At 67.0% G+C, this 107236-nt stretch carries 122 protein-coding genes, 2 tRNA genes and 1 pseudogene (2 of these 125 running past the window's edge); 33 read left to right on the top strand and 92 right to left on the bottom strand.

The window, feature by feature from the left end; translation table 11 throughout:
* Together sppA and LI337_RS06775 are read right to left on the bottom strand one after the other, a co-directional pair.
* Positions 1-993, bottom strand: the 5' portion of a protein-coding gene (sppA, locus tag LI337_RS06770; RefSeq protein WP_227229046.1) for a signal peptide peptidase SppA. It extends 30 nt beyond the left edge of the window; 993 of the gene's 1023 nt are visible here — the first part of the coding sequence; it begins with the start codon at positions 991-993; its stop codon lies beyond the left edge, outside the window.
* Between the two features lie 52 nt (positions 994-1045).
* On the bottom strand, positions 1046-1963 hold the full coding sequence (locus LI337_RS06775) for a coiled-coil protein (RefSeq protein ID WP_227229047.1): 918 nt from the start codon (positions 1961-1963) through the stop codon (positions 1046-1048).
* 356 nt (positions 1964-2319) lie between these two features.
* On the opposite strand from LI337_RS06775, the gene LI337_RS06780 reads away from it, so the two are divergent.
* From LI337_RS06780 to LI337_RS06790, 3 genes are all read left to right on the top strand, one after another.
* Complete coding sequence (locus LI337_RS06780; protein ID WP_227229048.1) at positions 2320-2469, top strand: hypothetical protein; 150 nt, start codon at positions 2320-2322, stop codon at positions 2467-2469.
* 115 nt (positions 2470-2584) lie between these two features.
* Complete coding sequence (locus tag LI337_RS06785) at positions 2585-2998, top strand: DUF371 domain-containing protein (RefSeq protein WP_227229049.1); 414 nt, start codon at positions 2585-2587, stop codon at positions 2996-2998.
* A 180-nt stretch (positions 2999-3178) separates the two neighbouring features.
* Positions 3179-4006 (top strand): endonuclease III domain-containing protein, encoded by an 828-nt coding sequence (locus LI337_RS06790; protein WP_227229050.1) that lies wholly within the window; start codon positions 3179-3181, stop codon positions 4004-4006.
* A 33-nt stretch (positions 4007-4039) separates the two neighbouring features.
* Here LI337_RS06790 and LI337_RS06795 read toward each other — a convergent pair whose 3' ends face one another.
* The 3 genes from LI337_RS06795 to LI337_RS06805 all read right to left on the bottom strand — a co-directional run bounded on the left by LI337_RS06795 (position 4040) and on the right by LI337_RS06805 (position 6058).
* A complete protein-coding gene (locus tag LI337_RS06795) occupies positions 4040-4432 on the bottom strand; it encodes a methylglyoxal synthase (RefSeq protein ID WP_227229051.1) in 393 nt (130 codons plus the stop codon).
* 72 nt (positions 4433-4504) lie between these two features.
* Positions 4505-4951: a type IV pilin domain-containing protein gene (locus LI337_RS06800; RefSeq protein ID WP_227229052.1), complete on the bottom strand. Its 447-nt coding sequence runs from the start codon at positions 4949-4951 to the stop codon at positions 4505-4507.
* A 75-nt stretch (positions 4952-5026) separates the two neighbouring features.
* Positions 5027-6058, bottom strand: a complete 1032-nt coding sequence (locus LI337_RS06805) for a succinylglutamate desuccinylase/aspartoacylase family protein (RefSeq protein ID WP_227229053.1) — start codon at positions 6056-6058, stop codon at positions 5027-5029.
* 111 nt (positions 6059-6169) lie between these two features.
* Between LI337_RS06805 and LI337_RS06810 the strand changes: the two genes are divergently transcribed.
* From LI337_RS06810 to LI337_RS06825, 4 genes are all read left to right on the top strand, one after another.
* The gene (locus tag LI337_RS06810; RefSeq protein ID WP_227229054.1) at positions 6170-7486 is read left to right on the top strand and encodes a DUF7983 family protein; all 1317 of its coding nucleotides are present in this window, start codon (positions 6170-6172) and stop codon (positions 7484-7486) included.
* Positions 7486-8910 carry an oxidoreductase gene (locus LI337_RS06815; protein WP_227229055.1) on the top strand — a complete coding sequence of 475 codons (1425 nt, stop codon included), beginning with the start codon at positions 7486-7488 and terminating at the stop codon, positions 8908-8910. The genes LI337_RS06810 and LI337_RS06815 overlap by 1 nt, the downstream gene beginning before the upstream one ends.
* An 84-nt stretch (positions 8911-8994) precedes the next feature.
* Positions 8995-9369: a winged helix-turn-helix domain-containing protein gene (locus LI337_RS06820; RefSeq protein WP_227229056.1), complete on the top strand. Its 375-nt coding sequence runs from the start codon at positions 8995-8997 to the stop codon at positions 9367-9369.
* Positions 9369-9662 (top strand): DUF7521 family protein, encoded by a 294-nt coding sequence (locus LI337_RS06825; RefSeq protein ID WP_227229057.1) that lies wholly within the window; start codon positions 9369-9371, stop codon positions 9660-9662. The genes LI337_RS06820 and LI337_RS06825 overlap by 1 nt, the downstream gene beginning before the upstream one ends.
* A 651-nt stretch (positions 9663-10313) precedes the next feature.
* Here LI337_RS06825 and LI337_RS06830 read toward each other — a convergent pair.
* The 9 genes from LI337_RS06830 to LI337_RS06870 form a co-directional block, all read right to left on the bottom strand.
* Positions 10314-10724: an acyl-CoA thioesterase gene (locus tag LI337_RS06830; RefSeq protein ID WP_227229058.1), complete on the bottom strand. Its 411-nt coding sequence runs from the start codon at positions 10722-10724 to the stop codon at positions 10314-10316.
* Positions 10725-10798: 74 nt separating this feature from the next.
* Positions 10799-11884, bottom strand: coding sequence for a 3-oxoacyl-ACP synthase (locus LI337_RS06835; protein ID WP_227229059.1), 1086 nt, complete (start codon positions 11882-11884; stop codon positions 10799-10801).
* The gene (locus LI337_RS06840; RefSeq protein ID WP_227229433.1) at positions 11881-13041 is read right to left on the bottom strand and encodes a branched-chain amino acid ABC transporter permease; all 1161 of its coding nucleotides are present in this window, start codon (positions 13039-13041) and stop codon (positions 11881-11883) included. Before LI337_RS06840 ends, LI337_RS06835 begins: the two co-directional genes overlap by 4 nt.
* Positions 13042-13288: 247 nt before the next feature.
* Entirely contained in the window at positions 13289-14368 is a 1080-nt protein-coding gene (locus LI337_RS06845) for a branched-chain amino acid ABC transporter permease (protein WP_227229060.1), read from the bottom strand.
* A complete protein-coding gene (locus tag LI337_RS06850) occupies positions 14365-15063 on the bottom strand; it encodes an ABC transporter ATP-binding protein (RefSeq protein ID WP_227229061.1) in 699 nt (232 codons plus the stop codon). Before LI337_RS06850 ends, LI337_RS06845 begins: the two co-directional genes overlap by 4 nt.
* Positions 15060-15884 carry an ABC transporter ATP-binding protein gene (locus LI337_RS06855; RefSeq protein WP_227229062.1) on the bottom strand — a complete coding sequence of 275 codons (825 nt, stop codon included), beginning with the start codon at positions 15882-15884 and terminating at the stop codon, positions 15060-15062. The genes LI337_RS06850 and LI337_RS06855 overlap by 4 nt, the downstream gene beginning before the upstream one ends.
* Before the next feature lies 1 nt (position 15885).
* Positions 15886-17310: an ABC transporter substrate-binding protein gene (locus LI337_RS06860; protein WP_227229063.1), complete on the bottom strand. Its 1425-nt coding sequence runs from the start codon at positions 17308-17310 to the stop codon at positions 15886-15888.
* Between the two features lie 117 nt (positions 17311-17427).
* Positions 17428-18129 (bottom strand): helix-turn-helix domain-containing protein, encoded by a 702-nt coding sequence (locus LI337_RS06865; protein WP_227229064.1) that lies wholly within the window; start codon positions 18127-18129, stop codon positions 17428-17430.
* A 104-nt stretch (positions 18130-18233) separates the two neighbouring features.
* Positions 18234-18626, bottom strand: a complete 393-nt coding sequence (locus LI337_RS06870; protein WP_227229065.1) for an SHOCT domain-containing protein — start codon at positions 18624-18626, stop codon at positions 18234-18236.
* A gap of 85 nt (positions 18627-18711) precedes the next feature.
* Here LI337_RS06870 and LI337_RS06875 point away from each other — a divergent pair, with 85 nt between their 5' ends.
* Together LI337_RS06875 and LI337_RS06880 are read left to right on the top strand one after the other, a co-directional pair.
* Positions 18712-19161 (top strand): DUF5804 family protein, encoded by a 450-nt coding sequence (locus LI337_RS06875; RefSeq protein WP_227229066.1) that lies wholly within the window; start codon positions 18712-18714, stop codon positions 19159-19161.
* A gap of 112 nt (positions 19162-19273) precedes the next feature.
* Positions 19274-20122: an eIF2B alpha/beta/delta subunit family protein gene (locus tag LI337_RS06880; RefSeq protein WP_227229067.1), complete on the top strand. Its 849-nt coding sequence runs from the start codon at positions 19274-19276 to the stop codon at positions 20120-20122.
* A gap of 35 nt (positions 20123-20157) precedes the next feature.
* Here LI337_RS06880 and LI337_RS06885 read toward each other — a convergent pair whose 3' ends face one another.
* Together LI337_RS06885 and LI337_RS06890 are read right to left on the bottom strand one after the other, a co-directional pair.
* Positions 20158-20469 (bottom strand): nucleoside triphosphate pyrophosphohydrolase, encoded by a 312-nt coding sequence (locus tag LI337_RS06885; RefSeq protein ID WP_227229068.1) that lies wholly within the window; start codon positions 20467-20469, stop codon positions 20158-20160.
* 41 nt (positions 20470-20510) lie between these two features.
* On the bottom strand, positions 20511-21623 hold the full coding sequence (locus tag LI337_RS06890; protein ID WP_227229069.1) for a Gfo/Idh/MocA family protein: 1113 nt from the start codon (positions 21621-21623) through the stop codon (positions 20511-20513).
* Between the two features lie 134 nt (positions 21624-21757).
* Between LI337_RS06890 and LI337_RS06895 the strand changes: the two genes are divergently transcribed.
* Positions 21758-22501: a potassium channel family protein gene (locus LI337_RS06895; RefSeq protein ID WP_264474969.1), complete on the top strand. Its 744-nt coding sequence runs from the start codon at positions 21758-21760 to the stop codon at positions 22499-22501.
* A 63-nt stretch (positions 22502-22564) separates the two neighbouring features.
* Here LI337_RS06895 and LI337_RS06900 read toward each other — a convergent pair whose 3' ends face one another.
* The 7 genes from LI337_RS06900 to gatE form a co-directional block, all read right to left on the bottom strand.
* The gene (locus tag LI337_RS06900) at positions 22565-23533 is read right to left on the bottom strand and encodes a sugar phosphate isomerase/epimerase family protein (RefSeq protein ID WP_227229071.1); all 969 of its coding nucleotides are present in this window, start codon (positions 23531-23533) and stop codon (positions 22565-22567) included.
* Between the two features lie 107 nt (positions 23534-23640).
* Positions 23641-24399, bottom strand: coding sequence for a geranylgeranylglyceryl/heptaprenylglyceryl phosphate synthase (locus LI337_RS06905; protein WP_227229072.1), 759 nt, complete (start codon positions 24397-24399; stop codon positions 23641-23643).
* Between the two features lie 90 nt (positions 24400-24489).
* Positions 24490-25467 (bottom strand): magnesium/cobalt transporter CorA, encoded by a 978-nt coding sequence (gene corA / locus LI337_RS06910; protein WP_227229073.1) that lies wholly within the window; start codon positions 25465-25467, stop codon positions 24490-24492.
* 28 nt (positions 25468-25495) lie between these two features.
* A complete protein-coding gene (locus tag LI337_RS06915) occupies positions 25496-25648 on the bottom strand; it encodes a hypothetical protein (protein ID WP_227229074.1) in 153 nt (50 codons plus the stop codon).
* Positions 25649-25730: 82 nt separating this feature from the next.
* Entirely contained in the window at positions 25731-26387 is a 657-nt protein-coding gene (locus LI337_RS06920; RefSeq protein ID WP_227229075.1) for a DUF6517 family protein, read from the bottom strand.
* A 106-nt stretch (positions 26388-26493) separates the two neighbouring features.
* Positions 26494-26943 carry a MaoC family dehydratase gene (locus tag LI337_RS06925; RefSeq protein ID WP_227229076.1) on the bottom strand — a complete coding sequence of 150 codons (450 nt, stop codon included), beginning with the start codon at positions 26941-26943 and terminating at the stop codon, positions 26494-26496.
* Between the two features lie 78 nt (positions 26944-27021).
* Positions 27022-28890, bottom strand: coding sequence for a Glu-tRNA(Gln) amidotransferase subunit GatE (gene gatE, locus LI337_RS06930; protein WP_227229077.1), 1869 nt, complete (start codon positions 28888-28890; stop codon positions 27022-27024).
* A gap of 113 nt (positions 28891-29003) precedes the next feature.
* Here gatE and LI337_RS06935 point away from each other — a divergent pair, with 113 nt between their 5' ends.
* Positions 29004-29381: a YrdB family protein gene (locus LI337_RS06935; RefSeq protein WP_227229078.1), complete on the top strand. Its 378-nt coding sequence runs from the start codon at positions 29004-29006 to the stop codon at positions 29379-29381.
* Positions 29382-30180: 799 nt separating this feature from the next.
* Here the strand turns inward: LI337_RS06935 and LI337_RS06940 are convergent.
* The gene (locus tag LI337_RS06940; RefSeq protein WP_227229079.1) at positions 30181-30513 is read right to left on the bottom strand and encodes an uS10/mL48 family ribosomal protein; all 333 of its coding nucleotides are present in this window, start codon (positions 30511-30513) and stop codon (positions 30181-30183) included.
* 165 nt (positions 30514-30678) lie between these two features.
* On the opposite strand from LI337_RS06940, the gene LI337_RS06945 reads away from it, so the two are divergent.
* Together LI337_RS06945 and LI337_RS06950 are read left to right on the top strand one after the other, a co-directional pair.
* Positions 30679-31134 (top strand): bis(5'-nucleosyl)-tetraphosphatase, encoded by a 456-nt coding sequence (locus LI337_RS06945; RefSeq protein WP_227229080.1) that lies wholly within the window; start codon positions 30679-30681, stop codon positions 31132-31134.
* Between the two features lie 322 nt (positions 31135-31456).
* Complete coding sequence (locus LI337_RS06950) at positions 31457-32443, top strand: DUF5787 family protein (RefSeq protein WP_227229081.1); 987 nt, start codon at positions 31457-31459, stop codon at positions 32441-32443.
* A gap of 57 nt (positions 32444-32500) precedes the next feature.
* Here the strand turns inward: LI337_RS06950 and LI337_RS06955 are convergent, their stop codons facing one another.
* The 33 genes and pseudogenes from LI337_RS06955 to LI337_RS07115 form a co-directional block, all read right to left on the bottom strand.
* Entirely contained in the window at positions 32501-32992 is a 492-nt protein-coding gene (locus LI337_RS06955; protein WP_227229082.1) for a DUF5797 family protein, read from the bottom strand.
* Between the two features lie 101 nt (positions 32993-33093).
* On the bottom strand, positions 33094-33627 hold the full coding sequence (locus LI337_RS06960) for a cob(I)yrinic acid a,c-diamide adenosyltransferase (protein WP_227229083.1): 534 nt from the start codon (positions 33625-33627) through the stop codon (positions 33094-33096).
* Entirely contained in the window at positions 33624-33902 is a 279-nt protein-coding gene (locus LI337_RS06965; RefSeq protein ID WP_227229084.1) for a glutaredoxin family protein, read from the bottom strand. The genes LI337_RS06960 and LI337_RS06965 overlap by 4 nt, the downstream gene beginning before the upstream one ends.
* 177 nt (positions 33903-34079) lie before the next feature.
* Entirely contained in the window at positions 34080-34427 is a 348-nt protein-coding gene (gene rpl12p, locus LI337_RS06970; protein WP_227229085.1) for a 50S ribosomal protein P1, read from the bottom strand.
* Between the two features lie 5 nt (positions 34428-34432).
* Positions 34433-35485 (bottom strand): 50S ribosomal protein L10, encoded by a 1053-nt coding sequence (locus tag LI337_RS06975; RefSeq protein ID WP_227229086.1) that lies wholly within the window; start codon positions 35483-35485, stop codon positions 34433-34435.
* Positions 35482-36123 carry a 50S ribosomal protein L1 gene (locus LI337_RS06980; protein ID WP_227229087.1) on the bottom strand — a complete coding sequence of 214 codons (642 nt, stop codon included), beginning with the start codon at positions 36121-36123 and terminating at the stop codon, positions 35482-35484. The genes LI337_RS06975 and LI337_RS06980 overlap by 4 nt, the downstream gene beginning before the upstream one ends.
* A 191-nt stretch (positions 36124-36314) precedes the next feature.
* On the bottom strand, positions 36315-36653 hold the full coding sequence (locus LI337_RS06985; RefSeq protein ID WP_227229088.1) for a DUF5518 domain-containing protein: 339 nt from the start codon (positions 36651-36653) through the stop codon (positions 36315-36317).
* Positions 36654-36780: 127 nt separating this feature from the next.
* Positions 36781-37269, bottom strand: coding sequence for a 50S ribosomal protein L11 (locus tag LI337_RS06990; RefSeq protein ID WP_227229089.1), 489 nt, complete (start codon positions 37267-37269; stop codon positions 36781-36783).
* A gap of 915 nt (positions 37270-38184) precedes the next feature.
* Positions 38185-39114 carry a polyprenyl diphosphate synthase gene (gene uppS / locus LI337_RS06995; RefSeq protein ID WP_227229090.1) on the bottom strand — a complete coding sequence of 310 codons (930 nt, stop codon included), beginning with the start codon at positions 39112-39114 and terminating at the stop codon, positions 38185-38187.
* Between the two features lie 138 nt (positions 39115-39252).
* On the bottom strand, positions 39253-39750 hold the full coding sequence (locus LI337_RS07000) for an uL15m family ribosomal protein (protein WP_227229091.1): 498 nt from the start codon (positions 39748-39750) through the stop codon (positions 39253-39255).
* Positions 39750-40214 carry a 50S ribosomal protein L30 gene (rpmD, locus tag LI337_RS07005; RefSeq protein WP_227229092.1) on the bottom strand — a complete coding sequence of 155 codons (465 nt, stop codon included), beginning with the start codon at positions 40212-40214 and terminating at the stop codon, positions 39750-39752. The genes LI337_RS07000 and rpmD overlap by 1 nt, the downstream gene beginning before the upstream one ends.
* On the bottom strand, positions 40214-40858 hold the full coding sequence (locus tag LI337_RS07010) for a 30S ribosomal protein S5 (protein ID WP_227229093.1): 645 nt from the start codon (positions 40856-40858) through the stop codon (positions 40214-40216). Before LI337_RS07010 ends, rpmD begins: the two co-directional genes overlap by 1 nt.
* The gene (locus LI337_RS07015) at positions 40851-41408 is read right to left on the bottom strand and encodes a 50S ribosomal protein L18 (RefSeq protein ID WP_227229094.1); all 558 of its coding nucleotides are present in this window, start codon (positions 41406-41408) and stop codon (positions 40851-40853) included. Before LI337_RS07015 ends, LI337_RS07010 begins: the two co-directional genes overlap by 8 nt.
* Entirely contained in the window at positions 41408-41872 is a 465-nt protein-coding gene (locus LI337_RS07020) for a 50S ribosomal protein L19e (RefSeq protein WP_227229095.1), read from the bottom strand. The genes LI337_RS07015 and LI337_RS07020 overlap by 1 nt, the downstream gene beginning before the upstream one ends.
* On the bottom strand, positions 41869-42576 hold the full coding sequence (locus tag LI337_RS07025) for a 50S ribosomal protein L32e (RefSeq protein ID WP_227229096.1): 708 nt from the start codon (positions 42574-42576) through the stop codon (positions 41869-41871). The genes LI337_RS07020 and LI337_RS07025 overlap by 4 nt, the downstream gene beginning before the upstream one ends.
* Complete coding sequence (locus LI337_RS07030) at positions 42577-43110, bottom strand: 50S ribosomal protein L6 (protein WP_227229097.1); 534 nt, start codon at positions 43108-43110, stop codon at positions 42577-42579. It abuts the gene before it with no gap.
* A gap of 2 nt (positions 43111-43112) precedes the next feature.
* Positions 43113-43505: a 30S ribosomal protein S8 gene (locus LI337_RS07035; RefSeq protein WP_227229098.1), complete on the bottom strand. Its 393-nt coding sequence runs from the start codon at positions 43503-43505 to the stop codon at positions 43113-43115.
* Between the two features lie 2 nt (positions 43506-43507).
* A complete protein-coding gene (locus tag LI337_RS07040) occupies positions 43508-43675 on the bottom strand; it encodes a 30S ribosomal protein S14 (RefSeq protein ID WP_227229099.1) in 168 nt (55 codons plus the stop codon).
* Positions 43668-44195: a 50S ribosomal protein L5 gene (locus LI337_RS07045; RefSeq protein ID WP_227229100.1), complete on the bottom strand. Its 528-nt coding sequence runs from the start codon at positions 44193-44195 to the stop codon at positions 43668-43670. The genes LI337_RS07040 and LI337_RS07045 overlap by 8 nt, the downstream gene beginning before the upstream one ends.
* Positions 44192-44899 carry a 30S ribosomal protein S4e gene (locus LI337_RS07050; RefSeq protein ID WP_227229101.1) on the bottom strand — a complete coding sequence of 236 codons (708 nt, stop codon included), beginning with the start codon at positions 44897-44899 and terminating at the stop codon, positions 44192-44194. The genes LI337_RS07045 and LI337_RS07050 overlap by 4 nt, the downstream gene beginning before the upstream one ends.
* Positions 44892-45248 carry a 50S ribosomal protein L24 gene (gene rplX, locus LI337_RS07055; protein WP_227229102.1) on the bottom strand — a complete coding sequence of 119 codons (357 nt, stop codon included), beginning with the start codon at positions 45246-45248 and terminating at the stop codon, positions 44892-44894. The genes LI337_RS07050 and rplX overlap by 8 nt, the downstream gene beginning before the upstream one ends.
* Before the next feature lies 1 nt (position 45249).
* Complete coding sequence (locus LI337_RS07060; RefSeq protein WP_227229103.1) at positions 45250-45648, bottom strand: 50S ribosomal protein L14; 399 nt, start codon at positions 45646-45648, stop codon at positions 45250-45252.
* Positions 45648-45977, bottom strand: a complete 330-nt coding sequence (locus tag LI337_RS07065) for a 30S ribosomal protein S17 (protein ID WP_227229104.1) — start codon at positions 45975-45977, stop codon at positions 45648-45650. Before LI337_RS07065 ends, LI337_RS07060 begins: the two co-directional genes overlap by 1 nt.
* Entirely contained in the window at positions 45968-46528 is a 561-nt protein-coding gene (locus LI337_RS07070; RefSeq protein ID WP_227229105.1) for a ribonuclease P protein component 1, read from the bottom strand. Before LI337_RS07070 ends, LI337_RS07065 begins: the two co-directional genes overlap by 10 nt.
* 6 nt (positions 46529-46534) lie before the next feature.
* Complete coding sequence (gene rpmC, locus LI337_RS07075; RefSeq protein ID WP_227229106.1) at positions 46535-46747, bottom strand: 50S ribosomal protein L29; 213 nt, start codon at positions 46745-46747, stop codon at positions 46535-46537.
* The gene (locus LI337_RS07080) at positions 46748-47680 is read right to left on the bottom strand and encodes a 30S ribosomal protein S3 (protein WP_227229107.1); all 933 of its coding nucleotides are present in this window, start codon (positions 47678-47680) and stop codon (positions 46748-46750) included.
* Positions 47680-48141, bottom strand: a complete 462-nt coding sequence (locus LI337_RS07085) for a 50S ribosomal protein L22 (protein ID WP_227229108.1) — start codon at positions 48139-48141, stop codon at positions 47680-47682. The genes LI337_RS07080 and LI337_RS07085 overlap by 1 nt, the downstream gene beginning before the upstream one ends.
* Positions 48142-48144: 3 nt before the next feature.
* Complete coding sequence (locus tag LI337_RS07090) at positions 48145-48567, bottom strand: 30S ribosomal protein S19 (protein WP_227229109.1); 423 nt, start codon at positions 48565-48567, stop codon at positions 48145-48147.
* A pseudogene (locus LI337_RS07095) lies at positions 48564-49301 on the bottom strand (50S ribosomal protein L2); the annotation flags it as partial. The pseudogene LI337_RS07095 and the gene LI337_RS07090, both read right to left, overlap by 4 nt.
* Complete coding sequence (locus LI337_RS07100) at positions 49288-49539, bottom strand: 50S ribosomal protein L23 (RefSeq protein WP_227229110.1); 252 nt, start codon at positions 49537-49539, stop codon at positions 49288-49290. The gene LI337_RS07100 and the pseudogene LI337_RS07095, both read right to left, overlap by 14 nt.
* Positions 49536-50282, bottom strand: a complete 747-nt coding sequence (rpl4p, locus tag LI337_RS07105; RefSeq protein ID WP_227229111.1) for a 50S ribosomal protein L4 — start codon at positions 50280-50282, stop codon at positions 49536-49538. Before rpl4p ends, LI337_RS07100 begins: the two co-directional genes overlap by 4 nt.
* A 3-nt stretch (positions 50283-50285) precedes the next feature.
* Positions 50286-51302 carry a 50S ribosomal protein L3 gene (locus LI337_RS07110; protein ID WP_227229112.1) on the bottom strand — a complete coding sequence of 339 codons (1017 nt, stop codon included), beginning with the start codon at positions 51300-51302 and terminating at the stop codon, positions 50286-50288.
* 4 nt (positions 51303-51306) lie between these two features.
* The gene (locus LI337_RS07115) at positions 51307-52161 is read right to left on the bottom strand and encodes an RNA methyltransferase (RefSeq protein ID WP_227229113.1); all 855 of its coding nucleotides are present in this window, start codon (positions 52159-52161) and stop codon (positions 51307-51309) included.
* A gap of 227 nt (positions 52162-52388) precedes the next feature.
* On the opposite strand from LI337_RS07115, the gene LI337_RS07120 reads away from it, so the two are divergent.
* A tRNA-Gly gene (locus LI337_RS07120) sits at positions 52389-52459 on the top strand.
* A 114-nt stretch (positions 52460-52573) separates the two neighbouring features.
* Positions 52574-53491, top strand: coding sequence for a mechanosensitive ion channel family protein (locus LI337_RS07125; RefSeq protein ID WP_227229114.1), 918 nt, complete (start codon positions 52574-52576; stop codon positions 53489-53491).
* Between the two features lie 125 nt (positions 53492-53616).
* Here the strand turns inward: LI337_RS07125 and LI337_RS07130 are convergent, their stop codons facing one another.
* From LI337_RS07130 to LI337_RS07170, 9 genes are all read right to left on the bottom strand, one after another.
* Complete coding sequence (locus LI337_RS07130; protein WP_227229115.1) at positions 53617-54678, bottom strand: YihY/virulence factor BrkB family protein; 1062 nt, start codon at positions 54676-54678, stop codon at positions 53617-53619.
* Positions 54679-55553: 875 nt separating this feature from the next.
* On the bottom strand, positions 55554-56672 hold the full coding sequence (locus LI337_RS07135) for a Cdc6/Cdc18 family protein (RefSeq protein WP_227229116.1): 1119 nt from the start codon (positions 56670-56672) through the stop codon (positions 55554-55556).
* Between the two features lie 147 nt (positions 56673-56819).
* Positions 56820-57719 carry a DUF368 domain-containing protein gene (locus LI337_RS07140; protein WP_264474972.1) on the bottom strand — a complete coding sequence of 300 codons (900 nt, stop codon included), beginning with the start codon at positions 57717-57719 and terminating at the stop codon, positions 56820-56822.
* A 203-nt stretch (positions 57720-57922) separates the two neighbouring features.
* Complete coding sequence (locus LI337_RS07145; RefSeq protein WP_227229118.1) at positions 57923-61234, bottom strand: oligosaccharyl transferase, archaeosortase A system-associated; 3312 nt, start codon at positions 61232-61234, stop codon at positions 57923-57925.
* 148 nt (positions 61235-61382) lie between these two features.
* Complete coding sequence (locus LI337_RS07150) at positions 61383-62279, bottom strand: glycosyltransferase family 2 protein (protein WP_227229119.1); 897 nt, start codon at positions 62277-62279, stop codon at positions 61383-61385.
* A gap of 192 nt (positions 62280-62471) precedes the next feature.
* Entirely contained in the window at positions 62472-64214 is a 1743-nt protein-coding gene (locus tag LI337_RS07155) for a cbb3-type cytochrome c oxidase subunit I (protein WP_227229434.1), read from the bottom strand.
* Between the two features lie 246 nt (positions 64215-64460).
* Complete coding sequence (locus LI337_RS07160) at positions 64461-64931, bottom strand: DUF6684 family protein (RefSeq protein WP_227229120.1); 471 nt, start codon at positions 64929-64931, stop codon at positions 64461-64463.
* A 99-nt stretch (positions 64932-65030) separates the two neighbouring features.
* Positions 65031-65408, bottom strand: a complete 378-nt coding sequence (locus LI337_RS07165; RefSeq protein WP_227229121.1) for a DUF7541 family protein — start codon at positions 65406-65408, stop codon at positions 65031-65033.
* Positions 65409-65503: 95 nt separating this feature from the next.
* Positions 65504-65704: a VNG_1110C family protein gene (locus LI337_RS07170; RefSeq protein ID WP_227229122.1), complete on the bottom strand. Its 201-nt coding sequence runs from the start codon at positions 65702-65704 to the stop codon at positions 65504-65506.
* A 154-nt stretch (positions 65705-65858) separates the two neighbouring features.
* Here LI337_RS07170 and LI337_RS07175 point away from each other — a divergent pair, with 154 nt between their 5' ends.
* Both LI337_RS07175 and LI337_RS07180 read left to right on the top strand, forming a co-directional pair.
* Entirely contained in the window at positions 65859-66968 is a 1110-nt protein-coding gene (locus tag LI337_RS07175) for an OBG GTPase family GTP-binding protein (protein ID WP_227229123.1), read from the top strand.
* A gap of 76 nt (positions 66969-67044) precedes the next feature.
* Positions 67045-67545 carry a TIGR04206 family protein gene (locus tag LI337_RS07180; protein WP_227229124.1) on the top strand — a complete coding sequence of 167 codons (501 nt, stop codon included), beginning with the start codon at positions 67045-67047 and terminating at the stop codon, positions 67543-67545.
* Positions 67546-67572: 27 nt separating this feature from the next.
* Here LI337_RS07180 and LI337_RS07185 read toward each other — a convergent pair whose 3' ends face one another.
* A complete protein-coding gene (locus LI337_RS07185; protein ID WP_227229125.1) occupies positions 67573-67884 on the bottom strand; it encodes a hypothetical protein in 312 nt (103 codons plus the stop codon).
* Between the two features lie 57 nt (positions 67885-67941).
* On the opposite strand from LI337_RS07185, the gene LI337_RS07190 reads away from it, so the two are divergent.
* A complete protein-coding gene (locus tag LI337_RS07190; protein WP_227229126.1) occupies positions 67942-68463 on the top strand; it encodes a hypothetical protein in 522 nt (173 codons plus the stop codon).
* Positions 68464-68679: 216 nt separating this feature from the next.
* Here LI337_RS07190 and LI337_RS07195 read toward each other — a convergent pair.
* A tRNA-Arg gene (locus LI337_RS07195) sits at positions 68680-68752 on the bottom strand.
* Positions 68753-68846: 94 nt separating this feature from the next.
* On the bottom strand, positions 68847-69110 hold the full coding sequence (locus LI337_RS07200; RefSeq protein WP_227229127.1) for a Sec-independent protein translocase subunit TatA/TatB: 264 nt from the start codon (positions 69108-69110) through the stop codon (positions 68847-68849).
* A 103-nt stretch (positions 69111-69213) separates the two neighbouring features.
* On the opposite strand from LI337_RS07200, the gene LI337_RS07205 reads away from it, so the two are divergent.
* The 3 genes from LI337_RS07205 (at position 69214) to LI337_RS07215 (ending at position 71183) form a co-directional block, all read left to right on the top strand.
* Positions 69214-69690, top strand: a complete 477-nt coding sequence (locus LI337_RS07205) for a redoxin domain-containing protein (protein WP_227229128.1) — start codon at positions 69214-69216, stop codon at positions 69688-69690.
* 102 nt (positions 69691-69792) lie between these two features.
* The gene (locus LI337_RS07210) at positions 69793-70620 is read left to right on the top strand and encodes an HD domain-containing protein (RefSeq protein ID WP_227229129.1); all 828 of its coding nucleotides are present in this window, start codon (positions 69793-69795) and stop codon (positions 70618-70620) included.
* Positions 70621-70724: 104 nt separating this feature from the next.
* Positions 70725-71183 carry a hypothetical protein gene (locus LI337_RS07215; RefSeq protein WP_227229130.1) on the top strand — a complete coding sequence of 153 codons (459 nt, stop codon included), beginning with the start codon at positions 70725-70727 and terminating at the stop codon, positions 71181-71183.
* Positions 71184-71208: 25 nt separating this feature from the next.
* Here the strand turns inward: LI337_RS07215 and LI337_RS07220 are convergent, their stop codons facing one another.
* From LI337_RS07220 to tbsP, 3 genes are all read right to left on the bottom strand, one after another.
* Entirely contained in the window at positions 71209-72330 is a 1122-nt protein-coding gene (locus LI337_RS07220) for a glycosyltransferase (RefSeq protein WP_227229131.1), read from the bottom strand.
* A gap of 24 nt (positions 72331-72354) precedes the next feature.
* Positions 72355-73407 (bottom strand): glycosyltransferase family 4 protein, encoded by a 1053-nt coding sequence (locus LI337_RS07225; RefSeq protein WP_227229132.1) that lies wholly within the window; start codon positions 73405-73407, stop codon positions 72355-72357.
* Positions 73408-74156: 749 nt separating this feature from the next.
* Complete coding sequence (gene tbsP, locus LI337_RS07230) at positions 74157-74981, bottom strand: transcriptional regulator TbsP (RefSeq protein WP_227229133.1); 825 nt, start codon at positions 74979-74981, stop codon at positions 74157-74159.
* A gap of 173 nt (positions 74982-75154) precedes the next feature.
* Between tbsP and LI337_RS07235 the strand changes: the two genes are divergently transcribed.
* Positions 75155-75325, top strand: a complete 171-nt coding sequence (locus LI337_RS07235; protein ID WP_227229134.1) for a hypothetical protein — start codon at positions 75155-75157, stop codon at positions 75323-75325.
* A 9-nt stretch (positions 75326-75334) separates the two neighbouring features.
* Here the strand turns inward: LI337_RS07235 and LI337_RS07240 are convergent, their stop codons facing one another.
* The 8 genes from LI337_RS07240 to LI337_RS07275 form a co-directional block, all read right to left on the bottom strand.
* Complete coding sequence (locus LI337_RS07240) at positions 75335-77386, bottom strand: hypothetical protein (RefSeq protein WP_227229135.1); 2052 nt, start codon at positions 77384-77386, stop codon at positions 75335-75337.
* 147 nt (positions 77387-77533) lie between these two features.
* Positions 77534-78337 (bottom strand): N-acyl homoserine lactonase family protein, encoded by an 804-nt coding sequence (locus tag LI337_RS07245; RefSeq protein ID WP_227229136.1) that lies wholly within the window; start codon positions 78335-78337, stop codon positions 77534-77536.
* A 99-nt stretch (positions 78338-78436) separates the two neighbouring features.
* Complete coding sequence (gene mobA / locus LI337_RS07250) at positions 78437-79138, bottom strand: molybdenum cofactor guanylyltransferase (RefSeq protein WP_227229137.1); 702 nt, start codon at positions 79136-79138, stop codon at positions 78437-78439.
* Between the two features lie 45 nt (positions 79139-79183).
* Positions 79184-80725 (bottom strand): SLC13 family permease, encoded by a 1542-nt coding sequence (locus tag LI337_RS07255; RefSeq protein ID WP_227229138.1) that lies wholly within the window; start codon positions 80723-80725, stop codon positions 79184-79186.
* 12 nt (positions 80726-80737) lie between these two features.
* A complete protein-coding gene (locus LI337_RS07260; protein ID WP_227229139.1) occupies positions 80738-81280 on the bottom strand; it encodes a DUF1684 domain-containing protein in 543 nt (180 codons plus the stop codon).
* A gap of 1026 nt (positions 81281-82306) precedes the next feature.
* The gene (gene thsA / locus LI337_RS07265) at positions 82307-83860 is read right to left on the bottom strand and encodes a thermosome subunit alpha (protein WP_303645243.1); all 1554 of its coding nucleotides are present in this window, start codon (positions 83858-83860) and stop codon (positions 82307-82309) included.
* Positions 83861-84159: 299 nt separating this feature from the next.
* A complete protein-coding gene (locus LI337_RS07270; protein WP_227229141.1) occupies positions 84160-84450 on the bottom strand; it encodes a HalOD1 output domain-containing protein in 291 nt (96 codons plus the stop codon).
* Positions 84451-84636: 186 nt separating this feature from the next.
* Entirely contained in the window at positions 84637-85275 is a 639-nt protein-coding gene (locus tag LI337_RS07275) for a helix-turn-helix domain-containing protein (RefSeq protein WP_227229142.1), read from the bottom strand.
* Between the two features lie 149 nt (positions 85276-85424).
* Between LI337_RS07275 and LI337_RS07280 the strand changes: the two genes are divergently transcribed.
* Positions 85425-86252 carry an amidohydrolase family protein gene (locus LI337_RS07280; protein WP_227229143.1) on the top strand — a complete coding sequence of 276 codons (828 nt, stop codon included), beginning with the start codon at positions 85425-85427 and terminating at the stop codon, positions 86250-86252.
* 27 nt (positions 86253-86279) lie between these two features.
* Here LI337_RS07280 and LI337_RS07285 read toward each other — a convergent pair whose 3' ends face one another.
* The 3 genes from LI337_RS07285 to LI337_RS07295 form a co-directional block, all read right to left on the bottom strand.
* Positions 86280-86771, bottom strand: coding sequence for a GNAT family N-acetyltransferase (locus LI337_RS07285; protein WP_227229144.1), 492 nt, complete (start codon positions 86769-86771; stop codon positions 86280-86282).
* 4 nt (positions 86772-86775) lie between these two features.
* Positions 86776-87924 carry an acyl-CoA dehydrogenase family protein gene (locus tag LI337_RS07290; RefSeq protein WP_227229145.1) on the bottom strand — a complete coding sequence of 383 codons (1149 nt, stop codon included), beginning with the start codon at positions 87922-87924 and terminating at the stop codon, positions 86776-86778.
* 383 nt (positions 87925-88307) lie between these two features.
* Positions 88308-89027, bottom strand: coding sequence for a hypothetical protein (locus LI337_RS07295; protein WP_227229146.1), 720 nt, complete (start codon positions 89025-89027; stop codon positions 88308-88310).
* A gap of 232 nt (positions 89028-89259) precedes the next feature.
* Between LI337_RS07295 and LI337_RS07300 the strand changes: the two genes are divergently transcribed.
* On the top strand, positions 89260-89619 hold the full coding sequence (locus LI337_RS07300; protein ID WP_227229147.1) for a 2Fe-2S iron-sulfur cluster-binding protein: 360 nt from the start codon (positions 89260-89262) through the stop codon (positions 89617-89619).
* 24 nt (positions 89620-89643) lie between these two features.
* Here LI337_RS07300 and LI337_RS07305 read toward each other — a convergent pair whose 3' ends face one another.
* From LI337_RS07305 to LI337_RS07320, 5 genes are all read right to left on the bottom strand, one after another.
* Positions 89644-90855 carry a glycosyltransferase family 2 protein gene (locus tag LI337_RS07305; RefSeq protein WP_227229148.1) on the bottom strand — a complete coding sequence of 404 codons (1212 nt, stop codon included), beginning with the start codon at positions 90853-90855 and terminating at the stop codon, positions 89644-89646.
* A gap of 186 nt (positions 90856-91041) precedes the next feature.
* Entirely contained in the window at positions 91042-91263 is a 222-nt protein-coding gene (locus tag LI337_RS07310) for a hypothetical protein (RefSeq protein ID WP_227229149.1), read from the bottom strand.
* Between the two features lie 119 nt (positions 91264-91382).
* Positions 91383-91685, bottom strand: a complete 303-nt coding sequence (locus tag LI337_RS07315) for a hypothetical protein (RefSeq protein ID WP_227229150.1) — start codon at positions 91683-91685, stop codon at positions 91383-91385.
* 273 nt (positions 91686-91958) lie between these two features.
* Positions 91959-92090: a hypothetical protein gene (locus LI337_RS19875; protein ID WP_264474855.1), complete on the bottom strand. Its 132-nt coding sequence runs from the start codon at positions 92088-92090 to the stop codon at positions 91959-91961.
* A gap of 616 nt (positions 92091-92706) precedes the next feature.
* Positions 92707-93945, bottom strand: coding sequence for an ornithine cyclodeaminase, nickel-pincer nucleotide-dependent (locus tag LI337_RS07320; RefSeq protein WP_227229151.1), 1239 nt, complete (start codon positions 93943-93945; stop codon positions 92707-92709).
* A 535-nt stretch (positions 93946-94480) separates the two neighbouring features.
* Here LI337_RS07320 and LI337_RS07325 point away from each other — a divergent pair.
* Both LI337_RS07325 and LI337_RS07330 read left to right on the top strand, forming a co-directional pair.
* On the top strand, positions 94481-94714 hold the full coding sequence (locus LI337_RS07325) for a DUF8015 family protein (protein ID WP_227229152.1): 234 nt from the start codon (positions 94481-94483) through the stop codon (positions 94712-94714).
* 186 nt (positions 94715-94900) lie between these two features.
* Entirely contained in the window at positions 94901-95899 is a 999-nt protein-coding gene (locus LI337_RS07330; RefSeq protein WP_227229153.1) for an ornithine cyclodeaminase family protein, read from the top strand.
* A 20-nt stretch (positions 95900-95919) separates the two neighbouring features.
* Here LI337_RS07330 and LI337_RS07335 read toward each other — a convergent pair whose 3' ends face one another.
* Positions 95920-96387, bottom strand: coding sequence for an MOSC domain-containing protein (locus LI337_RS07335; protein WP_227229435.1), 468 nt, complete (start codon positions 96385-96387; stop codon positions 95920-95922).
* Between the two features lie 481 nt (positions 96388-96868).
* Between LI337_RS07335 and LI337_RS07340 the strand changes: the two genes are divergently transcribed.
* Positions 96869-97840, top strand: coding sequence for a transcriptional regulator (locus LI337_RS07340; protein ID WP_227229154.1), 972 nt, complete (start codon positions 96869-96871; stop codon positions 97838-97840).
* A gap of 39 nt (positions 97841-97879) precedes the next feature.
* Here the strand turns inward: LI337_RS07340 and LI337_RS07345 are convergent, their stop codons facing one another.
* Complete coding sequence (locus tag LI337_RS07345) at positions 97880-98890, bottom strand: PrsW family intramembrane metalloprotease (protein WP_227229155.1); 1011 nt, start codon at positions 98888-98890, stop codon at positions 97880-97882.
* Between the two features lie 147 nt (positions 98891-99037).
* Here LI337_RS07345 and LI337_RS07350 point away from each other — a divergent pair, with 147 nt between their 5' ends.
* A complete protein-coding gene (locus LI337_RS07350) occupies positions 99038-99412 on the top strand; it encodes a DUF7532 family protein (protein WP_227229156.1) in 375 nt (124 codons plus the stop codon).
* The gene (locus tag LI337_RS07355) at positions 99409-100866 is read left to right on the top strand and encodes a ribonuclease FAU-1 family protein (RefSeq protein ID WP_227229157.1); all 1458 of its coding nucleotides are present in this window, start codon (positions 99409-99411) and stop codon (positions 100864-100866) included. The genes LI337_RS07350 and LI337_RS07355 overlap by 4 nt, the downstream gene beginning before the upstream one ends.
* Positions 100867-100959: 93 nt before the next feature.
* Here LI337_RS07355 and LI337_RS07360 read toward each other — a convergent pair whose 3' ends face one another.
* Complete coding sequence (locus LI337_RS07360; RefSeq protein WP_227229158.1) at positions 100960-101439, bottom strand: RNA-binding protein; 480 nt, start codon at positions 101437-101439, stop codon at positions 100960-100962.
* Positions 101440-101608: 169 nt separating this feature from the next.
* On the opposite strand from LI337_RS07360, the gene LI337_RS07365 reads away from it, so the two are divergent.
* A complete protein-coding gene (locus LI337_RS07365; RefSeq protein ID WP_227229159.1) occupies positions 101609-101911 on the top strand; it encodes a DUF7562 family protein in 303 nt (100 codons plus the stop codon).
* Positions 101912-102003: 92 nt separating this feature from the next.
* Positions 102004-103311 (top strand): ribonuclease catalytic domain-containing protein, encoded by a 1308-nt coding sequence (locus tag LI337_RS07370; RefSeq protein ID WP_227229160.1) that lies wholly within the window; start codon positions 102004-102006, stop codon positions 103309-103311.
* A 27-nt stretch (positions 103312-103338) separates the two neighbouring features.
* Here the strand turns inward: LI337_RS07370 and LI337_RS07375 are convergent, their stop codons facing one another.
* On the bottom strand, positions 103339-104142 hold the full coding sequence (locus LI337_RS07375; protein WP_227229161.1) for a hypothetical protein: 804 nt from the start codon (positions 104140-104142) through the stop codon (positions 103339-103341).
* A gap of 284 nt (positions 104143-104426) precedes the next feature.
* Here LI337_RS07375 and LI337_RS07380 point away from each other — a divergent pair, with 284 nt between their 5' ends.
* Both LI337_RS07380 and LI337_RS07385 read left to right on the top strand, forming a co-directional pair.
* A complete protein-coding gene (locus LI337_RS07380) occupies positions 104427-106187 on the top strand; it encodes a DolP-mannose mannosyltransferase (RefSeq protein WP_227229162.1) in 1761 nt (586 codons plus the stop codon).
* Positions 106188-106371: 184 nt separating this feature from the next.
* Positions 106372-107236, top strand: partial view of a tyrosine-type recombinase/integrase gene (locus LI337_RS07385; RefSeq protein ID WP_227229163.1) — the 5' portion only. 143 nt of this gene lie beyond the right edge of the window; the window shows 865 of its 1008 coding nt (coding positions 1-865); it begins with the start codon at positions 106372-106374; its stop codon lies off the right edge, out of view.

Below are 107236 nucleotides of genomic sequence, written 5' to 3' on the forward strand. Positions count from 1 at the left end.
GTCACCACCGACGACGCTCGCCACGCCGGCACCGAAGGCGTACGCGACCGCCGCCGCACCGCCACGGAATCTGCCCATCAGCGACCGGGGCGGCTGGAACTCCCGCACACCGACACCCTCGCCGAGCAGGTCGGCCACTCTGTCCTCCACGTCGTCGGCTGTCCCGAGGTCGTCGACGAGGCCGCGCTCGTGGGCCTCCTCGCCGAGGAACACTCTCGCCTCTGTCTCCCGGATCGTCTCGGGGTCCATCTCCCGGCCCTCGGCGACCCGGTCGACGAAGTCGTCGTAGATGTCGTCGATCAGGCCCTGGAGGTACGCGCGGTCCTCCTCGTTCATCTCCTTCAGGCTACTGCCGGCGTCCTTGTACTTGCCCGCCGCGAAGCGCTCGTAGGAGAGGCCGAGTTTGTCTGCGGCTTCGGCGGCGTTGACCGACGAGCCGATGACGCCGATGCTGCCGACCACGCTGGCGTCACGGGCCCACAGTTCGTCACACCCGGAGGCGATCCAGTAGCCGCCGCTGGCGCAGGTGTCGGTCGCGTAGGCGACGGTCGGACCGTCGAAGGCCGCCGCGGCGTTCCGGATGTCGTCGCTCGGCAGGACCTCGCCGCCGGGCGTGTTCAGTTTGACGAGCAGTGCCTCGGCGTTGTCGTCGGCGTCGGCGCGTTCGATCTGGTCGACGATGGCGTCCGCGTCCGCACCGACCGACCCGGCCGCGAAGGAACTCGTCCCCGTGTCGCGGACGATCGGCCCCTCGACGGCGACCTCGGCGACGTTGTAGTCGGGGAACAGCGAGTCGGCGATGCCGCCGGCGACACGCGCGCCCAGCAGAGCGGTGCCGACGACCAGCAGGACGCCGAGCAGTCGTGCGAGGTTCCCGCCGGGGACGATCACGAAGACGACGACCCCGAGTGCCGCCGCGAGCAGGCCGACCAGGAGGACTGTCAGCAGTCTGGCCGTGCCGGAGCCGGGGCCGTCTGTCGAATCTGTTGCCATACCTCCGGCTCACGGGCGGGCGTCGTATAAAACCGAACGTCGTCGGGAGAACTTAGAGCAGCCCCGTCTTCTGGAGCTTCATCAGGTCCTCGGTGTCGAGGGTCTCGCCTTCCTTGAACTTCTGGTAGATCTCTTCGGCCTCGGCTTTGGCCTCCTCGCGCTTGGCCTCGCGCTCGTCCTTCTGCTCTTCTTCTTCCTGCTTGTCGAGTTCGCGCAGGCGCTTCTGGACGCGGACGAAGTCCTCGTGGTGGCGGTCGGCGGCCTCCTGGGCCTCCACGAACAGTTCGTGCATCTCGTCGGCGTTGTCACGGATGTCGTCGGCCGCACGGTAGGCCTCGATCATCTCGTTGTGGTGTTCCTGGGCCTTGTCGGCGAGTTCCGTCACCTTCTGGTGGTGCTGGGACGCCTCCGAGCGGACTTCCTCGGCTTCCTCGATGAGGTCCTCGAGTTCCTGGGAGTCGTCGAGCTTGTCCTTGCGCTCCTGGTACTCCTCGCGTTTCTGCTCGATCTTCTCGATCAGTTCGCGCTCGTCCTCGGTCGAGAGCACCTCGGTCTGCTGGCGGAACTCCAGCTGTTCGATCTCCTCTTCGAGCTCTTCGAGGTCCTTGCCGTCGCCGAGCTCGAGGTCCTGCTTCATCTCCTCGACCTTGTCGAACAGCTCGTTGGCCTCGGCGTTGAGCTCGTTTCGCTTGTTCTTGTGCTCCTGGACCTGCTCGTTGAGCTCGTCGCGCTGCTCGCGGTGCTCCTGGGCCTCGTCGACCTTCTCGCGGGTCTTCGCGTTCAGGTCGTCGCGCTTGGAGGCGCGCTCCGAGGCCATCTGGTTCAGGTCGTTCCGCCGGTCGCGGAGCTGTCCGGCGAGTTTGATGAGTTGGCCTTTAGAACCAGTTTCGAGTTTGTCGTCGGTCAGTTCTACGTTGTTCGATTCGTCGAGTTCGTCGATGTCGAACTCGGCTGTGATTGCGTCTGCCATGCTTAATCGTACCTCGACACCATCACTGCACCGTGCGTGGCGGCTGCTCGTCGGGGTGCGAGCGCCCGTGGATAAGAGTTCCCGATCATTCTGCGTGCGATCCACCGCCGAACGCCGGATGCGTTCTGGTGACTCTACCTAGTCCGGTCGGACATATAAATACTTCGGTGGTCGAAGGGGTGAAAGGAGCTACCACACCCCGCAAAACCGCCGTGTGAGCGGTTCACACGCGTCGCGGCGAGGTATATAAACCAGTGCCGGGGTCCCTCGTGATCCGGCTCCCTCGTCGTCGGACACTTTCACTTTCACCGTGCCCTTGGCACGGGTTGATACCGGATCGGGTCGTATCCGGAAGTATGCAGGAACAACTCTCCCTGGCCTGTGAGAGCTGTGGTCGCGGGCTGGCAGACGACAGTTTCGCGCTCTCGGTGACCAGCGACGCGGGCGAGCGCCGCGCCTACGAGTGTGGCTGTGGTGCGGTGACCATCAGCGTCGTTCGGGAGTAGCCGACTCGCGCCCGCGCCGAGCAGTCGGCCGACCCAGCCACCCGTGGCGACTCGACGCGCACGTCTCCCGCGTCGTTCCGACGCGCACTTCCGGCGTCGTCGCTCAGTCTCGGACATGGAAGAAGTCGTCCACGCACGCGGGCACGAACACGTCCGGGCCGAGCACACCAGCACCTTCGAGGTGACGACCGACGACTGGCTCACCCCTGCCGGCGACTGTATCGTCGCGGTCGAGGCCGACCGCGCGCCGGCCGACTTTTCCGAGGCGTTCGTCGACGCCTGCCAGTCCGCCGACGCCACGATCACCGCCGAGATCACGGTCGGCGATCACGAGCAGACCGTCGTCGGCAGTGGACATCCCGATCTGACCTTCGAGAGCGACCGGAGCGCGGTCGCCCGGACCTCGGACTACGTCGACGAGCGCACCGTGATGACCGACGCCGACAGCCCTGCGCTCGGTATCGACCGCGAGATGGTGACTGCGCTCGTCGAGGGTGCCGAACTGACACTGACGCTCAGCGTGGAGTGAGTCGGGTCGAACGTCGGATTTTGCCGAACTTCGCTGACGTGGGGTTTTGCCGAACACTGCAAACGTCGGCTGTTGCCAGATCACTACTGACGTGGGATTTTGCCCGACTACTCCTCGTGACCGCCAGCACAGATCGTACGCCAGCGACCGACTTTTGTCCGATCAGTCCGACAGACGAGTATGGCCGAAGAGCCTGCGGAGAACATCAGCGGCGGCGATTCGGGCGGCGGCCGCGACACCGAGTTCGACCCTGCGACCGCCGGCACCCGCGCCGAGGCGGTCGTGGACGCGCTCGGCGATCTCTACTGGCAGAAGGCCTACGGCGGGCAACCGGCCTTCGAGTGTCTCGTCCGGACGATCCTCTCACAGAACACCTCGGACAAGGCCAGTCAGCCGGCACACGACAGCCTGATGAATCGCTACGGAGCGGGCGGTGAGGAGAACGTCGAGGGTGATCTGGCCCGGTCGCTGGCCGACGCCGAGCAGTCGCTGCTCGCCGAGACCATCTCTTCTGCCGGTCTCTACAACCAGAAGTCCGAGCGACTGATCGACCTCGCCGAGATCGTCGTCGCCGAGTTCGGCGGAAGCGAAGGGTTCGACGCGTTCGTGAGAGGCGAGGAGCCGTCTGTCGTCCGAAGTCGACTGCTAGAGATGCACGGCGTCGGGCCGAAGACCGCCGACTGCGTGTTGCTCTTCTCCGGTGGTCGCGGCGGCGTCTTTCCCGTCGACACGCACGTCCACCGCATCGCCCGCCGGATGGGACTCGCGCCGGCGGACGCCGACCACGAGGCGGTGCGCGAGGCGCTGGAAGCCGCGGTGCCCGAGGAAAAGTGCGGCTTCGGCCACACCGCCATGATCCAGTTCGGCCGAGAGTACTGTGCGGCGCGGAAGCCCGCGTGTCTGGAGGGGCCGGAGGCGTGTCCCCTGTACGATCTATGTGATCGGGTGGGGATCGACGAACTGGACGGGACCGTGGTCGACCCGCGCGAGGCGGTCGCGGACGACTGACGACACCGACCCGTTCTCACCGAGAGTGAGTCGTCACGCCGACTCGCTCTCGGCTTCCAGGTGCTGGACCATCCCGTCCAGCATCGAGTCGGCGCTCGCCAGATTCGTCGCCAGCGGGACGTCGTGGACGTCACAGATGCGCAGGAGCGCCGAGATGTCCGGTTCGTGCGGCTGTGCGGTCAGGGGGTCACGCAGGAAGATGACGCCGTGACAGGTCTCCTCGGCGATCTCCGCGCCGATCTGCATGTCACCACCGAGCGGTCCCGACTGCTTGCGGTCCACGTCGAGTCCCGTCTCCTCGATGAGTCGCTTCCCGGTGGTGCCAGTCGCCGTGAGTTCGAACCGATCGAGCAGTTCGCGGTGCGTCTCGGCGAACTCGATCAGGTCGGGTTTCTTCTCGTCGTGAGCGATGAGCGCGAGTCGCATACTCGCTGTCGTCAGGCGAGTGGCTTGAAACCCCCCGTCGTCGGTACCGAGGCACCTCGTCGTCGGGACGGCTCAGGGGACCGTGTAGCTCACCAGCATCGAGTTCGTCTCGGTGTGTCGAACCTCGATCCTGTCGCCCGACTCGACGCCCGGGATCACTGCTTCGTCGCCGACGACCACGCTGTCGCCCACGTCGGAATCGTAGCGCTCCCACGGGGACTGCTCGTCTCTCACCGCGATCACCACCGCGTTCGCGGTGAAGTGATCGCCGCCCTCATGTCTGACCGTCACCTGCTCGACGACACCGTCGTCGTTCGTATCGACACCCGAGGCGACGATGTTCGCCTGTGGTGCCGTCTCTTGGACCGGGCCACCCACACCGAGGACGAACGACCCGATCACTGCCGCGAGTACGACCGTGACGAGGACGGCGACGAGCGAGAGTGCGCCGAGGAGACCGACGCCGAGGAGGACCTGTACCGATCTGTCGAGTGCTCGAAATCGCTGGACCACTCCCATGCCCGCACCGACTCCCGGTCGTGTCAAAACGCTGTCGGCGTTCGTCGCTGACTGGGCCACGCCCTCGCGGCCGACTCAGGCCCACGGGCGTTCGGTGAACTCCCCCGCCTCGATCTCGCGTTCGATCTCTCTCCGAGTGTCGTCGTCCACGCTCACCAGATGACACAGCGGATGGCCCGGCGCGGCGACCGGATTCTGGAGGACCCCGACGATCAGGCCGGTGAACGGGGCGGCGACCCGGCGTTCCCCGCGCTTGAAGTGGTCGGTGATCGTGCAGATGGTGTCGTCCGCGTGGACCAGCGGGTGCTGGCCGTACTGCATCTCGACCAAGCCACCCCGGTCGGCCCGGAGCCACGTCTTCTCTCTCGCCTCGTCGATGACGCGCGACCACCCGGGCCACGTCACCGGTTCGCCCGGCAGGAGTTCGAACTCCGCCAGGACCGACCGGACGCCCTCCAGCGCCCGGTCGATCAGCGCCGGCTGGAACCGGTGGGCGCGTCCCATCTCGACGGTGATCGCCGGGATACCGGCGTCGGTCGCGGTCCTCCGGAGTGACCCGGTGTCGCCCGCCCCTGCGAGGATCACGTTCGCACCGAACGCTCTGGCGAGTCGCCGGACCTCCGGGTCGGCCGTGTTCGCCCGGACGTGGTACATCGTCGTCCGGTTGCGCGTCGAGGTGTGGAAGTCCAAGAGGAGATCACAGTTCGAGACGAACCGGCGGTAGATGACGTTCGCCATGCGTTCTGCGGTGTTCGAGCGCTCCTTGCCGGGGAACGACCGGTTCAGGTCCTGATCGTAGATGGGCAGGTAGCGCTGCTGGGCGAGGTAGCCCGGGACGTTGCAGACGTGCAGACAGACGACGGTCCCGTGGAGTTCGGCCGGCCGGTAGGTGTCGGCGACCTCCTGCAGAACTTTCACGCCGTTGAGTTCGTCGCCGTGGATCGCGGCCGTCATGCCGACCGTGGGGCCGGCGTGTTCACCGACGATCACCGTCACGGGAATCTCGACCGGGTCGCCGAGGTAGGTCTCGCCGACCTCGTAGCGCAGGTGGCGGATCTCGCCCGGTTGGACCTCCGCGTCGTATCGGAACGGTTCGGGGGCTGTCACGGTCGGGGTTCGCCCGTGGCCGGTATGAAGATTGGTGTGGACCGAGTCGGGGCACTCCCGGTCGGTTCGACCACCCGAAGGTCCATCTACGAGCACGCCCGACCCTCGGGTATGAGCGACGACGGGACGACGGTCGCGTGCCCAGTCGAGGGGTGTGCGTTCCGGGACACGGCCTCGCTGGTCGCGGCCCACGTCAACGGGAGCGAGGCCCCCGGCCACGACTGGCACGCGCTCCGGTTCGGCGGTCCCCGCGACTTCCTCCAGCAGGCGCGTCGAGGCTGGTTGGACGACGAGGCCGAGGGCGACGAGGACGAGGCCAACCGAGACGTTGCGGACTCGGCGGACGCCGAGCGGTCGGTGACCGACGACGAACCGGACAGATCGACCGAGACCGAACGCGAGGGTACCGGCACGGCAGGCGGAGGCGCGGCCGAACCGGGGTCGGTTCCGGTCGGACAGGTCCGCTGTCCGGCAGACGGCTGTCACTACACCGGCGAACTGGCGTCGGTGAAGGCGCACGTCAGCGGGACCCGTGACGCGGCACACGACGCCGAGCGACTCCGCGAGCGCGGTATCTACCCCACGGAGGACGACGTGAAGGGCGGTGTCGGTTCGGGTGATTCGACCGACTCGGGCGACGGTGCCGGAACGACGACCGACAGTGCCGGAACGACGACCGACAGTGCCGAAACGACGACCGACAGAGCCGACGCCGACGCGTCGGCGTCGACGGACACGACCACCGAACGGGAGACTACGACGACCGACGACACAACCACCGCCACGACGACGGCCACCACGTCTCCGGCGACGACGAGCGCGAGCGAGGAGTCGCCGGAGTCCGAGGTGGCTGCCGGGACCGCCGACTCGACGAAGCCGACCGACGCCACCCGAATCACCGGCGACACGACGGTCGCGGAACTCCTCGATCTGCTCGACGCGGCCGAGTCGCGGGACCTGCCCGTCGACACGTCCGCAGTCGAGACCGCGCTGGTGCTCTGTGATCTCCTCTCGGACCTCGCCGAGGACCCCGACACCCGGACGCTCGTGGACGCCTACACGCTCGCCTCCGACCTCTCCTCGGAGGCCGGTGACGCCAGAACCGACCTCCGAGACGAACTCCTCGCCAGGACAGACACCGACGGTGAACTCGCCGGGGAGGTGGGTCGCGTGCGGCGCGTGACGCGCACCCGGCGGTCGCTGAAAGACGACGACGAGGTGCTCGCTCGACTGCGCGAGGCCGGCGTGGACGAGACGAGCGTCCTGCGGCCCGACTCGAAACGGGTCCGTGAGACACTCGACGCGGCGGACCTCCCCGAGTCGCTGGCGTTCGACGTGAGCGAGTCGAACTACGTCCAGAAGTCCGACAGCGACGCGGACGCGAAGCAGACGAGGCTGGCGGCACTCCGCCGACGGAGCGAGGAGTGATGGCCGGCGACGACCCGACGTCGGGAGTCGACCACGACGCGGTCGACCTCGACACACCACTCACGATCGGCGAGGTGACTCTCCCGAACCGCCTCTACCGCGCGCCACTCCTGGAGTGTGCCGGCACCGGTGCGGGCGCGGTGGACGCGCTGATCGAGGACCTCGAACCGGCGGCCGCGTCGGGGGCGGGACTGCTGTGTCAGGGCGCGACCATCGTCCGGCCGGAGGGTGGCTGTGCCGCCCCACAGATGACCCGCGTCTGTGATCCGGCGTTCGTCTCCCGCCTCTCGCGACTCACGGACGTCGTCCACGACCACGGCGCTCGGATCGCGATCCAACTCGAACACGGCGGGCTCCGGGCGATGGAGACGTGGCACGCCGAGTACCGCGAGGCGAACCCCGACCTCCGGCAGTTGGCGGTCTCCCGGCCGCCGCGACTCCTGCGACTCCTGGATCGGGTGGGGTTTCTCGACTACGACGCGCACGTCCTCTCGACCGACGAGGTGTACGAGTTGGCGGTGGACTTCGGTCGCTCGGCGGGGTACGCGGTCGACGCGGGCTACGACGTGCTCCACCTCGCGGGCGCGAACATGGGCATCGTCCACCAGTTCCTCTCGCCCTTCTACAACCGGCGGGACGACGAGTTCGGCGACGGGGTGCGCTTCTTGGAGGTCGTCCACGACGAGATCAGGTCGCGGGCCGGCGACGTGCCGATCATGACGAAGGTGCCCGCCGAGACCGAAGCGCCGCCGATCGTGCGGCGGCGTCTGACGACCGACGACGCGGTGACGATCTGTCGACGACTGGCCGAGATCGGCTACGACGCGCTGGTACCGGTCAACGGGTCGACCTTCTGGGACGCGAGCATCGTGAAGGGAGCCTACCCGGAGCGAGCGTGGGCCGACGACCGGTTCCAGTCCGGCTACCGGGCGGCGTTCGGGAGTCGCTGGCGGGCGAAACTGGTCGCGCTCGGCAACTGGATCGAGGCGCAGGCGTACAGCTTCGACCCGGCGTGGAACGCCGACCTCTGTCGGCGAGTCCGGGACGTGGTCGACGTGCCGGTGCTGTGTGAGGGCGGGATTCGAGAGCGCGGGGAGATGGACGACCTGCTGGGTGACGCGGCGGACGCGGTCGGGATGGCCCGCCCCTTCTACGCCGAACCGCGTCTGCCGGCGCGGTTGTTGGACGACTCGGCGGCGGGGACGCGCGCGGTCTGTGAGAGCTGTAACAACTGCGCCGTGCCGCAGGCGACCGGCGAGGCCGGCGTCTGCCGGACACCCGGAGTGCTGGCCGAGGCGGGGCGACTGCGGAAGGCGGGGGCGTACGACCGTGAAACCGGTAGCCAGGACGAGGAGGTGTCCGACGGCCGGGGCGAACGGGGCACCGGCAGAGGCGCGTCGGACGACGATCGGCAGGACCCGTGATACTGTGGTGTGTGTGGCCGACTTCGGCTCTCCCTCGGCAGGAAATCCCAAGTTGTTATATCCGGCGACGGGAATGACCCGGTAATGGTGCGCGACCCGCGTGCGCGGGACGAACTCGACCCCGAGGTCGTCCTCGACGCGCTCGACGACGCGGACGCACGATCCATCATCAGAGCGTTAGACGAACCCATGACCGCAAGTGAACTCTCGGATGCCTGTGACATCCCGTTGTCCACGACGTACCGAAAACTGGACCTGCTGACCGAGGCGTCGCTCCTCTTGGAAGGGACGGAAGTCCGGTCGGACGGCCACCACACGACTCGGTACGAGGTGGCCTTCGAGGAGGTGCGGATCGCACTCGACGAGGAACGTCGCTTCGAGATCGCGGTCGAACAGCGCGACCGGAGCGCCGAGGAACGGCTCGCGGACATGTGGTCGCAAGTGAGGAGGGAGACCTGATGGGACACACGGCAGCCTCGGCGACGGTCAGCACCGCGATCATCATCGTCAAGACGATCATCCTCGTCCTCGGCGGCCTGATCACCTACTTCAGTCTGAAGGCCTACCGCCGGACCGACGCCCGGCCGCTCGGCCTGCTCTCGCTCGGGTTCGGGATCATCACCTTCGGCGCGGCGGTCGCCGGCGCGATACACATGTTTCTGGACATCACCCTCGCAGAGGGTGTGCTGGTGGACGCCGTCGTGACGATGCTCGGGCTGATGGTGATCACGTACTCGCTGTACGCTCGGTAGGACGCTGTCGATGTTGGGTCGCGGTTTCTGGCGGTGCGTTCTCCGGTGACTGCCGGGTTCGTGGGCTCTAGCAACTGGTCGAGGAGTGTGACGACACCCCGGATCGTGGACTGCGACAGCACTCGGACCGCGACTCAGAACACGACAGCACCCGCGACCGCGACAGCACCACACCTCGTCCTCCCCAGCCTCGAGGACCTCTCCGCACCACCCGGTCCCCTCCCTCGCGCGCGTCGGGCGCGCGCCGGGTCGTGAGTGAAATCCCACGCCACAGTCGTCACCCGATCACGCTTCGACAACCGGAACCCACACGGGACGCGATCTGCCGACGCCCGGAACCGGGCAGTGTCCGAGCGAGACCGGAGGTCTCGCCAGCAGTCGGCGCGGCGCGCCGACGACAGAGCGAGAGCGAAACTCTCGCCAGCAACCGGCGTGGAGCACCGGTGACGAAGGCTCCTCAGAGCGTACCGCTGACAGTGGTCGAGACGCCGGGGGCTTTCACCCCTCGTCTTCCGCAACCGATCCGACCGAGGTGTCTGCAACTGATCCCACCAAGTTCACGTCACCAACCGAGTCCACCGAGTCCTCCACGACAGCGTACCCAACCCTCTCACACTCATCTCCACCGGACTCAGCCGACCACCAGCCCCGTCACCGATCCTCGACGATCTCGGCTTCGAACTCCCGAACGCGTTCCCGCCACGCCTCGGGCACGCGCGTCGGCGTCCCGTCTTCACCCAGCACCACCTGCGTCGTCTCGCAGGTCGCCGCCACCTCGCCGTCCGCCAGCACCTCGGAGGCCATGATAAAACTCGACCCCCCGACCTCGGCGACGCGAACGCGCACCGTCACCGACTGCCCCTGCGTGATCGGGCGCTCGTAGTCCAGTTCGAGGTGTGCGAGCACCATGTTCAGTGCGTCGAGGTCCATCTCGAACACGTCGTCGAAGTAGTCCATCCGCGCCTGCTCACAGTAACTCGCGTACACCGCGTTGTTGACGTGGCCCATCGGGTCCAGATCGCGGTAGCGCGTCGGGATCTGCGTCTCGTACCGGAAGGTCATACGCCGAGGTGTCCGGGGAGCGCGCTAAAGCCTGCGATTCCGGGAGCAGAAGAGGTCGGATCCTGCGTCACCCGTCAGCCCTGCCACTCGATCACGGTCGCGGCCCACGTGTAGCCGGTCCCGGCCGCGAGAAACAGCACCAGATCGCCCGACTCGACGCGACCGAGGTCTCTCCCCCGATCCAGCGCGAGCGTCTGGTCGGCACTCTGGACGTGGCCGAACTCGTCGAGGTAGTAGCCGCCCGACTCGCCGAGACCGAGTTCCGAGAGCAGGTAGTCGTGGAACGACCGCTTCATGTGCGTCAGCGCGACGAAGTCCAGGTCGGCGCGGTCGTAGCCCGACTTCGCCAACGCCTCGTCGGCGACCGACAGGAAGGCGGGCGCGCTCACGTCCGCGAGTCGCTCCTTCATGTCGTCCGGGTCCGGCACGTCCAGCGTGTGGCCGCCGGCCTCGACCGTCTCGTGGCTCGCCGGGCGTTTCGACCCGCCGGCGGGCATCACCACGTCCAGCGAGAAACTGCCGTCCGTGACGGCCGCCGACTCGCGGACGCGGCCCCTGCTTCGCTCTTCTCTCGGGTCGGCTTCCAGCACCAGCGCCGACCCGCCGGAGCCGAAGTTGAACATGAACGAGGCGTCCTCGTTCGCGTAGTCCACCAGGTCCTCCTCCCTGCTGGCGGTCACGAGCAGCGCGTTCTCGACATCGGCGACGCGCAGTTGTGCGGCGGTGTGCCGGATCGCGATCGGTGCGCCGGCACAGAGCGCGTAGCTCTCGTGTGCGTAGGCGTCCTCGGCACCCAACCGTTCCGCGACGTTCGCGGCGGCGCTCCACACCACGTGGTCTTTGAACTCGCTGCCGTGAAAGAGCACGAGATCCAGATCGGTCGCAGCGAGTCCGGCGTCGGCCAGTGCCCGCCGACCGGCCCGGACCGACATGTCGGTCACGTGGTCGTCGTCGCCGGCGACGCGCTTCTCGCGGACACCCATCTTCTCGACGACGACGTCCTCGGGGATGCCGCTCGCCTCGGCGATCGCCGACCCGGTGACGATCTCCTCCGGCACGTCCACGCCGTAGCCGGTGATCGCCACCTCGCGGCCGAGCGTCTCGGTCGAACCGGCGATCGCGTCCCGGTCGTCGGTGGCGTCCGCGTCCGACTCATTCATCGCAGATACCTCCGCAGGTGCGCCGGCAGGTGTTTGCCGACCGGCCCGCCGACGCGCTGGCGGACCGTCCCCAGCAACCCGTCGGGGACGAACAGCACGAACAGCACGAAGACGATACCGACGTACAGTGCGGCGTGGCCGTTCAGGAACGTCTCGATGGTCCCGCCGACGGTCAGTCCGTTGTAGAGTTCTGTCGCCAGCACGCCCTCGCCGAGCGTGTCGCGGAGCCACGGCAGGAGGCCGCCCCCCTCGCCGGACTTCGAGAGGAACTCCCGGACCGACTCGTCGAACAGGCGTCCGAACAGTGGCCCGGCCAGCGTCCCGAAGCCGCCGATGATCGACGCGAGCAGGGCGTCACCGGCCACGAGGAAGTAGAAGGTCCCCTCGGGCGCGACGGACCGCTTGAAGCCGGCCAGCAGGCCGCCAGCGACCCCCGCGAAGAAGGCGCTGATGGCGAACGCGCCGAGTTTGTAGCGGAAGGTGTTGTAGCCGACCGCCTTCGCGCGCTCCTCGTTCTCCCGGATGGCGATCATGACGCGCCCGAACGGCGAGTGGATGATCCTCTGCATGGCGAAGTAGCAGACCAACACGACGAGGCCGACCATGTAGTAGGAGACGCCGGTGCCGGTGAACTCGACGAAGCCGAGTGCCACCGAGTCGCCCGCCAGTCGGCCGATTGCGAGGTTCAGCGCGTCCACACCCGGTACCCCGACCTCGAAGCCCGAGACGCCGCCGGGCACCGCCACGCCGTCACGCGGGTTCGAGCCGACGTAGTCCCAGTCGCGGACGAAGACGTACAGCACCTGCGAGAAGCCGAGCGTGATCATGGCGAAGTAGACGCCCGTCAGTCGGAACGACACCGCGCCGATCAGCACGGCGAGCACCGCCGCGAGCAACCCCGCGACGAGCAACAGGAGCATGAACGGTGTCTCGGGGCCGACCAGCGGGACCTTCCCGTTCGCGGCCAGCACGACCGCGTAGGCCCCCGCGCCGTAGAACGCGGCGTGGCCGAAGGAGAGGTAGCCGGTGTACCCCGAGATGAAGTCGAACGACATGGCGAACAGGGCGAAGTAGAACACCGTCACCATCGTCGTCACCTGCGGGAGGATGGCGGTCATCTCCGCGCCGACCGGCGAGTTCACCAGCACGTCGTAGATGCCGGGGTAGGCCGCGAGGAGGACGACGACCGCGACGTGGACGAGGTGGTCCTGCAGGTACTGGACCGGCCACGAGAAATCGGTCTCGTCGGCAGTGTCCGCTGTCGTCTCGTCGGCCGACGACTCGGTGACGCCGCCGTCGGTGACGGCCTCGGTCGACGTGTCGTCCGCGTCGATTTCGACAGAGGACTCGGTGGTCTCGACAGACTGCTCCTCGGTCTCGTCGTGGGGTGCCGACTCGTCGGAGCTAATGGCCCCCCACCTCCTCGACGCCGAAGATACCCTGTGGCTTCACGATCAGCATCAGCACGAGGATCAGGAAGATGGTCATCTGCGGCAGACCGGTGAAGTTCACCGCGTTCTGGAACCACCACGTCATCGAGGCGTCGACCAGTCCGACGAGCAGGCCGGCGACGACCGTCCCCCGGAAGGTGCCGAGGCCGCCGACGATGACGACGACGAACGCCGGGAGCAGGGTCTCGGCGGCCAGCGGGACCGACGCGCCCCAGCGCGGGTCCCACATCAGGAAGACGCCCGCGATGCCGGCGATGCCGGCCCCGAGTGCGAAGACGACGGTGAAGGTCCGGCGCACGTCGATGCCGAGCGCCTGTGCCATCTCGGTGTCCTCGCTCCCGGCCCGGATGTAGAGGCCGTAGCGCGTCTGCGTCAGGAAGCCGTAGATGCCCGCGACCGTGACGACGCCCGCGAGAATCTGGAAGCCGGCCAGCCCCGAGGCGTTGATCGGGCCGAGCGGGAGCGACTGGGTGAGGATCGCGGGCTTCGTCGCCAGCGCGGCCTGCCAGTCCGAGATGGGTTGCAGTCCGTAGAAGGCGACGACGATGCGGGCCAGTTCGTCCAGCGTCAGCGTGACGCCGAAGGTCAGCAGGATCTGGTAGATCGGCGGCCGGTCGTACAGCCGCCGGATCAGCCCGACCTCCAGCACGCCGCCGAGTGCGATCAACAGTCCGAAGACGACCACGATGGCGACGAAGAACAGCGCGAGGCGACCGAGCGACCCCGTCGCGCTCCCGACGAGCAGGACCATCACCAGTCCACCGAGGTACGCACCGATCATCGTCAGCGAGCCGTGCGCGAAGTTCAACACGCCCATCAGTCCGAAGATCAGCGTCAGTCCAGCCGCCAGCATGATGTAGAGGGCGGCCTTCGCCAGGCCGTTGACGACCACCGACGCCAGCGTCTCGGGCGCGAGGAAGTCCACGAGCGCCTCGAAGAAGCCGACGAGGGGGACGGTCGCGTCGAGGGCAGTCGCCGACGCGAGCGTGATCGGTTCGAACAGTGTGGTGAGTAGGAGTGCGGTGAGCGTCATGCGGAGAGATACCTCCTGAGTCGGTCGTCGTCGGCGGACACGTCGGCCGTCGCGCCGGAGTCCACGACGCGACCCTTGTCGACGACGTAGAACCGATCCGCCAGATCGAGTGCCAGCGGCAGGTTCTGCTCGACGAGGAGCAGTGTCGTGTGTTCGGCCGCAGATTCGAGTGCGTCGGCGACCGCCTCGACGATCAGCGGTGCGAGTCCCTCGGAGGGTTCGTCCACGAGGAGCAGGTCGTTGTCGCCGACCAGTCCGCGTGCGATGGCGAGCATCTGCTGTTGCCCGCCGGAGAGGTTCCCGGCGTCACGGGTCCGGTGATCCCGGAGGTCCGGGAACGTCTCGAACGCCAGTCGGAGTCCGTCGCCGATCGACTCGCCGTCCGGCACCGACACCCGGATGTTCTCTTCCACCGACAGCTGTGCGAAGATGCGCCGGTCCTCGGGGATCCAGCCGACCCCCATGTCGGCCACCTCGTGGGTGTCTTTCCCCACCAACTCCTCGCCGCGATACCGGATCGACCCCGAACGCGGCGGCGTCAACTGGAGGATACTCCGGAGGGTCGTCGTCTTCCCGACGCCGTTCCGACCGATCAGCGCGACGACTTCGCCCTCGTTCACGTCGAGGTCGACGCCTTCGAGGATGTGACTCTCGCCGTAGTACGTCTGCACGTCCTCGACTTCGAGGAGGCTCATACGGTGCCTCCCTCGCCGGTCGAGTCCGACGCTTCGCTGTCGTTCGCCTCACTCGTCTCGCTCGATCCACCCGACTCGTACCCGCCGAGGTAGGCGCGTTGGACGCGGTCGTCGCCGCGCACGTCCTCGGGGTCGCCGTCGGCGATGACCGCGCCCTGGTTCAAGACGACGACGCGGTCGGAGACGTTCATCACGATGTCCATGTTGTGTTCGACGAGCAGAACCGCGTGGTCGGTCGCCACGTCCTCGATCAGGTCGATGATGTCCCCGACCGACTCCGAGGAGACGCCGGCGTTCGGTTCGTCCAAGAGGAGGACGTCGGGGTCACCCGCCAGCGCGATGCCGACCTCGAGTTGGCGTTTCGCACCGTGGCTCAGGGTGCCGGCGACCGTCTCGCGTTCGTCGGCGAGACCCACCCGATCCAGTATCGCGTCGGCCTCCGCGACGTGTTCCTCGAAGTGGCCGACGTTCCGCCAGACGTTCGTCGCGTCGTCGCTGGCCGCTTGTGCCGCGATCCGGACGTTCTCCAGCACGGTGCTGGTCGGGAAGATATTCGTGATCTGGTACGACCGGTGGATGCCGAGGCTGGCCGTCTCGTGTGGCGTCGCGTCGGTCACGTCCCGCCAGCCGTCGCCGTCGCGGAGTTCGATGGTGCCCTCGCTCGGCGTGAGCGCGCCGGTCAGCAGGTTGAAGAACGTCGTCTTCCCCGCGCCGTTCGGCCCGATGAGCGAGCAGAGTTCGTCCGCTGGCAACTCGAAGTCCACGTCGTCCACGGCGGTCAGTCCGCCGAACTGCTTCGTCAGTCCCTGCGTGCGGAGCATCCTACAGGGAGCAGTCCATCTCGTCGCTGTCGGCCGGGATGGTCGTGCCGTCCTTCCCGATCCGGGCGACCGGTTCACTCGGCATGATCGCCGCGCCCCAGTTCTCGCCGGCCTCGTCCGTGGTCGGGATCGGATCGGCGACCGTCATGGCAGAGCGAGCCTGGTTGTTGTACCCCTGGAACGTGTAGCCGTTCTCGCCCTTCGGCGTGTCGGTGACGGTCATCCCGCGCAGTTCGGCGGCGATGTCGGCTCCCTCGGTGGAGCCGCCGGCCTCGACGGCCTGCACGATGGCGGAGGCGGCGGTGAAGGTGCCCGCCGAGAACAGGTCGGGCCACTTGCCGTAGGCGTTCGCGTAGCTCTCGACGAACGCGTTGTTGATCTCGTTGTCGTACTGGTTCCAGTGGTACCGCGTCGTGAACGGGCCGAACTTCTGCTCTTGGATCTTCTCCTCGGTCAGCGGCGTCCCCAGCACCTTCTGGAGCGTCTGACCGACGATCGAGGTCGTGATCTCGGTGGCGAACCCGCCGAACACGCGGTAGTCGTAGTCGCCGTTCAGATAGCTGGTGAAGAGTGCCGGGAGCGTGGCGACCGTGAAGCCGCCGACGATGCCCTCAGCGCCCGCGTCGGTCGCGTTCTGGAGCAGGCCGTCCCACTCGGTGTACCCCTGCGGGACGAACTTCTTGCCGACGATCTCGACGCCCTCGTTCTCCAACACTGCTTCGTAGTTGTTGACGACCGCGCGGCCGAAGGAGTAGTCCGCGCCGAAGAGGTAGACCGAACTCACGTCGGTCTCCTGTGCGACGTACTTCCCGCCGGAGCGGGCGTCCATCGCGGTGTTCTCGCTCGCGCGGAACACGAGGTCGTTACACGTCTCGCTGTTCGAGGTGATGTCCGCAGACGCCGCCGGCCCCGCCATGTACGGGACGCCGGCCTGCGAGACGACCGTGTCGATGACACGGGTCGCCGCCCCGGAGGAGGCACAGCCGAACAGCATGTCGACCTCCTCGTTCTGCACGAGGTCGGTGGCGAGTTGCTGTGAGGTGTCGGCGCTGAACGCCGAGTCCCTGACGTACAGTTCGTAGTCCACGTCGCCGACGGTGACCGTCCGGGTCCCGGAGGTGGTGTCGGTGATCGGGTCGCCGCCGTTCTTGTAGGCGAAGCCGGAGAAGAAGCCCCACAGCGCCTGCTGGCCGTAGTACTGCAGGTCGCCGGAGGTCGGCTGGAGGACGCCGATCTTCACCGTGCCCGACGCGCCGCCGTCGCCCGAAGTCGTCGTGTCCGTCATGTCGCTGTCGTCGCTATCGTCCGTGCTACCCGGCGTCGCCGTCTCGTTTCCGTCGCCGCCTGTACATCCCGCCATCCCGACGATGCCCGCACTGCCGAGTACCGCGAGTGCTTCGCGGCGTGTTGTGAGTCCATCCCGCATACCTCAGACGGTGCGAAGAGACCGGCAAAAGCTGACGGGTTAACATGTGAACCAGTCGCGACGTACGGCGCGTTCACGGACCGCCTCGTCCGGCCGGCGTCGGTCGATTCCGGCACGTCAATCGAGGTCGTCGAGCGCCTGCACGACGCGTTCGATCATCTTCCGTTGCCCGCGCCGGAGGTTCTTCGAGACCGCCGGCTTCGACACGTCGAACTCGTCGGCCAAGGTGCCGAGTGTCGCCGACCGTGGACTCTTGAAGTAGCCGTCCTGGACTGCGGTCTCCAGCGTCTTGCGCTCCACGTCCGAGAGGTCCCGACAGCCCTCGACGAGCGTCATCGCCGCGCCCGCGTTCCGGACGAAGTCCTGCAGTTCCGGCAGGTCGGGTTCGTCGCGCTCTACCACGTCGAACTCGTGGTCCCGGTCGAGTTTCGAGAGCGTCCCGTCGGCCTCTCCCCGGTCGTCGAAGCCGACGTGCCACAGTTCGCTGCCGGACTCGATGTAGAATGGACCGGTGATGTAGCCGCCGCCGTCGCGGATCAGTTGCATCGCCTCGGTCTGTTCGATCTCGGTCCGGACGTGTCCGACGTGTTCGCGCTTCGAGAGCAGGTCGTAGTCGGCCATGTTGTCGTGGTCGCGGAGCACCGACAGGCCGTTGTCGAGCGCCTCCCGGTCGGCCCCCTCGACGATCATCCGGGTCTCCAGTCGCTCGACCGAGGGGTCGAACTCCCAGTGGACCGCCGAGAACGCGACCGACTCGCGCTCGGTCGCGTCGATGAACGGGCAGTCGTACTGCTCCATGTCCATCGTGATGTCGATCATGGCCTCTCCCCTCATGGTTCCTCACGAACATTAAAAGCCTTTCTCACCGTCACCGGACAGGTTCTGCGAGTCGGTTGCAGGGTCGGCGCGTCCGCTCCGACAACTCACTGCTCTCGGACGAGTTCGCGCAGTTGCGTCTCGTCGAGGTCGTCGATGGCGAGCAGTCGGTCGAGTTTGCGCTCGAAGTCGTCCTCGTCCAGTTCGCCCTCGGCGTACCGGCGTTTCAGCGTCTCCACGGGGTCGGCAGTCTCGGCGGGCCGATCCGACGCACGTTCGTCGGTCCGCGCGGAGTCCGACTCGTCGTTCCCGCGATCCAAGATGCGCGAGAGAAAGTCGTCCTCGAACAGTTCGACGAACGTGATCCAGACGAGAAAGTAGCCGATCCAGAAGAGGAGCGTCGGCCCGGTGAGCACACCCGCGACGCCGACCGCCGTCAGTCCGACCACGAGCAGGTGGGCGAGTTTCGTCTCGATCAGATACTCGGGGTCGACAGCCATGCCCGCCAGACGACGCCCGAGGAGATAAACACACACCACCTGCCGGACCACAATCGCTTTACCCGACCCGTGTCACCCTCACAGCGTGACGCGGGTCTGTCTCGTCGGGAAGGACGACGTGAACCTCCGGTACGAACTGCTCTCGCGGGAGACCGCCCGAGACGCACTCGTCACCTACGACCTGTGGGAACCCTACGAGAACAGCATCGCCCTGGAGACGGTCAGCGTCGGCGCGGCGGTGTCGCTGTTGAACGACCTGAACTGGTATCTCGTCCGGTTCGTCGCCGACGCGCTCGTGCTGGAACCGTCGATCAGCGAGACGGAGTGGCTCTCCCGGAAGCTTGCCACGCAGGTCCGGAACGACGCGGTCGCACCCGACGAGACCGACCAGTACCTCCAGGTGTTCGGCGTCGCCGACGGGAAACTGGTCGAGCCGATGTTCGTGACGCGCGTGGACGGGGAGATTCCGAGCTACGACCTGCGGGACGTCGACGAGACGGTCGTCGTCCGCGTGACGAGCGAGGAGTTCGCGTAGACTGGACGAGGAGTTCGCGTGAGCCGCGCCGACCGTCCGCATCGACACCGGCACCGGCGCGAGCGGGAGCGCTTCCCGGAAGGTCTTTGCTGTGACCCTCGTAGGGTGGGGTATGATCGACGAGACGGTCGAGGAGATCCGGGCCATGCAGAGCCACAGTTCCTCCGTCGTCGCGGTCAAGGCGACCCGCGCGCTGCGGGAGTTGCTCGACCGGGAGTTCACGAGCGTCGAGGCCTACGAGCGCACGCTCGAACACAACGCCGGCGCGCTCCGCCGCGCGAACCCCTCACACGCCTCGCTCCACAACGCGATGCGCGGCGTGCTGGACGCGGTGGTCGGCGAGACCGGGAGCGTCGACGACGCGAAGGAGGCGACCGCGCGCGCCATCGACGAGGTCGTGGAGGACATCGAGGCCGGCAAGCACCGCGCGGCGGTCCACGCCGCCGAGACGTTCTCCGACGGGGAGACGTTCCTGACGCACGACTACTCCTCGACGGTGATGGAGGCCGTCAGGACCGCCTGCGCCGAAGGAGCGGAGTTGACGGCGTACTGCACCGAGGCGCGCCCACGCTACCTCGGCCGGAAGTCGGCCCGCGAGATGGCACAGGTCGAGGGACTGGAGACGCACCTGATGGTCGACGGCGCGGCCGGCATCCACCTCTCGGAGGTCGACCGCGTAGTGCTGGGGATGACCTGCATCGTCAACGAGCGCTACTACAACCGGGTCGGGACGTTCCCCATCGTCGCCGCCGCCCAGCACGAGGGCGTCCCGGTGACGGTCGTCGGGTCCGGCGCGAAGATCATCGAGGACGGCTTCCAGTTCGAGAACGAGTACCGGTCGCCGATCGAGGTGCTGCTCGAACCGGCGGAGGGCTTCGAGATCGAGAACCCCGCCTACGACGAGACGCCGGTCGACCTCATCGACCGCGTGATCACGGATCAGGGCGTCCGAACGTACTGAGGTCGAGACGTCACCGCCCGGCCGACGGGCACCTGTCACTCGACCCGCTTCAGCACGACACCGTCGTCGAAGCCGCCACGCTCCGCGCGTTTCTCCCGCCGCATCGCCTCCAGTTCCCCGGGACTCACGTCGTCGAGCGCCGCGAGCGCGTTGACGACCGCCAGCACGTCGGCCAGTTCCGCGACTCGCCCCGACTCGTGGTACTCGGCGACCTCCTCGTCCAGTTGGTCGTGGAGTCGTTCCCGGTACGCCTCGCCCGCGACCGTCTCGGTGGCGGGCACCTCGTCGTCGGCACGGATCAGTTCCGGGATGCGGTCCCGGACGAGTTTGTCGTCCTCCTCGACCATCGTCGGCCCAGTCGACTGGCGCGCTGAAGAGTTCGGGGTCGCTACCGCACCGACACCCACTCGCCCGACTCGTCACTGCGCTCGATTGCGTCCAGCACCTCCTGCACGGCGTAGGCGTCCGCGAACGAGGGCGAGAACTCGTCGCCGGACGCCACGGCAGACAGGAACTCGTAGTTCTCGTGGACGAAGGTGTGTTCCCAACCGAGGACGTGGCCCGGCGGCCACCACGCCTCGACGTAGGGGTCGGACTCGTCGGTCACGAGCACCGTCTCGTAGCCCCGCGCGTCGCCGGTCATCACCTCAAGTTCGTTCAGTCGTTCGAGGGAGAACCGCAGGCTCCCGTCTGTCCCGTGAACTGTCACGGAGTGGTCGTTCTTGTGGCCGGGGGTGACACGGGACGCCTCGAAGGTCGCCATCGCGCCACTCTCGAACTCGGCCTGTGCGGTGTAGGCGTCGTCCACCGTCACCGGGCGCGTCTCGTCGCTCCCCTCCACCGGACGTTCCTCGGTGAACGTCTGGAGGTGCCCCGAGATGCGGTCGACGCCGCCCGCCTGCTCCCCGACGAGGAACCGTGCCAGATCGACCGAGTGCGCACCGAGGTCACCGAGCGCACCCGATCCGGCCATCTCGGCGTCGTTGCGCCACGACCACGGCGCGTCGGGGTCGACGAGCCAGTCCTGCAGGTAGCGCGCGCGAATCTGTCGAATCTCGCCGATCTTCCCGTCGTCGATCAACCCCTTCGCGTAGCGCAGCGCGGGGACGAACCGGTAGTTGAACGCACAGGCCGCCAGCGCGTCGCTGGATTCTGCGGCGTCACGCATCCGCACCGCGTCGGCGAGCGTCGGCGCGAGCGGTTTCTCACAGAGGACCGGCACGCCGGCCTCCAGCGCGGCGATAGACGGTTCGGCGTGGACGTGGTTCGGGCCGAGGTTGTAGAAGGCGTCCACGTCGTCGATCACCTCGCGCCAGTCGGTCGCGGTGTGGGCGAAGCCGAGTCTGTCGGCCGCCGCCGCGAGTGCGTCCTCGTCCCGACCGATGAGGGTGTGCCGGCGCACGTCGGGCGCGTCCGGGAAGAACATCGGGAGTCGAGCGAGGGCGTTCGCGTGTGCCTTCCCCATGAACCGGTAGCCGAGAACCGCGACGTTCAGTGTCATGGCCGGGCGTTCTGTCGGCACCCGTTTAGCTGTTCTCACGGCGGCGCGGGACGTCCCGCCGATGGTGGACCGCCCTACTCGAATCTATGTGTAATGTTCACACGCACCGAGCTTTTCTTGTGTGTCCACGGCAACTGCATCGTGTGTCCGTCCGTCGCTCCCCTCTGGTCGAGCGTGCGACTCGCCCGGTCGCCGCCTTCGTGACGGTCGTCGTCGGTGGCGTCGTCGGCTTCGTGTCCCTCGGCGGCGTCGGGCCGATAGAGGCGGCCTTCTGGCTGGTCGACCCGGCCAGCATCGCCATCCACTACCAGAGTGCCGAGAACGGCCACGGCAAGACGGTGAAGGCCTTCGCAGTCGTCGTCTTCTCGGCGCTGGTGCTCGCCGGCGTCTGGATCGGCGAGACCGTGCTCTCGACGGCCTTCGGCGGCCGGATGCGGGAGGAACTCGAACGCGTGCAAACCCAACGAGCCATCGACGACGCCGAGGACCACGTGGTGATCTGCGGCTACGGCCTGTTCGGCCGCACCATCGCCGACCGCGTGACAGACGCGGGTCGGCAGGTCGTCGCGGTCGAGAACGACGCGGAGGTCTTCGAGCGGATGGAACCGAACGGCGTGCTCCCGGTCGAGGGCGACGCCCGGAACGAGGACGTGCTCCGGGACGCGGCGATCGACGACGCCACCGCGGTGGTCGCCGCCATCGACGACTCGAACGCCAACATCCAGATCGCCATCACCGCGAGCCAGATCGCCCCGGACGTCCACCTCGTCGTCCGGGTCGGCGACGAGGACTACACCTCGGTCGCCCGCCGGGCCGGCGCGGACGAGGTGGTGATCCCGGAGGTCTCCAGCGGCGAGGACGTGAGCGACTCGCTGTGACCCGGTGGACGCGGCGACCGCACCGAACGCCGGCCGCACCGAGTGGCGAGCGCCGACGACGCCTCACTCCGCCCAGTACGCCTCGCCGGGCGTCGTCTCGAAGACGGCCCGCGAGAGCAGTTCGACCGCCTTCTCTAACCCCTCGCGCGACGAGGTGAGCGAGTCTTCGTGTTCGATCGAGAGTGCGCCGTCGTAGCCGACCATCCGGAGCGTCGAGACCACGTCCTTCCAGTGTTCCTCGCCGTGGCCGTAGCCGACCGTCCGGAACAGCCACGAGCGCTCCGACTCCTCGGTGTAGGCGGTGGTGTCCAGCACGCCCTTGATCCGGGCGGTGGCGTCGTAGACGCGCGTGTCCTTCGCGTGGACGTGGTGGATGGCGTCACGCTTCCCGAGGAACCGGATCGCCGCCGGCACGTCGATCCCCTGCCAGTAGAGGTGCGAGGGGTCGAAGTTCGCGCCGATCCGGTCGTTCGTCTCCTCGCGCAAGAGTGCCATCCCGGTCGGTTCGTACACCAGCATGTTCGGGTGCATCTCGATGGCGATGTCGACAGCGTGGTCGTCCGCGAACTCGGCGAGATCGGACCAGTAGTCGACCGCGACCCCCCACTGGTACTCGTGGGCCTCGGCGTGCTCGCTCGGCCACGGCGCGGTGATCCAGTTCGGCACCTCGTCGTTCGGGCCACCTGCGGGAAGCCCCGAGAAGCAGGTGACGGTGTGGACACCGAGTTGGGCGGCGAGTCGGATCGCCTCCCGGAGTTCGGTGTCGGCCCGTTCCGCCCGGTCCTCGTCGGGGTGCAGCGGGTTGTTGTGGGTCGCCAGCGCGCTGATCCGGAGGCCGTGCTCGCCGAGCAGGTCCGCCAGGTCGGCCTGTGCGGGTTCGTCGTCGAGATACTGCTCGCGTGAGAGGTGGTCGTCGCCGGGGTAGCCACCACAGCCGAGTTCGACCGTGTCGACGCCGAGATCTGCGAGATACGACAGTGTGTCGTCGAGCGACTGGTCGCCGAGGGGAACGGTGAGTACGCCTACGTCCATGGTCGGGCGTTCGGCGCTCCCGCGAATAAAGGTTCAGGCGCGGGCGGCGAGGGCAGAGCAGAGATCGGAGGCATGTCAAGGGATCGTCGCCCGGAACCGTTCGGGCGTCAGGGGATCGTCACCCGGAACCGCTCGGGGTCGTCGTGGAAGCAGTCGCCGACGACGACCGCGTCGGCACCTGCGTCGAGAATCTCGTGGGTGCGTTCGGCGCTGTCGATCCCGCCGCCATACAGCAGAATCGTCTCGTCCAGATACCGGGCGGCGGCTTCCACGTCTTCGGGGCCGCCGTAGGTGCCGGAGTACTCCACGTAGAAGACCGGGAAGCCGTAGAACGATTCGGTTGCGAGCGCCGCGCCCGCGACCTGCTCCGTAGAGTAGGTCGTCTCGACACCGGAGACGCGGGCCGCCTTCGAGTCGAGATTCTGGATGACGTAGCCCTCGCCGACGATCTGTTCGGCGAGGTCGGCGACCACTTCCCGGCCACGGTCGGCGATCAGGCCGCCGACGACCGGGAGACTCGTGCCGAACGTCTCCTCGGGGCGACTGCCGACCTCGGTGAACAGGTCGAGATGTTTCTCGAAGAAGTGTTCGCTGTCGCCGTTGTAGACGGCCGGAATCGAGAGGTGATCGACGGCCTCGACCGTGTCGGAGGAGACGTGGCTCGGGTGGTACGGCTCCTGCCAGATCGGCACGTCGGTCGCCTCGCGGACGCGCTCGACCGCCCGGAGCGTGTTCTCGGCGGTCACGTCGTCGGAGCCGCCGACCATCACGAGGTCGGTCCCCCGGAGGATCGACAGGTCGCGTGGCAACGACTCGGCCGGATCGACCTTCGTCACGTGGTCGATGCGGTCCCAATCGAGATTCATCGTAGGCGTCAGTCCACGACTGCCACGAATAGATGCTCCGGTTCGCGGTCGTCGCGCGCCTCTCTCCGGGTTGCGTGCGTCACGGCTGACTCACAGCCACCCCTCCTGCCGGAAGTAGACGAGCATGACCAGCGAGACGGAGGCCATCCCGAGCATCACCGCCGGGTAGCTGTACTGCCAGCCGAGTTCGGGCATGTTCGTCGGGCCGCCGGAGAAGTTCATCCCGAAGACGCCGACGACCAGCGTCAGCGGGAGGATGATCGTCGCCACGACGGTCAGCGTCTTCATCACCTCGTTCGTGGACTGTGAGACCGTGTTGAGGTAGATGTCGCGGGCACCGCGCGCCAGATCACGGTACGTCTCGGTCAGGTCCACGAGTTGGACGAGGTGGTCGTACACGTCGCGGTAGTACTTCTCGGTACTCTCCCTGACGTGGTCCGGGTCGCCGCGCGCGAGGATGCCGACCGCCTCGCGGGTCGGTCCGAGCAACTTTCTGACCGACAGGAGGTCCCGCCGCACCACGTTCAGCCCCTCCAGTACGCCGGGGTCCGGGCCGTCGAGGACGCCCTCCTCGATCTCCTCGATCGTCTCCTCGACGTCGTCGAGGAGGACGAAGTAGTCGTCCACGATCCGGTCGAGGATTCGGTAGGCGGTGAAGTCGGGGCCGAATCGGAGCAGTCGCGCCTCGCCGGTGCCGACGCTGGCCCAGATGCGCTCTGCGGCGTCTATCTCCGACTCTGACAGCGTGACCAACCAGTCGTCCCCGACGAACAGGCCGAGTTGTGTGGTCCGCAGTTCCTCCTCGAAGGTCGTCTCCCCCCGGCGCAGTTTCGCGGTCTTCACCAGGAGAAAGGTGTGAGTCGGGAACTCCTCGGTCTTCGGCCGCACGTCTCGCGCGATGTCCTCGACCGACAGTGGGTGGATGCCGAACGCCTGCGCGACCTGATCGAGTTCCTCGGCGGTCGCGTTCGACGCCCGGACCCACGTCGTGCCGGCCGCGTCCCGCGCTCGCTCCACGTCGTCGTAGCTCTCGACACCCTCGGGCGTGTAGACGACGGATCGGATCATGCAGTTCCCTCCGCCGACCGGCGACAAGTCATGCATCGCCTCCTACCGCGACGAGTGTCAGGCCGACCATCACGCCCGTCACGGAGAAGGCTCGGCCGGGGTACGCGGCCACGACGCCGACGACGTAGCCGACGAGACCGAGGACCGTCAGTGCGATGCCGGCGGCGACGACGCGATCCATGTCCTCGGCGTCGTCGGGGTGGGAGAAAAGTATTGTCGCGTCCGGTGGCGCGGTGCGCGACGGTCGAGAGGGTCCGGCCGCGTCAGTTCTCGGTCTCGGCCGGATGCTCGACGGCGCGGATCATCTCCATGACTCCCGACTCCTGGCCGCCGAACTGCGAGGGGTACGCGCCGACGACCGCCACGTAGTCGCCCTCGTGGGCGAACTTCGTCACGTGGATCGTCACGTCGACCTGCTGGCCCTGCACGGAGGTCGATCCCTCGAAGGTGGCGACCTCGGTGTCGGTCCCGAGGACGGTCACGTTCTGGCTCTCGCCGGTCGGTTCGACGTTCGAGATGGCGTCGTAGCGACTGCCGATCTCGCGGACGAGTTTCTGGTTGCTCCAGTCACCGATGGGGTTCATCGCCTGTCCCGCGACCTCGACCTGTGGACTCGCGAAGACCGCCACGACGCCGAGTTTCTGGCTCCCGAGCACACCCAGGTCCAGCGACTTCTCGTAGGTGGCGACCTCGTTCGTGACGACGACCTCCTTCTCCGCTCCAGCGACCGACAGCGTCCGCGTCAGTTCGACCTCGCGGGTGTCGTTCAACTGATAGTCGTTCGCCTCGACGGCCGAGTCGGCGACGACTGCGCTCTCGGCCTCGAACTCTGCGGGACCGCTCCCGAGCAACTGCGTACAGCCACTCGTGACAATGAGACCTGCGAGCAACAGCGTCGCCAGTGTCCGGCGGTTCGACATACTCCCAGTCCGAACGCGGGGACAAAAAGTCCGGTGGCCGAGATGTGTGCAGAGCGACACGACGCCGCTTCGCCCACTGCGTACTCCCTGGCCCCTCGCCCACTGCTCACTCCTCGCCGCGCCGGGCGTACATCACCAGACTGACCATCGTCATGACGACCTCGCCGTCGTCCCGGCGGGTCTCGGTCTCGACCGTGACGGTCCCCCGGTCCGGGCCGTCCACCTCCCGGTCCAGCACCTCGGTCCGGAGCGACAGCGTGTCGCCGGCCCGGACCGGTTTCACCCAGCGCAGGCGGTCGAGTCCGCGCGCGCCGAGTGACATCGCCTCCGAGAAGTGTTCGTCCACGAGCATCCGCATCGTCGCGCTTGCGGTGTGCCAGCCCGAGGCGATCAGTTCGCCGTAGGGTGACTGAGCTTCGGCCCGCTCCGGGTCGACGTGGAACCACTGGGGATCGTACTGCTCGGCGAACTCCACGATCTCTCGCTCGGTCATCTCGTAGGAACCGAACTCCTCGACGCGGCCGACCTCCATGTCCTCGAAGAAGACCCGTGTCATGCCGGCACCGACGCCCCGGCGTGTCAAGAATCCTCCTGCTCGGCTTCGCGTGCCGATCTCCGGTCGCCTGCTCGCCCGTCAGGTTCGCTTGCCGATCTCCTCGCGGAGCACGTCGGAGACGACTTCGCCGTCTGCCTTCCCGCGCAGTGCGCCCATCGCCTCGCCCATCAGCGCCGAGAAGGCGGCCATCCCCTCCTCGTCGATCTGCTCGGCGTTGCGTTCGACGACCTCCACGACCGCCTCGCGCACCTCCGCCTCGCTGACGCCAGCGAGTCCGGCCTCTTCTGCGGCTTCCTCGGCCGAGAGGTCCGGATTCTCCGCGAGCACGGTCAGCACCTCGCCGATCCCCTCCTTCGCCAAGTCGCCGTCGTCGACCGATTCGAGCACGTCGAGGAGGTGGTCGTCCGTCAGGTTCTCCACAGCTACGCCGTCGCGCCGGAGTTCCGTCACGGTCGACTCCAGGGTCCCTGCCGCGAGCGTGGCGTCGATACCACGTGAGACCGCCTCCTCGAACAGCGGCATCCGGCGGCCGTACGCGACCTGCTCTGCGAGACCGGCGTCGAGTCCGAACTCGGACTGGTAGCGCTCGACCTTCTCCGTGAGCAGTTCCGGCGTCTCCACGTCCGAGGGGTCCGGTTCCACGGGCGGCACGTCGGTCTCGGGGTACATCCGCGCCGCACCGGGGAGCGGACGCAGGTACCGAGTCGTCCCGTCGTCGTTCGCGCCGCGCGTCTCCTCGGGCACGCCCTCGATCGCGGTCTCGGCACGGTCTGCGACCGCGTCTGCGGCCAATTCTGTCGTCTTCGGGTCGTCGGCGACGATGGCGACCGCGTCCTCGGGACCGGCGTCGACCGCCTCGCGGAGTGCCGCGACTTCCGCCTCGGTGACGCCGTAGGCCGGCAGTTCGTCGGTGTGGAAGATACCGCCCGCGCCGTGGCGCTTGGCGTGGTCGGAGAACTCGGTCCCGAGGCGGCGGTCCGGTTGGAGTTCTCTGCCGACGAGTCCGTCGAAGCCTCGTAGGGGGACCGCCAGCACGTTCCCGCCCGCGTCGAGTGCGCCGCGGATGACGCCGGAGTCGGTGTCCTCGAAGACCGTGGTCACGTCCTGCACGTCGCCGACTGCGGCGTCGCGGGACTGGAGTTCCTCGGCGATGTCGAGCAGTTCGACCTGTCGCCCGACCTCGAACCGCACGAGGTCGTCGATGTCGTCGAGACTCTGGACGCCCTTCATCTCCACGCGGGCACCCTCGGCGATGGAGACGTTCACGTCCTGCCGGATGGTGCCGAGTCCGCGCTTGACCTTGCCAGTCGAGCGCAGGAGCATCCCGATTCGCTCGGCGGCCTCGCGGGCCTGTCCGGGCGAGGAGATGTCGGGTTTCGTACCGATCTCCACGAGCGGGATGCCGAGACGGTCGAGGCTGTAGCGCACGCCCGCGTCGGTCTCGGCGACGCGGCCGGCGGACTCCTCTTCGAGCAGGAGGTCCTCGACGCCGACCGGACCGTCGCTGGTCTGGATCTGGCCGTCCTGGCCGATCAGCGTCGAGCGCTGGAAGCCGGAGGTGTTCGAGCCGTCGACGACCAGTTTCCGCATGACGTGAGCCTGATCGACCACGGTCATGTCCAGCATCTCGGCGATCTGCATCGTCACGTCGAGTGCCTCCGCGTCGAGGCCGTGGGGCGGTTCGTCGTCCTCCTCGACCAGACAGGTGGTGTCGAACGCGAGGTACTCGAACGCCCGGTCCACGCGGGACTCCTCCAGTGCCGCCTCGTCGATCTCGCCGAGTTCGCTCTTGGTCGGGTGGAGATACCGGGTGAATCGGCGGGTGGAGTCGTCCGGTTCCCGACGCTCGGTCGGACAGCCACAGAACAGCTTCGTCGCGGTGTCGAGTTGCTGGTGGATCTCCAGCCCCGCGACGAGTCCGAGGGCCTCGTAGTCGTACGCGCTCATTGTCGGTCTCTGCGATTCCCTGCGGTAAAAAGGGTTCAGTCTCGGCGGCGGAGTGTGTTCGCTACGCACTCGGGTCGGCGTAGCTTCTTGCTCTCGCACGACGAGTATCGGGTGTGCAAACCACGACCGGCCGGCCCCGACTCACGCCCCTCCGTGCCGCCAGCGCCGGCCTCCGCTTCCTGCTCGAACTCGCGGGGCTGGCGGCGGTCGCCTACTGGGGCGTGGTGGTCGGCGATGGCCTCCTCCAGCAGGTCGCGCTGGCGGTCGGTGCGGTGGTGTTTTTTGTTGGAGTTTGGGGCCTGTTCGTCGCGCCGAAGGCGGTTCGGCGACTGGGTGATCCGGGTCGGTTGGTCGTGGAACTGATCGTGTTCGGGGTGGTCGTGGTGGCGCTGGTCTCGGTCGGGCAGATACTCGTCGGGTTCGGGTTCGGTCTGCTGGTGGTCGTGAGTGAGGTCCTCGTGGTCGTGCTCGGGCAACGGGACGAGTTGTAAGCGAACCGGGTCGAATCAGTCGGAGACAGTGAGAGCGCAAACTCGGTCGAGTGTGTCGCGGACGACGAGGGGTGAAAGCCCCCGGCGTCTCGACCTCCCGCGACTCGTTGCGCGCTTCCCTCACGAGAGCGCGTCGCTTCGCTCGCGCTCTCGTTTAGTCCAGTGCTTACGTCGTCGGGGGAGGATCGAGACGCCGGCCCCTTTCAGTCCCACCCGGAGTTTACGAAAGATCACGTCGCGTGGGTGGTCACCCGGTGAATCGTCTGCGAGTCTGGAACCCGGTCGTCGCAATCGTCTCCCCTGACCTCCCCGACTGCTGGCGACCGAACTGCGAATCGGTCTTCGCTGTCGCTCAGACACGATTCGGTTCCGGTCGCCACCAGTTCGCGTCCAATGCGGGTTCCCGGCCGTCGGCGACAGAGTCGGGTGACGAGTGTTGCGTGCGCTCTCATCTCGGTCCCGGCGCGCGCGAGGAACGTGCGCGAGGGAGAATCGCGGGCGGTGCGGAGAGCGATTCGAGGCTGGGGAGGACCGAGGTGCGGTGCTGTGCGGTGGCGGTTCCTCGCGCTAGCACGAGTCGCGGTCGCTGTACTGTCGCGGTGGTCGATGCAGTTCGGTGCGCAACGACGAGTAGCGGTGCTGGTGCAGTTCGCGGTGCGGTCGCGGTCTGCGGTCGGTCTCGTGACCCTGTTGCTCTCACAGCACTGTCCAACCACGCACCCAGCGACACGAACACGACCCAGTAGCCGAACACCGGACGACCCGCAACGAAACTCGCAGAGAAAAGCGTCCTCGTATTTCAGTTCCGACCCTGTCCGAGCGGTTTCTTCTGTTCGATCTCGATCTCGACGTGGACACTCGACGGGAAGTCCATGTGACCGACGCGCCCGGCGATGTGGTCGTTGCCGTGGATCTCCAGTCGGCGCGAGTAGACCGTGTAGTCCCACGATTTGAACTGATCGCCCGGCACCAGCGATCGGTACTGCGGAACCGAGAACTCCTCGGGGGGTGCGGAGTGTGGCCCTTTGCACTCGGCACCTTTGCGTTCGATCAGCGACTTCAGGTCGTCCACCACGTCGTCGAGGACGGCCCTGTCGCCCGACTGAAAGGTGAGTTTGGTGACGAAGGTCATGGCTGGGGTCTTGTCCGTAGCGAGACGGTCCATCCTCAAAAACGCATCTACCGGCGTCGGGTGCGGGACACGTCACCACGCGAGCAGTCCGCGAGCGCCGGTCCCGTCTCGGGTCGGGTCCTCGCTCCGATATTCTCTTAACGTGTGGTCGTTTATCGGAGGGTAATGACGGTCGAAGCGGTCAGTGCTGGAGCTATCCTCTTCCGCGACACTCGCGGCCGACGGGAGTATCTGCTCCTGAAGAGCCGACCGGGGGACTGGGAGTTCCCCAAGGGCGGTGTCGAAGGCGACGAGGAACTTCAGCAGACGGCGATCAGAGAGGTGAAAGAGGAGGCCGGTATCGGCGACTTCCGGCTTCTCGACGGCTTCCGCGAGGACTACGACTACGTCTTCGAGGCGAACGGGAACACCATCCACAAGACGGTCCACCTGTTCATCGCGAAGTCGTTCGAGGCCTCCGCAGAACTGTCGAAGGAACACCGCGACCTGCAGTGGCGCGACTACGAGCAAGCCATCAACACGATCACGCAGGACGGCCCCCGGGACATCTTAGAGCAGGCACACGAGTTCCTCAACGAGATGGAAGCCGAGCGAACCGAGACGGAGAGTGAAGCCCAGTAGCGGGCGCTGACGCCACCACCCGTCCGATCTCTCGCCCCGACTCACGAGCTACGGCCACGTGACCGGAAACGGACTGCCCGATTCCAGCGAACTGAAAACTGGCGACAGGCAAACAGTAACTCCGTTCCGAGTTTGTCCTGCAACCCGAGAGGGTTGCGTGCGCGGTGGTTCCCCGAGGTGGTGGTCGTCCCGTGGAGCGTCCGCCACCGGGGATGGGGACCAACCGTTCGTCACCTCTCTGCGAGAGCGAGAGGGACACCGCCGACGACGATTCTCGGCCGGCACCGCAACCGATTAGCCGCCCGCACACCGACGACCGGGCGTGCAGTACCCCGGCGACTCCGAGTTCGGCTTCGAACTCCTGACCTGCCGGTGGGCCGAACGCGCGTGGCCCCCGGACGGCGACCGCGAGAGCGCCGTCCTCGTCGCCCGCCAACTCGGCACGAAGCGCCGACGCTGGGACACCGTGATCGTCGAGTGTGACCCCGCAGGACTCGCCGCACGCCGCGAGTTCGGCGACCGCGAACTCGACTCCGACCTGCTCCACGTCGTCCGGAACGCGCCCGCAGACTGGGCGTGGTACCGCGACGCCCTCCCACACCCGGGCTACCCGTGGCGCTACGTCCGGCAGGCGGTCCACCGCGCCGCCAGCCGCGACCTGATCGAGAAACGCAGGCGGAACAACCGGATCGAACTCCGCCGCCGCCGATCGTACCCCGACTGGGTGCGTCGCATCGTCGCCGTCGAGAACAAACCCGATCTGGACGCCAGCGCGGCCCGTGCGCTCGGCGATCAACTCGACCACGACGTGACCACCGCGCTGGCCGACGAGGTGTGGGTGGCGACCGCCGCGACCGGCGACACCGTCTCGCCCGCCCTGCTCGAAGACCTCCCGGTCGAGGTCGGCATCCTCTCGCTGGACTTCGAGTCGTGGACCGAGGAAGTGGAGTGGTACCCGACGACGGTGACACCCGAAGAAGAGGACGGAACAGACCGCGAGGAGACCCGACTGATCCTCGCGGAACGCGCCTACGGGAGAGGCTGGCGCTCGTTCCACGACACGATGCGACCCGACTGCCGCCACTTCGAACTCCGGCGGGACGGCCCCGCGCTCGTCCCGTGGTGTGCCGCGAAGGAGCGACGACAGACCGCCGCCGAGTGTGCCGGATCGTGTGGCGATTGGGAACCGGAGCCACCGAACTGGCGGACGCGTGGCTGGCCCATCGAAGGCGGACCGGGAAAGGGGGTCGAACGACTCCTCGCCGACCGGCGGGAGTGGCTCAGAGACAGAGAGACCGCGAGGGAGTGAGTCGGAGACGGGTCAGCGCAGATCGGACGCAACCGCCGAGCAGACGACTTCGACGACTTAGACGACTTTGACGTCCACCGAATCGCGTTCCACCAACAGTTTGAACGTCGGCACGGTCCGGTAGATCACCTCGACGACGCCCTTCCGCCGGAGACTCTGGAGTGCTCGGCGCACGTCGCCGGCTTCGGGGTCGACGTCGAACTCCGCGCGGATCTTGTTCAGGACGCTGACGACGCTCTCGGAACGGTCGTCGGGACCGGCGACGACCGCGAACGCCTGTGCTTCGAGTTCCGGCACCCGGAGGATCGAGGGGTTCCCGTCGTCGTCCTCGGTCGAGGTCTCGATGCCCAGCAGATCGGCCGCCTCCGCAGTCGCGCAGATGTAGCTGTTCTCGTCGCGGTAGTAGTACTCCTTCAGGTGATTTTCGAGGTACTGGTGGACCTCGCTCCCGCTGTCGACATCCCACCGCTCTTGGAGTTCCTTGTTCTTCGTCGGCTGGAGGCGCACGATGTCGCCGAGTCGCTCGCGTTCCTCCTCGGAGAGTTCCATTGGGTCGGTGTACGACGAGGGCCTACATTTTCGTTCTGGAACGGACACGCCGGAGGGCACTGTCGGCCGTGGTGGAGACCCGCGCCCCGACGACCGCCGACTCAGTACGTCGGGTTCTCCTCGCGGATGCCCTCGCGTTTGTTCACCAGTCGCCCGAAGACGAACAACGCGTCGGACAGCCGGTTCAGATACGTGATCGCCGCGTCGTTGACGGGTTCGTCGGTCGCCAGTTCGACCGCCCGGCGCTCTGCTCGCCGGACGACCGCCCGCGCGTGGTGGAGCGCGGCCCCGGACTCGCTCCCGCCGGGGAGGATGAACTTCTTGAGAGGATCGAGTTCGTCCTCTGCGGTGTCGATCCACCCCTCCAGCGCCTCGACGTGCTCCTCGCGGACCTGCGGGTCGTCCTCGTCGGGCGAGGGGTTGGCGAAGTCGGCCTGCACGACGTGGAGGTGGTTCTGGACCGCCCCCAGCCACTCGTCGACGTCCTCGTGGCCGGTCGGCCGGACCGTCCCGAGCAGCGCGTTCGCCTCGTCGACGGTGCCGTAGGCTTCGATTCGCCGGCTGGTCTTCGAGACACGGGACATGTCCCGCAGGTCGGTCATCCCGTCGTCGCCGCGACCAGTGTATATCTTCATGCGCTCACGTCTGTCGCGCTCTCCTCGCCCGCCGCCGGCGCGAGCGTCTGGTCGACGTACTCCAGGATACGGTCGCTCTCTGCCATCGTCACGCCCCGGTCGGTGTCCACGAGCACCGGCACGCCCCGCTGACCGCTGACGCGCTTCACTTCGTTCCGCTTCGAGTGGAGCGCCTCGGTCCAGTGTGTCTCGTAGTCGATTCCCGCCGCCTCGAGTGCGTCGTGAACCTTCTCGCAGAACGGACAGCCGTCCAGTGCGTACAGTTCGATGGCCATACCCGGAGTCAGGGGCGCGACCGGCAAGAACCTTGGTACGTCGGTTGGCCGTGCCGTCTCTCGGACCGCGTCGTGACCGGCACCGCTACTCGAGAACGAGCGTCGTCACTCAGGGGGAAGTGTCGAAAGAAATCGTGATCGTGACGGATCGAGCGTCGGAAGTGGCGAGTGCCGAACTCAGCCGAAGAGTTCGCCGAGACCCTCGCCGGAGGCGTCGTCGTCTTCGTCTTCGTCGTCGTCGGCTGCCTCGGCCTCTTCTTCCTCGTCCTCGTCGTCGTCTGCGGCTTCGAGGTCCTCGTCGTCGGCGCTACTGCCACCGGCACCGCCTGCGGCGGCGGCGGCCGGTGCGGCGGCGGCCGTTGCGACTGCTTCCTCGATGTCGACGTCCTCCAGCGCGGCGACGAGCGCCTTGACGCGGGATTCCTCGACGTCGACGCCAGCCGCCTCGAGGACGGCCGTGACGTTGTCTTCGCTGATCTCTTCGCCCGATTCGTTCAGGATGAGTGCTGCGTAAACGTATTCCATTGTTCTTATCCGAACATCGCGCCGAGTCCTTCCGCCCCGTCGTCGTCGTCATCGTCGTCGTCGGGAGCGTCCGCCTCGGCGGCTTCGTCACTTTCGTCGCTCGATTCGTCTGCCTCGGCCTCGTCGGCCGACTCGCTCTCGGCGGGCTCTGCCGGCGCTTCCACGCCGCGCAGTTCCTCCGGGAGCGCGTCCTCGTCGTCGATCAGGGCCGCGACGGCACGCAACTGTGCGTCCGCCTTGGCGACCAGATCGGGCATGAGGTCTTCGTCTTCGATCGCGGCGAACAGCCCGAGGGCCTTCGCCTCGCCTGCGCCCTTGCCGAGCAGGGAGCCAGCAGTGGTCGCAGTCGGGTAGACCGCGTTGATCGAGAGGTTCCGCGCGGCGGCGGCACCGGCCTCGATGTCGGCGCGGTACTCGTCGATGTCGATGGCGAGTTCCTCCGGGTCGAACAGCACGCCCTCGGAGTAGACACCGCGCAGGTCGAGTCCCACTTCCTTCGGCTCGATGCCGAGTTCCGACAGCACGTTGGCGAGGTCGGCAGAGACCTCCTCGCCGGCTTCCAGCACCGTGCTGTCCTCGGTCACCTTGATCGAGCCGTCCATGATGCGGGCGGCCGCGCCGACCGTCTGGAGTTCACCCACGAACGGGCCGGGGTCGATCCCCGTGTCGCCCTCCGGGATGACGATGTCGTTCGGCGCGACTTCGCCGGCGTTGATCGGAGCCGGCGTCTTCGACGCCTCCAACTCCTTGTAGAGGCCGAACGGGTTGTCGTTCGTCCCGATGAGCGCGACCTGTCCGGAGACGAGGTCTGTGAGCTGTTCGTAGCCTTCGTTCACCTCTTCGAGCGCGCGCTCGACGAGGGTGTTCCGGCTGACGCGCACCTCGGCCTGTCCGTGCAGGCCACGGCGCATGTCCTGGAGCTGTCGGCTCGGGATGCCCCCGACGCCGACGACGCCGACGCTGGCGTACGACTCGATGAAGTCGACGATGTCGTCGACCTCCTCCCGCTTCCACTGCGGGATCGTCTCTGTCTTCCGGACGGACTCGGATTGGCTCATGCGTTCACCTCCACGGCGGGCCCCATCGTCGTCTTCACGTAGATGGAGTCGATGTTGAGGGGGCCCTTCTCCAGGTCGGCTTCCAGCCGCCGGATGATCACGTCGATGTTGTCGGCGATGTCGTCGGCGGTCATGTCCCGAGCGCCGACACGGGTGTGGAAGGTCCGCCGGTCACGACTCCGCAACTGCACGGAGTTCTTCATCCGGTTGACCGTCTCCACCACGTCGTCGTCGGGCTGGAGTGGGGTCGGCATCTTCCCACGGGGACCGAGCACGGTCCCAAGGAAGCGACCGATGTTCTGCATCATGTTGGCTTCGGCGACGAAGAAGTCCGTCTCCTCCGCGAGGTCCTTCGCGGCGTCGGTGTCGTCCCCGAGGTCTTCCAACTCGTCGGGGCCGAGCACTTGGTCGGCAACTTCTTCGGCGCGGATCGCCGTCTCCCCGGTGGCGAACACCACGATCTGGGTGTCCTGGCCAGTACCGGACGGGAGGACGACGCTCTCGTCGACACGGTTCGAGGGGTCGTTGAGGTCTAGATCGCGCAGGTTGATGGCGAGGTCCACGGTCTCGCGGAAGTTGCGAGACGGGGCGTCATCGAGTGCGCGAGAGACTGCGTCCACTATCGTTTGGTCTGCCATTTTTCACCTCCGTAGTACGCAGGAATGCTCCTACGGGTCAGTGAAACAGGCTCCTGCCTGTCTCACGTCGGACGAGTATCGTGGCGGACTTAAAGCCGTCGAAGGAAATCGCACGGCGTCACCGACTCACACGCACGGAATCGGGCGTTCTGTCGAACGAGGGGTCGGGTCGACACCCGCGCGTCGACAGCTCACAGTTCCTCGGCGACGTAGACCCCGACGATGCCGCCGATGGCGCTGAGCGCGACCGTGATGCCCGCCAGGATGACGAAGATCAACACGACGACGAGGAGTCCCGCGCCGGCGGCGAGCAGGTCGGGTACGAACGCCAGAAACGTCGCGCCGACGATAAGGATCAGCGCCAACGGGATCGAGGCGAGACCCCCGGAGATCGCACCGACCCGGAGGCCGTCTTCTTTGTGGAGGTAGCCGGCGACCGCGCCACCGATGATGGGCGACAGGCCGGTGAAGCTGAGGACGACGGTCACGACTGCACCGATCAGGGCGTGGACTAGACTATCGTCTGCCATACGCCGGGATACTGCGACATCGGATAAAAGCGTTCGTGTGACGCCGACCGGTCGGGACGAGGTGGCCGGGGTCGGAGAGGGCAGTCGCTGGCCGGTGGAGAACGAAACCGACGGGTCGAGTGGCCGATCAGGCCGCCGCTTCTTCCGCGAAGAACTCGTCGTACTCGCCCTCGTCGATGCGCTTCTTGAACTCGCGGGGGTTGTTCCCCTCGATCGTGACACCGAGCGAGGTGCAGGTGCCGACGACTTCCTTCGCGGCGTTCTTCAGGTCGTACGACAGCAGGTCCGAGGACTTCTGCTCGGCGATCTTCTTCACCTGCTCGACCGTCAGGTCGGCGACGAAGTCCTTCTGTGGCTCGCCGGAGCCGGTGTCGAAGCCGGCCTCGTCTTTGACGAGTTCGGCGGTCGGCGGCACACCCACCGAGATGGTGAAGGAGCCGTCGTCCTCGTACTCGACGGTGACGGGGACTTCCATCCCGTCGAAGGCGGCCGTCTCGTCGTTGATCGTCTGCACGACGTCCTGCACGTTGACCGGGGTCGGCCCCAGTTCGGGACCGAGCGGCGGGCCGGGGTTGGCCTGCCCACCGGGAACGAGTACTTCGATAGTTCCAGCCATGTTCGATAGGACCCCTCCGCGACCTTTAACGGTTTTCTTTCCGCCCTCCCGTGGCAGGACTGGACATGGTACGTGGATGGCTGGGATGGGTCGGTCGGAAACGGTGGAGACGTGAACTCGGCTGGATCGGTTTCGGACGACGAGCGGTGAACACTCCCGAACGATCCGGATTCTGTCGAACATAGCGCAGACGACGAGGGGTGAAAGCCCCCGGCGTCTCGATGGTCCGCGACTTGGTGCGCTCCTCAGTCGGTCGAGCCAGCAAGCTGGCTCTCCCTCCCTGCGGTGCTAGCCGGCGTCGGGGACCAGTCGAGACGCCGGCCCCTTTCAGTCCCACCCGAACTCTGCGACCCATCACGTCGTCACTGGTCGTCACCCGGCAAATCGTCGCAGATTCGGAATCCGGGTCGTTCGTACTCCACCACACCTCCCCGACTGCTGAGCGACCGACCTGCGAGCAGGTCCTCGCTGTCGCTCGGACACTGCTCGGTGTCGGTCGCCAGCAGATCGCATCCCGTCGGATTCCGGGTTGTCGTCAAGAGTGTCGGGTGACGAGTGTGGCGTGCGCCTTCATCGAAAATTCGGCGCGCGCGAGGAACGCGTGCGAGGGAGGCGGAGGTGGGCGGTGCGGAGAACCCCCGCCGAGGCTGGGGAGGACGAGGTGCGGTGCTGTGCGGTCGCGGTGGCGGTTCCCCGTGCTAGCACGAGTCGCGGTGTTGTCGCGGTCTGCGGTGTGGTTGCGGATGCGGTTCCTCGCGCTAGCACGAGTAGTGGTGCTGTGGCGGTCGCGGTTTGTTGTGCAGTAGCAGTCGCAGTCTGGGTGCTAGCACGATCACGGATCACAGTGCTGTCACAATCACCGACGTACCACTCCCCACCACAGAAATCGACGAACACGACCCCACGATCGCACACCTAATCAGCCGTCTCTCGCTCTTGTGTCTCCAACTCGGCAGTCACCTCGCGCATCCCGGCGCTCGTCAACTGCTCACGGAGACGCCCGACCAGCGCCCGCCCCTCGGCCAGTTCCGTCTCGCCGAGCGCCCGCACCATCGCCACCGCGCGCTTCGCCTTCGCCTGTCGCCACGAGTCCTCGCGCGACTCGTAGGTCCGGACCGCCCGGAGGAAGTCGACCTTCGAGAACTCCGGCCAGTAGGGCGCACAGAAGTACACCGCCGCCTCGTTCCCGTTCGCGTGCCACGGCAGGAAGTTCGAGGTGCGCTCGTCGCCGCCGGTCCGGATGATCAGGTCCACGTCACGCACCGGCCGGTCGTACAGTCGCGCGTCCACGAGGTCCACGTCCACCGCGTCGGCCGAGAGGTTCCCCTCGCCGACCGCCCGACAGACGTCGCGTGCCGCCCCGAGCAGTTCCTTCCGCCCGCCGTACGCGAGCGCGACGTTCAGGCGGAACCGGTCGTACCCCTCTGTCCGCGACTCGGCGTACCGCACCGCCTCCTGCACGCGATCCGGGAGCAGATCGACCGCACCGATGGCCCGGATGCACACCTCCGAGTCGTGGACTCTGTCGGCGTCCGCGAACTCGTACAGCTTCGACTCCACGAGATCGAACAGCGGCTCCAACTCCTCCTCGGGTCTGTCGAAGTTCTCCGTCGAGAAGGCGTACAGCGTCAACTCCTCGATACCCAACTCCTCACACCACTCCAGCACGGCAGAGGTCGTCTCCGCGCCCGCCCGGTGGCCGTCCGGCGCGTCCCCACCCTGTTGGCGCGCGTACCGCCGGTTGCCGTCCTGGATGATGGCGACGTGGGTCGGCCCGTCACCGATCTCCCGCCGGAGGAGTCGCTCGTAACTCCGTGCGACGCCTCGGCGGACCCACTCGATCATACCGCCTCGTACCCCGGCATGGAGTATGTGTCTTGTGACTGTTCGCCGCCGAAGGCACCGACTAGCCCGGCGACGAACGACAACCGAGCGAGAAGCCGGCGGCTACCCGGGGGAAAGAACTGAGAAGTGTCGCGGGTGTTACTCGTCGTCGTCCGACTCGTCTTCGGCGTTGTCCGGCTCGAACGACGCTTCTTCGGCGCGCTCGGAGAGGTCGGCACTGCCGCCGGCCTGCTCCAGTTTGCCGACCGCGCTCGCGGAGAAGGCGTCGGCGACGACGTGCAGTTCCTGTCGCACGTCGCCGTTGCCGAGCACCTTCACCACGTCCGCCTCCCAGCCGTCCTCGGCCACGTCGCGGGCGTCGAGGTGGTAGGCGTCGCCGTCCTGCTCGGCCAGTCCGTCGGCAACGAGCAGCGCGGCGTCCTCGTCGAGTTCGCGGACGGTCACTTCGACGACCGTCTCCTGGGCCTCCTCGGGCCGCTTGAAGCCGCTCTTGCCGAGCGGCTCGTAGTTGTGGAACTCGTGTTTGTCGCGCCCGGCACGGCCGCGACCGCCGCGGTGGCCGGCACCACGCCGGTTCTTGTGCGTGCCGCCGCCGTGGGTGCGAGACCCGCGCTGGCGGTTCTTCTTGCTCGTCATTATCGCATCGCCTCCAGCAGCTCGTCGATCTGCTCGGTGGTGTGCTTGCCGAGCTGGCCGCCGCCCTTCGTGCCGTGTTTCAGGCCCTTGTGCCCGCCGCGCGGCGGGTGCAGGCGGAGGACCGGCGAGAGACCCTGCTCGCGCAGCGTCGTCTCCTCCTCGTAGAGCGCCTCGGCGAGCGAGGCGACGTCGTCGTAGTCGGTGTTGTCGGCGATCCACTCGTCGTCCACGTCGGCGGAGCCCTCGAGGGGCTCGGCACGCGTCGCGACGAGCGTCTCGACCGTCTCCAGACTCGGCTGGCCGTGGGCCACCCAGTCGTTCACCTTGTTCACCATGCCACGGTACGTGTCCGTCTCCGGCACGAACGTACAGTGGTTGACGGCGTGGACGTTCAGCATGTCGAGGGTGTCCTGCACCTTGTCGCTGATGTCCACTTCGCCGCGGATCTGGACGACTGCCTGCATCACTCGATCACCTCTCGCTGTTCGAGTGCGTGCTGGGGCACGCGCGCCTCGGCGGTGTTCCGGAGCGCGAGGAACGTCGCCTTCGCGAAGTTCACGGTGGTCCGGGTGTTCCCGGAGGAGCGCGTCCAGATGTCCTCGATGCCCGCGAGTTCCAGCACGTTGCGGACCGTCTCACCGCCCGCGAGACCGAGGCCACGCGGGGCGGGGAGTAGTTCGACCTCGACGCTGCCGGCCTTGCCGGTCGTCTTGAGTGCGACGGTGTGGGGGCGCCCACAGCCACACTCCCACGACCCACAGCCACGGGAGACGTCGATGATGTTCAGCTTGGCCACGTCGATGGCCTTCTGGATGGCAGAGCCTACCTGGTCGTCGCGGGCCTCGGCGTAGCCGACGAAGCCGTCGCGGTTGCCGACGGCGACGACACACCGGAACTTGACCCGGCGACCGGAGTCGGTCATCCGCTGGACCATGTTGATGTCCAGCACCTCGTCGTCGAGCCCCGGGAGGAGCTGGTCGACGACCTCCGCCTCCTTCAGCGGCAGGCCCGTCTGCAGGGCCTGTTCCATCGAGTCGATCTCGCCGTCCTGTACCTTGCGGCCGAGGCGCGTCCGCGGCACCCAACCGTCGTTGTAGTTGTTACTCATGGTCCTCCGTCAGTCGCTCTCGCACGTCGTCGAAGTGCGCGGGGAGCTCCGTCGCGTCGAAGTCTCCGCCGTACAGCGGCTCGTCGAGAGACTCGGCGTACTCGGCGATGTGCTCGCCGCGATTCCGCGACCAGTCCGCCAGCACGCTGTCGTTGTGCGGGATCTCGACGCCCGCGTCGATTGCACCTTCCTGTACCGCGAACACCTTGTTGCCGGGTGTCGCCGTGTTGAGACCGATGTCGAGGACCGCCTCCTCGACACCCGCCTCCAAGGCTCGGAGTCCCGCGAGGTACCCCGTCAGGTACGCACTCGGCAGGTTCCCCGTGGGAGCCTCCCAGCCGTACTCGGCGAGGTCCGCCGACGTGGCGGTCGCGTGGGTCTCGTCGCCCTGTGGTCCGGGGGTGACCAGCTGCGCCCTGACGTGCTTGTTGCTCACGCGAGCGACAAGGCGGGGCTTGCCCGATTTCAGCAGGCGCAACCTCTGGTGGTAGTCCGTCCGGACCTCACGGCGACGACGCATCGGCACCTTGTATCTAGGTCCTGTTGCCATCAGTCGTCGCCTCCGAGGGTGACATCGTAGTTGTTCTGCACGTACGCTTCGAGTCGGTCCACGCTGTCGAACTCGCCGCCGGACGCCTTGTTGTAGAGGGTCCGGTACTGCGAGGGCGAGAGCGTCCCGTCGTCGCGCAGTTCACGCAGGCGACGGCGCTGGGCGCGGATCCGACCGATCCATGCCTTCTTCTTGTTCTCCCGGCCGCCGGCACGCCCCTTCTGGGTGCCGGCACCGGTCCGGTGGCCGTAGTTCTTCTTGTCCGCTCGCTCGCGGGCCCGGCCACGGGAGTTGTTCGACGCGTCCTTGACGCGGATCGTCCCCGCGTCGACCAGGTCGCGGATGTCCTCGCGGGTGATCGCTTCCGCGATCTCGGCCTGCTCGTCCGGGTCGAACCAGACGCGGCCTTTGCCGACGTCGAGGATGTCCGACGCCATCCGTTTCTGTGCGCTCAGGTCGGTCATTCCTCTACCTCCACTTCGACGTAGGTCGGGTTGAGGACGCGGATCTCCTCGTCCTCACAGACTTCTTCGATGCGCTCGCGTTTGCGCGCGCCGACACCACCGGCGATGCGGACCGCCTGCGTGTCCCCGTCCACGCCGTCGAGGTCGTCGACGTTGTGGACGTGAACCTCCTCGAAGCCCGAGGGGTGCAGGTCGCGGGCGGCCTTCGGCGTGCGGTAGCCCGCCTCGACCTTCGGGCCCTTGCCCTTGATACCCCGTCGCTGCTTCGAGAGCCCACCGCGCGGCTTCCGCCACGAGGTCGGCGTCCGCTTCTTCTTGTGGTAGTCCTGCCGGTTGAACTGCGGCTTGCCCTCGCGGTGCTTCTGTGCGAGCGCACGGGCCGTGTCGTCGTCCAACTCGGGCGTCTTGTCGGCGTGGCCGCGGGGACGCAGTTCGGTCTCCACGTCCTCGTCGGCCTCCTCGACGTCCTCCTCGGTGTCGTCTTCGACCTCGGCCTCCGTCTCCTCGGAGACTTCGAGGCCGCCGACGTCGGCCTTGATCCGGGCCGCCAGCGCGTTGCCGATACCCTCGACGTTCGCCAGTTCCGACTGGCTCGCCGCCTTCACGTCCTCGACGGTCTCGTAGCCCGCGTCGCGGAGCTTCTCCGCCTTCGAGGGGCCGACACCGCTGATGTCTTCGAGTTCCTGCGGTTCGTCGTCTGCCATCTAGGCACCTCCTTTCGGCTTCTCTGTGATGTAGACGCCGTCCTGGAAGACGCGGGTGTCCTTGTCGGTCACGCGCGTCAACTGTTCGATGTCGGCGGCGGTCTGGCCCACGGCCTCCTTGTCGGGGCCGCTGAGGGTGACCTCCTCGCCGTCGACCTGTACCTCCGTGTCGCCCCGGATCTGCGTTCGTCGCGGGGCCTTCTCGCCGAGGAAGTTGTTGATGACGACCTCGTCACCCTCCACGTTCACCTGCATCGGGAAGTGAGCGTAGAAGACCTCCATCTGGTAGGACCAGCCTTCGGTGACCCCGTGGAACATGTTCTCCACGTGGCTCTCGAAGGTGCCCATCGTCGCCGTCGTCTTCGCGTCCTCCGTGTCGGAGGCGATGACGACGTGGTCGTCTTCCACCGACACCGACACGTCCGGGTACCACAGGCGGCGAGTGACCTCGCCGTTGGGACCCGAGACTGTCAGGTCGAGGTGGTCGACCTCGGCGGACACGTCTTCCGGAATTTCGAGTTCGATTCGACTCATCGTTAGTACACGTATGCGATTATCTGACCACCGATGCCCGCTTCGCGGGCCTCGTAGTGGCTCATGACGCCGTGGCTGGTCGTGACGACGAGGGCCCCGTAGTCGCGGGCCGGGAGATAGCGCTTCTCCCACTTCTCGTACTCGTCGGCAGTCGCCGAGTAGCGCGGCTTCACCGCGCCGCACTCGTTGATGGCGCCTTTCAGTTCGACCTCGAACTGGCCGGCCTTGCCGTCGTCTACGAACTCGAAGCCGTCGACGTAGCCCCGGTCGTAGAACACCTCCAGCACGTTGCCGATCAGGTTCGAGGCGGGCTGGACCGTGTGGGCGAGATGCCCGACACTCTCGGCGTTGTTCACACCGGAGAGCGCGTTGGATAGTGGGTCGTTGCCTGCCATTGTTATCGATACTTCTTGAAGCCCATCTTCGGGGCGATCTCTCGGAAGCACTGTCGGCACAGCCAGATGTCGTACTTGCCGACGAGTCCTTGCTTCCGGGCACAGCGCTGACACTCGTGCTGGTCACCAGTGCGCTGGCTCGCGTGTTCGCCCGTCTCTGATTCACTCATTGTCGTCCTCCACTGTGACGCCGAACGTCGATTCGACGAACGCGACGGCGTCGGCTGCGGTCAGTCGGTGGCTCGACGGGATCGAGCGGGTCACCTGGTCGCGCTTCGCGACGCGGTAGCCCGGCCGGACGAGGTTGACCGTCACGTCCAGCCCGTAGATCCCGATCTGCGGGTCGTACTCCTGACTCGGGAAGTCGGTGTGTTCCTCGACGCCGAAGCTGAAGTTGCCGTTCTCGTCGAACTGGCGCGCCGACAGCGGCGTGAACTCCAGTGCCGTCTGGAGGAACTCGTGGGCGTCCTCGCCGCGAAGGGTGACCTTCGCGCCGACGGGCGTGCCCTTCCGGACGCCGAAGTCCTGGCCTGCGCGGCCGGACGTGGTCCGGACGCTCTCCTGGCCGGTGACGGCTTCGAGGATGTCCTCGGCCTTCTGGAGTTCGCGCCCACCTTCGCCGACGCCCATGTGGACGACGACCTTCTCGATGCGCGGTTCGCGCATCTCGTGGAACTGTGCCTCGCTCATTCGTCGTCACCTCCGCCGGTGAAGTTCTCGTCGATCACGACGACGTAGTCCTCGACCGTCTCGAACTCGCCGTCGTCCTGTTCGACGCGGACGATGTTCGGACCGCTCGACGGCGTGACGGTGATCTCCGCGATCTCGCCGATCTCGCCGGCGTGTTCGCCGTCGACGGCGGTCACCAGCGCACCCTCCTCGTAGGCGAAGTGCGCGACGACCTCCTTCGTGTCGTTGTCGATGACGAGCGAGTCCTTCGTGTCGTAGTCGTCGTCCTCGCCGACGCGGAGGTTCGAGCCGTCGTGGAACTGGAGCTGGACCGCTCCGCCCTTGACGTGCTGCTTGCCGACGATCTTCGCCAGCCGACTGTCTGCGGCGTCGGCGTCGATGGGGGTCAGCGCCAGCCGACCGCCCTGGTCGGGGAAGATGCGGTAGTACTCGTCGCGCTCGGTGAAGGCGAGGATGTCGAACATCCCCACTGGGCGGGACTCGTCGCTGATCGGCTGGCCGTTGATCAGGACGCTCCCCTCGTTGAGCGCGTAGCGCGCCTCCTTCTTCGAGTCGACGTAGCCCAGCACGTCCCGCAGCAGGATGATGAGGGGGACCCCCTCCTGGCCGTGCGGGCCGGCACCGGACTTCACCGTGAACGTCTCGCCTTTGCGTTCGATCGGCCACGAGTTCGGGGCCGAGAGTCGTTTCTGATGGTTACTCATCGTCACCCTCCAGTCGCGCCGTGCGGCGGTCGTCTTCGAGCTCGAGCTCGGTCACGCGGACGTTGCTCGTGTCGAGGGGTCGGGGGGTCTCCTCGCCGTCCGCCTTCTCGACGGTCACGTCTTCGACGTGGATGACGGCGGCCTTGAGGTCGACCTTCAGCACTTCGCCCTCCTCCCCGGCGTGGTCGCCGCGGAGGACCTCGACGGTGTCGCCCGCGTTGACGCGGACGTTACGCTGGCCGTACTCCTCGCGGAGGTCGTCGGACAGCGTGGCCCGCACCTGTTTCTGCCGCTCGTGGAGCGACGCGGACTCCGTTCGGTTTCGCTGTTTGCGTGGTTGTCGTGTCATACTATACGATCATCGTTGCCGTGCTCGCGATGCTACCGAACCGCTCGGCGACCTCGCGCGCGATGGGGCCTTTGATCTCGCTCCCTCGCGGTTCTTCCACGTCGTCGATGATGACGGCGGCGTTGTCCTCGAACTTCAGCCGCTGGCCGTCCGGTCGGCGGATCGACTTCCGCTGGCGGACGATCACGGCTTCGAGGACCTGACGGCGCATCTCCGGCGTCCCCTTCGTGACGGAGACGGTCACCTTGTCACCGATGCCCGCCTTGGGCTGTCGGTTCTTGGTGCCGGAGTAGCCCGCGACGCTGATAACCTTCAGCTCGCGCGCGCCGGTGTTGTCCGCACACGTGATGAGCGACTCGCGGCCCAGGCCACGGGTGACGTCGGCTTTCAGCGCCTCCATCACTCGTCACCTCCCGCGACTCGTTCCACCACGACGTGGGACTTGGTCTTCGAGAGCGGTCGTGTCTCTGCGATACGAACCGTGTCGCCCTCCGCCAGCTCCACACAGGGTGGGGCGTGGGCGGGGATGCGACTACGCCGCTTCATGTAGCGGTCGTACTTCGGGACGCGAACGTCGTATTCGCGTTCCACGATGACGGTCTTTGTCATGTCTGTGGAGGCGACTCTGCCTTCGAGCGTCTGTCCTCGCACGGAAAGCGATCCGTGGAACGGACAGTTCTCGTCGGAGCAGGCCTCCTCCGGTTCCGTTACGTTCAGTCCTAGCGCCATTTCGAATCACCAGTTGTTTCGGTGCGTCGGGCGGGTCGTGAGAGCAGTCGTGCGCCATCCACCGTAACGTAGGTCGCGCCCTCGCAGTCCTCCGAGGCCAGCGCCGACTCCGTGTCGACACCGGTCTCCGAGGAGCCTCCCGGCGAGCCAGACTGCCGGCGGCGGACCGCCGAAGTTTCCGACTCCCGTTTGGACGCGCCCCCGGCGACCTTGCGGTCACCGGCGGCTTCATCTGTGCGCTCCGGGTGCATCCCGGAGCGATCATCTGTGCGCGCCGGCCTGACGCCGGCGCGTTCATCTGTGTACTCGCGCGCGGCGACCGGCCCAGCGGTCGCCGACTTCCTGTCGTCACCCGGCAGGGCGAACTGGAACGTCGCGCCCTGCTTTTGCACCTGCCGCACCCGAGTCCCGTCGTCCACGTGGAGCGTCCCACGCGTCTCGATCACGACACGCCCAGCTATCCCGACGAGGTCGGGGTTGCTGGCGTCGACGACCTCCACTCGGAGGCCGTTGAGTTCGTGTCGTGTGAGGGTCTCGGGTGTGATCGGCATCGTGGGTTACTCGTCGTCGAGATCGTCTTCTTCGCGCTGGATCGTCTTGATCCGCGCGATCGTCTTCTTCAGCTCGCCGACGCGACCGGGGTTCTCCGGCGCGCCACCGGCGGCCTGCACTGCCTTCGCGTTCAGCAGTTCCGTCTCGAGTTCCTCGAGTTCTGCCTGCCGTTCGGCGGGCGTCATGTCGCGGATCTCTTCGGTGTAGAGGATCGCCATCTACTGGTCCTCCTCGTCTTCGTCGTCTTCCATCTCGGCGATCAGGTCGGCGGCTTCCGCCTCGACCTCCTCGTCGAGTTCGTCCAGTTCCTCCTCGATGTCGGCGGCGTCGGGGGTGTCGACCTCCTCCTCGGCGGCGACCGGCGTCTCGCCGGTCTGCTCGACGACCTCCTCGACGACCTCCTCGTCGATCACGTCGTCCGGCTCGCCGCCGAACTCGGGGCCGTCCTCGGTCGGCTCCTCGTCGGAGACGTCCGGAACCTCCTCCGGTTCCTCCTCGAGCAGGTCCTCGACGCCACCCTCCGGGGCGGTCTCCTGCTCGACGGCCTCGACTTCCACGTCCTCGTGGATCTCGAAGTCGTCGGGCAGCTCCGCACCCGGCGGGATGATCTTCACGTCGACACCGATGGTGCCGAGCTTCATCACGGCGACGCCCTTGCCGCGGTCCACGACGGACTGGGCCGGCTCGCCGTTGTGCTTGATGTAGCCACGGTTGAACTTCTCCACGCGCGAGCGCGCCCCCGTGACCTTCCCGCTCAGGACGATCTCGGCACCGAGCGCGCCGGCGTCCATGATGCGGTCGATGGTCGTGTGACCCGCCTTCCGGAAGTACCAGCCACGCTCCAGTGCGTTGGCCAGTCGGTCGGCGACGATCTGGGCGTTCAGGTCCGGCTCGTCGACCTCCTGCACGTCGATCTGGGGGTCGTCGAGGTTGAAGCGGTCTTCGAGCTCCTTCGTGACCTTCCGGATGTTCTTCCCGCCCTTGCCGATCACCATGCCGGGCTTCTCGGCCTTCAGGACGATCTGGGTTCCCATCGGCGTCTTCGCGACGTCCATCCCGCCGTAGCCGGCGCGACCGAGTTCGTCGGCGAAGAACTCGTCGATCTGGGAGCGCTGAAGCCCGTCCTCGATGAACTGGTGTTCGTCAGCCATTATTCCTCGACCTCCTCGAGTACGAGTTCGATGTCACAGAGCGTAGTGTTCCACGGGTCGGCCCGCCCCATCGCGCGGGGTTTGCGACCCTGCCGCTCGCCGACCTTGTGGGCGGCGACGTGCATGATCTCCATCGACTCGCCGTCGAAGCCCTGCTCGTCGGCGTTGTTCTTGGCGTTCTCGATGAGCTTCAGCATCTCCTTGGATGCCTTCTCCGGGTAGCGACCGGCGTCCCAGCCGTCGATGTCGCTCCGGTGGCCCATCCCGCTGTTGTGCTGTCGGAACGGAACCGAACGCTCGCCGTCGATCACCGCGTGGAGGTACGCCTCCGCGTCGGCGACCGTCTCGCCCTTGATCGCGCGGGCCACGGCCTTGCTGTGCTTCAGACTCACGGACCGATCTCGGAGCATCGCTTTCGCGGTCGTGTCCGGGTCGGTCTCGACGCTGTAGTTGATTCCCATGGCTTACTTGAGTGGCACGAACTTCGAGGACCGGGTCGCGCCGATGCCCGCCTGTCCGTGTTCGACCGACGTTCGGGTCAGTTGGAACTCGCCGAGGTAGTGTCCGATCATCTCGGGCTGGATCTCGACGCGCTGGAACTCCTGTCCCTGGTACACCGAGAAGGTCAGGCCGACGAACTCCGGCAGGATCGGCGTGTCACGCAGATGCGTGCGGATCGGGTCGTTGGCCGTCTCCTCGGCGGTCGCGTCCGCGATCTTCTCGAGGAGCTTCTCGTGTTCGACCGTGAGTCCTCGTTCGATGGTTCGCCGCTGGCGTGCGGGCAGCAGTTCCACGACCTCGTCTCGCTCCATGTCCTGCAACTCGTCGAGCGTGTAGCCACGGTAGGTGAACTCACCCTCGCGGCCGGTTCGGTACTCGGAACTCATTTGTTACCTCCGCGCCCGGTCCGCTTGGACGCGATGTCGCCGACCTTCCGGCCCGGCGGTGCGTTCCGCGAGACGGACTTCGGCTTGCCGGGGTGCTGGCGGCCACCGCCACCGAACGGGTGGTCGACGGCGTTCATCGCCACACCCCGAACGCGGGGCCACTTGGTCCCGCGTGCTTTCATCTTGTGGTACTTCTTCCCAGCCTTCACGTACGGCTTCTCCGTCCGCCCACCGCCGGCGACGACGCCGATGGTGGCCCGGCAGTCCGGGTTGAGGCGCTTGACCTCGCCCGACGGCAGTTTGACGACCGCGACCTTCCGGTCGTGGGTCAACAGCTGTGCCGAAGTCCCCGACGCGCGGGCGAACTTGCCGCCGTCGCCGGGCTTCGACTCCACGTTACAGACCGGGACCCCTTCGGGAATCTCGGCCAGCGGGAGCGTGTTGCCGGGCTTGATCTCGGCGGAGACGCCGACCTGCAACTGCTCGCCGACGGTGATGCCCTCGGGGGCCAGCACCAGTCGGCGGTCGCCGTCCTCGAACTCGACGGCCGCGACCGGTGCAGACCGGGCGGGGTCGTGTTCGATGTCGACGACCTCGCCGGCGACGAGGTCGGACTCCTCTGCCTTCTTGTGCTGGAGATCGCTCTTGTAGCGGTGCGAGGGGGCACGGAACGTCGGCCCACCGCGTCCGCGTCGTTGTCCTTGGATTCTGCGTCCCATCTCAGAACACCCCGATTCGGGAGGCGACTTCCTGTGCGTCGTCGTCCTCTCCGAGTCTGACGGTTGCTTTCTTCCGACCCTTCGCGGTGACCTGCGTGTTCACCTTGACGACGCCGACCTCGTAGCGCTCTTCGACCTCCGAGGCGATCTCGGGTTTCGTGGCGTCCATGTGGACGATGAACTGGAGCTTGTTGTCGAAGTCCATCTGGTTCATCGCCTTCTCCGTGACGAGGGGATGCTCGATGACGCTCATCGGCCAGCCACCTCCTCGAGGGCGGACTCGGTGAAGACGGTCAGTCGTCCCGCGTGCGTGCCGGGCGCGAGGTCCTCCGCGTTGACCTCGCTCGCGGTCACCACGTCGGCACCGGCGAGGTTCCGCGCCGCCTTCGACGGCTCCTCGCTGGTGACGAACAGGATCGACTTCGGTCGTTTGTACTTGCGACCGCGGAGCTTCCCCTGTCCGGCCTTCACCTTGCGGTTGTTCTCGGAGCGCTCGATGTCGCCGTGGACACCGACTGCGTCGAGGAACGAGACGACCTCCTGCGTCTTCAGCAGGTCCTCGAACTCGTCGCTCACGACGAGCGGGAGGTCGAGGTCGTCGTCGAACTGGTGGCCGCGCTCGGCGACCAGTTCCGGGTTCGCGGTGGCCGCGATGGCCGACCGAATCGCCAGTTGGCGCTCCTTCTTGTTGATCGACTTGCCCTGTTCCTTCTCGGCTTTCGGCGGGTGGGCCTTGCGCCCACCGACGGTCTGGGGGACCCGCGCGCCCTGTCCGTTCTCACGGGGGACGTGGGCCATCCCGCGACCGCTGCCCATCGACTCTGCCGGCGTCCGCATGCCGGCGTACTCGTCGGCACCGTAGGCCTGTTTCCGGTTTGCCTGTGCGGCGAGCACGGCCCGTCGAATGAGGTCCGGCCGGTAGGCCGTCTCGAAGACCTCGGGCAGGTCGACGGTGCCCGACTCCTCGCCGTTCAGGTCGCGTACTGTAGCGTTCATTGGTTATCCCTGGTTCGATGCGGTCGAGACGTAGCGCACCTCGGGGTCGAGGCGCGGCTGGTCGTTCGGCCGGATGGCCGGGCGGAACCGCAGGAGCCGCTTGTTCGGTCCCGGCAGCGAACCCTTCACCAAGGCGTACGGGCCGTCGATCTCGCCGTAGTTGACGAACCCGCCGTCGACCGACGGCTCGTCGCCGTCGCCGAAGTCGATCAGGCGCTTGTTGAGTTCGGTTCGCTGGTGGTAGCCGGTCTGTCCCTGCTGGGGCACGGTCGAGCGCACTCGGCTCGGATTCCACGGGCCGAGGTTCCCGATGCGTCGCCGCCACCCCTGTCGGGCGTGTTTGCCCTTCCGCTTCTGGACGCCCCATCGCTTGACGGGACCTTGGGTACCCTTCCCTTTCGTGATCCCGGACACGTCCAGATACTCGCCCGCACGGAACACGTCGCTCATCGCGTGTTCGCCCCCGTCTTCGACGAGGTCGAGCGCGAAGTCGGCGCGTTCCTGCAGGCTACCGCCGCCGACGCGCGTCTCCATCACGTCGGGCTTCTTCTTCGGGACGTTGCCGACGCTCGCGGGCACCGTGTGGGTGATGACCCGGAGGTCGTCGACCTCGCCCGCCTCGAGGGCGGCACGGAGGTCGTCTGCGTCGTCCGCGAAGCTGTCTTCGGCCGGGAGGTCGAGCGTCCGGTCGAGTTCCTCGTGGAACTCGTCCGTCCAGACCTCGGTGACCGGCTTCGATCCGTACGCCGTCTGTTCGTAGGCCCGCAGGGCGACTGCCCGCATCGGGGGCGTCTCGACGACCGTGACGGGGACCGACTCCTCCATCCCCTCGCGCGGGGAGTTGGATTCGTCGTTGACCAGCACGACGTGGGTCATCCCGGCCTTGTAGCCGGCGAACCCCTGCAGTGCTGGTGACCCGTCGTCGTCGGGCCACGAACGGAAGCGCGGGACTTCGTCGTCCGCACGCGTTCGCGGGCCGTAGCCCATCGAGCCTTTGCGTGGTCTGCTTGGTTGTGGCATGTGTTCACTCCGTGAGTGTCAGGGACGCGAGCGACGCGAACATCGCTTCCTCCGTTCGCACCACCCCGCTTCCCTGTCGCGGAATCGTATTCAGCCAGAGGTCGAACCCCGCAGGACCGGGTTCGACGTTCTCGGCTCCGTCCCACCGCGGTCGGTGGGCGGTCACGTCCTCGACTGACACGTCGAGGATCTCCGGAAGCCCTCTCTCGGGCGACCCGAACGCGACTGTCATGTCGCGGTCGGCCCGGCCGGCCAGTGTCGCCAGCCGCGAGACGGACAGTTCCTGCCCGTGTCGCGACGTGGCGATCCGCACACCGGCACCCTCACGGCCGAGTGCTTCCGGGAGGTCCACGCGTTCGACGACGAACCCCGGGGGGTCGCCGTCCACGATTCGCGCGCGGACCGGTTCTCTCGAAGAGACCCTGATGGTGACGCGCTCCCCCACCTCGACCCCGTCGGGGGCGAAGAGGGAGATCGGGTGTTGCAGTCCGCAATTGACCCGAACGCGGCCGTCAGGTCCGACCTCGGTCACGATTCCCTGTCTCAGCTCCGATCCCTCCGGATCGGAACCGGTCTCCGTGAGCGCGCGGAGCGGCGGCAAGACACCGACGTACTCCAGTTCGTCCCGGACGCCCCACGCCTCCTTTCGGAGGTACGGCGGCGTCGCGGCGTACCGCAAGACGGTGTCGACGAACCCGCCGCCCCACCGACCCTCGCCTTCCCGGTCCGGGAAGACACAGAGGCGATCCGCCCGAAACACCGTCGCCGCGCGGGCGACGTAGCCGAGTTTGCGGGTCGCCTCCCGCTTGTCTTCGGCTTCTCGGACGAGGGACGACGGCACGAGTACGCTGAGTGTCATGCCGTCACTTCCACGCTCTCACGAGACTGTACCCGAATTTCCCGAGCCTCACCTAAAAGGGTAGCGGAAGCAGTTCGGCCCTGCGACGGGTTCACACCCCCGGATTCGGCCGAATCGTGTGGCGCTCTCTCGTGGGACGCGACCCCACGAGATCGCTCGATTTTCGCCCCGATTCGGAAGCCTTATGAACGAAACCGTCGTTAGCTGTGGATGCGCAGAAGCGTGATGCGCTGGTAGTGTAGTGGTATCACGTGACCTTGCCATGGTCACAACCTGGGTTCAAATCCCAGCCAGCGCACTTCTCTCACTCTCGATTTCTCCAGCGATGGGTCCGTCCTCGGGGGCGGGTTCACGACGGTCGACCCGGACAACCGTGAGATGACTTATCTTGCTGGTCGTCGTCGTCGCGCGCATGGTAGCGAACCACTACGGTGTCCTGCTCCAGCAAGGCTTCCCGACCACGGTCGGCGAACTCCTCGCCCGGTACGGCGACGCACTCGTCTCGTTCGCGGTGACGGTCGTGATCTTCGTCGTCTCGTTTCTCGTGTTGTACCTCGTCGGCCGGCCGGTCCTGGTCCGCGTGACGAGACGCGCGCTCGGTGCCCGCGACTTCTCACCGGCGGTCGTCAGTCTCGCGGCCAGCATCGCCGGGGTGTTCGCACTCGTCGGCGCGTTCGGTCTCGCGGCGGCGGTGGCCGGCTTCGGTGCCGTTCTCGCCGCCTTCGCCACGCTCACCGGCGCACTCGCGCTGGCGGTCGGCTTCGCCGCACAGGACCTCATCGCCAACTTCGTCGCCGGCGTCTTCATCCTGAAAGACGAGCCGTTCGAGGTGGGCGACTACATCGAGTGGAGCGGCAACGGCGGCATCGTCCGGGAGATTCAGCTCCGGGTGACGAAGCTCGACACCTTCCAGAACGAACAGCTGACGGTCCCGAACGCGGACCTCGCGAGCGCGGTCGTGAAGAACCCCGTCGCCAACGACACCCGGCGGGTCGACGTCGAGTTCGGCATCGAGTACGACGCCGACGTCGACCGCGCCCGGTCGATCATCCTCGACGCGGCCGCCGCTGTCGACGGTGTCCTCGACGACCCCGAGCCGGCAGTGCCGGTCACCGCGCTGGGCGACTCGGCGGTCGTTCTCACGGCTCGGGTGTGGATCGACCCGGCAGAGACGGGCGCGGGCGGCGTGACCCACGCGCTCTTGGAGGACGTGAAGGCTCGCTTCGACGCCGAGGGCGTCGGGATGCCGTACCCGTACACCGAACTCACCGGGACCATCGGCGTCGAGTCGCTCGACTCGGTGTCGGGCGCGGAACCGGCAGACGACTGAGCGACGCGTGCCGGACGCGGTGGCGGGGAGACGCACACCGGACGCGGTGGCGCGGTCCCCCGTCTCGTGGGGGACTCGACCCGTCTCCGGTCACGTCTCACACGACTCCTCGCCGTATCTCACCGTTACTGGTCGTCGGCGTCCGCGCCGGTCCGCCACCGAAGCCGGAGTTCCACGTCGCCGTCGGACTGGACCGCGCCGTCGGCGAACGCCGAGTCACCGATCGACACCTCGGCGTCGGTAGGCGCGTCGAGCACCACGGCGTCGTCGTCGTCCACGGCGACCGACAGGCGACGGCCGTCGCCGAGTCGGGCCTGTAGCTGACGAAGCTGTCGCAGGAGTCGGTCGCGCTCTGCGCGTTTCTCGGTCGGCGTGACACCGCCGAAGACGGGGTCGACGTTCACGTCCGCGCTCCGGTTGGCGAGGACGGCGTTCACGACCGCGCCGAGCAGGATGACGAGGCCACTGAAGTAGAGCCACGTCAGCAGGAGGACGATGCCGGTCACGACGCCGGCCTCGTCGGGGTTGCGGTACGAGAGGTAGAACTGGAAGACGGACTCGAAGAGGGTCAGTCCGACCGCCGCGAGGACCACGCCGGGGACGATCTCGCGCACGGTCACGTCGCTGTCGGGGAAGATGTAGTACATCGGCAGGAACGTCACGACGAGGCCGCCGACGAACAGGAGTCGCCGGACGAGAGAGAGCAGTGGGTCGCCGGTCGCGGGGAAGACGCTGTTGACGACCACGCCGCCGAGGATGGCGACCGCGAAGGTACCCAGCACGACCACGCCGTCGCCGACCTGATCGAGGAAGGTGTTCTCGGCTTCCGACTCGTAGATGTCCGAGAAGGCCTGATCCAGCCCACGGAAGATGCGCAGGGTCCCCCAGATCAGCACGGCCCCGCCGATGATCGAGGCCGACAACGACCCGCGTGTAGCGGAGAGTTCGTCCACGATGACCTCGCCGGCCCCGCGCGTCAGCACCGACTGGGTGAGGCGGAGGAAGGCGTCGACGAGCGACTGGTCGCCGAAGGTGGAGATGGCCGCCAGCACCAAGACGAGGATGGGGAGCAGCGAGAGAAAGGCGTGGTAGGCGATGCTCCCGGCCATGAACGTGAGGTTCTCGGCGCGCACCTCGTGGACGATGGCGCGGGCGAGGGTGACGACGCGGTCGCGAGTCGGTAGCATCGTGGCTACCGGAGGGTGGGAGGGTACTAAGCTTCGGTGGACTGGCTGGATGCCGGGTGAGTGTGTGGTGTCGGCGCGAGGTCGGCGGAATCGGTCTGTGGCGTGAACTCTGTCGAGTCGGTCGCGGACGACGAGAGGAGGTGAAAGCCCCCGGCCCCTTTGAGTCCCACCCGTCGAACTCTGCGACCCATCGTGCAACTCGCGGTGGACCAGTCGCTTTCAGCGTGCGCGCCTCCCTGCGACCGTCGGCGTGCCTGAGGCGGCCTCACGCCGCCGAAGTGCCCGAGATGAACGCGCGCCAGCCCGTTCGACTGGTGGGTGTGATGTGAGTCGGACCCTCCGGTCAGGTGTTGCGGTGCGGTGCTGTCGGCGCGCGCGGCTTGACGCGTGCGAGGGAGGGGTCGCGGGCGGTGCGGAGAGCGTCCTCGTGAGGGAACCGAACGAGGGCTGGCAAGAGCTTCGCTCTTGCTCTGACCCCGAGGCTGGGGAGGTTCGAGGTGCTGTCGCGGTCGCGGTGCGGTTCCTCGCGCTAGCAATCGTAGCGGTGCTGTCGTGGTCGCGGTCTGCGGTGCTGTCGCGGTCGCGGTCTGCTGTGCTGTCGTGGTCGCGGTCTGCGGTGCTGTCGCGGTCGCGGTCTGCGGTGCTGTCGTGGTCGCGGTCTGCGGTGCTGTCGGCGGTCTGCTGTGCTGTCGTGGTCGCGGTCTGCGGTGCTGTCGTGGTCGCGGTCTGCGGTGCTGTCGCGGTCGCGGTCTGCGGTGCTGTCGGCGGTCTGCTGTGCTGGCACGGTCACGGGTCGCAACGCGGTCGCAGTAGCTATCGCGGATGCTGATCTGATTACCGCCGACAGTCACGACACACGTACCGTCGAAACCATCTCACGACCGGAGTTTCCGATAGACAAGCGTCGGGAAGCGCGGCACGACGCCGCTCGGTCCGTGTTCGTTCTCGCCGATCTCGACGCGCTGGAGGATGCCGTCTTCCGCGAGTTCGTAGAGGAACCGGGTCACCGTGCCCGCCGAGAGGTCCATGTCCGCCGAGACCGTCTTGGCGATGGTCTCGATACTCCCCGACGCGCCACCCTCCAGCAGGGCGTCGAGCACCGCCTGTCGGTTCTCCGGGAGCGAGAGGACCCGACCGACCGGGACGCCGTCACGGGGGACACCCTCCATCCCGCGTCTGACGTGGCGGACCGACAGGTTCGGCATGTCCTCGTGGTCCGCGATCGTCGCCGCGCCGAACAGCGCCGACAGCGCGTCGCTCGCGTCGCCCTCCGCCCAGTCCGCGATACGCTCGGCGGTTCCCTGTGCCAGTCCGCCGCGGAGCCCGCGCGACCCACGGGACATGAGCACCTCGGTCAGCATCGAGTCGCGGTACGCCGACACCGGGAGCGAGGGGACCGCGTCGTCCGCGACCCGCGAGACCGTCACGGTCGTCACGGGGCCGTCGACCGACGCGAACAGGTCCCGCGCGCGTTGCGGGGTCGGCGTCCGAGGCTCCGCGAGGTGATCCAGCGCGACGACCAGTCTCCGGTGAGAGCCGAGTTCGTCGCTCAGCTTCGAGCGGAGCGTCTCCGTGCTGACGCCGCGTTCCGGCACCGAGTCGTCGCGGACCGAGGCGAGCACCGCCCGGTAGACCCGGAAGGGACTCGCCGCTCGCCGGGCGTCCACGCAGACGAACTCGACGTCCCGATCCGCGCCGTTGGCGCGCGTCGTCGTCTGGATCGGTGCGTGCGCGCCGCCGAGTTGGGTCGAGAGTTCCGAGAACAGGCCGACCAGCACCGCCGACTTCCCGGTCCCGCCCGGGCCGTGGACGTGGAAGTCAGCGGGGAGGTCGCCCGAGAAGACCGGTTCCAGGCGATCCAGCAGGCGCTCTAGGACTGCTCCGCGTCCAACCGGCGAGTCCGGGTGAACGACGGGGGAGAGCGAACTCCACGCCGTCACGAGGCGGTCGTCGTCGACCGCCCGCCTGCGCGCGACGCGCTCGGGGAGGTCCATCACCGGATTCATGCGTCAGCGCGGTATAATCCTATCCCTCGCGCCTGCGACACTCGTCATCGTACCTTCGACTCGGGCCTGACGACCGTGAAGTTGACGGATCGTGGTCACCGATGGGACGCTCCCGGCGACCGCCGAGAGCGTCGATCAGTAGTCGATACCGCCGGCGTAGCGGTCGATCATCACGACGAGGACGACACCGACGACGCCCGCGACGGCGAACGTCCCGAGGGCGGTCGGCGTCCACGACCGGCCCGCCTCCGTGAGCGCGACCGACGACTGGACGACCGGCGCGCGCAGTGCCCCGGCGATCAGGCTGACGAGGAACGCGAGTGTCGGCTCCCGGTAGGTCGCCAGGGCCTTCCGAACCGCGTGCGCGACGGTGAACAGGCCGACGACCGCGCCGGCGATGAACGCCACCACGGTCGCGCCGGCCGACAGCACGGTGTCGAGGCTCCCGCCCGTGAGCAGTCCGAGCAGTCCGTCGACGAACGACTGCAACTGGCCGGTCATGAAGTCGTACTGGCCGATGAGCACGAGCAACAGCGACCCCGAGACGCCCGGCAGGATCATCGCGCTGACGGCGAGCGCCCCCGCGAAGAAGGTGACGGCCGGCCCGGACTGGAGCGCGGCGCTCGCCTGTCCGGAGACGACGAAGGCGAGGACGAACCCGGCGACCGCCGCGCCGCGTTCGACCCACGTGTCGAGACCGACCTCGGCGTACAGCACCAGCGCGGACGCGCCGATCAGCCCGAAGAACAGCCCGTAGGTCGGCACGGGAACCGTCGTCAGCGCCCAGTGTGCGACCCGCGTGATGGTGACGATGGCGGTGAAGATACCGGTCCCGAGCACGACGAGAAACAGCGCGTCCATCTCCCGGAGCGCCTGCCAGCCGTCGCGTCGACCGGACGGCGTGAGCCCCCGCAGGACCGCGAGAATCCGGTCCGGGTCGACGGCGGTGATCGCCGAGATCAGTCGCTCGTAGATGCCGACGATCATGGCGATGGTGCCGCCGGAGACGCCGGGGATGGCGTCGGCGGTCCCCATACAGAGGCCGCGCAGGTAGACACCGACCCAACTGTCGCCGTCGGCGGACTCCACCGACTCGGTCGACTCGGCCGCCGTCACGGCCGATCACCAGACTGGAGGGTTCGATTCATCGTTCGGGTACAACCGGGTCGGCTACAAGAACGCTTCCATCCCGGGAGGAGACACGAGCGAGAAGAACGGGGGAGTCGTCTACGGCCGTCTTACGCTTCGACCGCATACGTCTCTGCCGAACCGACTGCACCCGGCGACCCGCCGAGATCGAACGTCGTGTCGGTCGTCGAGTCGCCGGCAGAGACAGCAGCGTCGTCGGCCAGCGACAGCGAGTCGGGCGTCGTCAGCGCCGTGCTGTTCGTCCCGTTCTCGCTTCCGGTCTCGGTTCCACTGCTCCCGTCACTCGGTGCGGGTCGGAGCGTCGCCGAGTCGAGTTCGACCGTCACCGGACCGTCCTCGGCCCCGTTGACCTGGCCCTCGGACACGTCGAACTGCGCGCCGTACTGGACGACTGCGCCGGACTCGTTCTGCGTCAGGCCGGTCGAGACGTTGTACGAACCGGTGGCCCGCACGTTCACGTCGGTGTAGCCGTTCTCCGGGCCGTACTCGTCGTAGCCGGTCGTGGAGTACGGCACCGTCATCGTGAACTCGCCGTCCTCGTTCGTCCGGGCCTGCTGGCTGTAGGTGAACGTCGAGTTCGCCGCCGGGTTCTCCATCTGGACGCGTGCCGTGACGGTTGTGTTGGCGGGTGCGCCACTGCCCTCGACGGTCGCACCGGGGACGCGCTCGAACGTCTTCACCCACGCGGGCTGGTTCTGGTTCAGCAGGGTCGGGCTGACGCCGGTCGCACGCGAGGTGCTGATCAGGCCACGCGTGTACTCGGCGGTGTTGTACGCCGAGTTCTCGCTGGTGTGGACGAGTCGGTAGTGTTCGAGCGCCGGGACGCGCTCGCCGGGGTACTGGCCGAGTCCGCCGACCCTCGCGGTGCCGTCTTCCTCGACGTACTGCCGGGCGGCCTCCATGCTGTCGAAGGTCCGCAGTCCGGTCTCGTTACTGCCGGAGATGACGACCGGTACCTGCTGGCCGGTACTGGTCTCGCGGAGTTCGTAGTCGATCACGAGCGGCTGTGGGTCGATGGCGCTCCCGTGGAACTGGTAGAGCCGCGTCACCATGCTGTCGTAGTACCGCTGGTTGTGCAGGTCGTAGGTCCCCGTGACGCGCTGTTGGCCGCCACTGGAGCCGATGACGTACACCGGCTGGTAGAACTCGCGGGCGGTGGTGTTCTGCTCGTCGTAGAACACCGTCATCGCGTCGAACTTGTTGCCGGTGGTCGCCATCTGCCAGTCGATCATGACGTACCGGGTCTGGTTCCCCTCGGTGCTCTGGCGGGCGAGCACCTGCTGGGCCTGCCGCTCGTCGGGTGCGAGCATGAAGTTCGCGGCGCTCGTGGCACCCTGCTGGAACGGGTTGGCGTTCGGGATGCGCTCACCGCGGACGGTGATCCAGTGGCCGTAGTCCCACCACGACTGGACGCCGTAACTGCCCTCGGGGTACGCGAAGTCGCCGTCACCCTCCTGGTAGGTGCCGTAGTACTCCATCCGGTTGTCGGCACCGCCGAACTCGCCCTCCTCGGGCGTGTTCTCGTTCATCCACTGCAGGCTGTCGTCCCACTGCGTGATGTCCTGTGGGGCGGTGTTGTTGCCGATCTCCCACGCGGTCGCGGTCTGGACGCCGCCACCGCCCTGCGGACTCGCGCCGACGGTCATCGGCTGGATCAACACGGGGACGGTGATGACGGTCACGACCGCGACGACGGTCATCACCTTGTACCACGGGACGCTCTGGACGGCCTCGACCGGCGACTTCTTCGTGACCTCGCTGATCCACGCGCCCGGCGCGACGCCGAGGATGGTGATGAGTTCGCCGAGCAGGTACGCGTTCAGGACGACGACCACGACGGCGAGGTAGTAGTTGAACCGGATCTGCGTGAACGCCGCAGACGTGATGAACGCGGCCCAGACGACCACGAACAGGTGTTCGGTCCGGTACTCCGTGAGCAACGCCGCGCCGACGATCAGTGCCGTCACGACACCCAGACCGAGCAGTTGTGAGTTGAGCCCGACCGCACTGCCGACGCTCTGGAACGTGTTCTGGAAGAAGAACATCGCCGCGACGAGCAGCAGGCTCCCGATGACGTAACCGACCTTCCGGGTCTCGCCGCCCTTCACGAGCGGTTTGGCCAGCAGCCAGATCACCGCACCGGCAGCGGTGAAGAACGTCAGCCCGTAGTTGGCGATGAGCGCCGCCTGCGCGCTCCCGTTGTACCGCTGGAGGTTGATGTCCGAGAGGAACGGCGACGCCTCGACGATGGTCCGGGTCTGTGCGCCCGTCGAGAAGCCGACGGTCCGGACGAGGTTGTTGACGATCAGCTTGTAGACGCTCGGCAGGACGACCGACAGCAGGCCGACGCCGACGAGCAGAAGCCCGAAGACGGCGACCGGGTACAGCGACGAGTCGAGGTCGCGCGACTCCCACTCGCGGGCGAGCCACGCGAGGAACACACAGCCCGCGGCGACCCCGAAGGCCAGCAGGGGCTGGAGCAGCGAGAAGCGCGTCGGACTGAAGCCGAACGACTGAATGGGGACGAACAGCAGCAGACCGGTCACGGTCATCGACACCGCGCCGGCGAACGCGACCGGTTCGGGGCTGGAGCCGTGGTAGACGTCGGTGGCGAACTTCAGCGTGAAGAACAGCCCCGCGAGGCCGACCAGCAGGACGCCCGGCGGCCACATCCAGAGGTACATCGCCACGCCGAAGCCGCCGACCGCCGACCAGATGGCGGGTGTGCGGAGCGCCGCGAAGTCTCGGTCGACGACGAGTTCCCAGACGGGTTTCTCGCGTTCCGCGACGACGAACGCCGCGAGCAGGCCGACGACGGCGAACGCCTGGAAGAACGGCTCCGCGCCGTTGTGGTCGGCCGAGGCGACGAGCGTGCGCTGGAGGAAGCTCCCGGGGAGCAGTGCGAGCAGGACCGCACCGAACAGGCCGGCGACCCGGCCGCCGAGTCGCTTCCCGATCAGGTACACGGGGATCACGGTCAGCGCGCCGAACACCGGCGTCGCGACCAGCATCGCCTGCATGATCTGCTCCTGCGTCGGCGAACCGAGGCCGACCAGCAGGACGCCGGTGGCGATCAGTTGGTCGTAGAGGGTCCCGAACTGGCCGGTGGAGGTACCGAACGGGAAGTAGGTCCACGGGTCGAACGGCATCGTGGACGGCCAGTTCTGGACGGTGTACTGTACCTCGCGGAGGTGGTACCAGCCGTCGTTGCCCGACAGGTAGATCTCGCCGTCGCGCGTGAACGCGTCGTACGACTGGAGGCGGATCCACAGCATGGCGACCATCGTCGCCACCAGGACGGGGACGTGGTACCAGTCTTCGAGGCGGGAGACGACCGTCTCGATCGTCTCCTCGCTCGTCCGGGACGTAGTCTCGTCCCGGCTCTCGCTACGCGTACTCATTGGCGTACAAAATCGCCATCACGCGAATAAGCTTTGTGAATCTCACTGCGGTCGATTTCCGGTGTATGCCCCGAGAAGACCGTCGAATCCGACGAAATCGACCGCTCTGGGCCCGAACCCACGCGGGGTCACGCCGCCGACCGAGACGTCAGTCACACAACAGCTCTCGGCCACGGGCCGACAGCGCCTCGCGGTCCACCCGCACCCCGTACTCGCGCTCGATGGCCGACAGGGGCTTTCTCCGTTCGTGGATCAGGCGTTCGAGGGTACCGCGCCGGCGCAGTCCGGGCGGCGTCTCGAACGACTCGCGGTCTCGGGCGCGCCAGAAGGCGAGGGGGTAGGTGACCAGGTCGTAGACCGACTTGGCGGCGCGACCGAGGGGACCGCGTTCGGCTTCGAGGATGTAGTATCGCGGGTGGGAGAGACTGTACCGGAGACACGACAGGAAGTCGATGCCGACCTGCGCGTCGGCGATCTTGTCGGAGAAGTCCCGGCGCAGGTGGTCGCTCAGCGTCTTCTCGTAGCCGATCTGCTCGCGGACCTGTGTGTGGTCCAGCCAGACGATCTTCTCGGCGGCGAGCAGTCGTCGCCACAGGTCGCGGTCCTCGGCACTGCGGAGGTTCCGGTAGGGGTAGTCGAGGTACAGCGACCGGGGAGCCATGTTGATCCCGGTGCCGGAGAGCAGGAACTCGCGGTCGATGCCCGCTTCGAGGTCGTGGTAGATCGAGACGAAGTCCTCGACGACCGGTTCGTAGGTGTCGTCGACGTCCAGTTGCGTCAGCACGTACTCACCCTCGCAGGCCTCGATGGAGCGCTGGCGGTCGGCACCGAGTCGCCGGTCCGGGTCGGGATCGAGAGCGATCACGCGCACGCGGTCGTCCGCGGCTTCGAGGTCGCGGAGGACGTCGAGGGTGCCGTCCGAGGAGCCACCGTCGACGACGACCACCTCGAAGTCGTCACCGATCTGGTCGAGCATACTCCGGAGGGAGCGCTCGACGGTCTCGGCCATGTCGAAACTGCAGACGGCGATGCTGTACCGGACCATCGCCCGAGTCGACTCCCGGGCGGGGGTTAAGTCGTGTGGCTTCGGTCGGGCGGTCCGTCCGGTCGAGAGACCGACGACTCACCGAACAGGACAGTCGCAGACGAACGCACGAAGACTCGAACCGCGAACAGTGACTCCGTGAACACGCAAACCGCGAAGCCGAAGACCGCGAAAACAACCGCCGGAGACAGCTTACTCGTCCGACTCGCTCGACTCGTCCGCATCGGACTCGCCACCGTCCGGAACGAGGTCCTCGTTCTCCTCGCCGCCGTCCGTGACGGCGGTCTCCAGTCGGCGGTCGAACCACTGCCACTCGGCGGTGTGGAGGTCGTGTTCCTTCAGGTTCCACGGGTCGCCGTCCTGCACCTTCGGCCCGTCGTACCACGAGATGATGAAGTTGTACAGCCAGAAGATCCCGCCGATCATCAGCAGGAACGCGCCGGCCGTGGCGATCTGGTGGAGCGTGGCGAACTGCGGCAGGTACGTCGCGTACCGGCGCGGCATGCCGCCGTAGCCCAGCAGGATCATGGCGAAGAACGTGATGTTCGTGCCGATCATCCACGTCCAGAAGTGGAACTTCGCCAGCGTCGACTGGTACATCCGCCCGGTGAAGATCGGGTACCAGTAGTAGAGGCCGGCCATCGCCGCGAAGCCGATGGCGCCCATCACGATGTAGTGGAAGTGCCCGACGACGTAGTAGGTGTCGTGGAGCACGAGGTCGACCGGGATGGACGCGAGGAAGACGCCCGTCACCCCGCCGATGATGAAGTTCGAGACGAAGCCGATGCAGAACAGCATCGGGGTCGTCAGGCGGAGTTTGCCGTTCCACATCGTCGTGATCCAGTTGAACGTCTTCACGGCCGAGGGGATGGCGATGGCGAGCGAGACCGCCATGAACGACGCCCGCAGGCGCGGGTCGATGCCCGTCGAGAACATGTGGTGTGCCCACACGCCGAACGACAGGACGCCGATGGCGAGCGTGGAGTAGACGACGAACTTGAAGCCGAACAGCCGCCGGCCGGAGAAGCGCGGCAGGACGTAGCTCACGATGCCCATCGGCGGGAGCACGAGGATGTACACCTCGGGGTGGCCGAAGAACCAGAACAGGTGCTGCCAGAGGATGGGGTCACCGCCGCCGACCGTGAAGAAGGTCGTGGCGAAGTTCCGGTCGAGCAGGAGCATCAGGATCGCACTGCCCAGCAGCGGGAACGCGAACAGGATGAGGCCGGACTGGGTGAGGATGGTCCACGAGAAGATGTCGAGGTTCGCCCAGGTGACCGACTCGTCGCGCTCGGTGAAGATGGTCGCGATGAAGTTGATCGCCCCCATCGTCGCCGAGACCCCCGAGAGGTGGAGGCCGAGCAGCATCAGGTCGACGCCGGGGTCGGTCTGCGTGATGGACAGCGGCGTGTACATCGTCCACGCGGTCTGAGCCGGGTTGAACAGGCCCAGCGGCGCGGCGAAGAAGCCCGCCCAGATCAGCAGCGCGGCCGGCGGGAGCAGCCAGAACGCGATGGCGTTGATCCGGGGGAACGCCATGTCGTCCGCGCCGATGATCAGCGGGACGAAGTAGTTCGCGAACGCCGCGATGATGGGCGTCCCGAACAGGAACAGCATCGTGATCCCGTGACTCGTCAACAGCGAGTTGTAGAACGCCGGGCCGACGACCGCCGTGTCGGGCACCGCGAGTTCCGCCCGCATCAACATCACCATCGCGCCGCCGACGAGGAACGCGATGATCGCGTACGCGCCGTAGAGGAACCCGATGTCCTTGTGGTCCACTGTCGTCAGCCAGCGCACGATTCCTGCCGGCTTCTCCTGAGAGACGTAGCCGGACTCGCCGGCGGTCGCACCGCCGCCCGCGAGCGGGGTGTAGCTCCGCCAGTTTTCGACCCGCGTGAGCCACGCGGCGACGGCGAGGAGGAAGACCCCCATCAGCACCGTCAGTGCCAACTGTCCGTTGATCTGCATGGGAGTTGCTCAGGAGTCGAGGGTAAAGAAAGGTTCGGGTGTGAGTCGCCCCGACTTCACGGGACGAAGCGGTCTCGTCCCCGTGATAGCACGGGGCTGTCACCGACCGAGCAGACCGGTGTCACAGAACGGGGAGTTCGCGCAGACCGTCAGGACGGATCGAGGAGAACGGTTCGGGGCGACCGGGGGGTGCCCCCACCCGGACGGGACTCACTTCTCGTCGTCGGTCTCGGCGTCCGCGTCGTCTGCTGCCGCCTCGGTGTTCTCCGCGTCGACTTCGTCGTCTTCGGGTTGGGTCGCTGCGTCCTCGCCTTCGAGTTCCGGCGTCTCCTCGGCCGACTCGACTTCACTCGACTGGGCTGCCTCGCCCGACTCGAGTGCTTCCGCTTCCGCCTCGCGTTCGTGGAGGGGCTTCGCGCCCTCGACGTTCGCCTGTCCCGGCAGGAAGACGGTCCCGGACTTCTCGGCACCGGCGATCGCCTTCCCGGAGAGGTACGTCAGCACCGCGAGCGCGACGAACGGCGCGATCAGCAGTGCGTACTGGAGACCGCTCCCCAGCGCGTCGAAACCCCACGGGTTGATGACCGCGAACACGACGACGAAAAACAGGATGATGAACAGCGGGATGATGTTCACCGTCAGGTCGAGGAGCGTGTCCTTGTCGAAGATCCTGTTTGCCATGCTCGCAGGTTACGGACGACTCACAAATAGGTTGTTGGTTCAGATCGCGCCGACCTCGCCTCGGCTCCGACGCGTCGGGTCGCATTCGGCTCCGAGGTGTCAGACCGTACTCGGTTCCTGTACCACCAGCGATCCGACGAGGCTGCCGGCGAGCAGGAGGCCGCCGGAGACGACGACCGCCAGTCCACGCTGACCGAGTGCCGCCCCGCCGTCGGTCGACGAGAGGTACACCAGGACGCCCGCGAACGCGAAGAGCGCGACGGCAGAGCCTGCGGCCGCCCGCCACGGACTCTTGGCGTAGCCGGCCTCCGCGACCATACCGGCGATGCTCCCACAGAACAACAGGAGACCGCCGACCGCGATCGGCAGTACGTCGAAGAGAAGTCCGATCTCGGAGATCGGGATGCCGAGTGCGACGAACACCGGCCACGGACTGGCCATGCGATACTGGTCGGACACCCCCGGATTCTCGTCCATACCTCCGGTAACGGTCCCACGGTAAGAAGCGTGTCGGAACACACGGAGAAGCGTGCCGGAACACACGGCGACCCGGATCGACCACCCCTGCGGCGTCAGGGTACCGAGATGCCGTGCCGAGTGAGGTAGTTACTCACGGCTTTGATCTCCACGGGACTGCCGATGATCCGACAGTGGTCGCCCGTCGCAAACACGGTGACGGTGAACTCCGATTCGAGATCCCCCCGCACGTCGTCCAGCGCGTCACAGGGAAGCACGATCTCCGTGCTGTCTCTGAGGCGGGACGGATCTGGCATACCCGTTTCGTGCGTCTGTGTCCCGTGGTTTAGTCGTGTCGGATCGCTGGCGACCCCACGGGGTCGAGACGAGCCACAGCGCCGCGATTCGGGCGACCGGGGCGACGCGACCGAAGGAAAGCCTTTTTCGACGCAGCCGGCGGACTGGAAGGTGATGGGACTGGAGGAGGAGATCGACGAGCTCGAAGAAGAGATCTCCAACACGCCGTACAACAAGTCGACCGAGCAGCACATCGGTCGGCTGAAAGCCAAGCTCGCCGAGAAGAAGGAGAAGCTGCAGAACCGCTCCTCCTCCGGCGGCGGCCACGGCTACGCGGTCGAGAAGTCCGGCGACGCGACGGTCGCGCTGGTCGGCTTCCCGAGCGTCGGCAAGTCGTCGCTCATCAACGCGATGACGAACGCCGACAGCGACGTCGGCGAGTACGAGTTCACGACGCTGAACGTCAACCCGGGGATGCTGCAGTACAACGGCGCGAACATCCAGATGCTCGACGTGCCGGGCCTGATCGAGGGCGCGGCCGACGGACGCGGCGGCGGGCGGGAGGTCCTGTCGGTCGTCCGCACGGCCGACCTCATCGTCTTCGTCCTCTCGGTGTTCGAGATCGACCAGTACGAGCGCCTGCGCGAGGAACTGTACAACAACAAGGTGCGTCTCGACACCACCCCGCCAAACCTCACCATCTCGAAGAAGGGGAAGGGCGGTATCCGGGTGACGACCAGCGACGACGTGTCGCTGGACGACGCGACGGTCGCGGACGTGCTCCGACAGTACGGCTACGTCAACGCCGACGTGACGGTCCGGGGCGATCTGAGCATCGACGAACTGGTCGACGGCGTGATGGACAACCGGGTGTACCTCCCGTCGCTCGTCACCGTCAACAAGGCCGACCTGATCGACGAGGAGTACCTCGAGACGGTCCACGCGAACCTGCGCGACCACGACATCGACCCCGAGGACGCCGTCTTCATCAGCGCGAAAGAGGAGAAGGGCCTCGACGCGCTGGCCGAGGAGATCTGGGAGGCGCTCGGGCTGATCCGGATCTACATGGACAAACCCGGTCGCGGCCCGGACTACGAGGAGCCACTGATCCTCCGGTCGGGCCAGACGGTGGGTGACGCCTGCCGGAAACTCGGCGGGGAGTTAGAGGATCGGTTCAAGTTCGCTCGCGTGTCGGGACCGAGCGCGAAACACGACGAACAGCAGGTCGGCAAGGACCACGAACTCGCCGACGAGGACGTGCTCCGCATCGTCGCCCGGAAGTAGGTCGCTCGCGCGTTCGTCTCTGCGACCGAATCCCCGAACCGGCACCACTCTTGTCGCTGGACACCTATCGACTCGTATGGAGGAGTCGCCGCCCGAGTCGTCGGTCTCGACAGAGACGGCGCGAGTGCGTGGGCAGTTGCGCCGAGTGCGCGTGGTCGCGGTCCTGCTCGCGGTCGGTGCGGTCGTCCCGTGGTCGGTACAGGTGTTCACCGCGCGCGACGCGACGTGGCTGTTCGCGTGGGGGTTGGTGAACACGAACCCACTGCAGGTGACGACGCTCGTCGACTTTCTGTTCGTCTACACGCAGGGCCTGCCGGCGTTCATCCTCGCGTGGCCCGCCAGTGTCGTCTGTTACCTGCTCGTACTCGGGAGTGCCCTGCTCGGCTTGTGGATCGACTGGGAGGACCCGCGCGTCACCGCCGGTCTGCTCGTGTTGGCGGGCATCGCACAGCTCTCGGTCGCGCAGGGCTTCTCGTACCAGCCGAACCGGACCGCGTACCCCCTCGGGACCGCCGTGTTGTGGGCGGTCGCGTGGTGGGGCTACTGGCCACGGGTGAAGAATCGGATCGGCTGGTAAAGACAAAAAAGAGGCGTCATATTCAGGTTAGACTGGTGCAGTGATCCAAGCGAGTAAAAACGACGTCAAGAAGTAGAGGAAGAACGCGCCTAGCACACCTACGCGAGTGTTGACTCTGTTGAGCGAGACAAATCCGAGTGTGGCTACAACAAATTCCATAACGATTTCGAAAGGGTTCGTTGGAGCCAGAGTGTTCATAACCGCGTAAATAAATCTGCCTAAATTATCTACTGTTTGGGTGGTGTTGTCCGTGTTCGTCAGGGAGAACAGCATTAACAACCCGATTATCATCACAAGCAAAAGAGCGGCTTCCATTGCCTGATTCAGAGTGCTCGGCATTATCTGAGGGTAAATCAATGAAACTTATCAGTCTTGTCTGCACAATCTTTCTTATCCGTGAACGATGTTGACCGACAAATTCTATCATTCATGCGTGATGTTGAGATTCCAGAACAGGGAGCGTTCTACATCGAGCTAATAAACGATAACATTGAGAAGGAAATTCGCCAGTCTCACTTGGAACGATTGGAGGGTATCGGAATGATTCAAGCTACAGGAGGAACAATCGGTGATTCCAAGTCCTATTACTTGACTGCAGAAGGTCTGCAGGCGATTACGACAGAGGATTTGAATCACACTTTGTCAACTACGAACAACAAGCTTGGAAACACGGTGAATGAGTTAGAGGACTTGCAGAAGTCACAGACTAGAAGCTCAGCTGTCCAGACAATTTTCTCATTTACTATCATCGCGTTCACCACGTTTCAAATAATCAGTACTCAACTCAGAAACCCTATTCAGGATGCAACGTTGAGTACGCTTAGTATAGCAATCATTGGGTTATTACTAATGACGGTAGCTCTCGTGTTCGGTAGAAAGTCAATTGTGGATTCTGTGCAACAGATCATCAGACAATAGACGTGCTTTCTCGCTACGTATATTCAAGTACGGCCGATAGAATTCAAGCTACAAGGCGCTGTTCGTCCTCGCTGTCGCTCGGATAGAACAGCGGGCGTGGCGGGATCCGAACCGGAGCGAGACAGTCCGGGCGTGCGACTCGCTTCGCTCCCTGCGCGCGACTGGCAGGGTCCGAACCCGCACTTCGTCCTCTGTGTCGCTACGCTCCGCAGAGAACGGGCGTGGCGGGATTCGAACCCGCGATCGAGAGGTTAGGAACCTCTCGCCCTATCCGCTAGGCCACACGCCCCAGCAGGTGGCTGGCGGGCGACCGGAAAAAGCGTGTCCCTCGGGTGTCGTCACTCGGAACGGTGAAGAACTGAGTAGGGCCGGGAGTCGGATCGTCAGTTGTCGCTCGTGGAGCGCTCGGTGGCCGGCTCCGACTCGGTACTCGTCGTCGGCTCGGTGGAGTCCGAGTCCTCGTCCATGCCCTGCAGTTCTTCTTCGATCTCCTCGCGGCCCTTCTTGAACTCACCCATCGCCTGACCGGTCGAGCGAGCGAGTTTCGGAATCTTGTTCGCCCCGAACAGCAGGACGAGCACGAGCAGGACGATCAGCAACTCCGGCCCGCCGGGGATGCCGGGGAACAGTGGGATGATGTCGAACATCTCTGTTCCTGCCTAACCCAGTGTCGATTATAGGCTTTTTGCTCGGATGCCGTGCCGCAAACACAAGGGTAATCCCCGAGTCGTCCGTACACAAGTCCGTAACATGGTCGACGTAGGCGACGACGCACCCGACTTCACCGCACCGCTCGTATCCGACGACATCGGACCGTTCACCTTCTCCGAGCGAGACGGCGACGGGCCGGCCGTCCTCGCCTTCTTCCCCGGGGCGTTCACCTCGGTCTGTACCGCCGAGATGAACGCCTTCCAGTCGGACCTCGCCGCGTTCGACGACGTGGGTGCGACGGTCTACGGCATCAGCGTCGACACCCCGTTCGGCCTGCAGGAGTTCAAAGCACAGAACGACCTCGGGTTCGGTCTCGTCTCCGACACCAACAAGGAGATCATCGACGCCTACGGGGTCACGATGGACTTCGCCGACTTCGGCTACTACGGTGTCGCCAAGCGCGCCGTCTTCGTCGTCGACGCCGACGGCGAGATCACGTACAAGTGGGCCTCCGACGACCCCGGCGCGGAACCGGACTACGAGGAGGTCAAACAGGCGGCCGCCGACGCGGCCTGAGTCGACGACCGACGCTCGGGCCGGCGTCCGACCGAGGGCGCTGGTGATCGCTCGCCGGACAGTTCCCGACAGTTTTTCGCACCGGGGTGTGTTTGCCGAAGCATGAGTGACGCCGACGGTCCCGAGGTCCCCGAGACCACCAACGGGACCCACGTCTACGATCCCGACGAGGAGCACACCTTCCCCGACGAGAAACTGAACGAACTGCTCCCGGAACTGCTGGCCGACCCCGAGGTGACGGCGTATCTCGAAGCCCAGAACGTCAACGCCGTCACGCGGAAGGGGTACAACGACCACGGGCCGAAACACATCGAGATCGTCCGGAACCGGGCGCTCCGTCTCTACGAACTCCTGAAGCGCGGCGGCGTCGAGTTCAACGGCGCGTCCGAACAGGGACTGGACGAGGAGGACGAACCCGTCGTGATCGCGCTGGCGGCGACGATCCACGACATCGGACACGTCGTCCACCGGGACGAACACGCCTACTACTCCATCCCGCTGGCGGCCGACCTCCTCGATCGGTTCCTCCCGCAGTTCTACTCGACGCCAGAGGCAGTGCGCGTGAAAGCCGAGGTCCTCCACGCGATCCTCTGTCACCACACCGAGGAGGACCCGCTGACGAGTGAGGCCGGGGTGGTCCGCGTCGCCGACGCCCTCGACATGGAGCGCGGCCGGTCGCGCATCCCCTACGAGAAGGGTGGTCGCGGGATCAACACGCTGTCGAGTCGAGCCATCGAGGCGGTGTCGCTGAAGGAGGGCGAGGAGACGCCGGTGCTCGTCGAGATCGAGATGATCAACGCCGCCGGGGTGTACCAGGTGGACAACCTCCTGAAGGCGAAGTTGGAGAAGTCGATGCTGGAAGACGACATCAGGATCGTCGCCATCAACACGAAGTCCGACGACCAGTTGCTCGAACGCATCGAACTCTGAGTCGGGCACTCGCCGGTCGAGCGTCGGTCGTGCGGTGAGACGACCACCGCTGGCCGTGCGAGCGAGAGACAATCCTTTTCCCCGCGTCCGACCAAGCCGGCGGTATGCCAGAAGACGAAGACGACCACGCCGAGGAGCCGACCGACGCCCCGAGCGAGGGTGCAGACCACGACGCCGACGGCGGAGACGCCGACGGCGAGGAGAAGTCCTTCCGAGAGCGCGTCGAGGAGATCCGCCAGCGCCGCGCCGAGGAGCGCGAGGGGGGCGAGGGCCCCGAGCGCCCCGACCCCGAGGAGATGATGGGCGGCGGCGGTCCCGGCGGCATGGGCGGCGGTGGTGGCGGCAACCCCTTCGCACAGATGATGTCCGGCATGATGGGCGGCGGCGGCCCCGGCGGCATGGGCGGCGGTCCCGGCGGCCCGCCCGGTGCTGCAGGCGGTCGCGGCGGCGAGTCCGAGGTCGGCAACGAGGAACTGGTGCGTGAGGTCCGACAGCTTCGCGACGAGGTCCGCGACGCGACCCGACAGCTCCAGCGCATCGCGCAGGCACTCGAAGACGACTGAGTTCGGGTCCGATCGCTCCAGCGATTCAGCCGGCCAGCACGTCGTCGTAGACAGTGCCGAGTTCGTCCACCGCGTTCTCGACGCTGGTCGCCGCCCGGCGCGCGAGACACGACTCCTGCAGTGACTCACCTTCGTCGAGCGTCCGCCGGATCGCGTCCCGAAACGCGGCCGTGTCGCCCTCCGGGTAGTGGTAGCCGGTCACGCCCTCCTCGATGGTCCCCGACAGGGCACCGGCGTCGACGCCGACGACCGGTGTCCCGCAGGCGTTCGCTTCGAGAGCGACCAACCCCTGCGTCTCGACCGGACTCGGGAACAGGAAGGCGTCGAGTGCCGAGTAGAACCCCGGCAGTTCCTCGCGGTCGAGGAAGCCGAGGAACCGCGCGTCGAGGTCACGCTCGGCCGCCTCGCGTTCGAGGTCCGCGCGGGCGGGCCCGTCGCCGCCGAAGACGACCGTGACGTCCAGGCCCGCCACCGCGTCGAGGATATCCGAGAGACACTTCTCGTAGCCGTGTCTGCCGGTGTAGCCGACGAGTGGCCGGTCGCCGAGTCGGTAGCGCTGGCGGAAGTCGTCGCCGTCCACGGGCCGGAAGCGGTCGACGTCCACCCCGTTAGGGACGACCCGAACCGTGGTTCGGGGGCCGCGTTCGTGGACCTCGACCTCGTCGAGGAGATACCGCCGGGTCGCCTCGCTCGGGACGACCACGGCGTCGGCCTTCGAGAAGAACCAGCGCTCGTACCGCTCGCTCAGGGCCTCGATGCGGTCCTCGATGGGGCCGCGGGAAGTGAGGTAGGAGGCGTACTCGCCGGTCGGGGTGTGGTAGGAGGCGACGAGTGGGGCGTCGGAGCGACTGGCGAGTCGAGAGCCGGCGAGACCGAGCGCGAAGGGCGTGTGGGCGTGGACCACGTCGACCGGGGCGACGCCGGTCGGGACGCGCGGGAGGCCGAACCGGAAGCCGTCGTAGAAGGGAAAGGGGAGACTCCGGACCGGGAACTCGCCGTCGTCCGGCGAGTAGCCCGACGCGCCGGGGTAGACCACGTCCATGCGGCCACCGCGTGCCTGCCAGCGGTCGCGCCACGTCTTGACCGTGTAGGTGACGCCGTTGACCGTCGGCAGGTAGGTGTCCGTGAAGGCGGCGACCGAGTGCATCGTCGGCCCTTCACCGACCGCCGGTTAAACGGTTGTGACTTCCTCGTACGCCGAGACGAGTCGCTCGCCGACGCGGTCGAGGCTGTGTTCTGCCGCCGTCTGCCGGGCGTTCTCGCCGAGTCGCTGGCGGAGGTCCGGGTCGTCTGCGAGGCGGTCGAGTGCCTCGGCGAACTCCTCCTGTGTCTCACAGAACAGGCAGTCGTACTCGTGTTCGTAGAACTCCCGGAAGACGGGGATGTCCCGCAGGATGCAGGGTTTCCCGCAGGCCATCGCTTCGAGGACGGCGATACCCTGGTTCTCCTTCTTCGCGGGGAACAGGTACACGTCGCCGGCACCGAACGCAGAGCGCTTGTCGTCCATCCAGCCGGTGAAGGTGACGTTGTCGGGGTGGTTCCGGAGCCAGTAGCGGACTGTCTTGGAGGCCTGCGGCCCGGAGTCGTAGGGGCCGAACCAGACGAACTCGTAGTCCGTCCGCTCGGCGAGTTTACAGAAGTCTGTCAGGCCCTTCCGCTCGAAGACGTTGCCGACCGCGAAGGCGACCAGACCGTCCAGATCGTACTCGGCGCGGGTCTCCTCGCGGAACTGCTCGAAGCCCTCCAGCGAGTCGCTGTCCACGCCGTTCGAGATGGGGCGGATGGGCGCGTCGATGGGGTAGTCGAGGAGGGTGCGCTTGGTGTACTCGGAGGGACAGAGCACGAGGTCGGCCTGCGAGTAGAACCACCGGAGGTAGTACCGCAGGGGGCGGGCGACGTAGTTCGACCCCCGGAAGCTCTCGGCGAAGTCCTCGCTCGTGACGTGTGAGTGGAGCACGAGGGGGATGTCGTTGCGCTTCGCGTGGCGCGCGACCGCGAGCGAGCCGGGACCGATGAGGTTGCAGTGGGCGACCTCGTAGTCGCGGAAGAAGTCCGTGCCGGAGAGTGCGGATCGGAGCGCGCTCGGCGGGGTGCCGCCCTCCCACGGTGACGTGAGCACCTCGACGTCGGTTCGGGCGAGCGCGGCGCGCTGTTGGTCGGTCGAGGTCCCGATCCCGCTCCGGTCGAGGCGGGACTCGATCTCTAAGTAGTTGAGGACGCGCACGTTGTCGCTCGCTTCTCCCAAGTCGGGCTTGAACGTGTCGGGATGGAACTGGGATGTGGGTGTGGTTCACGTTTCGGAGGCGGGAGATCGGGGGTTCGGGTGTGAGGGCTGTGACTGTATCGTGGACTGTGACTGCTACTGCGACCACTACTGCACCGCAGACCGCGACAGCATCCGCACCGCAGACTGCGACAGCACCGCGACTCGATCCGGGACAACCGGAATATTCGACCGCATCCGCACAGCACCGCGACCGCGTCAGCACCGCACCTCAGTCCCCCCAACCTCGGGTGGCTCTCCGCACCGCCCGCCACCCTCCCTCGCGCGTTGCTCGCGCGCCGACCGCAACCGCACTGCGACAGCCGAACTGAATTCCCGACTCACGTCACACGCACCAGTCGAGTGGGCTGGCGCGACACCTCGGCGGCGTGGGGCCGCCTCGCGCGACCTCCCTGTCGCGCACCTCGGCGGCGCAGGGCCGCCTCGGGCGACGCCGACGGTCACAGGGAGGCGCTCGCGCTGAAATCGACTGGTCCACCGGCCGTTGCGTGCGCTTTCGCAGAAGCCACCGGGTGGGACTGAAAGGGGCCGGCGTCTCCAACTCACCCGACAGGAGCTACCTCGAAGACCGAGTGTCCCGCGACGTAGATCGAGTACCCCGAATCCTCAACGACGTACCGACCGAATCACCAGTCTTCCAGCGCTATCGCTCGGGAGTCGGAAAAATCGAAAGCAGGGTTATGAAGCCGTCAGTTCAGCATGCTCATCGCCACGCTGGCCAGCTGGTCCGTGTTGGCGGACTTCAGCTGGTCGTCGCCGAGCTTCAGGCGCAGGCGCGGGCGGCCGACGTCGATGGGAACCTTCTCGGTGTCGATCAGGCCCATGTCCTCGAGCTTCGTCTTCGTGCGGGAGAACGTCGCCTTGCTGGCGATGCCGACGTCCTCGCCCCACTTGCTGATGTCGTACAGCAGCACGTCGTTCTTCGCCGCGACGAGCAGGCTGATGGTGACCTCGTCGAGACCCTCGCCGTCGCCACGGGCCGTCTCGAGGGAGGCGAGCACCGAGTCGAAGTCCGAACGCGAGGCCTCGCCGATGTCGCTGTCGAGGGTCTCCCGGACGCGGGAGATGGGCGGCGTGCGGAGCTTGAAGTCCGGCGCGGCCTCCCACAGTTCGGTGTAGGCGTCGAAGGCGCTCTCGACGAACGCCTCGTCGTCGGTCGTCAGGGCGGCCACGCGGTCGCCGGCGCTGACGACTGCCCGCACCGCGTCGCTGGTGACGAGCAGGGAGTTGTCCACGCTCTCCTCGGCCGTCCGCATCGACAGCGTGCCGGCGTCGATGAGGTCGGCCGCGTTGCTGGCGACGATGAAGTCGTCCATCACGCCCTTCAGGACGGACTCGTCGGCGATCATCCGCATCGTCGGCAGGTCGCCCTCGAACGCGGTGGCGACTTCGACGAGCGATTCGATTGCCTCGGCCGAGGGGTCGACGATCAGGAGTTCGCCGTCGGTCTCCTCGAGTGCGGCGGCGAGGATATCCTCGATCTGGGTTTCAAGTAAATTTGACTTCGTACTCATACGGTCTCAATCGCGCTTGAAATATTTAATATTAACGCTGCCTATCGCCCAGAAGCCACGACATTTGTGCCCGCCAGCGTCACGGAGTGAGCGTCGATGTCAGCATTCGGACGGTCGTTGGTGTCTGAAATCCAATAGAAAGCTGTAAGTAGTTGTACTATTGAAGAAATAGCATGATGCTCGGTAACAGAATCCGTGGGCACTGCATCCGGCATTCGAGACTGCTCGTGATCCTCGTGGTCTTGAGCATTCTGCTCGCAACACAAGGCGTCGCGGCGGCCGGTGGGGGCGGACTCGAAGCGACCATCGGCCAGCAGGGACACGTCATCGAACCCGGTCCCTGACCGTCCCGGTTACTCTTTATCGAAGTGGTGTCGGAGGTCCGCCGACCAGTGGATGTCGCCGTCGTAGATAACGGCAGTGTCAGCCGTTTCGAGGAAGCCGACGAGTTCGTCGGCCGTCACGACCGTCTCCGTGGGGTTACCGAGCAGTCGTGCCTCGTCGTGGTCGGTTCCGAGGTCTTTGCACCGGTAGTTGCTGCCGAAGAACTCCGGAGAGTACACGTCGTACTCCAGTGAGAACCGCCCGTCGCTCCGGCGTTCCAGTACCGCCCGCGACGGCGCGACCTCGTTGGACTGCGTGAGCCTGTGTGTCCCGTCGCCGACGACGGTGTAGTCTTTGCCCATCATGATCCGCCGCCGGGCGAGTTGGAGCGCGTACTCGATGCTGAAGCCGTGGATCAACAGTCTGGCGAACGCGGTGCCGACGCGGGCCGCCTGACTGTCGAGTACCTTGTTGAACGTGACCGCCCCCGCGACACTCCCCTGTTCGACGAGTTCGACGCCCTCGTTGAACGATCCACAGGCGTTCAGGAAGAAGACCTGCGTGTTGCTCTCCGACAGCGACGAGACGGCCAGGTTCCCGTCGGCACACCGAAGCCCGTCCGCCTCGCAGTGGCCGATGTAGTGGACGAAGTCGTGTGACGCCTCGAACACGTCCGCCAGTTCTTCACGGGTTAGGTGTTCACGAACCGAGATGTCGATGTCCAGTTCCTCGGCACGTTTACGGTAGATGTCCGCCGCGTCGGCGTGTTCGTCGGACATCTCCGGATCGTTCAAGACGGCGACCACGGAGATGGAGTCCGTCGAGCGCCCGAGGTAGTCGAAGCGGTTCTCGTAGGCCGTCGGGATCGACTTGAACACGTCGATGGGTGCGCCGTCCGCGAGCCAGCCGTGCATCCGACCGGCCGCCAGGTTCGGCTTGATGACCTCGACCGAGGGCGGATCGCTCACCTGACGACGACGCCGGTAGAAGTCGTCGAGCGAGCGGGAGAGCCGTTCGTTCTGTTCGAGCGGTTCCGACTCGGCGAGATAGATCGTCGGGAGGTTGTGCAGGAGAAACGGAAGCACCTCGACGTACGCCGGTCGTGGGTCGACGTACATCGCCAGGTGCCACGTCGGCAACTCGTCGATCACGCGCTCGAAGGGCGCGTCGAGATACCGGCCGAGTCGCGCCGCGAGTCCGGCGTCGTACCACCGATCGGGGTCGATCCCGACGTCGTCCAACAGCCCGGCCTCTGCGGGTTCCGAGCCGTACGGCCCCGCAGACCGGACGAGACAGTCGAGGAAGAAGACTCGCGAGAGCAGGTCGGCGCTCTCCCGGCCCAGTTCCGTGGTCGCCAGTTCGTGCTCCCTGGTCGGTGTCTCGACGACGACCGACTGCCGGTCTTCGACCGTCACGGTCGCACCGAGGTAGTGCGCCAGCGACGCGACCGGAAAGAGACAGTCGAACGACCGGGGAGTCCTGATCGTGACGCCCGTGTCGAGTCGATCCGAGACCAGCGACTCGGGGATCGACACCGACTCGCCGGTCTCGACGCGGGCGGGGTGTCGTCGCATCGACGGGAACGTCCGGTCGGGCGTCTCGGTCTCGAACGACGGGAGGTGTGTCAGCGCCGTGGCGAGCCCAGACGGTGTGGACGGGACGGTGATCGTCTCCTGTGGGACGCTCACCCGACTCTGAAAGCCGATCGTGACCTCGGTCGCGGACGGGAAGGTCACCAGGAGTGTGTCGTACCTCGGCGAGGAGATCTCCGCGGGCCCCGAGAAGCGGACGAAGGTCTTGACGTTGCCGTCCGCACAGAACACGTAGTCGCCCGACTCGACGGTCGTGGGGTCGTTCTCGCGGGACGGTTCGGCGACGACGTCGCCCGACACGCGTTCGACGTACGCGTAGACGTGTGGGAACTGCAGGTGTGTCGTCGTCGCCGTGATCGTCTTCTCGACGGGATGGTTCACCGACGTCGCGGTCCCGTCCGCCCGCCAGTCGTCCACGCCGACGGTGATCGTGTTCTTGCCCACGTCGACGGCTTTCACCCCCGACTCCGCCGGCTTCACCTCGATCATTGATCGCGGACGGACCATATTGGGGCCGACGTAAATCTCTATCGGGTGGGTGTAAACTCCCCGACGTAACGCCGATCGGGTGTGTGATCTATCGTGTCACACGTCGCCGACTGTCGTTCACACGTCGCCGGGGACAGTCGCGGCCGGTTACCGGTTCCAGCCACCCTCGAACGACTCGAAGTGCTCGCGGTCGTGGCCGTAGAGCACGTCGGCGTCGGTCCGGCGCTGGAGGTCCTTCAGCCACTGGAGGCTCTCGAACCAGTGGCGGTCGCTCCACAGTAACCCGGGACCGAGTGGCACCTCGTCCGTGTAGTTCGCGTCGACGTAACACTCGTCACCGGCGATCAGGACCGTCTCGTCCGGCAGGTCGAGACGTGCGCCGAGGACCCCCGGCGTGTGACCGGGCAGGTGGAGCAGTTCGAAGTCGTCGGCGAGGCTGTGCCGGTCGCGGTGGACGACCTCCCAGCGCAGGTCGTGATCGAAGTCCGCGGCGAGGTACGCGATGGAGCCTTCGGTCGTCTTGGCGCTGTAGTAGGCGAACTTGAGTTCCTCCTCGTGGACGTAGATCGGCGTGTCGGTGTCCGCGAAGTTGTGGAGGCCGCCCGCGTGGTCGAGGTGCAGGTGGGACATCACCACGGCGTCGATGTCGGCGAGATCGTAGCCCGCCCGGTCGAGGTCGGCCTCGAGGTCGTGGTCGGCGGCGTCGACGTGTTCGAAGGCGGCGTACAGCGGATCGGGCCAGTAGCCCGCACCGGCGTCGGGGTGTGACCCGGTATCCCAGAGATAGGTTCCCTCCGGGTGGTCGATCACGGCGGACCAGACCACGAAGTCGAGCATCTCGTGGTCCGGGTTCGGTTCCACGGCACTCCCCATCGAGTAGCCGTCGATCACGTAGCCGGCGTCGGCGCGGACGGTACCCCGGTCGAGCAGGTGGACGGTCGCGTCTGCCATACAGCCCGTAGTGACGCACGGCTGATAACGCTACCTTCGGGGACGGGGGTGAGTCGACCCGTGGCGTGACGCGGTCCCCACCAGTCGTCCACCGCCGAGTCACTCGTCGGCCAGCGACTCGGCGACCGTCGCCAACTCCTCGGCGGTGTTCACGTCGGTCAGACTCCGCATCGACGCGACCGAGTCGACTTCCGCTTCGTCGATCACCACGGCGTCGAGGTCGTCCAGGGCGGAAAGCACCCTCGGGTTCTCCTCGTCCAGCGCGTCGGCACAGGCACACCGCATCGCCTCGATCCGGTAGACGGCCTGTGTCGGCTGGAACCAGCCGTCGTCGGTCCTGACGAGCGCGGCGTCGTGTCCCTCGGCGCGGTCGAACAGGTACGCGAGCAGTGCCGGGTCGACCAGTGGCATGTCGCAGGCGACGACTGCGGTGTACGCCACGCTGGTCGCGTCGAGAACCGCGAGACCAGTTGCGATGCCCGCCAGTGGCCCACGGTCCGGTGTCGGATCTGGCGCGAGTGCCACGTCGTCCCGGCCGGCGAGCGCCTCGCGGAGTGCCGGCACCTGCTCGCGGCGGCAGTTGACGACCACCGCGTCGGTCACCTCGGCGAGTCTGTCCGTGGTCCGCCGGACCATCGGCACGCCCGCGAGGTCGGCGACAGCCTTGTCCCGGTCGCCGAACCGGGTGGCGTAGCCGCCGGCGAGAACGACACCGGCGCGGGACTGGCGGTCGGGTCGGTCGGGTCGGTCGGAGTGGTCGGAGTCGTCGGAGTCGTCGGAGCGGAGTGGCCTGTCGGCCATCGTCGTCAGTTCCACGGCGTGGGGGAAAAACGTTCAGCCGGGAGGCTACCCCCACACGACGGGGACCCACCCGGTCGCCAGCAGGGTGACGAACAGTGCGCCGAGGACGTTCAACAGGACGCCGGCACGGGCCATCGTCGGGACGCTCACCAGGCCAGAGCCGAAGACGACCGCGTTCGGCGGGGTCGCCACCGGGAGCATGAACGCGAAGGAGGCCGCCATCGCGCCGACCGTCAGCAGTGGTAGTGCGGGGACGCCGAGGGCGGGCGCGACCGCCGCGAGGATCGGCAGGAGCAGGGAGGCGGTCGCCGTGTTCGAGGTGATCTCGGTGAGGAACGTCGTGCCGAGTGCGACCACGAGGATCACGAGCACCGCCGGCAGGCCGCCGACGCCGACGAGGAGGTCGGCGACCCACTCGTCGAGGCCGCTGTCGCGGACGGCGGCCGCCAGCGAGAAGCCCGCGCCGAACAACAGGAGGACGCCCCACGGGACGCGCTCGGTGTCGCCCCACGAGAGGATGGGGCCGTCCTCGCCGGGCAGGAGAAAGAGCGCGACGGCCCCGGCGACCGCGATGCCGGCGTCGGTGAGTCCCGGTGCGAGGTCGGCGAGCAGGAAGGGACGCGCGAGCCACAGCCCCGCGACCGCGAGGAAGACGATGGCGACCCGGCGCTCGCCGACCGAGACCGGCGGGAGGTCGCCCGTCGCGTCGGCATCCGGGTCGGACGCGACCGAGAGCGCGTCCGCAGAGAGGGGAAACAGGCGAACGAGGACGACCCACGTGACGACGAGAAACCCGACAGCGAGTGGAAGCCCGACCGCCAGCCACTCCGCGAAGGCGACGTCGACACCCAGCGTGGATCGGGCGACACCGACCAGAATCGCGTTCGGCGGGGAGCCGACCGGGGTGGCGACCCCGCCGACCGAGGCGGCGTAGGCGACCCCGAGCAGGAGTGCCACGGCGGTCGGCGACTCGACCGTCTCGCCGGCCTCCAGTGCGGGGTTCGGCGCGTGGAGTGGGCCGGGTGGCTCGCTCGTCGCCCGTTCGGTGGATTCGGTCTGCTCCGGACCGCCCTCTGCCGGCGACCCGTCGACACCGGCGAGCGCCAGCGCGACCGGGAGCAACAGCATCGCGGTCGCGGTGTTCGAGAGCCACATCGACAGCCCGGCCGTGACGAGCATCAGTCCGAGGAGCAGGCGACGCGGATCGGTCCCGAGTCGGCCGACGACCGCCAGTGCGACCCGGCGGTGGAGTCCGACGTTCTCCACTGCGAGCGCGAGCGAGAAGCCGCCGAGAAAGAGGAAGACGACCGGATCGGCGTAGGGTGCTGTCGCCGACTGGACCGTCCCGACGCCGAGCAGGGGAAACAGCACGACCGGCAGGAGACTCGTCACGGGGATGGCGACTGCCTCGGTCAGCCACCAGACCGCGATCCACCAGGTAACCGCGAGCGTCGCCTGCCCGGTCGGGGGGAGTCCGGTCGGTGTCGGCGCGAGGAGGAGGGCGAGACAGCCGACTGGTCCGGCGAGGAGTCCGACGCGTCTACGGGTGAGCCAGTCGGGGCGGCGAGAGAGTCGGGACGCCGACATCGCTCGGTCGGGTCAGTCCTCGTAGCGCTCGCCGGCCTCGACTGGCACCTCCAGCCAGTTCGAGACCGGCGTCAGCGGGCACTCGTAGGCGTCGTTGTAGGCGCAGAAGGGGCTGTAGAGGTAGTTCAGATCGACGACCCAGCGGTCGTCGCTGGTCCGGTGGTCGGCGTCCAGATCGAGGTACCGGCCCGCGCCGTAGGTCGTGTCGCCCGACGTCGCGTCCCGGAGCGGGACCCAGAGGTGGTCGGCGTCGGGGTCGCTGGCCGGTTTGAACGCGTGGACGGTCGCCGACTCGCCGGCGATGTCGGCGGTGAAGGCACCCCAGCGCAGGTACTCCTGTGTCCCCTCGGTGGTCGTGTCGATGGTGACGGTCTCGGGGTCCGAAAAGCGGTCGAGTGCGAGGACGAACCGGTAGTCGGCGTCGTAGGGGTAGTAGTCGAGGCCGTCGAACCGGTCGCGCTGGTCCTGTGGGATGGGCGAGTGGGGGTTGCGCTTCAGGTACTCGTCTTTCGCTTCGCGCCACTCGGTCCACTCGGCTTTTGGTTCGGTGCTCATGCGCTGGTGTACGCGCTTGGAGTACGTAAATCGGCTGTCGAATGTGGGTGATTCGGTCGGTTCTGGAGGTGACATTGGGGCGGGTATCGGAGGCTGTGAGGGTGGCTGGAGGGACGACCGAGGTTGGTACTGCTACTACACTGCGAACTGTGACTGCGACTGCTACTGCACCGCAGGCCGCGACAGCATCAGCAACCACACCCGCACCCGCGACAGCACAGCGACAGCAACCGCCACCGCGACCGCCACTCGTGCGAGCGCGAGGAACCGCTACCGCACCGCTGACAGCACCGCACCTCGGACCTCCCCAGCCTCGGCCAGCGCATGAACGCGCTGGCCTCCCTCGCGCGCGTTGCTCGCACGCGCCGGAAATCCCCAATTTCCGAGCCTTCGTTCGGTCCCCTCACGAAGACGCCGGATTCGAGGTGAAAGCGCACGCAACACTCGTCACTCGACTGTCACCCTATCACGCCGACGACAGCCGGGAACCCGGCAGGACGCGAGCTGGTGACGACCGGAACCGAATCGTGTCCGAGCGACAGCGAGGACCGATTCGCAGGTCGGTCGTCAGCAGTCGGGGAGGAGTGGGGAGTACGAGCGAACCGGGTTCCGGATCGCCAGACGACACGCCGGGTGACGACCAGTAACTGCGTGATCTTTCGTAAGTTTGGGTCGAACTGAAAGGGGCCGGTCTCTCGGTCCCGCCCCGACGACGAAAGCACCGCAGGGAGTGGAGCGCGCGGAGCGAAGCGACGCGCGCTCCCGACTGAGGCGCGTGGTTCGAGAGACGCCAAGGGCGTCTCTCGTCATCACGAGAGAGCTTCGCTCTCTCGAACGACACCAAGTCGCGGCGGGTCGAGAGACCGGGGGCTTTCACCCCTCGTTGTCCACGACCATGTCGGCTTAGTTCACATCTCAGATCGATTCACCAGAGTTCTCTCTCACTCACTCACCCGAGTAGTTCTCTCGTACTCACTCGCCAGAACACCCACCGAACCAAAACCCACCAAAAAAACAGTACAGCGATTAGTTAGCCGCGATCACGTCGTCGATGCGGACGATCATGGTCGCCGCTTCGGTCGCGGACTCGATGGCCTCGCGCTTCACGGCCGCCGGGTCGAGCACGCCGTGCTCTACCGGGTCACCGATCTCGCCGGACTGACCGAGCGCGATGACGCCCGCACGTCCCTCGCGGTCGAAGCGAGCGCGCAGGTCCACGACCGCGTCGATGGGGTCCATGCCGGTGTTCTCCGCGAGGGTGCGCGGGAGCGTCTCGACCGCGTCGGCGAACGCCTCGACGGCGAGTTGCTTGCGGCCCTCGATGCCCGCTGCCTGCTCCCGGACGTAGTCCGCGATGGCGATCTCCGTGGAACCGGCACCGGGGACGACGCCGCCCTTGTCCAGTGCCGCGATAGTCACGTCGATGGCGTCCTCGATGGCGCGCGCCAGTTCGTCGACGACGTGCTGGGTCCCGCCGCGCAGGAACAGCGTGACGGCCTCGGCCGCCCGGCCGCCCTCGATGAAGGTGAGTTCGTCGTCGCCGTACTTCTTGACACGGACGCGGTCGGCGTGGCCGAAGTCCGCCTCGTCCAGATCGGCGACCGTGCCGAGGCGCTTCGCGCCGGTCGCGCGGGCGATGGCCCGCGCCTTCTTCGTCGAGACGTTCTTGAACGCCAGGACGTCCGCATCTGCGAGGTAGTTCGCCACGCGGTCGTCGATGGCCTTCGTGCAGAAGACGACCGAGACGCCCGCGTCCGCGAGGGACTTCGCGTAGCCGCGCAGTTCGTCGTCCTCGGCGCGGACCGCGGCGTCGAGTTGCTCGACGCTGGTGATGTTGTACTCGGTGTCGGCCGACGCCTTGCGGACGTCGAGTTTCGTGTCGAGGACGATCACGGCCGCGTCCTCGACGGTCCGGGGCATGTTGTCGTTCGCCGGCGTCTTGTCGAGGAGGACGCCCTCGATGAGTTCCGTCGCGCTGGACGACGCGCCGGTCTTCGTGTGGACGTGGACGTTCTCGCGGTCCAGACGGTCGTGGTACACCTGCCGGACTGCCGCGACGACCTGCTCCGCGAGGACGTCGGCGGTCACGTCGCCGGTTCCTTTGCCGGTCATGGACGACTCGGCGACTTTCACGAGCGTCTCGTCGTCCAGATCGAGATCGAGTACCTGCGCGTCGATGGCCTCCTGTGCGAGGCGGGCGGCCTCGTGGTAGCCCTCGACGATGACGGTCGGGTGGAGGTCACCCTCTAAGAGTTCCTCGGCCTCGGCGAGCAGTCGCCCCGCGAGTACCGCCGCCGTGGTCGTCCCGTCGCCGACCTCGTCCTCCTGGGTCTGGGCGACTTCGACGATCATCTGGGCCGCGGGGTGGTCGATGTCCATCTCGTTCAGGATGGTCGCGCCGTCGTTGGTGATGACGACCTCGCCCGACGAGTCGACCAGCATCTTGTCCATCCCGCGCGGGCCGAGCGTCGTCCGGACCGCGTTGGCGACGGCCTTCCCGGCACGGATGTTGGACTCCTGTGCCGCCCCGCCGCGCGTTCGGGTCGTTCCCTCTGTCAGAATGAACATCGGTTGCTGCATGCGTGCTGCCATGATTGGAAATCCTCGCCACCGATAGGCTTGCAGTTCTATAAATACGTTTCTGGGTGCCGTGTCGGCTAATCGCACGACTGCGAGGGGGACTCGTCGCGTACACCGACCTCGGAATCGTCGTGACTCGCCGAACTGAAACACGGGGGCGTGACGACTGTCGAGGGGTGTAGCAACTACCGTCGAGTGATGTAGGAACTACCGGTGTTTGGCGTCGCTGTCGCTGGTGGAGTAGACGACGGTCGGGGACGGGCGAGTCCGTCCGGCGGGAGTAGAACTGCGCGGGTCGCTCACGGCTCCCAGACGCCGACGTGGCCGTCGCCGGTCACGCGAACGCGGTAGCCCGCGTAGTCGAAGGTGAGCCGGGAGTCCTCGCCAGCACCGTCGAAGAGGGTGTTCAGTGCGTCCGGGTCGACCCCGGAGTTGTACAACGGATCGAGTTCGGTCGTCTCGACACCTGCGGCGTCGGCGACCGTCGCGGCGACGACCGACGAGAGCTCCGCCTCGTCGTCGTCCGGCCCGAATCGGCGCTCGGTCACAACTGATCCTACCTCGTCTGCTGCGGTGTGTTTCGTGTGCATTGTCGTTCGACAATCCGCTCGCTTCGCATCGTGCCTCTGAGCAGAGTTACCCGTAATACTCACCCGCACAAGGCTATGCTTGACTATTTACAATGCAACCCGTTCAAGTAGTGAAGATAGTTTGTTGAACTGTACCGACGTTTCGGAACAAGTCTGTGAGGAGACGCGTCGCGGTCCCGTCGTCTCTCACGGGAGCACGAGCGAGTGTTCGATCAGGTTCCCGTAGGCTCGCCGGAGTCGCGTGCCGACCGCCTGTCGGGAGACGCCGAGTTCCGACGCGAGGTCCTCCAGAGACGCCTCGCGTGGCTCCTCGAAGTAGCCCGATTCGAGTGCGAGGAGCAGAATCTCCCGTTGTGCGTCGGTGAGTCCGTCGTGTTCGTCCGGCCCGGACTCCGGCGCGAGTCGTCGCAGTTCGATGTCCACCTCGGACGCACGGCACTGGTCGAGGAGTGAAGAGATGTCGTCTCTGTCGGTCGCGCGGACTCTGATCCGCCACCGGTCCCCGTCGGTCGTCGTGTCGAGGACGGTGACGCCGGAGGCGACGATGGCCGCGATCAGTCCGGTGCCGTCGTCCACCCACCGCGCCCGACAGAGTGCGCCGTCGTCGACGCGACTGAGGACCGTGACGGACTCGACTGCGGGGTGGTCACCCGCCGCCGAGACGTAGGCGTCCGGGTCGTCGGTCCAGACCCAGAAGAACGGCAGGACCCCCCCGTCTGTCGGGACGACTCGCTCGAGTTCGACGCGCTGGGTGTCGGTGACACCCAACGCGGGTCCGAGCGGGAAGTCGTCGATACCGGCGGTGAACTCGGCGACGACGCTCACGTCTCGCTCCCTCAACTGCGGTGAATATATGTCTGTTTACCAGTTTACTGACAACACCCGACCACCGGCCTGTGTCGGACTGTGGAGTCGACACCGTCGGCCCGAGGGGTGAGCAACGTCTATTACCCCGGCGTGACGACCACCCGACGATGCTGGAACTGGAGCACGGCTTCCGCGTCGTGGACGTGAACGCGCGACTCGACCCGAACGCCGAGGAGGTGGCGACCTTCGGGCGGGACATCACGCCGGAACGACTCGAACGGGAGATGCACCAGTCGGGGGTCGTCCGGGCGGTGGTGTCGCCGGGGAGCCGAGCGGCACGCGAGGGCTACCTGCAGGCGAACAACGCCGTCGCGCGACTCAGTGTCGACCGCCCGTTCCTCGCCTTCGCGCGACTCTCCGGGCCGCGCGACCCGGGTGCGGGCGCGTCGAGTCGGCTCCGGAACCTCGCCTCCAGTCGGCAGTCGCACCACACCGACCCGGAGGACGTGGAGCAGTACGCCTACGACGACCGGTTCCACGGCTTCGTGCTCGCGCCGGGCCGGGACGGCCTGCCGGACGACGAGACGCTCGCCATGCTGGACGAGGTGGGTCTGCCCGTGCTGGTCCACGCGGGAGAGTCGTTCACGCCCGCCCAGGCCCGCGAGACGCTGCTGGACTACTCGTTTCCGGTCGTCCTGACGAGTTTCGGTGGCTTCCCGCTGAACCGCGAACTGATGTCGTCGGCCATCGACCTGCTGGAGACGCGGGAGCAACTCTACCTGGACACCAGTTTCGTGCGGTATCGCGGCCTGCTCGAGCGCGGCCTGCTCGAGCATCCGGACCGCGTGCTGTTCGGCAGTGGCGCGCCGGATGCACACCCCAGCGTCGGCGTGATGGAGATTCTGACGCTGGACGTGTCGGAGGACGCACTGAAGCGTGTCTTCTCGAAGAACCCGGCGCGTGTCGTCCCGGCGCTGGGTCGTGGCGAGGAGTGAGAGACGGGTCGGTCGGCGGTGGACGACTCACTCGGTCCGCAGGTACATCCCCTTCGAGACCGGCGCAGTCTCCTCGAAACCGAACTGCTCGTAGAAGCCGTCCACGTCCGCCACGAGGTTCACGTACGCCTGCGGTGGCGCGGTCTCCTCGACGTAGGCCAGCAACCGCTCCATCAGTCGCGTCCCCAATCCGCGACCCTGGTGGTCCGGGTGGACGACCATGTCGCAGACGTGGTAGACAGCGCCGTCGTCGCCGACGATGCGGGCCATCCCGACCGTCTCGTCGGTCGGGTCGTGCACCGCGATGGCACCGACCACCGAGTTCGGTAGCCCGCGCTCGACCGCCTCGCGCGACCGGGGAGCCATGTCCGCCGACTCGCGCAAGTGGAGAAAGTCCTCGACCGTCGGGAGGGCGTCCCGGATCGTGTAGTCGGCCGACGACGACCCGATGTCGCCGTTCGGCGTCGACGCCGAGGCGTCGTCGTTCCGTGCCGATCCCTCGCTCCGCTCGTCGTCCATCGCCTCAGCCCTGCTGGCGGTAGATGAGGTTGCGCTGGATCTCGTTTGCGCCCTCGTAGATGACCGGGATGCGCACGTCGCGGTAGACCCGCGAGATGCGGTTCTCGGTCAGGACCGAGCGCCCGCCGTGGAGTTGCATCCCGCGTTCGGCACACATCGTCGCCGTCTCCGTCGACTTCGTCTTGCAGGAGGCGGCCCAGAAGCCCGCGTTCTCGCCGTTCGCGACGTGTTTCGCGGCGCGCCAGTTGAGCGCACGGGCGGCCTCGAACTCCATGCGCATGTCCGCGAGGATGTGCTGGACCGACTGGAACTCCGAGACGTTCCGGCCGAAGGCCTTCCGGCCGTGGACGAACTCCCACGCCTCCTCGATGGCCGCGGCCGCGAGGCCGAGTCCGTGCCCGCCGACGATCACGCGCCCGTGGTTGAAGAAGTCCGCGAGCATGTAGAAGCCGCCGCCCTCCGTACCGATCAGGTTCTCCTCGGGGACGAAGCAGTCGTCGAAGACGATGTGGCCCTGCTTCGAGGCGCGCATCCCCATCTTCTCCGGGATGTGCTCGGCGTCGTACCCCTCGGTGTCCGTCTCGACGATGAACAGCGAGTAGTTGGAGTAGCGGTCCTCCTTGTCGCCGGTCTTCGCGTAGACCGTCAGCCAGTCGGCCTCGACGGCGTTGCCGACCCAGTACTTCTCGCCGTTCAGTTCGTAGCCGCCCTCGACCTTCTCGGCGCTCGTCGTCATCCCCGCGAGGTCGGAGCCGGTGTCCGGTTCCGAGACCGCGAGCCCGGAGATCTGATCGTTCTCGGCGACCGGGCGCAGATACTCCTCCTTCTGCTCGTCGGTGCCGTAGTGGTCCGTGATCTCACAGCCGAAACTCGCCAACTGGAGCGTCAGGGCGATGCCGGCGTCGGCACGGTAGAACTCCTCGGCGATCGCGAGAATCTCCTCGAGGCTCAGGCCGCGACCGCCGTACTCCTCGGAGATGTCCTGTGCGATCAGGTTCGCGTCCATCCCCGCTTCCAGCACGTCCCACGGGTAGTCGCCTGACTCGTAGTACTCTGCGGCCGCCGGGGCGATGTGCTCCTCGGCGAACTCGCGGGCCTCGTGCTTCACGTCGAGTGCGTGATCGGGGACCGGTCCCTCGTCCAACAGTTCCATACGCACGGTCAGGCGTGTAGCGTAAAATATGATGTGGAAACGCGAACCACCGCACGGAGGGTTTATCCGGCGGATACGCGACGAACGACGCGCTCGGGAACGAGCCAGACAGCCGAACAGCCGTCGAGAGAAACCGCCAGACGACGAGGCGGTCACGACAGGCCACAACGCTTAATACCGGGAGAAGAATATGGCCCGGTGGCCTCGGTTCCGCCGACGGCCACGCAGTGGTCGGGAACGTGATCTCCAGCATACACATTTCACGTTCCTCAGCCGCTGTGCGAGGCGATACGCAGTTCGACGTGACACTATCTTTCGAGAGCCGTCAGTGGTCGGCGGCGTGAGCCGTGGCCGTCTGCGGTCGAGTCGACAGCCAGTCCTCGTCACCGGGGAGTGCCGGAGACCGTCGCCGTCATCCCGTGTTCCGTGGCCAGTCGCTCGATGTCCTCGACCGACAGTGGCTGGCGGGCCTCGCCGTCTTCGGTGACGCCGAGTGTCGCTCGCAGGTTTCGGGCAGTTCTCGTGTCGGTGGTCGGGAACGCGAACACGTAGAAGAACGGCTGGTTCGTCGGTTTCGCGGCGATCACGTCGACGGGTTTCCCGTCGAGGTGTTCGAACCCGGCGAACAGCGACTCGGCACCGTCGCCGGCGACGAACTGCCACCACATGTCTTCGGGCGCGCGGAGCGACGACTGGAGGACGTGGACCTCGGCGTCGCCGTCGCCGGTCTCGACGGCCATACTCGCCCCGATCGGTTCGGCGACCTCCTCGTCGGCGGTCGCCCGCTCCCAGAGGTCGGCCGCCACCGACGGCGTCTTGTCGGTCTCGTGGACCAGCGTGAACGTCGGTTCCGCGACCACGGAGAGTTCGACGAACCGGCCGGGCGTGCCGGGGTAGATGCCCGCGTCGAGCAGCGCACCGACCGACAGGTCGGCGACGACGTCGTCGAGTTCGTCGCCGTACTGGTCGGTGCCGACCCGGAGACAGCCTGCCAGGTCGAGTTCGTCGGGGACGACCATCGCCTCGCCGACCGGCCGAACCAGGAGTTCGCGGTCGCCGGTCGAGCGACCGATCACGCGCCACTCGCCGCGAATCGTCTTCATCGGTCGGCCTCCTCGTGAGAACTGTGAATCGTCATCGGAGATACGACGCCGACAGATACGATAAGTATGCTGTCACGACTGCTAGCACGGGCGTCAGGCACCGCGCAGGGCGACCCGACTCACCCGGCCGCCGTCTGCGGTACGGTGGGCTTACTCGCGCCGCCGAGAGTCGGACTCGCGGGCGACGCCGACGAGAGACGGACTTACACACCTCGCTCCCGAACGAGGTGTGATGGCAGCAGACCAGACGACGGGAGACGACCCGCCGACCGCGACCGAGGTTCGCGTCACGGTGCGCCACGACGGCGCGGAGACGGTGCTGACGACGACACCGGGCCGAAACCTGCGGAATCTCCTGCTGGACGCCGGTCTCTCGCCGTACACCCGACTGACGAGTCGGGCGAACTGCGGCGGGCGCGGCATCTGTGCGACCTGTGGCGTCCGGATTCGAGAGGGGGCGGAGCCACCGAGTCACTGGCACGACCGACTGGCCGACCGGTTCGGCTACCCGCGACTCTCCTGTCAGGTGACCGTCGAGGACGATCTGACGGTCGAACTGCCGGAGAAACTGGTCTGGGGCGGGCGGGAGTGATCGTCCGCGACCGTGTCCGGGGAGTCAGTCGTCGTCCTCGGTCCCGGCCTTCTCGGTGACCCGGAAGTCCTCCGGCGGGTCCACGACACCCAGCACCGTCCCCATCGAGTGGACCAGCGTGACCACCGGCGTCAGCGGGACCGCGAGCGCCCACGCGAGTTTGCTCCCGCCGTAGTAGGCGACCCCCCGGAGATACCAGAACAGCGTGGCGACCGCCAGACCGAGCGACGCGAGGGCGAACAGGCCACCGGAGACGACGGTGATCCCGAGTACCGACAGCGGGACGACGACGAGTGTGACGATCGGTGAGAGTGCCCACGCCGAGTTCCGGAAGCGTGTCAGCGCCCGGTAGTGGAGCGGGAGCATCGTCGCCGCCCGGAGGTTGCCGGCGGCCCACCGCCGACGCTGCTGGAGAATCTCGCCGAGCGACGGCGGGGCCTCGTTGCGACAGATCACGTCGGCGAGTTCGAAGTCGAGTTCCCGCTGTTGGGCGGCGGCCCAGACGAACGCGGTGTCCTCGACGAGCGTCTCGCGGTCCCACGTCACCTCGTCTTCCAACTCCTTCCGGACTGCGATGCCGCCGCCCCACGCGAACAGCGGGATCGAGAGGCGCGCGAAGGCGCGCTGTTCGAGTTGGACGCCCATCCGGAACACGTCCGCGAGGTACGACAGCACCGACCCGGTTCGGCGGGGCTTCTCGCGCAGTTGGACGACGCCGGCGTCCGGCAGGCCGGCGAACCGTTCCACGATGCTGTCCTCGTCGAGGTAGAGGACGTACTCCCGATCACAGGGGATGTGTCGACGGCCCCACTCCAGCGCTCGTCCCTTCCGTACGGCCGAACACTCGAACTCCTCGGGGACGACGTGGACCGTCGCCCCGTCGACGTCGATGGCGGCTTCGGCGATCACGTGGACGTCGGCGAGTTCCTCGGGGAGCGAGTCGACGGTCTGCTGGACGACGGACGCGGCGTCGACGGTCAGAATCCGGACCTGGACGGTCTCGCCGCCGTGGACCGCCTCGGGGATGTCGTACCCCCGTCCGACGACGTAGGTCAACACGAGCCACACCACCGTCGCGGCGGCGAATAGAATCGTCGTCGCCCACAGCGAGGCGGCGAGCAGACCGGTGGCGTCTACCGCCGGGATGTCGAATCGCTGGCCCGGGACGAGCAGCGAGACACCGCCGACCACCAGCGCCGCTGTCACCGCGACGAGCGTGTAGCGTTCCACTTTCATGCTGAAAACAGACAGCGTAACCACACACTTCAGTCTGTTCGCCGAACAGTTACTCCCCGAGTAGCTACGAACGTGACGGGGACCGGCGTCCGTGGAGAGCCGATCCGTCGGCGGGGTGGAAGGGCAGCGTCGGTGGAGAGCCGAGCACGTCGGCGGGGGCGGTGCGAGTGCGTCGGCGTGGCCGGGTCAGTCCCGGCGGACGAGCAGTGCGCCGACCGCGAGGACGGCCAGCGAGACGGCGACGCCGGGGAACGCCAGTGTCAGCGGGACGGCGGCGGTCGCGACGACAGTTCCGACGAGGACCGGGAGCGAAGCCGGTGGTTGCGGTGCGTCGGTCGCCGACGCGGGGGCGGTGGTGCGGCGTGTGCGAGGCGGTTCGTGCGTGACGGGGTAGTGTTTCGACGACATCTGTGAGGTTGTGGGCGGCGTGTGGTGGGTGAGCGGTTCGAGGTGAGTCGGCGGGCGGTTCGTCGGGTCGGCTGTCGGTGGTCGGGACGGCGCGGCCCGCGGGCGACGAGTCGGTCGCGTCAGTCGTCCCGCGACACGTCGGCGTCGGCGACGCCGAAGCCCTCTCGCAGGAGTGCTTCGAGCGTCGCGTCGTCCGCGTCGGCGGTCTCCGCCGAGAGTCGGAGGTCGGCGGTCGCCTCGACGCGGAGGTCGTTCAGTCCGGGCGTGAGCCCACTGATCTCGACGTGTTCGACGTGCTCGACGACCGCGACCTTCCGGAGGCGGTCGTGGACACCGTCCGTGAGGTCGCCTCGGGCGTTCCGAGTGACCAGGACTTCGAGCGTCGCGCGAACCTGCACCGATCTGGATTGCTGGACTGCCATCGCAGGCTCCCCGCGCGAGTCGAACGCGCGTGGGGTTCGCCGCCGTGCGCAGAGCCACACGGGCGGTCGGACCCCGCCACCGTAGGGGAGTGTGGGACGGCGTCGCCACTCGTCGTCCCGGGCGCTGTCGCTGGTCGGATCGCCGCCGTCGGCCGAACCGACGGTCGGGTGACACCGGTCGCGTCGTGAGTCGCCGGAGAAGAGGGACACTCGGACCCGCCGGTCCGCTTCCAGCGTGGCGAGAGAAGCGGACCGCCCCGGCGTACGCGTGGTCTACGCGACGACGGCGAAGCCGGACCGAGTGTCACGAAGGGTCCCGATCCAGCCTCCCATCGCATCGCGCAGATAGCCCACGCCCGGCTTCTCGGTGCCGAGCGGGGTCTGGATGCGTGGGAGTGGGATCATGTCGTGGAACCTCCGATCTGCGTACTTCTACGCTGAATGGGGAACATCTTAATAGTTTTGCAGGATTGACACGTTATGACATGACACGATTTCGGGTGTGTCGCGTGGGTCGTCACCCGGCGTGTCGGCTGTCGGTTCGGAACCCGGTCGTCGCAGTAGTCCCCCATCCTCCCCGACTGCCGACGCCCGGACTGCGAGCAGGTCCTCGCTGTCGCTCGGACACTGCTCGGTTCCGGTCGTCGCCAGTTCGCGTCCCGGCTGGCGTGAGTCGATCGGATGACGAGCGTTGCGTGCGATTCCGCACAGAAGCCGGCGCGCGAGAAACGCGCGAGGGAGGCGGGCGCTCTCGTGCGCCCGCCGAGGCTGGGGAGGACTGAGGTGCGGTCGCTGTCGCGGTGCGGTTCCTCGCGCTAGCACGAGTAGCGGTAGCGGTGGCGGATACTGTTGCGGTCGCGGTCGCAGTGGCGGATAGTGGTGCGGTCGCTGTATTGTCGTGGTCTGCAGTCGTTGTGCTGTCGCAGTTACGGTCGCTGTGCAGTCCCGGTCTGCGGTCGTAGTCGCCGTGCTGTCGCCAGTATCCTGCGGAACGTTCCCCGAAACCCACACCCCCTTCACCTCACTCTTCGCCAAGAATCTCGTCGGCCAGGGTCGGCACGAACGTCCCGATGTCCGTCACCATCCCGATGGCCTGCTCCGACCCGCGATCCAGCAGTTGCGTCACGGTCGCGGGGTTGATGTCCACACAGACGACCTTCGTCGTCGAGGAGAGACAGTTCCCGACCGCGACCGAGTGCAACAGCGTCGAGAGCATCAGCACCATGTCGGCCTCGTGGGCCTGCTCGCGGATCGCGTTCTGCGCCTCCACCGCGTCGGTGATGGTGTCCGGCAGTGGGCCGTCGTCCCGGATGGACCCGGCGAGGACGTACGGCACCTCCTGCTGGACGCACTCGTACATCACGCCGCCGTCGATCATCCCGTCGTCGACCGCTTCGGCGATACCCCCGGCGCGGATGATCTCGCTGATGGTGTAGATGTGGTGTTTGTGGCCCTTCCGGGGGTGTTCCATCGTCTCCACGTCCATGCCGAGCGAGGTGCCGTAGACGTTCCGCTCGATGTCGTGGGTGGCGAAGCCGTTGCCCGCCGACAGCATGTCGATGTAGCCCTCCCGGACCAGTCGCGCGAGGTCGTCGCCCGCGCCCGCGTGGATCAGCGCCGGGCCGGTCACGACCAGCACCTTCCCGTCGGCGCGCTTCGTCTCCTCGATGGCCTCGGCGACCTGCCGGATCAGCGACTCCGAGGGTCGCTCCGAGGAGACGCCGCCCTGCATGAACCCGAAGGGGCCGGAGGCGTCACGCGGGCGTTCCGGCGGGTGGACCCGGATGCCGGCCTCGCCGGTGACGATCAGGTCGTCCTCGCGGATCGCGTTCAGCACCTTCGTCCGCGCCGTGGGGTCGTCGCCGTCCTCGACGACCACCGCACAGTCCATCTCGATGTCGTCCACGTCGATCCACTCGCCGTCGTACCGGACCTGCGTCGGGTGGTTCGTCGTGGAGTAGAACCCCTTCGGCACCACCTGATCGGCGGGGGCCGGTTCGAGATGCGCATCGACCGGATCGGAGAGGTTCGCGCCGTTCTGGTGGAGTTCGTGGAGGATCGACTGGAGGGCGTCACCGTCGTCGGCGAAGACGCGCATCCGGCAGTAGGATTCGGCGTCCTTGTGGCGGCCGACGTCGAACTGCTCCACGTCGAAGTTGCCACCCATGTCCATCACGATGCCGAAACAGCGTTGCATCATCCCGGAGTCGATGATGTGGCCCTCCAACTCGACCACGCGGGACGGTCGCTCGTCGGTCATGCCCTACTCGATGCGGGTGGTCACAATGAGGGTTGTGCCCCGACCGAGTGTTGCGACTCCGTCTCCGGAGACGACTCCACCGCGAGCGACGAGTGGCGGGTCCGGCCCCCCGGACGGACCACGCCCCGTCGCACAAGAACTACGGTGTGCGTGAATGACACGCACGTCGAAGATACTCGGACGCCGCTATCAAACTGGGGGTTCGGGGGAAATCTGCCGACCAGCCGACGTGTGTCTCCGGAGACGGCCGAGACTGACTGCACCTCGTCTCGCTCGGCGTCGGTGCTCGACTCGAGATATCGCGCGCGCCGGCGTTCCCCGGAATTCGACTCTCGACTGGTCCGACCGTCTCCGACTCGCGACCGCCCTCGACGCTAGTTTCTGTCGAACGCCGTAGAATTTTGGCGTGTGAGGGCGTCACACGCCCGAAACGCACCTCATAACTTATGAGAATCTATTGGGTGGTAGAATTGGAGGATATGCCTTACCCACGGGAAAGAACTATATGGGTGCTTGCCATAGTATGTATTAGGTTATGACTGGATACTACGATTACGTTCTCGCTTTCATTCCGCTCGCACTGCTCGGCATCACTGGCGCGCTGGCCGTCGCTGGTGTGGGGTTGACCGCAGCCATCCCCGCCGCCGCGAGCGTCTCGGCACTCGCGATCGGCCACGCCCTGTTCGTCAACGCGCCGGTCGACGCCCCGTCGCCGACCGCCGACGTGCCGAACGCCGAGGCCGTCGCGCAACCGGTGCAGGCCGACTGATCCGACACCGCGCTTCGGCCCGCCACACTCGCGGTCTCTCTTTCCGTTCTCTCTCTTTCCGTTCTCTCTTTCCGTTCTCGCTCCTCTCTTCGACTCGTCTCCCGCCGTCTCGACTCGTCACCCAGCGACGACGCCGAGTCGTCGCCGGCCCGCACGGTTTTGAGTGTCCTCCGCGAAAGGCCAGCTATGACCGAGACGTTGTTTCTGACGAGTGGGGACGTGGCCGATCTGGCGACGCCGAGCGAGTACGTGGACGCGGTTCGAGAGGGGTACCGTCAGCGTGGCGAGGGCGCGCCCGCAGAGCCACGGACGAAGCTGTTCCAGTCGGACCCGCCGGGGATGCTGACCGGCTACAGTGCGATCCTCCCGGACACCGGCGCGATGGGTGGATACATGTACGCGGCGGGGTTCGCCGACCGGGACGCTCACTTCGTCACGCCGCTGTTCGACGCCGACTCGGGGGCACCGCTGGCCATCGTCGACGGTGCGAGCATGAACCCCTTCAAGACCGGCGCGGCGGGTGCGGTCGCGGTGGACGAACTCGCCCGTCTCGACGCCGACTCGGTGGCCGTGATCGGCAGTGGCGCACAGGCACGCGGCCAACTCCGCGCCACGGCCACGGTCCGGAGCCTCGACACCGTGTGGGTCTACTCGCCGACGAAAGCGCACCGCGAGGCCTTCGCGGGCGAGATGAACGAGCGTCTCGACGCGAGTGTCGCGGCGGTCGCGTCCAGCGCGGCCGCCGTCGAGGACGCCGACATCGTGATCACGGCGACGAACGCCGACGATCCGGTGTTCGACGGCGACCTGCTCGAACCCGGCACGCACGTCACCGCGATGGGCCAGTACAACCCCCAGAAGCGCGAGGTCGACGACACCACGGTCCAGCGGGCGACCTACGTTCCGGACCTCCGGAAGCGTGCGACACAGGACGCCGGGGCGTTCCTCCACGCACTGGAGTCGGGTGCCGTCACCGAGGAGCACGTCCACGCGGAACTCGGCGAGGTCGTCGCCGGGGAGGCCGAGGGCCGAACCTCCGACGGGGAGATCACGCTGTTCGACAGTGGCGGGACCGGCATCGAGACGGTCGCCGGGGCGTACCTGCTCTACGAGAAAGCGAGAGCGGCCGGTATCGGCCAGACGCTCGACTTCGCGCCCGCGAGCGAGGCGCTGACCGGGGAGTAGCGACGGGACGGGACCCGGTCTCACTCCCCGCCGAATCCCAGTCGCTCGGCGATCTGCCGACCGACGCTCCGGGGGTCGGACTCGACGATCTCGATCCCGTCGCCGACCGATATCTCGCCAGCCTCCAGCACGTCCGCACAGATCCCACCGCGTCCGTCGCCGAGTGCGCGGGCCACGCCGTCCTCGTCTGCGACACGTTCGACGTGGACACAGGGCGGTCGGGGGCGCGTCCCGCGCAGAGTCGCGCCGCCGACGCGGAACGTCGCGTCCAGCAGGTCCCGGAGGTCGCCGCCCCGGACGACGAGATTCCGCCGGTGTCGGCCGTCGGTGAGGTCGATGCCCGCCTCGGCGCGGATCGTCTCGATCCCCTCGGCCGCGATCAGGGTGACCTGACACACGTCGTACGGCGAATAGTAACCGCTGCCCGTGAGGTAGCGGTCGCCGCGCAGGCCACCCTCCACCGCGTCGACCGACTCGCGGGACTCCATCGGCGCGGAGTCTTCGGGCGCGAGGAAGATGGCCTCGACCGTGCCGAAACCGCCGGCGCTGTCGGCTGTCCCGGTCCGTTCGTCGGAGTTCTCGTCGCTGGCAGCGTCGGCCCGTCCGCCGTGTTCGTCGGCGGTGTGTTCGGATCTGTCGGTGCCGGGGGGAGTCGCGTCGTCCATCTCGTGTCGGGGTAGGTCGTGTGGGGACGTGAATCTGTCACACGACCCGAGTTCGGACACGGGCCCGTCACACGCAGGCCCCGGTCGACAGTGGCGGGGTGGCCTAGGTCGACGGTGGCGGGGTGGCCTAGGTCGACGGTGGCGGGGCGGTCTGTCCTGAACACCCGCGCGGATTCGGCAGTTCACCCGGTCGTGCAGTCCGAACTGGTATTTAACCCTACCGACCGACTACGGAAGGAATCGACCGACGAGAGCGCGTCGCTCGCCACAACGCATATGTATCCCTAATCGCCTATCCCCCCGTATGTCACGGGTAGCGCTGGTCGAGAACGTCACGGCCATGCTCGAAGACGCGGGCTTCCTCGTCAGCGACCGCATCGCGGTCCGCCCCAAGAGCTTCGACCTCGCGGCCCGTCGCGGCGACGACCTCCTGCTGTTGAAGATTCTCGGCAACATCGACGCCTTCGACGCTGCGACGGGATCGGAGATGCGTCGACTCGGCACCTACCTCGACGCCACGCCGATGGTCATCGGTCTCCGGACGCGCGACGAGGACCTGAAGCCGGACGTGGTCTACTTCCGGCACGGCGTGCCGGTCCTCTCGCCGGACACCGCACTGGACCTGTTCGTCGAGGGCGTCCCGCCGCTGATCTACGCGGCACCCGGCGGTCTGTACGTCAACATCGACGGCGACCTGCTCTCGGAGGTCCGCGAGGAGAGCGAACTGAGTCTCGGGCAACTCGCGTCGGAACTCGGCGTCTCCCGGCGGACGGTCTCGAAGTACGAAGACGGGATGAACGCCTCCATCGAGGTGGCCGTCAAACTCGAAGAACTGTTCGGCAGGCCGTTCTCCAGTCCGGTCGACGTGATCGACGGGGCCGAGGCGGTTCGGGACGCCGACCCGATGCCGGAAGATCCCGAGGCCGACCCGGACGACGAACACGTGCTGGGTGTCCTCGCACGGGCCGGCTTCCGGGTCCACCCGACCTCGCGCGCCCCGTTCAAGGCCGTCAGCGAGGACGCCGACAGTCGGGCGGACAACGTCCTGACGGGTCACTCGGCGTTCACCCGGAGCGCCGAGAAGCGCGCGCGACTGATGTCCTCGATCGGGAACGTCACGCGCACGCGGTCGGTCTACTTCGTCGAGGAGCGCGCGAAACAGGAGTCGGTCGAGGGGACCGCCATCGTCTCCTGTGAGGAACTCGCGGAGATCGACGACCCCGACGCGGTGCGTGACCTCCTCAGAGAACGCACCGAAGAACCCGCAGAGAGCTAGGTTCCCGAAGCCAGCCGTTCTCGCCGTCGGTTCTCCCGCTCACTCGAACTCGGTCGATTCCGCCGTCAGCGACGCCTCGTCTCTCGCGTCCGACTCGTGGGCCCGGTCGTAGGCGATCCGGTAGCGGCGGAACTTCCGGAGCAGGATGAGGCCGAAGAAGCCCTGGTAGAGCACGACGAACAGGAAGAAGGAGACGATCCCACCGGGGATACCGGGGATCAGCGCGATGGCGGTGGAGCCGACGCCGGCCAGTGAGTTGTAGGTCGCGTGGATGAACGCGGCGATCAGCAGGCCCTTGATGACGATCGGGCCCGCGTTCTCCGAGTTGAACTTCGCCAGGCCGAGGTAGTAGCCGGCGAACGCCGAGTAGACGACGTGGCCCGGGCCCGCGAGCGCGCGGATGGCCGTGATCCCGCCGCCGGCACCGATGATCCCGAGGCCGAGTTCGGGCGTCGCGCCGTCCAGGTTCCGGGTGATGTACAGCGCATTCTCGATGGTTGCGAAGCCGAGACCGGCCATCGCGCCGTACACCGCTCCGTCGATCACCGCGTTGAAACTGTCCTTCCGGTAGGCGTAGAGCCTGACGGCGAGCAGTTTGACCGTCTCCTCGACCGGGCCGACCACGATGTAGAAGAAGAGGATCATGCCGAGACCGCCGAGGCCGCCGAAGACGAACTGGCCGTAGCTGTTGATCACTGCGGCGAAGTTCGCCGTCAGGACCCCGAGCAGGAAGGTGCCGACGAGGAGCGTGAGCGGTTCGCCGGTGGTCGCGTCGCTGTACCAGACGTACGCGGCCAGTCCGAGCGCCGGGATGGCAGAGAGGAGCGTCAGGACGCCGATCTGGGGGTCGAAGATGGCGCTCGCCCCACCGATCCCGAGCAACAACAGGAACCCGAGCGCGATGGTGAGCCATCTGAGTGAGAACTTGCCCAGCCGGTAGATGGCGGTGGCGAGTCCGTCGAGCGAGGTCCGTTCCTCCCACGTGGCAACGTCGTAGAGGTCCTGCGACCCGTCCGAGGCGGTCTCTATCGGGTCGCGTCTGTCGGCCATGCTCCCGCGTTCGGCCGGGTGGGATTAATGCCTTGTCACGCCGGAGGAGACGGTCGCGTCCGTCTCGCCGGGAGCGACGACGCCAGTGTCGATTTCGCGCTCGCCGGAACCGGACAGGCTGAAAACCCCGCCGACCGAAGGAGTGGTATGCACTTCGACTCGCGGACACAGCAGGCGCTCCGGGCGGTCGGTCTCGACCGGAGCGACCTCAGGGAGGCCTCGAAACTCGTGACGGCGGCCGTCGAGGCGGACGCCGACGACCTGCGAGCGTTCTTCGACGAGAGAGAGACGGTCTACTCGGACATGGAGAAGGCCCACAGCACGAGCGACGTGCACGAGCACACGGTGAAGTTCTTCGACTGCTACACTCACGGCTCTGACCTGCGGGGCTACCTCCGGTTCGACACGTGGGGCGTCCCCGTCGAAGACGGGCGGGTGCTGTCCGACGAGAAGGTCGAACTGACCCTCGGGCCGACGGTCCACGACCGGGTGCGGTTCGTCACCGACCCGGATCTGTTATGAGTACCAGCGTCCGAATCAGAGGGATCTACACGACAGCGCTGACGGAACTGCTGCTCGCCGAGGACTACGACGTGGTGCAGGCCTCTCCGGCGATCCGCCGGCGGTTCGACGCCGACGTCGCGGGCGGCGACCACGACGTGGCGGTCGAGACCACCGACGACCGACAGGGCGTCGGCGTCGAGGGTGAACCGCCGGCGGTCGCGGAGTTGACAGCCCGACTCCGCGAGGTCGGGATCGACACCTTCGCGTGGGACGACCCGACGCCACGCGCCGGCGTCTTCGACGGCCGCGTGACCGACACACGGGGCGGCGGCGCGGTCGTGGACCTCGGCGTCGGCGAGGGCTACCTCCCCTTCCGGAACGTCGACGACCGGATCGAGTCCGGCGACTCGGTCCGGGCACAGGTGATCGACCCGGCCGCGCCGTGGAGCGACGACCGGCCGCTGCTCGACACCGAGATACGGGCCTTCGCGGGGTTGGCGACACTCGTGCCGGGCCAGTCGGGGACGACCGTCGACACGTACGACGACGCGGCCGGCCGCGAACTCGCCGGGATGACCGACCTGCTGGACGCCGACGTGCCGGAGGGCTGGGGCGTCCGGTGGAGTCACAGCGCGACCGAGGCTGACATGGCCACGCTCTCGGCGGCGCTGACGCGAGCCAGCGAGCGTGCCCGGCAGTTGACCGAGGCGGGTGTCGGTGGCACGGGAGACGCGAGCGGTTCGGACGCGGTCGGCGCGAGTGGTGCGGGTGGCGCGCAGGCCGACGACCCGAGACCGGTCGTCACGCCCGGTGCGGGGCGGTGGGTCTGGTTCGGTCGGGCGTCCCGATTCGCGCTCGACGACCTGCGCCGAGCGGTCACCACGACCATGCCGGGCCACCACCGGACGAAGGCGGCCTCGACCGCTGCCAGCGCGGGCGTGGACTTCGCTGAGGCGCTGTGTGACCCGACCGGCGAGTTCCCCTTCGGGGTCGTGACGGACCAGTTCGGCCCGACAGAGGGCGACTCGGTGACGATCGGTCACGGGAAGCCGGACGGGCGACTGATCGTCCTCGGAACCGGCGAGGTGACCGACCGTGACGCCGACGGCACCCTGTCGATCCGGCGGGAGATGTCCCCCGGCGGCGACTACGACGCGCTGGGCGTGCCCCGCGAATCCGGCGACGTGGCGTCGACGACCTTCCGGGAGGGTCGCTGGTGGTACCCGACGGTGTACCGCGATGCCGAGGGGACGCGGAAGGGGACCTACGTCAACATCTGCACGCCCGTCGAGTGTTTCCCGGACACCGTCCGCTACGTGGACCTGCACGTGGACGTGGTGAAACACCGCGACGGGACCGTCGAACGCGTGGACGACGACGAACTGGACGCGTCGGTCGCGGCCGGCGAGGTGTCTACGGCGCTGGCCGAGAAGGCACGGTCGGTGGCCTCGGCCGTCGAGAACGCCCTCTGAGTCGGGAGCGACGGCGTGGGAGTGCCGTGCGACGGCGAGTCCAGAGACCTGCCGGCACTCGTCCTGCCGTCGTGCGACGGTGAGTCGAGCCGACTACACCGAGAACTCGTACAGTTCGTCGCCGACGTGGTGGATGGATTCGACGACCTTCCCCGAGTCACCGACCATCTCGCTCCCGGCCACCAACGCCCGGCCGATTGCCAGCACCTTCCCGTGGGTCTCCTCGGCGATGGCGACGAGGTCGCCCGCCTCGATGTCCGGGTCGGCCTCGGTGATGCCCGGCCGCATCACGTCGGCACCGTCCGAGACGAACGAGATGGCACCGGCGTCGACCGTGACGACGCCGCGCTGTGGGGGGAACTCGTTCGCGCCGCGGACAGTGAGAAACGGCTCGTCGTCGACGTACAACACGAGGGGTTCGCCGTCGACGAGCACCAGATCGAACTCGGTGTCGGTCAGTTCCACGAGTTCGTAGGTGTCGCCGTCGGGGTCGACGCCGAGGCCGGCCGACAGGGCGTCGACGATGTCGTCGATCCCGTCGCTCCGGAGATGGTGTCGGGACTTGACTTCCATACCGACGACTGCGGGCGCTCGCCCGATAAATCGCCCGTTTGCCGACTCCGGTGTGACCGCTCGACGTCCCGGACGGAGTCACGCCGCGACCGCTCCCGCGTCGGCGTCCCGTGCGCCGGGCGTCAGACGCGGAACAAACGCTAAGTAACCCCGGACCGTGCCAGCTATCATGTGGCGTTCCCGGACCAACCGGGACCGGAAAGCGGTCGTCTGTATCGCCTGCGGAACGGACGTGCTGCGGAGCGAGGCGCGCGAGTACGACAAGCACGGCGACCGCTGGGACCGGCACGGGAAGGAGTTCGAACACCTCTGTAAACCCTGCTACCGGGAGCTGTGTCACCAGCCGCGTGACGAACTCGAGTCGCTCCTCGTCGGCATCGAGACCGACGGGCAGAGTCGAGACGACTTCCTGGCCGAGTACCTCGGTGCCGTCGAGGAACGGTACGGCTCGCCCGAGGAACCGGAGTCGTAGCCCGACGACCCGTCTCCTGTCTGAGTCCGACCGAACACAGTCGACACCGCCGGCCCGACACGACTAACTGTCCCACCCTCGAAGCCGGAGGTATGTCGAACGATCAGGCCCACGCCGGAACCGCCGAAGGGCAAGGGCCGGTGCGGATCACGTCGGAGATCGACAGACACCTCGAGAACAAACGCGAGGAACTGTTTGAGGAGTTCGAGATCGCCGACGCGTTCCCCCCGGAGGTCCTCCGTGAAGCCGAAGCCCGCACCGAAGACGTGCAAAACGAGATCCAGTCGGAGGTCGACGAACGCACGGACCTGCGCGACCTGACGACGTGGACGACCGACCCCGCCGACGCGCAGGACTTCGACGACGCCATCTCCATCGAGAAGGGAGAGGAGACGTACACGCTGTGGGTCCACATCGCCGACGTGACCCACTACGTCCACCCCGAGTCGGAGATGTGGGCCGAGGCCGTCCGCCGGGGCAACACGGTCTACCTGCCGGGCTACACGATCCACATGCTCCCGCCGACGCTCGCCGAGACGGTCTGTTCGCTCGTCCCGAACGAGGACCGACTGGCCCACACCGTCGAGATGACGCTGGACCGGGAGAACCTCTCCTTCGAGAACATCGAGATCTACAAGTCCGTCATCGAGTCGGACGAGCGCCTGACGTACACGCAGTGTGAGAACCGACTGGACGACGAAGACGCCCCCCTCCACGACGAGGCGACCCTCGCGTTCGAACTCGCCGACCAGATGCACGAACAGCGCAAAGAGGACGGGAGTCTCGTCTTGAACCCCTCGCGGGACCGCGCCCACACCATCATCGAGGAGTGCATGCTGAAGGCGAACAAGGCCGTCACGCACGTCCTGATGTGGAACCGTGGCGTCGAGGCGATGTACCGCGTCCACCCGCAACCGACCCCGGACCAGTGGGACAAGGCGCTGAAGGAGATCATGGAACTCGACGGCGTCTCCATCCCGAGCGGTTCGTGGGACGACCCCCGGAAGTCGGTCAACGCGGCGTTAGAGTCCGCGCCGCCGCGCGCGCTCAACAAGATCCAGCGTGCCGTGCTGAAGGTGATGCCCCGCGCGAAGTACATGAACGACCCCTTCGGCGGCCACCACGCGCTGAACTTCGACATCTACGGCCACTTCACCAGTCCGATCCGCCGCCTCTCCGATCTGATCAACCACTGGATCGTCCACGAGAACGACGTGCCCGAAGACCTGATCCAGTTGTGTGACCGCGCCTCCGACCGCCAGAAGGACGCCGAGACCGCAGAACGCCTCTACAAGCAGTTCATGGAGGAGATCGGTCTCGACCCCTACGCCGTCAACTCCCGTGGCGTCGAGGTCGTCGACGACGACGAGATCGACGACGAAGACGGTATCGAGTACTGAACGCTCTAACCCGTTTCTGTCGTTCTCTCACGCCGTCACGGTGCCGGACTCGCGGGCGGTGTTGCCGTCGGCGTCGAACGCCGTCGCCGTGATCGTGTAGGTGGTCCCGCGCTGGACGTTCTCAGTCGTGTCTATCGTGAGATTTCGGGCTTTGTACTGTTTGCCGTTGCCCGGTACAGACTCGGTCGCGGACGCGACTTCGGTCCCGCTGGGGTCGGTGACGAGGTACTCGACACGGTCGAGGTCGTCGTCGCCGTCGCGGTCCTGCGCCTGCGCCTGTCCGACCGTGAACTCACCCTTGCCGGCGTTGGCCCGCAACTTGGCGAGTTTCTTGAACCGGATCGCGGCCTTCACGTTCCCACGTGTCACGGAACTCGTCCGGTCCAGCCGGAGGGTCGTCGCCGGTCCCGACGCCGAGACGCTCCACGCCAGCGTGTCACCACGCCCGAGCGTCGTCTCGGCTTCGACGGTCGCCGACTCGTCGGCGAGCAACGAGAGCGTCACGGACGACCCGCTGTCGGTCGCGGTGTAGAGTGTCCCCTCGCTCGCGGTCGCCAGCGAGACGGTGACGGTGATCGAGTCGGCCGACAGGTGGTTGGTGATCGTCGCCAGCGTACCCCGCTTGTTCGCCGAGACCGACCCCGGCGCGTCGAGTCCGAGGACGCCGTCGATGTCGGTGGCGACGCCGAGGCTGTTGCTTCTGTTGAGGTCGGCAGACGTGTACGCGCCGGCTTCGAGTCCGCCGAGACCGAGTGCCGCCACGCCCGCGAGGAGAAGGCCGCGTCTGGTGCGGGAAGACGTGCCTCGTGTCGGCGAGCCTCGGCGGCGCATCTGTCGAGTGGTCGCTACGTGAACATATAAGGCTTCGTTCAGGTTTCAGACGGTGAAGTCGGTGAAGTTACCGAGCCGACACAGTCCGACGAGGACGGCACCGCGTACTGAACCGGCAGTCGACACACGCGGGTCTCCGTCGACGTAAACTCACCGTGAGTTCTTCACGTTCCGACCGGAGTGCCGTCACCTCACTCGACTCGTCACGGCGGGAGCGTCGGCCACCGCCCGAACCAGTGCCGATCGGCAAAGGTTCATGTGACTCTCGTTTGAACTGCCGGCCCGTGTTCGCCCTCCAGCTCGTTCGAGAGCGCATCGAGCGTCTCCGCGAGGAGAGAGATCTCTCGCGTGAGACACTCACCGCAGCGTGGCAGAGCTACTACTGGATCGTGGCCGGACTCCTCGCGGCGTGTGGCGTCGCGGCGACCGGCCGGGCGTTCGTCCGGCGTCACGGCTTCGGGCCGCCACTCCCCCACAACGACTCGGTGATCTTGGAGTACGTCGGGTGGTTCGTCGCCGACGGCAATACACTGTACACCGACATCTGGGAGATCAAGCCGCCGCTGGCGTTCCTCCCGACGTACCTCTTCGCGCAGGTCACCGGGACGAACATGTACGCGCATCACCTCCTCGGCATCGCCACGACGGCGACCGGACTGGTTCTCACGGTCGCGTTGACGGCTCGCATCGTCGGCACGCTCACCGAGTCGCCGGTCGCTGGGCTGGCCGCCGGCGTCACGTTCTTGGTGCTTCCCGACCTGTTCTACCTCCCGTGGCTGGGGTACAAAGCCAAGATGATGGTCTACGTGTTCGGGCTGGCGGCACTCGACCGTGCCGTCCACGACCGACACTTCACCAGCGGGCTACTGGCGGGGCTCGCCGTCGGCTTCTGGCAACTCTCGGTCGTCTTCCCCCTGCTCACGACCATCTACACCCTCCGAAATCGGTCGTTCACCGACCTCAAGCGCCACGTCGCGGGCGGTGCCGCCGCCGTCGGGGTGATCGGGACCAGTCTCCTGCTCTACGCCGACGTCGGCGGGTTCCTCGCCGAAGTGGTACTCGGACCGCTCGTCTTGCAGTCCGAGACCGGGGCCTTCGACCTCCGGACCTACTTCCTCTTTTTCAACAACGACCTCGGACGCTGGGTCACGCTCGTCGGTGCCGGGGGACTGGGACTCGCGCTCCTCGAAGCCGGTAAGATGGGGCTCACCGCTCTCGATGTCGACGGACTGGGACTCACCGTGTTCGATACTGACCGGCACCAGACGTGGCCGCTCGCCGTGGGCGGCCTGCTCGTGACGCTCATCGTCGTGTTCATCGACTTCGACGGCCTGTGGGACATGGTCTACCCACTCGTGTTCACGGCACTGGGCGTGGGTATCCTGGTGAGTTACCTCCCGCGTCGTGTCGGCATCGCACTCCTCGTCGTCTTCGCGCTCCTGCTGGTCCCGACGTTCGGGCCGAGTGAGTTCGTCCGGCAGGACCCGGTGGAGATGGAGTCGTCCGACGGACTCCCGCCGGCACTCGACAGCGAGCGTGAGCACGTCTACTGGACGGCTCAGTCGGTCCGGTCGTGTCGATTCTTCGGTGGGGGGACCCAACAGAGTATCCTGCAGTACTATCCCGAGGCCGACTCGCTCGCGGAGGCTCCGTGCGGGGACGTCGGTCTCTACTGGGCCGTCACACGAGAGCGTCTGTCGAGTGCCCTGCCGAGTCCACTGGGGGCACAGGCTGACGCCGGGAGCGTGACGCCCACCGCGCAGCCGGGAGTGACGGTCACCGACGAGGGGTTCGACTACCGGGTCGAGAACGACTCCGTCGACGTGACGGTCCCGCTGGTGAACGAGGCCGACGAGCGACGGCCCGCCGAGGTCGTCGTCGAAGTAGTCACGGACGGCGAGACGGTCACACGCTGCCGGGAACCGTCCCTGGCCGGCGGTGAACGGACGACCCTCCGGTTCCGCTTCGAGGAGGTGTCGACCGACTCGCTGTCGATCAGTCTCTGGGTCGACGACGACCGAGCCCCGTCGACGGCGTGTCGATGACTCCGTGGACGTCGACTGCCGTCGGATTCACAGGAGGGTAGGCGAGTTCACTGGTCGGGTGAACGACGTGACCGAGAGAAGTGGACTCGCCGGGATTTGAACCCGGGGCCACTTCGCCGTCGGGCGATTCCGCCCTCCGGCCACCGCCGCTGAAGGCACTGTTCCGCCACAGGTGACGGAGCCAATGAAACTGAAGCCAACGCCCCCACGAGACGCACTGACCCGATACCTCCGAGACAAGCGAACCCACGTCTCGGCGAAATCGGTCGCCAATTACAAATCCACCCTCCAACGGTTCTGCGACTGGTTAGACGACAACGGAATCCACGACCTGCGCGACCTCGACAGCGAGATCATTCAACAGTACACCGAGTACCGACTTGAGAGTATCAAGCCGATCAGCGCGCGCAACGACCTGCGGACCATCACCAACTACGTCCGCTTCTGCGAATCAGTCAACGCCGTCCCCCAAGGTCTCGGAGACCTCATTCGCATCCCTCGCGTTCCCGAAGAAGACGAGGTAAACGACTCACTGCTCACGAAAGAGGAAGCCGACGCGATACTCCCGCACCTCGCAAAGTTCGAGTACGCGAGCGACCGCCACGTCATCGTCCTGATCCTGTGGAAGACAGGCATGAGGATAAGCGGCCTTCGCGCGTTAGACGTGACCGACTTCGATGACGCGCGTCCGGCCCTCGCCGTTCGACACCGACCGGATACCGGAACGCCCCTCAAGCGGCGAAGCAAGGGGGAACGAGACGTACTGATCGCCCAAGCTACCGCCGACGTGATCCGCGACTACATCCGGCAGAACCGCCCGGACGTCACCGACGAGTACGACAGAGAGCCGCTTATCGCCACAGACCACGGGCGGATCGTTCGCACCGGGATACAGCGGCACGTCTACACCGCGACCCGACCGTGTACGTACAACGGCGGGGACTGCCCGTTCAAAGACGATCCTGCCGACTGCGGAGCGATGACGTGGAATACTGCCTCGAAGTGTCCCGGCTCAGTCAGCCCTCACGCACTCCGCCGGGGCTACGTGA

The organism is Salinirubrum litoreum, from assembly GCF_020567425.1.
In the GTDB taxonomy this organism is placed as follows: domain Archaea; phylum Halobacteriota; class Halobacteria; order Halobacteriales; family Haloferacaceae; genus Salinirubrum; species Salinirubrum litoreum.

What these genes read in the sequence shown, in the direction of transcription:
- LI337_RS06775 (WP_227229047.1), bottom strand. Translation starts at nt 1,963, where the DNA reads ATGGCAGACGCAATCACAGCCGAGTTCGACATCGACGAACTCGACGAA.
- LI337_RS06780 (WP_227229048.1), top strand. Translation starts at nt 2,320, where the DNA reads ATGCAGGAACAACTCTCCCTGGCCTGTGAGAGCTGTGGTCGCGGGCTG.
- LI337_RS06785 (WP_227229049.1), top strand. Translation starts at nt 2,585, where the DNA reads ATGGAAGAAGTCGTCCACGCACGCGGGCACGAACACGTCCGGGCCGAG.
- LI337_RS06790 (WP_227229050.1), top strand. Translation starts at nt 3,179, where the DNA reads ATGGCCGAAGAGCCTGCGGAGAACATCAGCGGCGGCGATTCGGGCGGC.
- LI337_RS06795 (WP_227229051.1), bottom strand. Translation starts at nt 4,432, where the DNA reads ATGCGACTCGCGCTCATCGCTCACGACGAGAAGAAACCCGACCTGATC.
- LI337_RS06800 (WP_227229052.1), bottom strand. Translation starts at nt 4,951, where the DNA reads ATGGGAGTGGTCCAGCGATTTCGAGCACTCGACAGATCGGTACAGGTC.
- LI337_RS06810 (WP_227229054.1), top strand. Translation starts at nt 6,170, where the DNA reads ATGAGCGACGACGGGACGACGGTCGCGTGCCCAGTCGAGGGGTGTGCG.
- LI337_RS06815 (WP_227229055.1), top strand. Translation starts at nt 7,486, where the DNA reads ATGGCCGGCGACGACCCGACGTCGGGAGTCGACCACGACGCGGTCGAC.
- LI337_RS06820 (WP_227229056.1), top strand. Translation starts at nt 8,995, where the DNA reads ATGGTGCGCGACCCGCGTGCGCGGGACGAACTCGACCCCGAGGTCGTC.
- LI337_RS06825 (WP_227229057.1), top strand. Translation starts at nt 9,369, where the DNA reads ATGGGACACACGGCAGCCTCGGCGACGGTCAGCACCGCGATCATCATC.
- LI337_RS06830 (WP_227229058.1), bottom strand. Translation starts at nt 10,724, where the DNA reads ATGACCTTCCGGTACGAGACGCAGATCCCGACGCGCTACCGCGATCTG.
- LI337_RS06835 (WP_227229059.1), bottom strand. Translation starts at nt 11,884, where the DNA reads ATGAATGAGTCGGACGCGGACGCCACCGACGACCGGGACGCGATCGCC.
- LI337_RS06845 (WP_227229060.1), bottom strand. Translation starts at nt 14,368, where the DNA reads ATGACGCTCACCGCACTCCTACTCACCACACTGTTCGAACCGATCACG.
- LI337_RS06850 (WP_227229061.1), bottom strand. Translation starts at nt 15,063, where the DNA reads ATGAGCCTCCTCGAAGTCGAGGACGTGCAGACGTACTACGGCGAGAGT.
- LI337_RS06855 (WP_227229062.1), bottom strand. Translation starts at nt 15,884, where the DNA reads ATGCTCCGCACGCAGGGACTGACGAAGCAGTTCGGCGGACTGACCGCC.
- LI337_RS06860 (WP_227229063.1), bottom strand. Translation starts at nt 17,310, where the DNA reads ATGCGGGATGGACTCACAACACGCCGCGAAGCACTCGCGGTACTCGGC.
- LI337_RS06865 (WP_227229064.1), bottom strand. Translation starts at nt 18,129, where the DNA reads ATGATCGACATCACGATGGACATGGAGCAGTACGACTGCCCGTTCATC.
- LI337_RS06870 (WP_227229065.1), bottom strand. Translation starts at nt 18,626, where the DNA reads ATGGCTGTCGACCCCGAGTATCTGATCGAGACGAAACTCGCCCACCTG.
- LI337_RS06880 (WP_227229067.1), top strand. Translation starts at nt 19,274, where the DNA reads ATGATCGACGAGACGGTCGAGGAGATCCGGGCCATGCAGAGCCACAGT.
- LI337_RS06885 (WP_227229068.1), bottom strand. Translation starts at nt 20,469, where the DNA reads ATGGTCGAGGAGGACGACAAACTCGTCCGGGACCGCATCCCGGAACTG.
- LI337_RS06890 (WP_227229069.1), bottom strand. Translation starts at nt 21,623, where the DNA reads ATGACACTGAACGTCGCGGTTCTCGGCTACCGGTTCATGGGGAAGGCA.
- LI337_RS06900 (WP_227229071.1), bottom strand. Translation starts at nt 23,533, where the DNA reads ATGGACGTAGGCGTACTCACCGTTCCCCTCGGCGACCAGTCGCTCGAC.
- LI337_RS06905 (WP_227229072.1), bottom strand. Translation starts at nt 24,399, where the DNA reads ATGAATCTCGATTGGGACCGCATCGACCACGTGACGAAGGTCGATCCG.
- corA (WP_227229073.1), bottom strand. Translation starts at nt 25,467, where the DNA reads ATGATCCGATCCGTCGTCTACACGCCCGAGGGTGTCGAGAGCTACGAC.
- LI337_RS06915 (WP_227229074.1), bottom strand. Translation starts at nt 25,648, where the DNA reads ATGGATCGCGTCGTCGCCGCCGGCATCGCACTGACGGTCCTCGGTCTC.
- LI337_RS06920 (WP_227229075.1), bottom strand. Translation starts at nt 26,387, where the DNA reads ATGTCGAACCGCCGGACACTGGCGACGCTGTTGCTCGCAGGTCTCATT.
- LI337_RS06925 (WP_227229076.1), bottom strand. Translation starts at nt 26,943, where the DNA reads ATGACACGGGTCTTCTTCGAGGACATGGAGGTCGGCCGCGTCGAGGAG.
- gatE (WP_227229077.1), bottom strand. Translation starts at nt 28,890, where the DNA reads ATGAGCGCGTACGACTACGAGGCCCTCGGACTCGTCGCGGGGCTGGAG.
- LI337_RS06940 (WP_227229079.1), bottom strand. Translation starts at nt 30,513, where the DNA reads ATGACCTTCGTCACCAAACTCACCTTTCAGTCGGGCGACAGGGCCGTC.
- LI337_RS06945 (WP_227229080.1), top strand. Translation starts at nt 30,679, where the DNA reads ATGACGGTCGAAGCGGTCAGTGCTGGAGCTATCCTCTTCCGCGACACT.
- LI337_RS06955 (WP_227229082.1), bottom strand. Translation starts at nt 32,992, where the DNA reads ATGGAACTCTCCGAGGAGGAACGCGAGCGACTCGGCGACATCGTGCGC.
- LI337_RS06960 (WP_227229083.1), bottom strand. Translation starts at nt 33,627, where the DNA reads ATGAAGATATACACTGGTCGCGGCGACGACGGGATGACCGACCTGCGG.
- LI337_RS06965 (WP_227229084.1), bottom strand. Translation starts at nt 33,902, where the DNA reads ATGGCCATCGAACTGTACGCACTGGACGGCTGTCCGTTCTGCGAGAAG.
- rpl12p (WP_227229085.1), bottom strand. Translation starts at nt 34,427, where the DNA reads ATGGAATACGTTTACGCAGCACTCATCCTGAACGAATCGGGCGAAGAG.
- LI337_RS06975 (WP_227229086.1), bottom strand. Translation starts at nt 35,485, where the DNA reads ATGAGCCAATCCGAGTCCGTCCGGAAGACAGAGACGATCCCGCAGTGG.
- LI337_RS06980 (WP_227229087.1), bottom strand. Translation starts at nt 36,123, where the DNA reads ATGGCAGACCAAACGATAGTGGACGCAGTCTCTCGCGCACTCGATGAC.
- LI337_RS06985 (WP_227229088.1), bottom strand. Translation starts at nt 36,653, where the DNA reads ATGGCAGACGATAGTCTAGTCCACGCCCTGATCGGTGCAGTCGTGACC.
- LI337_RS06990 (WP_227229089.1), bottom strand. Translation starts at nt 37,269, where the DNA reads ATGGCTGGAACTATCGAAGTACTCGTTCCCGGTGGGCAGGCCAACCCC.
- uppS (WP_227229090.1), bottom strand. Translation starts at nt 39,114, where the DNA reads ATGATCGAGTGGGTCCGCCGAGGCGTCGCACGGAGTTACGAGCGACTC.
- LI337_RS07000 (WP_227229091.1), bottom strand. Translation starts at nt 39,750, where the DNA reads ATGACGAGCAAGAAGAACCGCCAGCGCGGGTCTCGCACCCACGGCGGC.
- rpmD (WP_227229092.1), bottom strand. Translation starts at nt 40,214, where the DNA reads ATGCAGGCAGTCGTCCAGATCCGCGGCGAAGTGGACATCAGCGACAAG.
- LI337_RS07010 (WP_227229093.1), bottom strand. Translation starts at nt 40,858, where the DNA reads ATGAGTAACAACTACAACGACGGTTGGGTGCCGCGGACGCGCCTCGGC.
- LI337_RS07015 (WP_227229094.1), bottom strand. Translation starts at nt 41,408, where the DNA reads ATGGCAACAGGACCTAGATACAAGGTGCCGATGCGTCGTCGCCGTGAG.
- LI337_RS07020 (WP_227229095.1), bottom strand. Translation starts at nt 41,872, where the DNA reads ATGACCGACCTGAGCGCACAGAAACGGATGGCGTCGGACATCCTCGAC.
- LI337_RS07025 (WP_227229096.1), bottom strand. Translation starts at nt 42,576, where the DNA reads ATGGCAGACGACGAACCGCAGGAACTCGAAGACATCAGCGGTGTCGGC.
- LI337_RS07030 (WP_227229097.1), bottom strand. Translation starts at nt 43,110, where the DNA reads ATGAGTCGAATCGAACTCGAAATTCCGGAAGACGTGTCCGCCGAGGTC.
- LI337_RS07035 (WP_227229098.1), bottom strand. Translation starts at nt 43,505, where the DNA reads ATGGCAGGCAACGACCCACTATCCAACGCGCTCTCCGGTGTGAACAAC.
- LI337_RS07040 (WP_227229099.1), bottom strand. Translation starts at nt 43,675, where the DNA reads ATGAGTGAATCAGAGACGGGCGAACACGCGAGCCAGCGCACTGGTGAC.
- LI337_RS07045 (WP_227229100.1), bottom strand. Translation starts at nt 44,195, where the DNA reads ATGAGCGAGGCACAGTTCCACGAGATGCGCGAACCGCGCATCGAGAAG.
- LI337_RS07050 (WP_227229101.1), bottom strand. Translation starts at nt 44,899, where the DNA reads ATGAGTAACCATCAGAAACGACTCTCGGCCCCGAACTCGTGGCCGATC.
- rplX (WP_227229102.1), bottom strand. Translation starts at nt 45,248, where the DNA reads ATGACACGACAACCACGCAAACAGCGAAACCGAACGGAGTCCGCGTCG.
- LI337_RS07060 (WP_227229103.1), bottom strand. Translation starts at nt 45,648, where the DNA reads ATGGAGGCGCTGAAAGCCGACGTCACCCGTGGCCTGGGCCGCGAGTCG.
- LI337_RS07065 (WP_227229104.1), bottom strand. Translation starts at nt 45,977, where the DNA reads ATGGCGCTAGGACTGAACGTAACGGAACCGGAGGAGGCCTGCTCCGAC.
- LI337_RS07070 (WP_227229105.1), bottom strand. Translation starts at nt 46,528, where the DNA reads ATGCCGATCACACCCGAGACCCTCACACGACACGAACTCAACGGCCTC.
- rpmC (WP_227229106.1), bottom strand. Translation starts at nt 46,747, where the DNA reads ATGGCGATCCTCTACACCGAAGAGATCCGCGACATGACGCCCGCCGAA.
- LI337_RS07080 (WP_227229107.1), bottom strand. Translation starts at nt 47,680, where the DNA reads ATGGCTGACGAACACCAGTTCATCGAGGACGGGCTTCAGCGCTCCCAG.
- LI337_RS07085 (WP_227229108.1), bottom strand. Translation starts at nt 48,141, where the DNA reads ATGGGAATCAACTACAGCGTCGAGACCGACCCGGACACGACCGCGAAA.
- LI337_RS07090 (WP_227229109.1), bottom strand. Translation starts at nt 48,567, where the DNA reads ATGAGTTCCGAGTACCGAACCGGCCGCGAGGGTGAGTTCACCTACCGT.
- LI337_RS07100 (WP_227229110.1), bottom strand. Translation starts at nt 49,539, where the DNA reads ATGAGCGTCATCGAGCATCCCCTCGTCACGGAGAAGGCGATGAACCAG.
- rpl4p (WP_227229111.1), bottom strand. Translation starts at nt 50,282, where the DNA reads ATGAACGCTACAGTACGCGACCTGAACGGCGAGGAGTCGGGCACCGTC.
- LI337_RS07110 (WP_227229112.1), bottom strand. Translation starts at nt 51,302, where the DNA reads ATGCCACAACCAAGCAGACCACGCAAAGGCTCGATGGGCTACGGCCCG.
- LI337_RS07115 (WP_227229113.1), bottom strand. Translation starts at nt 52,161, where the DNA reads ATGACACTCAGCGTACTCGTGCCGTCGTCCCTCGTCCGAGAAGCCGAA.
- LI337_RS07125 (WP_227229114.1), top strand. Translation starts at nt 52,574, where the DNA reads ATGGTAGCGAACCACTACGGTGTCCTGCTCCAGCAAGGCTTCCCGACC.
- LI337_RS07130 (WP_227229115.1), bottom strand. Translation starts at nt 54,678, where the DNA reads ATGCTACCGACTCGCGACCGCGTCGTCACCCTCGCCCGCGCCATCGTC.
- LI337_RS07135 (WP_227229116.1), bottom strand. Translation starts at nt 56,672, where the DNA reads ATGGACCTCCCCGAGCGCGTCGCGCGCAGGCGGGCGGTCGACGACGAC.
- LI337_RS07140 (WP_264474972.1), bottom strand. Translation starts at nt 57,719, where the DNA reads ATGGGGACCGCCGACGCCATCCCCGGCGTCTCCGGCGGCACCATCGCC.
- LI337_RS07145 (WP_227229118.1), bottom strand. Translation starts at nt 61,234, where the DNA reads ATGAGTACGCGTAGCGAGAGCCGGGACGAGACTACGTCCCGGACGAGC.
- LI337_RS07150 (WP_227229119.1), bottom strand. Translation starts at nt 62,279, where the DNA reads ATGGTCCGGTACAGCATCGCCGTCTGCAGTTTCGACATGGCCGAGACC.
- LI337_RS07155 (WP_227229434.1), bottom strand. Translation starts at nt 64,214, where the DNA reads ATGGGGGTCTTCCTCCTCGCCGTCGCCGCGTGGCTCACGCGGGTCGAA.
- LI337_RS07160 (WP_227229120.1), bottom strand. Translation starts at nt 64,931, where the DNA reads ATGGCAAACAGGATCTTCGACAAGGACACGCTCCTCGACCTGACGGTG.
- LI337_RS07165 (WP_227229121.1), bottom strand. Translation starts at nt 65,408, where the DNA reads ATGGACGAGAATCCGGGGGTGTCCGACCAGTATCGCATGGCCAGTCCG.
- LI337_RS07170 (WP_227229122.1), bottom strand. Translation starts at nt 65,704, where the DNA reads ATGCCAGATCCGTCCCGCCTCAGAGACAGCACGGAGATCGTGCTTCCC.
- LI337_RS07175 (WP_227229123.1), top strand. Translation starts at nt 65,859, where the DNA reads ATGGGACTGGAGGAGGAGATCGACGAGCTCGAAGAAGAGATCTCCAAC.
- LI337_RS07180 (WP_227229124.1), top strand. Translation starts at nt 67,045, where the DNA reads ATGGAGGAGTCGCCGCCCGAGTCGTCGGTCTCGACAGAGACGGCGCGA.
- LI337_RS07185 (WP_227229125.1), bottom strand. Translation starts at nt 67,884, where the DNA reads ATGCCGAGCACTCTGAATCAGGCAATGGAAGCCGCTCTTTTGCTTGTG.
- LI337_RS07200 (WP_227229127.1), bottom strand. Translation starts at nt 69,110, where the DNA reads ATGTTCGACATCATCCCACTGTTCCCCGGCATCCCCGGCGGGCCGGAG.
- LI337_RS07205 (WP_227229128.1), top strand. Translation starts at nt 69,214, where the DNA reads ATGGTCGACGTAGGCGACGACGCACCCGACTTCACCGCACCGCTCGTA.
- LI337_RS07210 (WP_227229129.1), top strand. Translation starts at nt 69,793, where the DNA reads ATGAGTGACGCCGACGGTCCCGAGGTCCCCGAGACCACCAACGGGACC.
- LI337_RS07215 (WP_227229130.1), top strand. Translation starts at nt 70,725, where the DNA reads ATGCCAGAAGACGAAGACGACCACGCCGAGGAGCCGACCGACGCCCCG.
- LI337_RS07220 (WP_227229131.1), bottom strand. Translation starts at nt 72,330, where the DNA reads ATGCACTCGGTCGCCGCCTTCACGGACACCTACCTGCCGACGGTCAAC.
- tbsP (WP_227229133.1), bottom strand. Translation starts at nt 74,981, where the DNA reads ATGAGTACGAAGTCAAATTTACTTGAAACCCAGATCGAGGATATCCTC.
- LI337_RS07235 (WP_227229134.1), top strand. Translation starts at nt 75,155, where the DNA reads ATGATGCTCGGTAACAGAATCCGTGGGCACTGCATCCGGCATTCGAGA.
- LI337_RS07240 (WP_227229135.1), bottom strand. Translation starts at nt 77,386, where the DNA reads ATGATCGAGGTGAAGCCGGCGGAGTCGGGGGTGAAAGCCGTCGACGTG.
- LI337_RS07245 (WP_227229136.1), bottom strand. Translation starts at nt 78,337, where the DNA reads ATGGCAGACGCGACCGTCCACCTGCTCGACCGGGGTACCGTCCGCGCC.
- mobA (WP_227229137.1), bottom strand. Translation starts at nt 79,138, where the DNA reads ATGGCCGACAGGCCACTCCGCTCCGACGACTCCGACGACTCCGACCAC.
- LI337_RS07255 (WP_227229138.1), bottom strand. Translation starts at nt 80,725, where the DNA reads ATGTCGGCGTCCCGACTCTCTCGCCGCCCCGACTGGCTCACCCGTAGA.
- LI337_RS07260 (WP_227229139.1), bottom strand. Translation starts at nt 81,280, where the DNA reads ATGAGCACCGAACCAAAAGCCGAGTGGACCGAGTGGCGCGAAGCGAAA.
- thsA (WP_303645243.1), bottom strand. Translation starts at nt 83,860, where the DNA reads ATGCAGCAACCGATGTTCATTCTGACAGAGGGAACGACCCGAACGCGC.
- LI337_RS07270 (WP_227229141.1), bottom strand. Translation starts at nt 84,450, where the DNA reads ATGCACACGAAACACACCGCAGCAGACGAGGTAGGATCAGTTGTGACC.
- LI337_RS07280 (WP_227229143.1), top strand. Translation starts at nt 85,425, where the DNA reads ATGCTGGAACTGGAGCACGGCTTCCGCGTCGTGGACGTGAACGCGCGA.
- LI337_RS07285 (WP_227229144.1), bottom strand. Translation starts at nt 86,771, where the DNA reads ATGGACGACGAGCGGAGCGAGGGATCGGCACGGAACGACGACGCCTCG.
- LI337_RS07290 (WP_227229145.1), bottom strand. Translation starts at nt 87,924, where the DNA reads ATGGAACTGTTGGACGAGGGACCGGTCCCCGATCACGCACTCGACGTG.
- LI337_RS07295 (WP_227229146.1), bottom strand. Translation starts at nt 89,027, where the DNA reads ATGAAGACGATTCGCGGCGAGTGGCGCGTGATCGGTCGCTCGACCGGC.
- LI337_RS07300 (WP_227229147.1), top strand. Translation starts at nt 89,260, where the DNA reads ATGGCAGCAGACCAGACGACGGGAGACGACCCGCCGACCGCGACCGAG.
- LI337_RS07305 (WP_227229148.1), bottom strand. Translation starts at nt 90,855, where the DNA reads ATGAAAGTGGAACGCTACACGCTCGTCGCGGTGACAGCGGCGCTGGTG.
- LI337_RS07310 (WP_227229149.1), bottom strand. Translation starts at nt 91,263, where the DNA reads ATGTCGTCGAAACACTACCCCGTCACGCACGAACCGCCTCGCACACGC.
- LI337_RS07315 (WP_227229150.1), bottom strand. Translation starts at nt 91,685, where the DNA reads ATGGCAGTCCAGCAATCCAGATCGGTGCAGGTTCGCGCGACGCTCGAA.
- LI337_RS19875 (WP_264474855.1), bottom strand. Translation starts at nt 92,090, where the DNA reads ATGATCCCACTCCCACGCATCCAGACCCCGCTCGGCACCGAGAAGCCG.
- LI337_RS07320 (WP_227229151.1), bottom strand. Translation starts at nt 93,945, where the DNA reads ATGACCGACGAGCGACCGTCCCGCGTGGTCGAGTTGGAGGGCCACATC.
- LI337_RS07325 (WP_227229152.1), top strand. Translation starts at nt 94,481, where the DNA reads ATGACTGGATACTACGATTACGTTCTCGCTTTCATTCCGCTCGCACTG.
- LI337_RS07330 (WP_227229153.1), top strand. Translation starts at nt 94,901, where the DNA reads ATGACCGAGACGTTGTTTCTGACGAGTGGGGACGTGGCCGATCTGGCG.
- LI337_RS07335 (WP_227229435.1), bottom strand. Translation starts at nt 96,387, where the DNA reads ATGGAGTCCCGCGAGTCGGTCGACGCGGTGGAGGGTGGCCTGCGCGGC.
- LI337_RS07340 (WP_227229154.1), top strand. Translation starts at nt 96,869, where the DNA reads ATGTCACGGGTAGCGCTGGTCGAGAACGTCACGGCCATGCTCGAAGAC.
- LI337_RS07345 (WP_227229155.1), bottom strand. Translation starts at nt 98,890, where the DNA reads ATGGCCGACAGACGCGACCCGATAGAGACCGCCTCGGACGGGTCGCAG.
- LI337_RS07350 (WP_227229156.1), top strand. Translation starts at nt 99,038, where the DNA reads ATGCACTTCGACTCGCGGACACAGCAGGCGCTCCGGGCGGTCGGTCTC.
- LI337_RS07355 (WP_227229157.1), top strand. Translation starts at nt 99,409, where the DNA reads ATGAGTACCAGCGTCCGAATCAGAGGGATCTACACGACAGCGCTGACG.
- LI337_RS07360 (WP_227229158.1), bottom strand. Translation starts at nt 101,439, where the DNA reads ATGGAAGTCAAGTCCCGACACCATCTCCGGAGCGACGGGATCGACGAC.
- LI337_RS07365 (WP_227229159.1), top strand. Translation starts at nt 101,609, where the DNA reads ATGTGGCGTTCCCGGACCAACCGGGACCGGAAAGCGGTCGTCTGTATC.
- LI337_RS07370 (WP_227229160.1), top strand. Translation starts at nt 102,004, where the DNA reads ATGTCGAACGATCAGGCCCACGCCGGAACCGCCGAAGGGCAAGGGCCG.
- LI337_RS07375 (WP_227229161.1), bottom strand. Translation starts at nt 104,142, where the DNA reads ATGCGCCGCCGAGGCTCGCCGACACGAGGCACGTCTTCCCGCACCAGA.